107 protein-coding genes and 1 riboswitch (1 of these 108 only partly in view) are annotated in these 110,022 nt (G+C 70.0%); of the genes, 71 read left to right on the forward strand and 36 right to left on the reverse strand.

Going from position 1 to position 110,022, the window contains the following annotated elements; all coding sequences use genetic code 11:
- The first annotated feature begins 199 nt into the window (after positions 1 to 199).
- The 5 genes from M0L44_RS18440 (at position 200) to M0L44_RS18460 (ending at position 3,537) form a co-directional block, all read left to right on the forward strand.
- The gene (locus tag M0L44_RS18440) at positions 200 to 655 is read left to right on the forward strand and encodes a GNAT family N-acetyltransferase (protein ID WP_252771447.1); all 456 of its coding nucleotides are present in this window, start codon (positions 200 to 202) and stop codon (positions 653 to 655) included.
- 61 nt (positions 656 to 716) lie between these two features.
- Complete coding sequence (locus M0L44_RS18445) at positions 717 to 1,070, forward strand: hypothetical protein (RefSeq protein ID WP_252771449.1); 354 nt, start codon at positions 717 to 719, stop codon at positions 1,068 to 1,070.
- Positions 1,071 to 1,248: 178 nt separating this feature from the next.
- Positions 1,249 to 1,650 (forward strand): hypothetical protein, encoded by a 402-nt coding sequence (locus M0L44_RS18450; protein WP_252771451.1) that lies wholly within the window; start codon positions 1,249 to 1,251, stop codon positions 1,648 to 1,650.
- A gap of 169 nt (positions 1,651 to 1,819) precedes the next feature.
- A complete protein-coding gene (locus M0L44_RS18455) occupies positions 1,820 to 2,788 on the forward strand; it encodes a CysB family HTH-type transcriptional regulator (protein ID WP_252771453.1) in 969 nt (322 codons plus the stop codon).
- A complete protein-coding gene (locus tag M0L44_RS18460; RefSeq protein WP_252771455.1) occupies positions 2,785 to 3,537 on the forward strand; it encodes a serine O-acetyltransferase in 753 nt (250 codons plus the stop codon). Before M0L44_RS18455 ends, M0L44_RS18460 begins: the two co-directional genes overlap by 4 nt.
- A 69-nt stretch (positions 3,538 to 3,606) precedes the next feature.
- Here M0L44_RS18460 and M0L44_RS18465 read toward each other — a convergent pair whose 3' ends face one another.
- The gene (locus tag M0L44_RS18465; RefSeq protein ID WP_252771457.1) at positions 3,607 to 5,040 is read right to left on the reverse strand and encodes an FAD/NAD(P)-binding protein; all 1,434 of its coding nucleotides are present in this window, start codon (positions 5,038 to 5,040) and stop codon (positions 3,607 to 3,609) included.
- Between the two features lie 264 nt (positions 5,041 to 5,304).
- On the opposite strand from M0L44_RS18465, the gene M0L44_RS18470 reads away from it, so the two are divergent.
- The 3 genes from M0L44_RS18470 (at position 5,305) to M0L44_RS18480 (ending at position 7,324) form a co-directional block, all read left to right on the forward strand.
- Positions 5,305 to 6,309 carry a DUF3466 family protein gene (locus M0L44_RS18470; protein WP_252771459.1) on the forward strand — a complete coding sequence of 335 codons (1,005 nt, stop codon included), beginning with the start codon at positions 5,305 to 5,307 and terminating at the stop codon, positions 6,307 to 6,309.
- Between the two features lie 174 nt (positions 6,310 to 6,483).
- Entirely contained in the window at positions 6,484 to 6,834 is a 351-nt protein-coding gene (locus M0L44_RS18475) for an ArsR/SmtB family transcription factor (RefSeq protein ID WP_252771461.1), read from the forward strand.
- Entirely contained in the window at positions 6,815 to 7,324 is a 510-nt protein-coding gene (locus M0L44_RS18480) for an SRPBCC domain-containing protein (protein WP_252771463.1), read from the forward strand. The genes M0L44_RS18475 and M0L44_RS18480 overlap by 20 nt, the downstream gene beginning before the upstream one ends.
- Here the strand turns inward: M0L44_RS18480 and M0L44_RS18485 are convergent.
- The 7 genes from M0L44_RS18485 to infA all read right to left on the reverse strand — a co-directional run bounded on the left by M0L44_RS18485 (position 7,319) and on the right by infA (position 12,641).
- On the reverse strand, positions 7,319 to 8,173 hold the full coding sequence (locus M0L44_RS18485) for an ATP-binding cassette domain-containing protein (protein ID WP_252771465.1): 855 nt from the start codon (positions 8,171 to 8,173) through the stop codon (positions 7,319 to 7,321). The two genes, M0L44_RS18480 and M0L44_RS18485, sit on opposite strands and share 6 nt — an antisense overlap.
- 31 nt (positions 8,174 to 8,204) lie before the next feature.
- The gene (gene ssuC, locus M0L44_RS18490; protein WP_252771467.1) at positions 8,205 to 9,002 is read right to left on the reverse strand and encodes an aliphatic sulfonate ABC transporter permease SsuC; all 798 of its coding nucleotides are present in this window, start codon (positions 9,000 to 9,002) and stop codon (positions 8,205 to 8,207) included.
- A gap of 13 nt (positions 9,003 to 9,015) precedes the next feature.
- Positions 9,016 to 10,203, reverse strand: coding sequence for an FMNH2-dependent alkanesulfonate monooxygenase (gene ssuD / locus M0L44_RS18495; RefSeq protein ID WP_252771468.1), 1,188 nt, complete (start codon positions 10,201 to 10,203; stop codon positions 9,016 to 9,018).
- Between the two features lie 15 nt (positions 10,204 to 10,218).
- Complete coding sequence (locus M0L44_RS18500; RefSeq protein WP_252771470.1) at positions 10,219 to 11,205, reverse strand: sulfonate ABC transporter substrate-binding protein; 987 nt, start codon at positions 11,203 to 11,205, stop codon at positions 10,219 to 10,221.
- 31 nt (positions 11,206 to 11,236) lie between these two features.
- Positions 11,237 to 11,776: an NADPH-dependent FMN reductase gene (gene ssuE / locus M0L44_RS18505; RefSeq protein WP_252771472.1), complete on the reverse strand. Its 540-nt coding sequence runs from the start codon at positions 11,774 to 11,776 to the stop codon at positions 11,237 to 11,239.
- Positions 11,777 to 11,971: 195 nt separating this feature from the next.
- On the reverse strand, positions 11,972 to 12,286 hold the full coding sequence (rbp, locus tag M0L44_RS18510) for an RNA-binding regulator (protein ID WP_252771475.1): 315 nt from the start codon (positions 12,284 to 12,286) through the stop codon (positions 11,972 to 11,974).
- 88 nt (positions 12,287 to 12,374) lie between these two features.
- Complete coding sequence (infA, locus tag M0L44_RS18515; RefSeq protein ID WP_252771483.1) at positions 12,375 to 12,641, reverse strand: translation initiation factor IF-1; 267 nt, start codon at positions 12,639 to 12,641, stop codon at positions 12,375 to 12,377.
- Positions 12,642 to 13,298: 657 nt separating this feature from the next.
- On the opposite strand from infA, the gene M0L44_RS18525 reads away from it, so the two are divergent.
- The 3 genes from M0L44_RS18525 to M0L44_RS18535 all read left to right on the forward strand — a co-directional run bounded on the left by M0L44_RS18525 (position 13,299) and on the right by M0L44_RS18535 (position 16,162).
- Positions 13,299 to 13,583 (forward strand): metal/formaldehyde-sensitive transcriptional repressor, encoded by a 285-nt coding sequence (locus M0L44_RS18525; RefSeq protein WP_252771486.1) that lies wholly within the window; start codon positions 13,299 to 13,301, stop codon positions 13,581 to 13,583.
- Positions 13,584 to 13,619: 36 nt separating this feature from the next.
- Positions 13,620 to 14,729 (forward strand): S-(hydroxymethyl)glutathione dehydrogenase/class III alcohol dehydrogenase, encoded by a 1,110-nt coding sequence (locus M0L44_RS18530; RefSeq protein ID WP_252771488.1) that lies wholly within the window; start codon positions 13,620 to 13,622, stop codon positions 14,727 to 14,729.
- Between the two features lie 374 nt (positions 14,730 to 15,103).
- Positions 15,104 to 16,162, forward strand: coding sequence for a porin (locus M0L44_RS18535; protein ID WP_252771489.1), 1,059 nt, complete (start codon positions 15,104 to 15,106; stop codon positions 16,160 to 16,162).
- A 64-nt stretch (positions 16,163 to 16,226) separates the two neighbouring features.
- Here the strand turns inward: M0L44_RS18535 and M0L44_RS18540 are convergent, their stop codons facing one another.
- From M0L44_RS18540 to M0L44_RS18565, 6 genes are all read right to left on the reverse strand, one after another.
- On the reverse strand, positions 16,227 to 16,742 hold the full coding sequence (locus M0L44_RS18540; protein ID WP_252771491.1) for a MarR family winged helix-turn-helix transcriptional regulator: 516 nt from the start codon (positions 16,740 to 16,742) through the stop codon (positions 16,227 to 16,229).
- 120 nt (positions 16,743 to 16,862) lie between these two features.
- Complete coding sequence (locus M0L44_RS18545; RefSeq protein ID WP_252771492.1) at positions 16,863 to 17,852, reverse strand: TauD/TfdA family dioxygenase; 990 nt, start codon at positions 17,850 to 17,852, stop codon at positions 16,863 to 16,865.
- Positions 17,853 to 17,912: 60 nt separating this feature from the next.
- Complete coding sequence (locus M0L44_RS18550) at positions 17,913 to 18,686, reverse strand: ABC transporter ATP-binding protein (RefSeq protein WP_252771494.1); 774 nt, start codon at positions 18,684 to 18,686, stop codon at positions 17,913 to 17,915.
- An 8-nt stretch (positions 18,687 to 18,694) separates the two neighbouring features.
- Positions 18,695 to 20,563, reverse strand: a complete 1,869-nt coding sequence (locus M0L44_RS18555) for a branched-chain amino acid ABC transporter ATP-binding protein/permease (RefSeq protein WP_252771495.1) — start codon at positions 20,561 to 20,563, stop codon at positions 18,695 to 18,697.
- A complete protein-coding gene (locus M0L44_RS18560; RefSeq protein ID WP_252771497.1) occupies positions 20,560 to 21,609 on the reverse strand; it encodes a branched-chain amino acid ABC transporter permease in 1,050 nt (349 codons plus the stop codon). Before M0L44_RS18560 ends, M0L44_RS18555 begins: the two co-directional genes overlap by 4 nt.
- A gap of 17 nt (positions 21,610 to 21,626) precedes the next feature.
- A complete protein-coding gene (locus M0L44_RS18565; protein ID WP_252771499.1) occupies positions 21,627 to 22,781 on the reverse strand; it encodes an ABC transporter substrate-binding protein in 1,155 nt (384 codons plus the stop codon).
- Between the two features lie 542 nt (positions 22,782 to 23,323).
- Between M0L44_RS18565 and M0L44_RS18570 the strand changes: the two genes are divergently transcribed.
- The 12 genes from M0L44_RS18570 to M0L44_RS18625 are packed head-to-tail and all read left to right on the forward strand — an operon-like array spanning position 23,324 to position 34,106.
- Complete coding sequence (locus M0L44_RS18570) at positions 23,324 to 24,472, forward strand: amidase (RefSeq protein WP_252771501.1); 1,149 nt, start codon at positions 23,324 to 23,326, stop codon at positions 24,470 to 24,472.
- Positions 24,469 to 25,644: an acyl-CoA dehydrogenase family protein gene (locus M0L44_RS18575; protein ID WP_252771503.1), complete on the forward strand. Its 1,176-nt coding sequence runs from the start codon at positions 24,469 to 24,471 to the stop codon at positions 25,642 to 25,644. The genes M0L44_RS18570 and M0L44_RS18575 overlap by 4 nt, the downstream gene beginning before the upstream one ends.
- Positions 25,645 to 25,682: 38 nt before the next feature.
- Complete coding sequence (locus M0L44_RS18580; RefSeq protein ID WP_252771505.1) at positions 25,683 to 26,063, forward strand: IacB protein; 381 nt, start codon at positions 25,683 to 25,685, stop codon at positions 26,061 to 26,063.
- A 14-nt stretch (positions 26,064 to 26,077) separates the two neighbouring features.
- Positions 26,078 to 26,662: a nuclear transport factor 2 family protein gene (locus M0L44_RS18585; protein WP_252771507.1), complete on the forward strand. Its 585-nt coding sequence runs from the start codon at positions 26,078 to 26,080 to the stop codon at positions 26,660 to 26,662.
- Positions 26,663 to 26,700: 38 nt separating this feature from the next.
- Positions 26,701 to 27,987 carry an aromatic ring-hydroxylating oxygenase subunit alpha gene (locus tag M0L44_RS18590; RefSeq protein WP_435526445.1) on the forward strand — a complete coding sequence of 429 codons (1,287 nt, stop codon included), beginning with the start codon at positions 26,701 to 26,703 and terminating at the stop codon, positions 27,985 to 27,987.
- A 52-nt stretch (positions 27,988 to 28,039) separates the two neighbouring features.
- Positions 28,040 to 28,516, forward strand: coding sequence for an aromatic-ring-hydroxylating dioxygenase subunit beta (locus M0L44_RS18595; protein WP_252771511.1), 477 nt, complete (start codon positions 28,040 to 28,042; stop codon positions 28,514 to 28,516).
- Positions 28,517 to 28,530: 14 nt separating this feature from the next.
- Positions 28,531 to 29,289, forward strand: coding sequence for an SDR family NAD(P)-dependent oxidoreductase (locus tag M0L44_RS18600; RefSeq protein ID WP_252771512.1), 759 nt, complete (start codon positions 28,531 to 28,533; stop codon positions 29,287 to 29,289).
- A 53-nt stretch (positions 29,290 to 29,342) separates the two neighbouring features.
- Positions 29,343 to 30,344 (forward strand): PDR/VanB family oxidoreductase, encoded by a 1,002-nt coding sequence (locus M0L44_RS18605; RefSeq protein WP_252771522.1) that lies wholly within the window; start codon positions 29,343 to 29,345, stop codon positions 30,342 to 30,344.
- Between the two features lie 20 nt (positions 30,345 to 30,364).
- The gene (locus M0L44_RS18610) at positions 30,365 to 30,895 is read left to right on the forward strand and encodes a flavin reductase (RefSeq protein WP_252771534.1); all 531 of its coding nucleotides are present in this window, start codon (positions 30,365 to 30,367) and stop codon (positions 30,893 to 30,895) included.
- Positions 30,896 to 30,910: 15 nt separating this feature from the next.
- Entirely contained in the window at positions 30,911 to 31,954 is a 1,044-nt protein-coding gene (locus tag M0L44_RS18615) for a ketopantoate reductase family protein (RefSeq protein ID WP_252771536.1), read from the forward strand.
- A 37-nt stretch (positions 31,955 to 31,991) separates the two neighbouring features.
- Positions 31,992 to 32,756: a class II aldolase/adducin family protein gene (locus M0L44_RS18620; RefSeq protein ID WP_252771538.1), complete on the forward strand. Its 765-nt coding sequence runs from the start codon at positions 31,992 to 31,994 to the stop codon at positions 32,754 to 32,756.
- A 24-nt stretch (positions 32,757 to 32,780) separates the two neighbouring features.
- On the forward strand, positions 32,781 to 34,106 hold the full coding sequence (locus tag M0L44_RS18625; RefSeq protein ID WP_252771539.1) for an amidase: 1,326 nt from the start codon (positions 32,781 to 32,783) through the stop codon (positions 34,104 to 34,106).
- Here M0L44_RS18625 and M0L44_RS18630 read toward each other — a convergent pair.
- From M0L44_RS18630 to M0L44_RS18640, 3 genes are all read right to left on the reverse strand, one after another.
- Positions 34,075 to 36,000: a methyl-accepting chemotaxis protein gene (locus tag M0L44_RS18630; protein ID WP_252771541.1), complete on the reverse strand. Its 1,926-nt coding sequence runs from the start codon at positions 35,998 to 36,000 to the stop codon at positions 34,075 to 34,077. The two genes, M0L44_RS18625 and M0L44_RS18630, sit on opposite strands and share 32 nt — an antisense overlap.
- Before the next feature lie 143 nt (positions 36,001 to 36,143).
- Positions 36,144 to 37,139: a CDF family Co(II)/Ni(II) efflux transporter DmeF gene (gene dmeF, locus M0L44_RS18635; RefSeq protein ID WP_252771543.1), complete on the reverse strand. Its 996-nt coding sequence runs from the start codon at positions 37,137 to 37,139 to the stop codon at positions 36,144 to 36,146.
- 20 nt (positions 37,140 to 37,159) lie between these two features.
- Positions 37,160 to 37,438, reverse strand: coding sequence for a metal/formaldehyde-sensitive transcriptional repressor (locus M0L44_RS18640; RefSeq protein ID WP_022982687.1), 279 nt, complete (start codon positions 37,436 to 37,438; stop codon positions 37,160 to 37,162).
- A 30-nt stretch (positions 37,439 to 37,468) separates the two neighbouring features.
- Here M0L44_RS18640 and M0L44_RS18645 point away from each other — a divergent pair, with 30 nt between their 5' ends.
- The 3 genes from M0L44_RS18645 to M0L44_RS18655 all read left to right on the forward strand — a co-directional run bounded on the left by M0L44_RS18645 (position 37,469) and on the right by M0L44_RS18655 (position 39,447).
- Positions 37,469 to 38,536, forward strand: coding sequence for a DMT family transporter (locus M0L44_RS18645; protein WP_252771545.1), 1,068 nt, complete (start codon positions 37,469 to 37,471; stop codon positions 38,534 to 38,536).
- 32 nt (positions 38,537 to 38,568) lie between these two features.
- Positions 38,569 to 38,641, forward strand: a riboswitch (Fluoride riboswitch).
- A gap of 60 nt (positions 38,642 to 38,701) precedes the next feature.
- The gene (gene crcB, locus M0L44_RS18650; protein WP_252771546.1) at positions 38,702 to 39,097 is read left to right on the forward strand and encodes a fluoride efflux transporter CrcB; all 396 of its coding nucleotides are present in this window, start codon (positions 38,702 to 38,704) and stop codon (positions 39,095 to 39,097) included.
- Between the two features lie 2 nt (positions 39,098 to 39,099).
- On the forward strand, positions 39,100 to 39,447 hold the full coding sequence (locus tag M0L44_RS18655; protein WP_252771548.1) for a DUF190 domain-containing protein: 348 nt from the start codon (positions 39,100 to 39,102) through the stop codon (positions 39,445 to 39,447).
- On the opposite strand, the gene M0L44_RS18660 is transcribed toward M0L44_RS18655, so the two are convergent.
- Positions 39,374 to 40,573 carry an MFS transporter gene (locus tag M0L44_RS18660; protein ID WP_252771550.1) on the reverse strand — a complete coding sequence of 400 codons (1,200 nt, stop codon included), beginning with the start codon at positions 40,571 to 40,573 and terminating at the stop codon, positions 39,374 to 39,376. The genes M0L44_RS18655 and M0L44_RS18660 overlap by 74 nt on opposite strands.
- Before the next feature lie 4 nt (positions 40,574 to 40,577).
- On the reverse strand, positions 40,578 to 41,810 hold the full coding sequence (locus M0L44_RS18665) for an anion transporter (protein WP_252771551.1): 1,233 nt from the start codon (positions 41,808 to 41,810) through the stop codon (positions 40,578 to 40,580).
- 37 nt (positions 41,811 to 41,847) lie between these two features.
- Between M0L44_RS18665 and M0L44_RS18670 the strand changes: the two genes are divergently transcribed.
- On the forward strand, positions 41,848 to 43,044 hold the full coding sequence (locus M0L44_RS18670) for a GGDEF domain-containing protein (protein ID WP_252771553.1): 1,197 nt from the start codon (positions 41,848 to 41,850) through the stop codon (positions 43,042 to 43,044).
- Here M0L44_RS18670 and M0L44_RS18675 read toward each other — a convergent pair.
- Entirely contained in the window at positions 43,031 to 44,239 is a 1,209-nt protein-coding gene (locus M0L44_RS18675) for an MFS transporter (protein WP_252771555.1), read from the reverse strand. The genes M0L44_RS18670 and M0L44_RS18675 overlap by 14 nt on opposite strands.
- Before the next feature lie 116 nt (positions 44,240 to 44,355).
- On the opposite strand from M0L44_RS18675, the gene M0L44_RS18680 reads away from it, so the two are divergent.
- Positions 44,356 to 44,820, forward strand: coding sequence for an Lrp/AsnC family transcriptional regulator (locus M0L44_RS18680; RefSeq protein WP_022980133.1), 465 nt, complete (start codon positions 44,356 to 44,358; stop codon positions 44,818 to 44,820).
- Positions 44,821 to 44,859: 39 nt separating this feature from the next.
- Here M0L44_RS18680 and M0L44_RS18685 read toward each other — a convergent pair whose 3' ends face one another.
- A complete protein-coding gene (locus tag M0L44_RS18685) occupies positions 44,860 to 45,294 on the reverse strand; it encodes a nuclear transport factor 2 family protein (RefSeq protein WP_252771557.1) in 435 nt (144 codons plus the stop codon).
- A gap of 33 nt (positions 45,295 to 45,327) precedes the next feature.
- Positions 45,328 to 46,185: an NmrA family NAD(P)-binding protein gene (locus tag M0L44_RS18690; RefSeq protein WP_252771559.1), complete on the reverse strand. Its 858-nt coding sequence runs from the start codon at positions 46,183 to 46,185 to the stop codon at positions 45,328 to 45,330.
- Positions 46,186 to 46,288: 103 nt separating this feature from the next.
- On the opposite strand from M0L44_RS18690, the gene M0L44_RS18695 reads away from it, so the two are divergent.
- The 5 genes from M0L44_RS18695 (at position 46,289) to M0L44_RS18715 (ending at position 52,029) form a co-directional block, all read left to right on the forward strand.
- Positions 46,289 to 47,215: an AraC family transcriptional regulator gene (locus tag M0L44_RS18695; protein ID WP_252771561.1), complete on the forward strand. Its 927-nt coding sequence runs from the start codon at positions 46,289 to 46,291 to the stop codon at positions 47,213 to 47,215.
- 360 nt (positions 47,216 to 47,575) lie between these two features.
- Positions 47,576 to 47,806: a YtcA family lipoprotein gene (locus M0L44_RS18700; protein ID WP_252771563.1), complete on the forward strand. Its 231-nt coding sequence runs from the start codon at positions 47,576 to 47,578 to the stop codon at positions 47,804 to 47,806.
- Positions 47,807 to 47,808: 2 nt separating this feature from the next.
- Positions 47,809 to 48,852 (forward strand): multidrug transporter subunit MdtN, encoded by a 1,044-nt coding sequence (mdtN, locus tag M0L44_RS18705; RefSeq protein WP_252771711.1) that lies wholly within the window; start codon positions 47,809 to 47,811, stop codon positions 48,850 to 48,852.
- Positions 48,849 to 50,657, forward strand: coding sequence for an FUSC family protein (locus M0L44_RS18710; RefSeq protein ID WP_252771565.1), 1,809 nt, complete (start codon positions 48,849 to 48,851; stop codon positions 50,655 to 50,657). Before mdtN ends, M0L44_RS18710 begins: the two co-directional genes overlap by 4 nt.
- A gap of 19 nt (positions 50,658 to 50,676) precedes the next feature.
- Positions 50,677 to 52,029: a TolC family protein gene (locus M0L44_RS18715; protein ID WP_252771567.1), complete on the forward strand. Its 1,353-nt coding sequence runs from the start codon at positions 50,677 to 50,679 to the stop codon at positions 52,027 to 52,029.
- Between the two features lie 17 nt (positions 52,030 to 52,046).
- Here the strand turns inward: M0L44_RS18715 and chrA are convergent, their stop codons facing one another.
- Together chrA and M0L44_RS18725 are read right to left on the reverse strand one after the other, a co-directional pair.
- Complete coding sequence (chrA, locus tag M0L44_RS18720; protein WP_252771570.1) at positions 52,047 to 53,405, reverse strand: chromate efflux transporter; 1,359 nt, start codon at positions 53,403 to 53,405, stop codon at positions 52,047 to 52,049.
- Complete coding sequence (locus tag M0L44_RS18725) at positions 53,402 to 54,388, reverse strand: chromate resistance protein ChrB domain-containing protein (RefSeq protein ID WP_252771572.1); 987 nt, start codon at positions 54,386 to 54,388, stop codon at positions 53,402 to 53,404. Before M0L44_RS18725 ends, chrA begins: the two co-directional genes overlap by 4 nt.
- A 138-nt stretch (positions 54,389 to 54,526) precedes the next feature.
- Here M0L44_RS18725 and M0L44_RS18730 point away from each other — a divergent pair, with 138 nt between their 5' ends.
- The 5 genes from M0L44_RS18730 to M0L44_RS18750 all read left to right on the forward strand — a co-directional run bounded on the left by M0L44_RS18730 (position 54,527) and on the right by M0L44_RS18750 (position 59,162).
- Positions 54,527 to 55,075: a YbaK/EbsC family protein gene (locus tag M0L44_RS18730; RefSeq protein ID WP_252771574.1), complete on the forward strand. Its 549-nt coding sequence runs from the start codon at positions 54,527 to 54,529 to the stop codon at positions 55,073 to 55,075.
- Positions 55,076 to 55,157: 82 nt separating this feature from the next.
- Positions 55,158 to 56,396 carry an MFS transporter gene (locus tag M0L44_RS18735; protein ID WP_252771576.1) on the forward strand — a complete coding sequence of 413 codons (1,239 nt, stop codon included), beginning with the start codon at positions 55,158 to 55,160 and terminating at the stop codon, positions 56,394 to 56,396.
- Positions 56,389 to 57,087, forward strand: coding sequence for an alpha/beta fold hydrolase (locus M0L44_RS18740; RefSeq protein ID WP_252771578.1), 699 nt, complete (start codon positions 56,389 to 56,391; stop codon positions 57,085 to 57,087). The genes M0L44_RS18735 and M0L44_RS18740 overlap by 8 nt, the downstream gene beginning before the upstream one ends.
- Positions 57,088 to 57,312: 225 nt before the next feature.
- Positions 57,313 to 57,642, forward strand: a complete 330-nt coding sequence (locus M0L44_RS18745; RefSeq protein ID WP_252771581.1) for a hypothetical protein — start codon at positions 57,313 to 57,315, stop codon at positions 57,640 to 57,642.
- Between the two features lie 77 nt (positions 57,643 to 57,719).
- Entirely contained in the window at positions 57,720 to 59,162 is a 1,443-nt protein-coding gene (locus tag M0L44_RS18750; RefSeq protein ID WP_252771582.1) for a DHA2 family efflux MFS transporter permease subunit, read from the forward strand.
- Between the two features lie 6 nt (positions 59,163 to 59,168).
- Here M0L44_RS18750 and M0L44_RS18755 read toward each other — a convergent pair whose 3' ends face one another.
- Complete coding sequence (locus tag M0L44_RS18755) at positions 59,169 to 60,227, reverse strand: GNAT family N-acetyltransferase (protein WP_252771584.1); 1,059 nt, start codon at positions 60,225 to 60,227, stop codon at positions 59,169 to 59,171.
- 216 nt (positions 60,228 to 60,443) lie between these two features.
- Here M0L44_RS18755 and M0L44_RS18760 point away from each other — a divergent pair, with 216 nt between their 5' ends.
- The gene (locus tag M0L44_RS18760; RefSeq protein WP_252771586.1) at positions 60,444 to 61,628 is read left to right on the forward strand and encodes a cyclic nucleotide-binding domain-containing protein; all 1,185 of its coding nucleotides are present in this window, start codon (positions 60,444 to 60,446) and stop codon (positions 61,626 to 61,628) included.
- A gap of 9 nt (positions 61,629 to 61,637) precedes the next feature.
- Here M0L44_RS18760 and M0L44_RS18765 read toward each other — a convergent pair whose 3' ends face one another.
- Positions 61,638 to 62,117, reverse strand: coding sequence for a carboxymuconolactone decarboxylase family protein (locus M0L44_RS18765; protein ID WP_252771588.1), 480 nt, complete (start codon positions 62,115 to 62,117; stop codon positions 61,638 to 61,640).
- Positions 62,118 to 62,357: 240 nt separating this feature from the next.
- On the opposite strand from M0L44_RS18765, the gene M0L44_RS18770 reads away from it, so the two are divergent.
- From M0L44_RS18770 to M0L44_RS18780, 3 genes are all read left to right on the forward strand, one after another.
- Positions 62,358 to 63,833: an O-linked N-acetylglucosamine transferase, SPINDLY family protein gene (locus M0L44_RS18770; protein ID WP_252771590.1), complete on the forward strand. Its 1,476-nt coding sequence runs from the start codon at positions 62,358 to 62,360 to the stop codon at positions 63,831 to 63,833.
- A 120-nt stretch (positions 63,834 to 63,953) separates the two neighbouring features.
- Positions 63,954 to 64,187 carry a hypothetical protein gene (locus M0L44_RS18775; RefSeq protein ID WP_252771592.1) on the forward strand — a complete coding sequence of 78 codons (234 nt, stop codon included), beginning with the start codon at positions 63,954 to 63,956 and terminating at the stop codon, positions 64,185 to 64,187.
- A 4-nt stretch (positions 64,188 to 64,191) separates the two neighbouring features.
- Positions 64,192 to 65,223 carry a CrpP-related protein gene (locus M0L44_RS18780; RefSeq protein ID WP_354004151.1) on the forward strand — a complete coding sequence of 344 codons (1,032 nt, stop codon included), beginning with the start codon at positions 64,192 to 64,194 and terminating at the stop codon, positions 65,221 to 65,223.
- A gap of 313 nt (positions 65,224 to 65,536) precedes the next feature.
- Here M0L44_RS18780 and M0L44_RS18785 read toward each other — a convergent pair whose 3' ends face one another.
- Entirely contained in the window at positions 65,537 to 66,286 is a 750-nt protein-coding gene (locus M0L44_RS18785; protein WP_252771594.1) for an NUDIX hydrolase, read from the reverse strand.
- 100 nt (positions 66,287 to 66,386) lie between these two features.
- On the opposite strand from M0L44_RS18785, the gene M0L44_RS18790 reads away from it, so the two are divergent.
- The 5 genes from M0L44_RS18790 to map all read left to right on the forward strand — a co-directional run bounded on the left by M0L44_RS18790 (position 66,387) and on the right by map (position 69,910).
- Positions 66,387 to 67,418, forward strand: coding sequence for an SPFH domain-containing protein (locus M0L44_RS18790; protein WP_252771596.1), 1,032 nt, complete (start codon positions 66,387 to 66,389; stop codon positions 67,416 to 67,418).
- Positions 67,415 to 68,341, forward strand: a complete 927-nt coding sequence (locus M0L44_RS18795; protein ID WP_252771598.1) for a diacylglycerol kinase catalytic domain-containing protein — start codon at positions 67,415 to 67,417, stop codon at positions 68,339 to 68,341. The genes M0L44_RS18790 and M0L44_RS18795 overlap by 4 nt, the downstream gene beginning before the upstream one ends.
- Positions 68,338 to 68,682, forward strand: a complete 345-nt coding sequence (locus tag M0L44_RS18800; RefSeq protein ID WP_252771600.1) for a hypothetical protein — start codon at positions 68,338 to 68,340, stop codon at positions 68,680 to 68,682. The genes M0L44_RS18795 and M0L44_RS18800 overlap by 4 nt, the downstream gene beginning before the upstream one ends.
- Positions 68,683 to 68,864: 182 nt before the next feature.
- A complete protein-coding gene (locus M0L44_RS18805; protein WP_252771601.1) occupies positions 68,865 to 69,119 on the forward strand; it encodes a ParD-like family protein in 255 nt (84 codons plus the stop codon).
- Positions 69,119 to 69,910 carry a type I methionyl aminopeptidase gene (gene map, locus M0L44_RS18810; protein WP_252771603.1) on the forward strand — a complete coding sequence of 264 codons (792 nt, stop codon included), beginning with the start codon at positions 69,119 to 69,121 and terminating at the stop codon, positions 69,908 to 69,910. Before M0L44_RS18805 ends, map begins: the two co-directional genes overlap by 1 nt.
- A 16-nt stretch (positions 69,911 to 69,926) precedes the next feature.
- Here the strand turns inward: map and M0L44_RS18815 are convergent, their stop codons facing one another.
- Positions 69,927 to 70,337, reverse strand: a complete 411-nt coding sequence (locus M0L44_RS18815; protein WP_252771607.1) for a polyhydroxyalkanoate granule-associated phasin — start codon at positions 70,335 to 70,337, stop codon at positions 69,927 to 69,929.
- Between the two features lie 188 nt (positions 70,338 to 70,525).
- Between M0L44_RS18815 and M0L44_RS18820 the strand changes: the two genes are divergently transcribed.
- The 4 genes from M0L44_RS18820 (at position 70,526) to M0L44_RS18835 (ending at position 75,881) form a co-directional block, all read left to right on the forward strand.
- A complete protein-coding gene (locus M0L44_RS18820) occupies positions 70,526 to 71,503 on the forward strand; it encodes a retropepsin-like aspartic protease (protein ID WP_252771609.1) in 978 nt (325 codons plus the stop codon).
- Positions 71,504 to 71,665: 162 nt separating this feature from the next.
- The gene (locus M0L44_RS18825) at positions 71,666 to 74,329 is read left to right on the forward strand and encodes a PAS domain-containing protein (RefSeq protein ID WP_252771612.1); all 2,664 of its coding nucleotides are present in this window, start codon (positions 71,666 to 71,668) and stop codon (positions 74,327 to 74,329) included.
- 120 nt (positions 74,330 to 74,449) lie between these two features.
- Positions 74,450 to 75,043 (forward strand): LysE family translocator, encoded by a 594-nt coding sequence (locus M0L44_RS18830; protein WP_252771614.1) that lies wholly within the window; start codon positions 74,450 to 74,452, stop codon positions 75,041 to 75,043.
- Between the two features lie 16 nt (positions 75,044 to 75,059).
- Positions 75,060 to 75,881: a helix-turn-helix domain-containing protein gene (locus M0L44_RS18835; RefSeq protein ID WP_252771616.1), complete on the forward strand. Its 822-nt coding sequence runs from the start codon at positions 75,060 to 75,062 to the stop codon at positions 75,879 to 75,881.
- On the opposite strand, the gene M0L44_RS18840 is transcribed toward M0L44_RS18835, so the two are convergent.
- On the reverse strand, positions 75,860 to 76,801 hold the full coding sequence (locus M0L44_RS18840) for an RNA polymerase sigma-70 factor (protein WP_252771618.1): 942 nt from the start codon (positions 76,799 to 76,801) through the stop codon (positions 75,860 to 75,862). The genes M0L44_RS18835 and M0L44_RS18840 overlap by 22 nt on opposite strands.
- Before the next feature lie 140 nt (positions 76,802 to 76,941).
- Here M0L44_RS18840 and kdpF point away from each other — a divergent pair, with 140 nt between their 5' ends.
- The 6 genes from kdpF to kdpE are packed head-to-tail and all read left to right on the forward strand — an operon-like array spanning position 76,942 to position 85,038.
- Positions 76,942 to 77,034: a K(+)-transporting ATPase subunit F gene (kdpF, locus tag M0L44_RS18845; protein ID WP_252771620.1), complete on the forward strand. Its 93-nt coding sequence runs from the start codon at positions 76,942 to 76,944 to the stop codon at positions 77,032 to 77,034.
- Complete coding sequence (gene kdpA, locus M0L44_RS18850) at positions 77,031 to 78,824, forward strand: potassium-transporting ATPase subunit KdpA (RefSeq protein ID WP_252771622.1); 1,794 nt, start codon at positions 77,031 to 77,033, stop codon at positions 78,822 to 78,824. The genes kdpF and kdpA overlap by 4 nt, the downstream gene beginning before the upstream one ends.
- Before the next feature lie 11 nt (positions 78,825 to 78,835).
- Positions 78,836 to 80,911 carry a potassium-transporting ATPase subunit KdpB gene (kdpB, locus tag M0L44_RS18855; protein ID WP_252771624.1) on the forward strand — a complete coding sequence of 692 codons (2,076 nt, stop codon included), beginning with the start codon at positions 78,836 to 78,838 and terminating at the stop codon, positions 80,909 to 80,911.
- A gap of 21 nt (positions 80,912 to 80,932) precedes the next feature.
- The gene (kdpC, locus tag M0L44_RS18860; RefSeq protein WP_252771626.1) at positions 80,933 to 81,598 is read left to right on the forward strand and encodes a potassium-transporting ATPase subunit KdpC; all 666 of its coding nucleotides are present in this window, start codon (positions 80,933 to 80,935) and stop codon (positions 81,596 to 81,598) included.
- A gap of 7 nt (positions 81,599 to 81,605) precedes the next feature.
- Complete coding sequence (locus tag M0L44_RS18865; protein WP_252771628.1) at positions 81,606 to 84,326, forward strand: DUF4118 domain-containing protein; 2,721 nt, start codon at positions 81,606 to 81,608, stop codon at positions 84,324 to 84,326.
- A gap of 10 nt (positions 84,327 to 84,336) precedes the next feature.
- The gene (gene kdpE / locus M0L44_RS18870; RefSeq protein WP_252771630.1) at positions 84,337 to 85,038 is read left to right on the forward strand and encodes a two-component system response regulator KdpE; all 702 of its coding nucleotides are present in this window, start codon (positions 84,337 to 84,339) and stop codon (positions 85,036 to 85,038) included.
- A 3-nt stretch (positions 85,039 to 85,041) separates the two neighbouring features.
- Here kdpE and M0L44_RS18875 read toward each other — a convergent pair whose 3' ends face one another.
- From M0L44_RS18875 to M0L44_RS18890, 4 genes are all read right to left on the reverse strand, one after another.
- Positions 85,042 to 86,139, reverse strand: a complete 1,098-nt coding sequence (locus tag M0L44_RS18875; RefSeq protein WP_252771632.1) for a TRAP transporter substrate-binding protein — start codon at positions 86,137 to 86,139, stop codon at positions 85,042 to 85,044.
- A 68-nt stretch (positions 86,140 to 86,207) separates the two neighbouring features.
- Positions 86,208 to 87,659, reverse strand: a complete 1,452-nt coding sequence (locus tag M0L44_RS18880) for an aldehyde dehydrogenase family protein (RefSeq protein WP_252771635.1) — start codon at positions 87,657 to 87,659, stop codon at positions 86,208 to 86,210.
- Between the two features lie 19 nt (positions 87,660 to 87,678).
- Positions 87,679 to 88,764 carry a tartrate dehydrogenase gene (locus M0L44_RS18885; protein ID WP_252771637.1) on the reverse strand — a complete coding sequence of 362 codons (1,086 nt, stop codon included), beginning with the start codon at positions 88,762 to 88,764 and terminating at the stop codon, positions 87,679 to 87,681.
- Between the two features lie 77 nt (positions 88,765 to 88,841).
- Positions 88,842 to 89,750: an NAD(P)-dependent oxidoreductase gene (locus tag M0L44_RS18890; protein WP_252771638.1), complete on the reverse strand. Its 909-nt coding sequence runs from the start codon at positions 89,748 to 89,750 to the stop codon at positions 88,842 to 88,844.
- 179 nt (positions 89,751 to 89,929) lie between these two features.
- Here M0L44_RS18890 and M0L44_RS18895 point away from each other — a divergent pair, with 179 nt between their 5' ends.
- The 7 genes from M0L44_RS18895 to ubiT all read left to right on the forward strand — a co-directional run bounded on the left by M0L44_RS18895 (position 89,930) and on the right by ubiT (position 95,801).
- Complete coding sequence (locus M0L44_RS18895; RefSeq protein WP_252771640.1) at positions 89,930 to 90,829, forward strand: LysR family transcriptional regulator; 900 nt, start codon at positions 89,930 to 89,932, stop codon at positions 90,827 to 90,829.
- A 70-nt stretch (positions 90,830 to 90,899) separates the two neighbouring features.
- On the forward strand, positions 90,900 to 92,087 hold the full coding sequence (locus M0L44_RS18900) for an NnrS family protein (protein WP_252771641.1): 1,188 nt from the start codon (positions 90,900 to 90,902) through the stop codon (positions 92,085 to 92,087).
- A 37-nt stretch (positions 92,088 to 92,124) separates the two neighbouring features.
- Positions 92,125 to 92,670 carry a hemerythrin domain-containing protein gene (locus M0L44_RS18905; protein ID WP_252771715.1) on the forward strand — a complete coding sequence of 182 codons (546 nt, stop codon included), beginning with the start codon at positions 92,125 to 92,127 and terminating at the stop codon, positions 92,668 to 92,670.
- Entirely contained in the window at positions 92,671 to 93,105 is a 435-nt protein-coding gene (locus tag M0L44_RS18910) for a putative zinc-binding protein (protein ID WP_252771643.1), read from the forward strand.
- A gap of 98 nt (positions 93,106 to 93,203) precedes the next feature.
- Positions 93,204 to 94,241 carry a ubiquinone anaerobic biosynthesis protein UbiU gene (ubiU, locus tag M0L44_RS18915; RefSeq protein ID WP_252771645.1) on the forward strand — a complete coding sequence of 346 codons (1,038 nt, stop codon included), beginning with the start codon at positions 93,204 to 93,206 and terminating at the stop codon, positions 94,239 to 94,241.
- Between the two features lie 34 nt (positions 94,242 to 94,275).
- Complete coding sequence (gene ubiV / locus M0L44_RS18920; protein ID WP_252771647.1) at positions 94,276 to 95,265, forward strand: ubiquinone anaerobic biosynthesis protein UbiV; 990 nt, start codon at positions 94,276 to 94,278, stop codon at positions 95,263 to 95,265.
- Positions 95,262 to 95,801 (forward strand): ubiquinone anaerobic biosynthesis accessory factor UbiT, encoded by a 540-nt coding sequence (gene ubiT, locus M0L44_RS18925; protein WP_252771649.1) that lies wholly within the window; start codon positions 95,262 to 95,264, stop codon positions 95,799 to 95,801. The genes ubiV and ubiT overlap by 4 nt, the downstream gene beginning before the upstream one ends.
- Positions 95,802 to 95,803: 2 nt before the next feature.
- On the opposite strand, the gene M0L44_RS18930 is transcribed toward ubiT, so the two are convergent.
- Both M0L44_RS18930 and ytfE read right to left on the reverse strand, forming a co-directional pair.
- On the reverse strand, positions 95,804 to 96,598 hold the full coding sequence (locus M0L44_RS18930; RefSeq protein ID WP_252771650.1) for a Crp/Fnr family transcriptional regulator: 795 nt from the start codon (positions 96,596 to 96,598) through the stop codon (positions 95,804 to 95,806).
- Between the two features lie 42 nt (positions 96,599 to 96,640).
- Positions 96,641 to 97,372 carry an iron-sulfur cluster repair protein YtfE gene (ytfE, locus tag M0L44_RS18935; protein ID WP_252771652.1) on the reverse strand — a complete coding sequence of 244 codons (732 nt, stop codon included), beginning with the start codon at positions 97,370 to 97,372 and terminating at the stop codon, positions 96,641 to 96,643.
- Between the two features lie 152 nt (positions 97,373 to 97,524).
- Between ytfE and norR the strand changes: the two genes are divergently transcribed.
- Complete coding sequence (gene norR, locus M0L44_RS18940) at positions 97,525 to 99,114, forward strand: nitric oxide reductase transcriptional regulator NorR (RefSeq protein ID WP_252771653.1); 1,590 nt, start codon at positions 97,525 to 97,527, stop codon at positions 99,112 to 99,114.
- An 18-nt stretch (positions 99,115 to 99,132) separates the two neighbouring features.
- Here norR and M0L44_RS18945 read toward each other — a convergent pair whose 3' ends face one another.
- Positions 99,133 to 100,704, reverse strand: coding sequence for a methyl-accepting chemotaxis protein (locus tag M0L44_RS18945; RefSeq protein WP_252771655.1), 1,572 nt, complete (start codon positions 100,702 to 100,704; stop codon positions 99,133 to 99,135).
- Positions 100,705 to 100,993: 289 nt separating this feature from the next.
- On the opposite strand from M0L44_RS18945, the gene M0L44_RS18950 reads away from it, so the two are divergent.
- The 6 genes in view from M0L44_RS18950 to narI are tightly spaced (at most 39 nt apart) and all read left to right on the forward strand, a layout consistent with a single transcriptional unit that may run on beyond the window.
- Positions 100,994 to 102,265 (forward strand): MFS transporter, encoded by a 1,272-nt coding sequence (locus M0L44_RS18950; RefSeq protein ID WP_252771659.1) that lies wholly within the window; start codon positions 100,994 to 100,996, stop codon positions 102,263 to 102,265.
- A gap of 39 nt (positions 102,266 to 102,304) precedes the next feature.
- On the forward strand, positions 102,305 to 103,714 hold the full coding sequence (locus M0L44_RS18955) for a NarK family nitrate/nitrite MFS transporter (RefSeq protein WP_252771660.1): 1,410 nt from the start codon (positions 102,305 to 102,307) through the stop codon (positions 103,712 to 103,714).
- A 28-nt stretch (positions 103,715 to 103,742) separates the two neighbouring features.
- Complete coding sequence (locus tag M0L44_RS18960; RefSeq protein WP_252771662.1) at positions 103,743 to 107,549, forward strand: nitrate reductase subunit alpha; 3,807 nt, start codon at positions 103,743 to 103,745, stop codon at positions 107,547 to 107,549.
- 36 nt (positions 107,550 to 107,585) lie between these two features.
- Entirely contained in the window at positions 107,586 to 109,109 is a 1,524-nt protein-coding gene (gene narH / locus M0L44_RS18965) for a nitrate reductase subunit beta (RefSeq protein WP_252771664.1), read from the forward strand.
- A 2-nt stretch (positions 109,110 to 109,111) separates the two neighbouring features.
- Entirely contained in the window at positions 109,112 to 109,831 is a 720-nt protein-coding gene (gene narJ / locus M0L44_RS18970; RefSeq protein WP_252771666.1) for a nitrate reductase molybdenum cofactor assembly chaperone, read from the forward strand.
- 2 nt (positions 109,832 to 109,833) lie between these two features.
- On the forward strand, positions 109,834 to 110,022 hold the 5' portion of the coding sequence (gene narI, locus M0L44_RS18975; protein WP_252771670.1) for a respiratory nitrate reductase subunit gamma. Its footprint extends 519 nt past the window's final position; only the first 189 of its 708 coding nucleotides appear in the window; its start codon is at positions 109,834 to 109,836; its stop codon lies off the right edge, out of view.

Genomic DNA, 110,022 nt, shown 5'->3' on the forward strand with positions numbered 1-110,022 from the left:
CTGTCCTTGTGAACATCCAAACCGACAAACAGGGTGCTAGATTTGTCCATGGCCCGTCTCCCAGCAATTTGGCAACGCCCCGGCAGCGAGTCCGTCGGGTGCATTGGTGTAGCTCTGCAGGTCCCAGGCCCGCAACTTACGTTCGCGCCTGAGATGGGCCGCTCAGTTTCACGAAGCCATCTTGTCTAGTCGTCGCCAAGTGCCCCAAGTTCACGAAATCCTCGAACTCGATCTACTGACGCTGCGCGAACACACGGAACGCGCAGGCGATCAATTCGACCGGGATCGCTTGCGCCAATCAATCGAGGCTTCGCTCCCCATCTCCGAGGTAGCAGTCGTGCGTCGCCAGGGTGCTCTCGTCGCCTACGCCATGCTTCAGCCTCAAGAGGCGGGCCAGTGGTTTGTCACAGGCTTCAACACTCATCCTGAGCATCGGAGCGCACCAGTGTTCAGGGTGCTCTTCGGCCAGTTCCTGAATATCGCCTCGCGCAGAGGCATCACTTCGCTGCGAAGCAATGTCTACAAGACTAACAGCCTGTCCATGGCTTTCCATGCTCGCCTTGGGTTCCAGGTCACTCGGGAGAATGCAAAGGGAGTGGAGTTCACGGTCAACCTCCCGCAGCTACTGGCAAAGAGCCGTCTGGTAGCGCGGTGACGGCTAGCTCTTCATTCAACGGGACGCCTGTCGGTGTCCGTCAATTCGAACATTAGCCCGTATGACCTGCATCCTGCGTTTGTCAGCTCCCAACATTGAGCATCGACTAGCTGCGATTCGCTTTCAGCCGTACCGACTACAGCACGGCTCGGCCCATTTCAAGGTGAGTGATCGTGAATTCGGAGACTTGCCCGGCCAAGTGCAGGATGCGCTGGAGTTCTTGCGAGAGCACTCACAGGATCTTCAGTCAATGATGGCGCCAGGCGCGAGTGGCTCCCTCGATTTTGCTGTGCATATTCCGAGCCAGGGCTTCGTCACCAATTCATTTCCCGCGTCACTCGTTTCACTCGCTGGTGGGCTGGGCTTGGGGCTCGATCTGTCGGCTTATCCTGGGGAGGGGAGCCATGCGGTCTAACAGGTCGCTGGACGCGGATACGCAGCGGCATTACGTCGCAAGGCGTGCGCTGGAGCATACGCCCGGCGGCGCAATGCCGCTACGCGCCGGACAACTTCAACGTTGGCCTCAAGGGCCGGAGCTTCCCCGGATCAGCCACTTCCCGGAGTGTTAATTGCTAAAGAGAACAACCATAGCGATGGCTGTGCTTGCAACAGCGTGCGCTGCAAGTGCAGGAGATCTGCCGCTATCGCCGGCACAAGTCGAGCAAGTCACCGGCCAGACTGGCTTGACGACAAAGCCGGCGAAGTACGACAAGCTGGGTACGAACTTCGTGAACCCTCACGGCGCAACCGTCATCACGCTGAAGGTGGGAACGTCCAGCTTGTATGAAACCTGGAAGGCTCAGCCCGCGATGAACGACCAAGCTCCCGTTCAAGGAGTCGGCGAGGACGCGGTGGCGTCGAAGAAGGGGCGGTACGTCTGCTTCAAGAAGGGATCACTCGGTGCTTGCGTGGTCGGCTCCATTGACTTCCCTGGCAAGCCCACATTGGTGAGCGACGAACAGTTGCTCCAGCTTGCCAAGCTTGCGGCAAAGTAGGTTGCAGGGCACACGGTTGAGGCTGTAGCCGACCCCGTTTGCAGCCTTGAGCCGACACGACGGCCTCATATGCGCCGCGCTGCTGATCTCACTCGGATTCCTTCCTTCGCAAGCCGGGGTGCGCTGCCCAGAATCGATCCTCGATGAACGAGGAATCAGGGGCCGCCACATGAACTTTCAGCAATTGCGTGCCGTGCGGGAAACCGCCCGCCAGGGCTACAACCTGACCACGGTGGCCCAGGTGCTGCACACCTCGCAGCCCGGCGTGAGCCGGCAGATCCGCGAGCTGGAGGATGAGCTGGGGCTCACGCTGTTCAACCGGGCCGGCAAGCGCCTGACCGGGCTGACGGCGCCGGGCGAGCGCATGCTGCCCATCGTGGAACGGATGCTCTCGCATGCCGAGTCGCTCAAGCGTGCCGGCCGCGACCATGTGAAGACCATGTCCGGCCAACTGACGATTGCCACCACCCACTCGCAGGCCCGCTATGCGCTGCCGGGTGCGGTGATGGCCTTCCGCGCCCTGCACCCCGAGGTGTCGCTGCGCCTGCACCAGGGCTCGCCCGAGCAGGTGGCCCGCCTGCTGAAGGACCGCCAGGCGGATGTGGGCATCGCCACCGAGGCGCTGTCGCGCCACCCACAGTTGCTGACACTGGCCTGCTACACCTGGACCCACCTGGTGGTGGTGCCCAAGGGCCACCCGCTGGACGACGGCCGACCGCTGACCCTGGCCCGCCTGGCCCGCCAACCGCTGATCACCTACGAGCTGGGCTACACCGGCCGCGGCCACATCGACCAGGCCTTCCACCAGGCCGGCATCCGCCCGCAGATGGCCATCGAGGCCACCGATGCGGACGTGATCAAGACCTATGTCGGCCTGGGGCTGGGCGTGGGCATCATCGCCGCCATCGCCTACCAGCCTGAGAAGGACACCGGCCTGGTGGCGCTGGACGCCCGCCACCTGTTCTCGCCCAACCTCACCCGCTTGGCGGTGCGCCGTGGCGAGACGCTGCGCGAGCTGGTCTACGAATTCATCCGCGCCTTCGCCCCACCGCTGACCCGCGAGGTGGTGCAGGCCGAACTGGCGCGCGCAGAACCCGCCCCCCGAGACACCCCCCACCTGACCGAGGCCACGACATGAGCACCCTGACGGAAGAACGCCCGGTGGCGCCAGCGCCCGCCAACCCCGATCCCCTGGACGCCATCGTCCAATCCCTGCGGGAAGTCCGCCTGGCCTGGCGCGAGGCCAATGGCCGCGCCCGCGAGCCCGCCGGCCGTGAGCTGCCCTCCGAGGACACCCTGGCCCATGTGCTGGAGGACTTGGGCGGCGTGCTGTTCCCGATGCGGCTGGGCCCACCCGAACTGCGGCCGCAGGAAGAGGACCGGCATGTGAGCCAGACGCTGCGTCAGACCCTGCTGTTCATGGAAGGCCTGATGCGCCTGGAGCTGCAGTACGACGCCCGCGTGCGGGGGGCCGAACTCACCGAAGGCCCCCACGTCGCCGAGCTGGCACGCCAACGCGCACGCGACTTTGCGGGCACCCTGCCCATGGTCCGGGCCGAACTGGACGCCGATCTGGCCGCCTCCTTTCACCAGGAAAGCGGCGTGCGCAGCATGGACGAGATGCTGCTGTGGCACCCGGGCATGCGGGCCCTGCTGGTGCACCGCCTGGCCCACCGGCTGCACCAGGCCGGCCTGCCGCTGCTGGCCCGCATGGCCTCGGAGCTCGCGCGGGTGCGCACCGGCATCGACATCCACCCGGCCGCCCGCGTGGGCCCGGGCTGCGCGCTGCAGAGGGCCACCGGCGTGGTGATCCCGGAAGACGCGGTGATCCTGCCGGGTGCGCTGATCGACGGCCACCGTTCGCTCACGGGCTGGCAGGCCGCCTGACTCTACGCTCCCCACCATGAACAACGCCCGGCCGAGGCCGGGCGTTGTTCGTTGTGGGACGGTGGTGCTTCAGGCGGCAGCGGCCCAGGCCTCGTCCAGCAGCGCGGCACGCCGGGCCAGCAGGCTGCTGGCGGCCTGCTGGGCATGCACGCGCAGCTCGGGAATGGCGATGGCCTCCCAGTGCTGGGCCTTGAGCATGGGGCCGACGTAGTAGAGGTCCTCCACCGGCACACCGCAACAGTCCAGCGGGCGGTGTTCGGCATCCACCAGCAGACCCAGGCCCAGAGCATCGGCGCTGAGCAGGCCACGCTCGCGCAGCTCGGCCAGCAGCGGGTCGCGGGCATCGCGCAGCCGTCCGGACGGGCCGGTGCAGTTGACAACGGCCTGCACCTGCAGGGTCTGGGCGACACCACCGCCCCGCGGCTGCACCGTCACACGCCAGCCCGTGCCATCCTCGGCGGGCTGGACGCCCGCCAGGCGGCCCGTCCAGGACAGCAGTCCGCCAGCCGCCCGGTCATCCTGCAGGCGCTGCCACAGTGCCGGCGCCATGCGGTGGCGGTGGGTGTCCCACCAGGGCTGAAGATGGCGCAGGAACTGCTGGCGGTCGCGCAGCGACAGGCGCTGCCACAGACGCGGCGTGCCGGCGCGCAGACTGGCCATCACGTCGCGCCAGTCCAGGCCCTCGGCCTCGGCCTCACGCACCCAGGCGCGCACCTCGGCCAGCGCGGCGCGCGGATGCAGATCGGCCCCCAGCCGCGCCACCGGCTGCAGGCCCGGGCGCGGGCGAGCCTCGGCCACGCGGTGAGGTTGCGGCATCTGGCCGCGCCGCGACACCAGGTGGATGCGGCCGCGGTGCCCGCGGTCGCGCAACTCGATGATCAGGTCCACCGCGGTGAGGCCGCTGCCCACCAGCAGCACCTCGGCATCGGGCGCCGGCGCCCAGTCGGCCGGCCGCTGCCAGGGGTCGGGCCAGAAGCCCGGGGCCTGCCAGTCGCCCCCGAGACCCAGGGACGGCGCCTGCGGCGGCAGATGGCCGGTGGCCAGCAGCACCTGCGCGGCCTGGCCGGTGCGGCCATCGTCCGTCTCCAGGTGCCAGCCGTGGTGCAGGCGGCGCAGGCTGCGCAGACCGCTCAGCCCGGTCTGCACCCGCACCCCGCGAGCACGTGCCGCGGCCAGGCCCTGGTCCCACTGCGCCTGCAGGTAGTCGGCCATCCAGCAACGGGGCACGAAATCGGCCGGCTGCACCTCACGGCCGGCGGCCACCAGCCAGCGGGCAAAACCGCCCTCGTCCTGTGGGTCCCAGCCGAGCCGGCCGGCCGGCACATTCAGCAGGTGGCTGTCGCAGGCCGTGCCATAGGCCACGCCGCGCCCGGGCTGCGGCTCGCGCCCCAGCACGCACAGGGTGCCCCCCGCGGGCAGCGCCCGCATCAGCTGCAGGCCCACGGCCACGCCGCTGAACCCGGTTCCCGCGATGGCTATCGCGTCTTCAGCGCCCCAATCCATGTGAGCTCCTCATCCAAGCCGACAGCACCCGATGCGCTGCCTCGATGGGGGCGATGCTGACCGCGCTGGCGGGCTTTGAGAACGCAGATCGGTGCATAAGCTCAGATCCGGATGGCATAAAGCCAACTTCCATCGGCCAAGGTGGCCGACGCAGGTGAGCAATGGAGACTAATCCGACCTGCTGATGCGTGAACGTGAGGCGACTCCCAACATCGAGGCGCAGTTTCGACGATCCCGCTCACGTTCTTGCCAAAGAAAATCACCATGACCAACACGCCGTCGCTGCTGACTGCAGCCTGTCTTGCGCTGTCGTCCTCCCTCGCCCTGCCGGCGCAAGCCGAAAGCTACAAATTCGAGGTGCTTCCTACGCTCGGCAGCCCCGCCACGGGCGCCCTCTCCATTGCCAACAACAATTGGGTGGCTGGCAACTCGTCCGTGTCCGGGGCCAGCGTTGCCACCCTGTGGAAGAAGAAAAAGCCGCTCAACTACCAACCCGATGGCTTCTCCTCGACCGAGGCCCTTGGCCTCAATGCCGCGGGCGATGTCGTTGGCTGGGGCAAGATGGACAACAACCTCTACGCGCTCCATTGGCAGCATGGCAAGTACCGCACCCTGCCGGCTTTGCCAGGAAGCCCCTACCCTTTGCTGGCCACCGCTGTCAACGAGGCCGGCCAGATCGCCGGCGTATCCGGTGACCACGCGGTGCTCTGGAGCGGTGACACCGTCACGTCGCTGGACGGAAGCGGCCAAGGTTCCCTGGGCACGCCCACCGGCATCAACGCGGCCGGCACGGTGGTGGGAAATGTGGTCGTGTATTCCTCGGGTCTCGGCGCGGCGAAATGGACAGGCGGGCAAACCGTGCGACTGCGCATGAGCGGTCTGTACAGCAAGGCCAATGGCATCAACGACGCCGACCGCGCCGTGGGCTGCAGCAACCTGAGCGACGACACCATCACCCTGCATGCGACCCGTTGGGACGGCACCGCCGGCACGGTGTTGGCCGACCTCAGTCCCAGTCTCTATTCGAGCAGCTGCGCCAATGCCATCAACAATGCTGATGTGATCGTGGGCTACAGCGCCGGCGTGGCGGCGCGCTGGACCGGCGACACGGTGGTCGACCTGAACCTGCTGCTGACGCAGGCCGTGCGCAATCAGGGCTGGCAGCTCGATGACGCCACCGGCATCAACAACGCGGGCCTCATCGTTGGCCATGCACACAACACGGTCACTGGCGAATCCGTGTTCTACAAATTGACGCCCAAGCAGTGAACCCGCTGGCCAGAGGCCCCGAAGCACTGTTGGCACCGAGCGAAATTCGAGCGAAAGGCCCTGCGGCCTCGTGATGCCTTGCGACTTGGGCCGGAGACGGCCCAAGTCCCTTTGATCATCTGTCACTTGCCATGGACAAAGTCACGTCCTATAGTGAACCAAATGGTTCAGCATTTGACGACACACCTGAACGCCTCGTTCGCCGCCCTGTCAGACGCCACCCGGCGCGGCGTGTTGGAACAGCTCGGGCGGGGTAACGCGTCCATCTCGGAACTGGCCGACAGGTTCCACATGACGCTGACAGGCATGAAGAAGCACGTGGGCGTCCTGGAGCAGGCGGGGCTGGTCACGACCGAGAAGGTGGGACGGGTGCGGACCTGCCGGCTGGGCCTGCGCCGGCTGGAGGAAGAGGCCAAGTGGATTGAGCAGTACCGACAGCTGTGGGATGCCCGCTTTGACGGGCTGGACCACGTCGTTCAGGCACTCAAACGCAAGGAGACAGACGATGACCGAAGCACGAGATAGCAGCGCCAGCCAGGCCCAGGGCCGTTCAACGGTGGAGCGGGCGTCAGATCGCGAGATGGTGGTGACGCGGACCGTCCGAGGGCCGGCGCATCTGGTGTTCCAGGCGTGGACGCAGGCGGCGCTGTTCCAGCGCTGGTGGGTGCCCCAGTCGCTGGGCATGACCCTGCTGTCCTGCGACATGGACGTCCGTGTGGGCGGGACATACCGCCTCGTGTTCCAGTTCGCCCCGGAACCCTTGGTGTTTCACGGCCGATACCTCGAGGTGGTGCCCGACGCGCGCCTGGTCTGGACCAACGAAGAGGCCTTCGGCAGCGGGCAGGTCACCACAGTCACCTTCGAGGAACAGGCGGGCGAGACGCGGGTCGTGGTGCGTGAACTCTATCCGTCGAAGGACACGCTCGACGCCGCCATCGGCGCGGGCAGCACCAGCGGCGACATGCAGGAGACCTTCGATCAGCTCGAGGCGCTGCTGCCCACGCTCAGTTCATGAGCCTGTCGTGCCGCCCTGCAGCACCCGCTGCAGCACGCGGTCTTCCAGCGCAGCAAAGTCGGCGTGGCCGCGTGGGCGAGGCCGGGGCAGCGCCACCGCCTCGTCGAAGGCCACATGCCGGTCCTCGATCAGCAGCACCCGGTCGGCCAGGGCCACGGCCTCGCCCACGTCGTGGGTGACCAGCACCGCGGTGAAGCCCTGGGCCCGCCACAGCCGCTCGATCAGTTGGTGCATCTCGATGCGGGTCAGCGCGTCCAGCGCACCCAGCGGCTCGTCCAGCAGCAGGAGGCGCGGGCGGTGCACCAGGGCGCGGGCCAGGGCCACGCGCTGACGCTGGCCGCCGGAAAGCACCCAGGGCCAGTCGTGGGCCCGCTCGGCCAGGCCGACGGCCGCCAACGCGGCCAGGGCCTGTTCACGGGCCTGACGCCCACTCAAGCCCAGGGCCACGTTGTCCAGCACGCGCTTCCAGGGCAGCAGGCGGGCGTCCTGGTACATCAGCCGCACATCGGGTGACAGCCGGTTGCCAGCCAACTGGCCGTCAAAGCGCAACTCGCCCGCGTCACTGGCTTCCAGCGCCGCCAGGTGGCGCAGCAGCGTGCTCTTGCCGCAACCGCTGCGGCCGACGATGGCGACGAACTCGCCCGGCGCGATGTCCAGGTCCACGTCCTGCAGCACGGTGCGCTCACCGTAGCGCTTGCTCAGGCCGCGCAGGCTCACGGCCAGACCGGTCTTGTCTGCGGGTGCTGCCACGGCCACCGGCGGCAGGGTGACGTGGGCCTCGGCGCCCACCCAGTCGGTCCAGGTGCCGCCCAGGCTGGCCGAAGCCAGGCTCGATTCGAAGTAGGCCATGCGGCGTCTCCTTGGGTCTGTGGTGAAAGGTTCAGGCCAGAGCACGGCGCGAGGGATGCCAGCGCAGCCACCAGGCCTCCAGGCCGCGGGCCAGCAGGTCGGCACCCTTGCCCAGCAGGGCATAGAGCAGGATGCCCACCAGCACCACGTCGGTCTGCAGGAACTCGCGGGCGTTCATCGTCATGTAGCCGATGCCGGCCTGGGCCGAGATGGTCTCGGCCACGATCAGCAGCACCCAGGTCAACCCCAGCGAAAAGCGCAGGCCCACCAGGATGGACGGCAACGCCCCGGGCAGGATGACCTGGCGGTACAGCGCCCAGCCGGACAGGCCGTAGCTGCGCGCCATCTCAATCAGCGCCGGATCGACCGAGCGGATGCCATGGAAGGTGTTGAGGTAGATCGGGAAGAACACGCCCACCGCGACCAGGAAGAGCTTGGCGCTCTCGTCGATGCCGAACCACAGAATGACCAGCGGGATCAACGCCAGCGCCGGGATGTTGCGCAGCATCTGCAGGCTGGTGTCCAGCAGGGTCTCCAGCGGCCGCAGCGTGCCGGTGAGCAGGCCCAGCACCAGACCCACGCCGCCGCCCAGCGCCAACCCGCCCAGGGCGCGGCCGGTGCTCACCGCCACATGGTGGCCCAGCTCGCCCGAGAGCAGCAGGCTCCAGAAGGCCTGCAGCACCGCATCCGGCGCGGGGAGCACGCGCGAGGCCAGCCAGCCCATGCGGGACGCCAGCTCCCAGACGGCCAGCAGGATCAGCGGCAACAGCCAGGGCAACAAGCCTGCGCCCGCGCGGCGCCAGGCATTCGACGGCGTGGAAGCGGCCATGGCGTGCGCCTCCTCAGCTCGCGGCACGTGCCAGGGTGGGCTCGTTGCCCGGCACGTGCGTGTTGGCCACGATCTCGCCGAAGGGGCCCGTCAGCGCCGGCTGGGTGAGCTTGTCGCGCAGCGACAGCGGCAGCAGCGGGAAGACCAGCTCGGCGAAGCGGTAGGCCTCTTCCAGGTGCGGGTAACCCGACAGGATGAAGTACTCCAGGCCCAGGTCCGCGTATTCCTTCAGGCGGGCCGCCACCTGCTCGGGGCTGCCGACCAGGGCCGTGCCCGCGCCGCCGCGCACCAGGCCCACGCCGGCCCAGAGATTGGGGGACACCTCCAGGCCTTCACGCACGTTCTCAGGGTTGAAATGACCGCCGTGCAGCGCGGCCATGCGGCGCTGGCCCTCGGAATCCATCTTGGCAAAGGTCTGCTGGGCCTTGACCACCACGGCCGGGTCCAGGTGCGACAGCAGATCCGCCGCAGCGGCCCAGGCCTTCTCCTCGGTCTCGCGCACGATGACATGCAGGCGGATGCCGAACTTCAGCGTGCGGCCATGCCGGGCGGCACGGGTGCGGATGTCAGCCACCTTCTCGGCCACGGCCGCGGGTGGCTCGCCCCAGGTCAGGTAGGTGTCGAGCTGCTGGGCCGCCAGTTCATGGGCCTCGGGTGAGGAGCCACCGAAGAACAGCGGCGGGTACGGTGCCTGCACCGGCGGGTAGAGCAGGCGCGCGCCTTGGACCTTCAGGTGGCGGCCGTCGAAGTCCAGCGGCTCGCCGCGGTGGCTGCGCGCCAGGATCTCGCGCCAGATGGTCAGGAACTCGGTGGCCTCCTTGTAGCGCTCGGCATGCGAGAGGAACTGTCCATCACCGGCCAGCTCGGCCGGGTCGCCGCCGGTGACCAGGTTGACCAGCAGCCGGCCGCCGGAGAGCCGGTCGAAGGTGGCGGCAATGCGCGCGTACTGGGCTGGCGTGATGAGGCCCGGACGCAGTGCGACGAGGAACTTGAGCCGGCGGGTGGCGTCGATCAGGCTGGTGGCCACGGTCCACGGATCCTCGCAGGAACGGCCGGTGGGGATCAGCACGCCCTCGTAGCCCAGGGTGTCGGCCGCCACGGCCACCTGCTTGAAGTAGCCCAGGTCGGCCTGCCGGCCGCCCAGCGCGGTGCCCAGGTAGCGGCTGTCGCCGTGGGTGGGGATGAACCAGAGAATCTTCATGGTGTGCGCCTCACGTCACCGCGCCTTGGCGGACGGCAGGGCGTCGGCCACGCGGATGGGTTTGGGGATGAGCTTGAGCTGGGCGAAGGCGTCGGCCACCTTCTGCTGCTCGGCCGCCACGGCGGGCGTCACCGGCTGCACGTTGAACTGGTAGCGGTGCAGGCTCTCGCGCACGATGCCCACGTCCAGCCCCTGCAGGGGGGCGATCAACTTGGCGGCTTCGTCCAGATGGGTCTTGATCCAGCGGCCCTGCTGCACCGTGTCCTCGAACAGGGCCTGGATGACCGCCGGGTGCTGCTGCGCGAAGCGGCGCTCGGCCAGGTAGAACTGGTAGTTGGACACCACGCCCCGGCCATCGGCCAGGATGCGCGCGCCGATCTGCTGCTCGGCCGCCGCCAGGAAGGGATCCCAGACCAGCCAGGCGTCCACCGCGCCGCGCTCGAAGGCCGCCCGGGCGTCGGCCGGTGGCAGGAAGACCGGCTGGATGTCGCTGTAGGCCAGACCGGCCTTCTCCAGCAGCTTGAGCAGCAGGTAGTGGACGTTGGAGCCGCGGTTGAGCGCGACCTTCCTGCCCTTGAGGTCCGCCACCGTCTTCAGCGGCGAGGCCTTGGGCACGACCAGCCCTTCGGCCTCGGGCGCAGCAGGCTCATAGCCGATGTAGACGAACTGCGCGCCAGCGGCCTGGGCGAAGATGGGCGGCGCCTCGCCGACGAAGCCGACGTCGATCGAACCGACGTTCAGCCCCTCCAGCAATTGCGGCCCGGCCGGAAATTCGACCCACTGCAGGCCAAAGCCCAGCGGGGCCAGGCGCTTTTCCAGCGTGCCCTGCGATTTCTGCAAGGTGAGCAAGCTGGCGGATTTCTGGAAGCCGATGCGCAGCTTCTGGCCGGCCGGCTGGGCCCACAGCGCGCCACTGCCCAGGGCAGCGGCGCCGGCCAGCCCACGTTGGAGCCAGGCACGGCGGGAGACGTTGAAGGAACGACGGAAAACGGAAAAGGACATGGGAACCCCGTACTGCTGAATGCCGCGAGGCTCAGGCCGCCAGGGCCAGGGCGGGGGTGTCGGCGGTCAGCGGTGCCAGGGCGCGGGCCAGGCGCTGCAGCACGGCGTCGGCTGGCTGGTGGCCTTGCTCGCCGCGCACGAACTGGGCGTCCTCGGCGTAGACCACGTCCAGGATGTGGCGGGCGCCCAGGGCCGACAGCACGGGTTTGAGCGCGTAGTCCAGCGCCAGCAGGTGGGCGATGCTGCCGCCGGTGCCCAGCACCAGCACCTGCTTGCCCTCCAGTCCGTCCTGCGGCAGCAGATCCAGGAAGGCCTTGAGCACGCCGCTGTAGGCGGCCTTGTAGATGGGGGTGGCCACGACGACCACGTCGGCGGCCTGCACGGCCTCGACAGCGGCGACCAGCGAGGGGTCGCGAAATTCGGCACGCAGAATGGCCTGGGCGGGCAGTTCGGCCACCTCGATCAGGCGGCTGTGACCGCCAATGGCCTCCAGCTGGGCCAGGGCCTGGCGCAGCAGCGCCGTGGAACGGGAGGGGCGGGTCGGGCTGCCCGCAATGCCGACGATGTTCATGGTGAAGTCCGTGTTGTCAGATCAACAGGCTTCACCTTAGCCAGCCGCTGGGGCGCGACCAACGAAGGAAATCCGTTTTGGATATCCGGTCCGCGCTCAGTGGGGCGCTGGACCCTTCACCCGCGCCGTGGGCGCGGGTGGATCAGCTGCCGGGGCTCGGCGCGAGAAGCGTCAGGCCCCGGAGACAGCCAACGATCAGTAGCTGCGACGCTGGAAGCCGCCGCGGTTGCCACCGCCGCCGAAGCCGCCGGCCGGGCGCTCTTCACGGGGACGGGCCACGTTGACGACCATCTCGCGGCCACCGAAGGACTCACCGTTCATGCCGCGGATGGCGGCCTGGGCTTCATCGCCCGAGCTCATTTCCACGAAGCCGAAGCCCTTGGAGCGGCCGCTGTCGCGGTCCATCATGACCTTGGCCGAGGTGACTTGGCCGAAAGCCGAGAAATGTTGTTGCAGGTCGTCGTCGCCCATGGAATAGGGCAGATTGCCGACGTAGAGCTTGTTGTCCATGATGGACCCTTTCAGAGAAGCCGCGTGTTCAGGATCGCCCGCTGCGGCAGCACGTGGCAATCAATGTGGCCCAAACGAGCCGTGTTCGTCAGAACTTCCGACGCCGGGGCGCCGAAGGCGCGCCGCCGCTGCGGGGTTCCAGGTGACGGAAGGTGATGCGCCCCTTGTTCAGGTCGTAGGGCGAGAGTTCCAGCGACACCTTGTCGCCAGCCAGGATGCGGATGTGGTGCTTGCGCATCTTGCCGCCGGTGTAGGCCACCAGGCTGTGGCCGTTTTCCAGCGTCACGCGAAAGCGCGAGTCCGGCAGGACTTCGTCCACCTGGCCACGCATTTCGATGAGTTCTTCTTTGGTCATCTGTGATCCTTGTGCAAGAACGTGCCGGGCTGCCGCTCAGGCCGGCAACGCGGGTTGACGCAGGTATTCCAGGCCCTGCGCCATCGCGTAACGCGAAGCAGCACGGTGCGTGGAAAACAGGGGAGTGAACCGGAAAACCCGGTCATGGGAGGCGGAACCTGTGCCACTGCGGATGGACAGGGACGCTGCAAAGTGACCGGTGTCGGTCTGTTGGGTCATCGGGGACAGGACATACCTGCCCACGGTGCGGATCTGGGGAGAAGCAGAAATCAATGGAATCGTGTCACCGGCCTGCAGGGCTCGGCGCAAAAGGCCTGGCGGTTGTCGCCAGTACCGGAGGAAAGAAGATCAGGATCCTGAGCCTGGATGAACCGCCAGAGGCGGGGCGTCAGGACCGTTGAACCAGACGAAGCTTGCCTGGGTTTGCCAAGTGACCGCGTGAGATGGATCCAACCTGGGGGAGCCGCCTTGCACACAGTGTGTGAGGCACACGAGGTGCCGGCGGGCTCAAAGCTGCGGAGGTAAGCGAAACTGCAGCTAACCCTGCGAGTTTACCCGATTTTTAGAGGAAAGGGGATCTTTCGTGATGGCGGCCCGCCAATAATCCATCGTCACAGCGTCTTTGTATACTGACCCCCAGTATCAAGGAGCCCCCCCATGCCGCATTCGCCCGCCGAGCGCAAACGCGTCGTCACCCGCCTTCGCCGCATCAAGGGCCAGGCCGAGGCGCTGGAGCGCGCGGTCGAGGCCGGCACCGAATGCGTGGACCTGCTGCAGCAGCTGGCCGCGCTGCGCGGCGCCACCTACGGCCTGATGGCCGACGTGCTGGAAAGCCACATGCGGGAGACCTTCGGCTCCGCGGTGATCCAGCCCACCGACGCCCCGACCCAGGACGCCGAGGTGGACCACATGGTCCGCATGCTGCGCTCCTTCCTCCGCTGACCTCCCACCGACCTCCTCCAACCAAGGACCCCGACCATGAAATCCCGTGCCGCCGTTGCCTTCGCTGCGGGCCAGCCCCTGCAGGTCGTCGAGATCGACGTCGCCCCGCCCCGCAAGGGCGAGGTGCTGATCAAGATCACCCACACCGGTGTCTGCCACACCGACGCCTTCACCCTCAGCGGCGATGACCCCGAGGGCCTGTTCCCGGTGGTGCTGGGCCATGAGGGCGCGGGCGTCGTCGTCGAGGTGGGCGAAGGCGTCACCAGCGTCCAGCCGGGCGACCATGTCATTCCGCTTTACACCGCGGAGTGCGGTGATTGTCTGTTTTGCAAGAGCGGCAAGACCAACCTGTGCGTGTCGGTGCGCGCCACCCAGGGCAAAGGCGTGATGCCCGACGGCACCACCCGCTTCGCGTACAAGGGCCAGCCGATCTACCACTACATGGGCTGCTCGACGTTCAGCGAGTACACCGTGGTGGCCGAGGTCTCGCTGGCCAAGATCCACCCCGATGCCAACCCCGAGCAGGTCTGCCTGCTGGGCTGCGGGGTGACCACCGGCCTGGGCGCGGTGAAGAACACCGCCAAGGTGCAGCCGGGTGATTCGGTGGCCGTGTTCGGCCTGGGCGGCATCGGTCTGGCGGTGGTGCACGGCGCGCAGATGGCCGGCGCCGGCCGCATCATCGCGGTGGACACCAACCCGGACAAGTTCGCGCTGGCCAAGACCTTCGGCGCCACCGACTGCGTGAACCCCAAGGACTTCGACAAGCCCATCCAGCAGGTCATCGTCGAGATGACGGGCTGGGGCGTCGATCACAGCTTCGAGTGCATCGGCAACGTCAACGTGATGCGCGCCGCGCTGGAATGCGCCCACCGCGGCTGGGGCCAGTCGGTCATCATCGGCGTGGCCGGCTCGGGCCAGGAAATCTCCACCCGCCCCTTCCAGCTGGTGACGGGCCGCAAGTGGCTGGGCACCGCCTTTGGCGGCGTCAAGGGCCGCAGCGAGCTGCCGGGCATGGTCGAGCAGGCCATGAAGGAGGAGATCAAGCTCGCCCCCTTCGTCACCCACACCATGCCGCTGACCAGCATCAACGAAGCCTTCGACCTGATGCACTCAGGCCAATCGATCCGCTCGGTGGTGCACTACTGAGGCCTGGCTGACCCATCTGAAATGCCAACGCTCAGCACGAAAGACTGAGCGCCAGGCGGGCACCGCAAGCGTGCATTTGCTACCTTTTTCACGTGAAGTTGCACCAATAAATCGCTTGCCTCCCGTATGCGTCATCCCCACTCGCCTGCTCCTGGAGTGTTTAACAAGGTGAATCACATCAATCGCCGTCAATAATTCGGGTGGAATACGGTTTCACAAGAGCATTTTTCGGAGTTAAGCCCAGGTCATTATTTACGTGAATTTGGCACTAGTTTTGCTGACGAGGATCAAGCCCTGGCGTGCTGAGTCAGCACACCAGGGGCGAACTGCCCGCGGTTCCGCGGGTTTCCCAAGTTCATTGCATGACACCCTCCATGAAGCAAGCTCTCCGCCCCATGCTGCCAGTTGCCCTGGCCGCCCTCCTGTCCGTCGGTGCCGCCCATGCGCAGTCCTCGGTCACCGTCTATGGCCTGATCGATGCCAGTCTCGTCTGGACCAATGACGTCGCTGGCAAGCGCACCCTCAACGAAGACTCGGGCGTCTCGCAAGGCAACCGCCTGGGATTCAAGGGCACCGAGGACCTCGGCGGCGGTCTCAAGGCCAACTTCATCCTCGAGCACGGCTTCAACACCGACGCCGGCACCACCGCCCAAGGCGGCGTGATGTGGGGCCGCAATGCCTCGGTCGGTCTGTCCAGCGACCGCTACGGCAGCCTCTCCTTTGGCCGCACCTTCGATGTGACGGGCGATGTGTTCCCGGCCTATGCCGTGGCCACCAACACCCCGGCCGGCCTGATGGCCTGGTCGCTGCCGATGAACTCGGCCGGTGGCCTGGGCCTGACCAACCGGGTCTCCGGCATGGCCGTCAACAACAGCGTCAAGTACTACTCGCCCAAGTGGGCGGGCTTCTCGTTCGGCGGCACCTATTCGCTGGGCGAGGTGTCCGGCAAGCCGACGGCCTACCAGAGCGCCTACAGCCTGGTCGCCAGCTATGCCGTTGGCGCCTTCTCAACCTCGGCCGCCACCTACTTCAAGCACGACGCCAGCCCCACCGAGGGAAATCTGAAGGAATACGCGCTGGGCGCGGCCTACCAGATGGAGAAGATGCGCCTGTTCGGCATGCTGTCCCAGGTGGGTTACAGCAGCGGCCCCAAGGACCGCGTGACCACCGGTGAAATCGGCCTGACCTACAAGGTGCTGCCGACGGTGGTGCTGGGTGCCGGCCTGCAGGCACAGAAGCGCCGTGATCTGGCCAGCGCCGACCAGATCACGCTGACCGCCGACTACCTGTTCTCCAAGCGCACCGATGCCTACGTGGTGCTGTCCAACGGACGCGACCGTGAGTACGGTGCCCAGATCGAGGGCGCGCTGGGCGGCAAGTCTTCTTCGACCGCCCAGACGGGCCTGGCCGTGGGCCTGCGCCACAAGTTCTGAGCGATGCCCCGGCCCCATCGGGCCGGGACAGATTCCGCGCCGCCGGCGCCAGGATCCACCTGGTTCAGGCGGCGTCTGCGTTGGGGGCCGCGTGGTTGGGGCGACCGGCCGCGGCCAGCTCGGCGTGGCGGGGCGACAGGTTGTCCAGGATCAGGTGCAGCACTTCGTTGAGCTTGCGGATCTGGGACGGGGTCAGGCCCTCGAAGGCCCGGCCGAAGATGTGCTGGATGGCCAGCTTGCTGCGCGCGATGGCCTCACGGCCGGACGCGGTGAGGGTGACGATCGTGACCCGTGCGTCCTGCGGCGAGGTGTGGGTCTCGACCAGGCCCTCGCCCTTCATGCGGTAGACGATCTTGGTGACCGTGGAGAGCTTGGCAATGGCATGCAACGAGATCTCCGACATGCTGCTGCTGCCGTTCTCGTTGAGGATGTAGAGCGTGCGCCAGGTGGGAATGTCCAGACCCACCGTCTTCAAGGCCCGCTCCATGTCCATCTGGTAGACACCGTGGACCCGGGCCAGCCAGTAGAACGGAAACTCTTCCTTGACGAAGTCGGGACTGGCGGGGTCGTAGAGGCTCACGATGCGATGCGGGATGGTCGCGCAAAAGGAATCCGGCATCTTAGCGCCAGACCCGCATCGCAGGCGTGCAGCGAGGGCATGCCCCCCGCGCGACGCACGGCCCCTGCCAAGGCCGGAGCCTCAGGCGCCCGCCATGTCGCGCGCCGGGATGCCGTTGCGCCCCGGGAACTCGGGCGCCAGGGTGCGCGCGTTGGGCATTTTCAGCCACAGACGCAGCAGCTTGCGGCGCTGGGCCAGGTCTTCATGGTCCTCGAAATGCGTGCGCGAATGCATCACCACGTAGTTGTTGCAGAACTGCATGTCGCCCGGCTCCATCATCATGTCCAGGCGGAACTCCTGGTCGTGGATCAGGGTGTCGAACAGGTTGAAGGCCTCGACCTCGACCCGCGAGAGCTGCAGGCCGCGCAGTTCCTGGCCCAGCTCGATGTACTTGCGCAGGTAGCGGCAGGCCAGCTTGCCTTCATGCTGGCTGAAGATCGGCGACAGGCTGGGCAGGGCCTCACCCAGGTGGGCGAAGTAGATCGGCCGGTAGAACAGCCCCATGTACTCGGGGTACTTTTCCAGGATCTCGTTGTAGATGGCGGCCGCGCTGACCAGGCTGCTCAAGCCGCCGCTCTTGGCCTTGCGGATGCTCAGCAGACCCACCACGTCCGACAGGTCGGTGTGATAGGGCAGATAGGCATTGGTCTCGTAGACCCGGGTCGTCTTCTTGTTGAGGTCGCCCACGTTGGTGACCCGGCCCAGCAGGTCGCCGCGCTCGTTTTGCGTCACCGGCGTGCCCATGTGCAGGCCCAGGCCGTAGTAGAGGATGGACAGCTCGTCCTCGGTGTAGCGCTCGGCGGGCAGACCGCGGATCACGATGAAGCCCCGGCCGTTCTCCAGCTCGTCGGCAAAGCCGCGGATCTCCTCGGCCAGGAAGTCGGGGATCGGGAAATCGGCCCGGGTGAAGCCCGGGAAGGCCAGCCCGCGCTGCTGCACCGCGTTCAGCGCCTGATCCAGCGCGGCCACCGAGGCCTCGGACAACCGGTAGATCCAATCCTCGCGCCGGGCGAGCTCGCTGCCCTTCCAGGCCACGCGGCTGGCAATCTTCTCTTTCAGGATCACGCTCATGCTCAAACTCTCCAACAGTGGGGAAACAGAGGAAGGGCCGCCCCGGCCCCTCGAACGGTCTCAGGTGGTCAGCAGTTCCTGGTGCTTGGCCTGCGCCCCCAGGTAGGCCTCGATCACGCGCGGGTCGTGGGCCAGCGCGGCGGCCGGCCCTTCCATGGCCACGCGGCCCAGCTCCAGCACATAGGCGTGGTCGGCCACATGCAGCGCCGCGCGGGCGTTCTGCTCGACCAGCAGGATGGACACGCCCTGCGCGCGCAACTGCACGATGATGCGGAAGATGTCGCGCACGATCAGCGGTGCCAGGCCCAGGCTGGGCTCATCGAGCATCAGCAGCTGCGGCCGACCCATCAGGGCGCGGCCCAGCGCCAGCATCTGGCGCTCACCGCCCGACAGCGTCGCGGCCTCCTGGCGGCGGCGCTCCTGCAGACGCGGGAACAGCGCATAGACCTCGTCGAGCGCCTGCGCGTGGCGGGCCGCCCCCTCGCCGCGGAAGCGGTAGGCGCCCAGGCGCAGGTTGTCCTCCACCGTCATGCTAGCGAACAACGCCCGGGTCTCGGGCACCAGGGCCAGGCCTTGTTCAGCCCGGGCCTCCACCTGCAGCGCGCCTTGCACCCGGCCGGCCAGCGTGATGCGGCCGTCGCGCGCGGGCAGCGCCCCCATCAAGGCCCCCAGCAGCGTGCTCTTGCCCGCGCCGTTGGGGCCGATCACGGTGACGATCTCGCCCTGGCGCACCCGCAGGCTCACGCCGGAGAGGGCCTCGATCTTGCCGTAGGCCACCGAGAGGTTCTCAACCTCCAGCAGCAGCGGGCGTTCAGAGGCGGTTTCAGCGGTCATCTCGGCACTCACAGGTCGACTCCCAGGTAGGCTTCCAGCACCTTGGGATGGCTTTGCACCTCGGCGGGCAGGCCCTCGGTGATCTTCTCGCCGAACACCATCACCGCCACGCGGTCCACCAGGTTCATCACGAAATCCATGTCGTGCTCCACCAGCAGCACGGCGATGCCTTCGGCGCGCAGCTTGCGCAGCAGCTCGGCCAGAGCCTGCTTCTCCTGCAGACGCAGACCGGCGGCGGGCTCGTCGAGCAGCAGCACCGAGGGATCGGCGCACAGCGCACGGGCGATCTCCACCAGACGCTGCTGGCCCAGCGCCAGGCTGCCAGCCTCCACATGCGACAGCGCGCCCAGGCCCACGCGCTCCAGCTGGCGCTGGGCCTCGCCCAGCAGCCGGGCCTCCTCGGCCCGGTCCAGCCGCAGCGCGCTGCGCAACAGGCCGGCGCGGCCGCGCAGGTGGGCACCGATGGCCACGTTGTCCAGCACGCTCATGCTGGGCAGCAGCTTGACGTGCTGAAAAGTGCGCGAGAGCCCGGCGGCGGCCATGCGCCGAGGCTGCCAGCCCAGCACGCTCTGGCCCAGGAACTTCACCTCGCCCGAGGTCGGATGGTCCACGCAGGAGAGCTGGTTGAACAACGTGCTCTTGCCCGCGCCGTTCGGGCCGATGACGGCCAGAATCTCGCCAGCATGCAGCGTCAGGTCGATGTCCTTGTTGGCCACCAGGCCGCCAAAGCGACGGGTCAGACCCCGCACCTCCAGCACCGGCTGGCCGCGGGTGGGCTGGACCCGGCGCGGCAAGGGCGCAGCAGCCGGCAGCGCTGCGGGCTGAGCCCGCCGCGGATCGACCCGCCGGCTCCAGCGGCGGTGGATGGCACCCCACAGGCCATTGGGCGCGCGGTGCATCAAGGCGATGATCAGCAGGCCGAAGACGACGGACTCGTAGTTGCCGCTCTGGCCCAGCAGGCTGGGCAGCCAGTCCTGCAGCCCGTTGCGGCCCAGTGTCACCACCACGGCACCCGCCACCGCACCCCACAGGTGGCCCACGCCGCCGATGAGGGCCATGAACATCACGTCGATGCCCGCGGTCACGCTGAACGGCGCCGGGCTGACGAAGCGCTGATTGCAGGCATACAGCCAACCCGAAACGCCGGCCAGCAGCGCCGACAGGATGAAGGCCGCCATCTTGGTGCGGAACACCGGCACGCCCATTGATTCGGCCATCGCCTGGCCGCCGTTGAGCGCGCGCAACGCGCGGCCGCTGCGCGAATCGAGCAGGTGGCGAGAGAGCACCAGGGCCAGCCCCAGCAGCAGCCAGATCGGCCAGGCCATGTCGGCCGGCTGGTCCAGACTCCAGGCACCGATCTGCAAGGCCGGCAGGTTGGTCAGGCCGGAATGGGCCCCCAGCGATTCCAGCGTGCCAAACAGGTAGAACAGCGCCAGGGCCCAGCAGATGGTGCCCAGCGGCAGGTAGTGCCCGGACAGCCTCAGCGTCACCGCGCCCAGGCCAGCCGCCACCGCCAGCGTCACCAGCAGGCCGGCCGGCAGGGCCAGCCAGGGCGAACCAGCGATGGGTGCCAGCCAACCTGGCACGTCCGTCCCGACGGTCAGCCAGGCACAGGTGTAGGCCCCCAGGCCGATGAAAGCAGCCTGGCCGAAGCTGGTCATGCCGGCCACGCCGGTCAGCAGCACCAGGCCCAGGGTGGCCATGGCCGCCAGGCCGATGTTGTTGAGCAGGTTGACCCAGAAGGTGGGCAGCCAGGGCACGGCCAGCAACAAGGCCAGCAGCAACACCGGGCCGACCGTGCGCCGGCCCGTGACGCCCAGCGAGCGCGCGGACTTGGAGGTCTCAGCAGAGGAATTCATGGGCAGGGCGGTGCTCATGCGCGGTCCTCCTCATGGTGCTTGCTGGTCAGCGAGCGCCACAGCAGGAAGGGCAGGATCAGGGTGAACACGATGACCTCCTTGTAGGAACTCGCCCAGAAGGTCGAATAGGCCTCGACCAGCCCCACCGACAGTGCGCCCAGCGCGCCGACGGGGAAGCTGACCAGGCCGCCGACCACGGCCCCGACGAAGCCCTTCAGGCTGATCAGGAAGCCGGAGTCGTAGTACAGCGTGGTGAGCGGCGCGATCAGCGTGCCCGACAGGCCACCGATGAAAGCCGCCAGGGCAAAGCAGGTGCGGCCGGCAGTGGTCGGCGAGATGCCCATCAGCTGCGCCCCCAGGCGACTGACCGCGGTGGCCCGCAAGGCCTTGCCGCGCAGCGTGCGCTCGAAGAACACGAACAGCCCGACCATCAGCGCCAGCGTCGCGGCCAGCACCCACAGCGACTGGGCGTTGACGTTGAGCAGCCCCAGGTCCAGGCCGTCCTCGGAGAACGGCAGAGTGCGCGCGCCTTCGGCGCCGAACATCCAGAGCGCCAGCCCCACCAGCACCACATGCAGCGCGATCGAGACGATCAGCAGCACCAGGCCATGCGCAGCCGCAATGGGCCGAAAGCACAGGTCATACAGCCAGGGCCCCAGCGGCACCACCAGCGCCAGCGTGAACAACACCTGCAGCACCATCGGCCAGTCCTGGCCGGGCACCCGGTAGGCAATGCCCCAGAGGATCAGGGCATAGAGCGGCCCGGCGAAGTCCCAGGCCGACAGCGGGGGCTGAGGATCGGCGCGCAGGCCCGGGCGCAGCGCCCACAGCCGCCAGACCAGGCGCAGCGCGGCGAGCACCAGCAGCAGCCAGGCCAGCCGCACCGGCTGGCCGGCTTGCAGCGTGGCCATGGTCATGGCGCCAAAGGTGACAAACTCCCCCTGCGGCACCAGCAGCACCCGGGTGACGGTGAACACCAGGACGATGGACAGGGCCAGCAGCGCGTAGATCGCGCCGTTGGTCACGCCATCCTGTCCCAGCAGCAATGCGATCTGCGCGTTCATGCCTCAGTCCACCCTGCTCACTTCAGCAGCGTCCAGCGACCGTTCTTCACCACGATCATCTCGCGGCCACGGTCATCGAAGCCGCTGTGGTCGGCCGGGGTCATGGTGTAGACGCCTTGGGTGGCCGGCAGCTCCTTGATCTGCTCCAGCGCATCGCGCAGCGCCGTGCGGAAGGCGGCGGTGCCCGGCTTGCCGGACTTCAGCGCCACCGGAATGGCCGCCTGCAGCAGCAGGCCCGCGTCATACACGTTGGCGCCGAAAGTCGCCGGCTTGCTGCCGTTGAGCTTCTCGTAGGCCTCCACATACTCGGTGGCCACCTTCTTGGTCGGGTTGCTGGCCGGCACCTGGTCGAGCACCAGCATCGCGCTGGCGGCCAGGATCGTGCCTTCCACCTTCTTGCCGCCCAGCCGCAGGAAGTCGTCCAGCGCCGCGCCGTGGGTCTGGTAGACCTTGCCCTTGTAGCCCACGTCGTAGAGCGTGGTGCTGGGCAAGACGGACGAGCTGCCCGGCGCGGCCACCAGGATCGCGTCGGGTGACGCCCCCATCAGCTTGAGGGCCTGGGCGGTCAGCGAGGTGTCCTGGCGCTGGAAGCGCTCGGAGCCCACCACCTTGATACCCGCCTTCTCGGCCAGCGCGGAGAAGACCCGCACCCAGTTGTCACCGTAGGGGTCGGCCGTGCCGATGAAGCCCACCTTCTTGATCTTGGTGGCACTCATGTGCTGCACCAGGGCACGGGCGATGATGTCGTCGTTCTGCGTGGTCTTGAAGACCCACTTCTTCTGCTCGCTCATCGGCACGACCACGGCCGCCGTTCCCACCGGCGCCAGCATGGGCACACCGGCTTCTGCGGCGAACTGGATCACGCCCATCGCGGCCGGCGAGCCGCTCGGGCCGATGATGGCGTCGACCTTGTCTTCGTTGATGAGCTTCTTGAAAGCCGACACCGAAGCCGTCGGGTCGCTCCCATCATCCAGCGAGATGTACTGAACCGTCTGGCCCGCCACCTTGGTGGGCAGCAGCGGCACGGTCTTCTTCTGCGGCAGGCCGACCAGGGCCACCGGGCCGGTGGACGAGGTCACCACGCCCACCTTGACCTGGGCTTGCGCGACCAGGGCGAACGAGGCCAGCAGACAGCCCTGCAGCAGGGGACGGACGAAACGGGGAAGGGACATCGGGGACTCCGTGCGCTCTGGGCGCCAAGGGGTGGAAGAACACGGTCGGCCGCACACCGCGGGAGGCGCGGCCAGCTCCCAAAAATTTGAGGGGAGCCGGTCCACCGCCGCTGCAGCGAGCTTGACCTGCATCAGCATCTTTCATGCCACTTTTCATGTTTTTCTGATGCAGGCCGCTTGCGTCAATGACGCCCCTCTGGCAAGCAAGCCCCGGCTGCCGGCCTCCTCGCGCGCGCAACGCATTGAATCGACCTGCCGCGCCAGCGCCCACGGCCCCGGAAAAGCCCACGGCACGAGGGAAACAGGCCTCGGGGTCGATGCCGGCGCTCGCGCCATTCATTGCTTGAAAAATCCACCAAATCGGGGCGTCGCGCCCCAATGCGTGGCGTTATCACCGCCCCGTCGCACCGGATTTGCTCGGGCTCAAACATGGGTTATTTAGTTGACGATTCACGTATTCACTCCTATCGTCTGCAGCCATTCCAACCGCTTGCCACACGCTTGGCGACGGCACGCCACCCCGGCACCTTCCCCCCCTGCCCATGTCCACCGACATCGTCGTTCTCCCGCTCCAAATCGGCCCCGCCGATGGCCCGCGCTTCATGGTCAAAGACACGCTGGACGTGGCAGGCAGCCCGACGCGGGCCGGCAGCCGCACCTTGACCGACGCCGCGCCCGCCGCAGCCCATGCGGAGGTGGTGGCACGCCTGCTGGCCGCCGGCTGGCAGTTGATGGGCAAGACCAATCTGCATGAGCTGGCCTATGGCACCACCGGCATCAACCACTGGACCGGCACCCCGCGCAACCCGCGCTGGCCCGACCGCGTGCCCGGCGGTTCCTCCTGCGGATCGGCCGTGGCCGTCGCACAAGGCCTGGTGCCGGTGGCCCTGGGCACGGACACCGGCGGCTCGGTGCGCACGCCGGCGGCCTGCTGCGGCGTGTTCGGGCTCAAGCCCAGCTTCGGCCGGGTGAGTCGGCGCGGCGTGATGCCCGAGCGCAGTTCGCTGGACTGTGTGGGCCCGATCGCCCGCGACATGGACAGCCTGATCGCGGCCATGGCGGTGATGACACCGAACTTCCACACCCTGCCGGTGGTGCCGCCCTCGCTGCACATCGGCCTGGTGGACGTGGCCTGCGACACCCAGGCCCGCGACGCGGTGCACGGGGCCCTGGCGCGCACCCGCCACCGCCTGCACCCGGTCACGCTGCCGCTGTTTGAGGATGCCTACCGCGCCGGTCTGGCAGTGATCAACCGCGAGAACTGGACCGCCCTGTCCCCACTGCTGGCCGATGGCCGCATGGGCCCCGACGTGGCCACCCGGCTGCAACGGGCCGGCCAAACCACCGATGCGCAGGTGGCCGAGGCCGAAGCCGTGCGGCGCGCCTTCCGCGCCGAGGTGGATGCCGCCTTGTCGCAGTGCGACGTGCTGGCCCTGCCCACCCTGGCTTCACCCCCGCCGCGCCTCGAAGACGCCGCCGACACCAGCGCCGCCGTGTCGATGACGGCCCTGGTGCGCCCCTTCAATCTTTCCGGCCATCCGGCCATCACGCTGCCCCTGGACAACGCCGACGGCCTGCCCGTGGGCCTGCAGCTGGTGGCCCGCCACGGTGCCGACGAATGGCTTTGCGCCGTGGCTCGCTCCCTGAGCCATCAACTCGACCTGCACGCCTCCCTTGGAGAACCCGCATGACCTCCCTCACCGCCACGCACCCCGGTGCGTCCACCGCCCCCACCGGGCTTGAATCCGGCACGGCGCTGGACCTGCTGCTGAGCGACATCCGCCGCCGCCGCCAGGAATTCGAGCAACAGCGCTACATCTCGCCGGACATCATCCAGCGCTTCAAGGAGATCGGCGTCTACCGCGCCCTGGTGCCCACCGCGCTGGGCGGCGAGCAGAAGTCGGCGCACGAATTCTGCGAACTCATCGAGACCATCTCGCAGGCCGATGGCTCGGCCGGCTGGGTGGCCAGCTTCGGCATGGGGGTGACTTACCTGGCCGCGTTGCCGTCGGCCACGCTGACCAAGGTCTATGCCGATGGGCCTGACGTGACCTTTGCCGGCGGCATCTTCCCGCCGCAACGGGCCCCCAAGGTGGACGGCGGCTACGAAGTCTCAGGGCGCTGGAGCTTCTCCAGCGGCTGCATGGGCGCCGACGTGATCGGCGTGGGCATCGCCCCGTTCGAAGGCGACAAGGGCGGCCTGCCGCGCATGGCCGTGATGCCGCGCAGCCAGGCCCGCATCGAGATGGCCTGGGACGTCAGCGGCCTGGCCGGCACCGGCAGCCACGACCTGGTGGTCGACAAGGTGATCGTGCCCGAGGAATGGACCTTCGTGCGCGGCAGCAAGTCGCAGCGCGAGGAGCCGATGTTCCGCTATCCCTCGCTGTCCTTCGCCGCCCAGGTGCTCACGGTGGTAGGCCTGGGCATCGCCCGCGCCGCCATCGACGAGCTGCGTGGCATGGCCACCGGCCGCATTTCGGTCACGGGCGCACCGCGCCTGGCCGACCGGCCGCAGGTGCAGATCGAAATCGCCCGCGCCGAGGCCCAGCTGCGTGCCGCCCGCGCCTTCTTCTACGAGGCCATCGACGACGCCTGGGCCACGCTCGAGAAGGGCGACGAGGTGACGCCGGAGCAGACCAGCCTGCTGCGCCTGTCCTCCACCCACGCGGCCCGCACCAGCGCCGAAGTGACCCGCGCCATCCAGATGCAGGCCGGCATGAGCGGCGTCTACCACAGCAGCCCGCTGTCGCAGCAGGTGCGCGACGTGCAGGTGCTGACCCAGCACGCCTTCATGGGCGACATCACCTACCAGAACGCGGGCGCGATGCTGTTCGGCCTGCCCCCGCTGCCGGGCTACCTCTGAGCAAACGCCCCCTCTTTTGCTGACCTGAAAGGACTTCCATGAGCACCCCCACCCCCCAGATGCGCGCGCTGTTCTGCATCGGCATCAACCAGAACTTCTTCGATGCCCCCCCCGATGAGGCCAAGGCTGTGTGGCTGGCCTGCGGCGAACTCTTCAATGGCATCGCCGAGCTGCCCGGCGTGACCGTGCTGGGCAACATCGACGACGACCTGTCCATGGTCGGTCCGTCGACCAGCTGGCCCTGGACCTGCTACATCTTGGCCAACGTGCCCGACATCCAGACCGTGCACGCGGCCTGCAACCTGCTGCGCACTGTCGTGGTCGGCGAGGGCCCGTACAAGCTGTGGAAGTACGCCAAGATCGAGGCCCGCGTCGGCCGCGAGCTGGTGGTGCCGCCCAGCCTGAAGAAGCCGGCCTGAGCACGGAGCCCGCTGTGACCCCTGCTCCCCTCCCCGTCGAGCTGGCCGGCCTGGCCCAGCGGCTGGTCGAACTGGAAGACCGCCTGGAGCGCTTCGAGGACGCCGCCGCCATCCGCGCCTGCGTGCACCGCTACATGGCCTTGTGCGACCGGCTCGACGCCACGACCCCGATGGACGCCCTGCTGGACTGCTTCACCGAGGACGCCATCTGGGCCGGCAAGGGGGCCCGCTACGGTGAGAGCTTCGGGGGTCACCGCGGCCGCGCCGCCATCGGCGCCATGCTCGGCGCCTACCGCGGTTCGCTGCCCGGCGAGGATGGCCCGCAGCGTCCGCCGCACTTCGCCTTCAACGCCCACTTCCTCTGCTCGGAGCTCATCACCCCCACCGGCGCCGACACCGCCCGCGCCGAGTGGACCATGCTGCAGACCTCCACCTTCGCCGACGGCCGCGCCCACCTCAACGCCGCGCAGCTCACGCTGCAGATGCGCCGCGACACCGACGGCCACTGGCGCATCGCCCACTTCGAGACCGAGAACCTGCTCAGCCGCCCCGTGGACCACTGGCACAGCGACACCGCCCTGCCCGTGCCCCGGCGCTGAGCCCGGCCCCCTTTCAACCCCTTCATTGCATCGCCACCATGAACGCTCCTGCTTCCACCATGCAATTTCAGCGCTCCGCGCGCGAACTGGGCGAGCTCGTCCGCGAGGACCGCGTCCACACCTCGCTCTACAACGACCCGGCCATCTTCGACCAGGAGATGGACAAGATCTTCCGCAACTGCTGGGTCTGGGTCGCCCACGAGAGCGAACTGCCCGAGCCCGGCAGCTTCAAGACCCACTGGGTCGGCATGGAGCCGGTGATCGTGGTGCGCGACCGCAAGAACGCCATCCACGTGCTGCTCAACCGCTGCCGCCACCGCGCCGCCACCGTCTGCGAGCACAAGAAGGGCAAGACCTCCAGCTTCGTCTGCCCCTACCACGGCTGGGCCTACGCCCTGGACGGCTCGCTGCGCGGCGTGCCCTTCCCCGAGAGCTACGGCGACTGCCTGGACAAGGGCGAGTTCCCGCTGGTGAGCCTGCGCGTGGAAACCTACAACGGCATGGTCTTCGCCACCTTCCGCGACGACATCGCCCCGCTGGTGGACTGGCTGGGCCCGGCCAAGAAGTGGATCGACCTGTTCATGAAGCAGGCCGGCGGCTACCCGGTCAAGGTGGCCGGCGAGCACCGCTTCCGCTTCCCCGGCAACTGGAAGATCCAGCTGGAGAACACCACCGACGCCTACCACTTCCCGCTGGTGCACAAGAGCTTCCTGAGCTCGATCGACGAAGAGACCAAGCAGGTCTTCGACTTCGTCAAGGGCCCGGGCTATGTGGAGGAACTGGGCAACGGCCACAGCGTGATGGTGATGATCCCGTCCCTGGTGGATCTGGAGGCCAACCTGGACGCGCCGATCCCCGAGCGCTTCGAGGAGCTGGCCCAGGCCCTGCGTGACGAGGGCCATGACGAGCAGAAGGTCCGCCGCCTGGTGCGCGCTGTCGGCGGCACGGGCTTCAACCTGAACCTGTTCCCCAACATCGCCTGCTCGATGGCCTTCTTCCGCGTGCTGCAGCCGGTCTCGGTGACCGAGACCGAGATCCACCATGCGGCCATCGTGATGGACGGCGGCCCGGCCGTGTGCAACCAGGCCCGGCTGCGCCTGCACGAGCACTTCCAGGGCCCGATGGGCTTCGGCACGCCCGATGACTCGGAGGCCTGGGAGCGCGTGCAAAAGGGTGCGCAGGCCGGCAAGGACCTGTGGGTCATGGTCAACCGCGGCCTGCCCGGCGAGCGCGTGACCGAGGACGGCCACGCCAGCGATGTCAGTGCCGAGACCGGCATGCGCGCCGCCTACCGCCAGTGGAAGAAGCTGATGACCGCCGAGTGAGGGCCCTGCCCACCGACCGTCCCCCTCCCATCGCAACCCAATTCCTCACACCATGAACCTGCCCCTGCTGAACAGCGTCACCGCTTTTGTCTGGGCCGAGGCCGACATGCTCGACCACGGCGAATTCGCCGCCTGGCTGGACCTGTGGGTCCCCGCCGGCCAGTACATCGTGCCCATCGACCCGGACACCACCGACTTCGACAACACCCTCAACTACGCCAACGACAACGCCACCATGCGCCGCCTGCGCGTGGAGCGCCTGACCAGCGGCGAGTCGGTCTCCACCCAGCCGCCCGCGCGCACCGTGCGCAGCGTCTCGCGCCTGCGCGTCATCGCGCATGACGGCGACACCGTCACCCTGCGCGGCGCCCAGGACCTGCGTGACTTCCGCAAGGACAAGTTCCACCAGCACACCGCCGACGTCACCTGGACCCTGGTCGCCCACGGCGACTCCTGGCGCATCCAGCGCAAGGTCGTGCGCATGATCAACTCCGTCGACACGCTCAGCGCCGTCGGCTACATCTTCTGAAGGCCCGCACCACCATGACGCGCTTGCCTTCCGAGATGCCCATTGCCATGGTCACCGGCGCGGCCGCCGGGCTGGGTCAGGTCATTGCCGGCGAACTGCATGCTGCGGGCTACCGCGTGCTGCTCACCGATGTGGATGCGGCCGGGGCCCAGGCCGCCGCCCAGGCCCTGGACGCCAGCGGCACCGCGGCCCAGGGCCTGGCCCTGAACGTGCTGAACAAGGCCGACTTCGAGGCCGCGCTGGCCCACCTGAAGGCCGGCTGGGGCCTGCCCCAGGTGCTGGTGAACAACGCCGCGCTGACGCTGACCACCCCGGTCATGCAGATCAGCCCGGAGGAGTTCTCCCGCGTGCTGGACATCAACCTGCGCGGCTGCTTCCTGGGCTGCCAGGTGTTCGGCGCGGCGATGGGCGAGGCCGGTTACGGCCGCATCGTCAACCTGGCCTCGCTGGCCGGACAAAACGGTGGCACGGCCTCGGGCGCGCATTACGCCTCGTCCAAGGCCGGCATCCTGACGCTGACCAAGATCTTCGCCCGCGAGCTGGGCGCCAAGGGCGTCACCGTCAACGCGGTGGCCCCGGGGCCGATGGACCTGCCCTCGGTGCATGCCGCAGTGCCGGCCGACCGCCTGGCGCAGATCGTCAAGACCATCCCGGTGCAGCGCCTGGGCAACCCGTTGTTCGTCGCCCGCATGGTGGTGCTGCTGGCCTCGGCCGAGGCCGATTTCGCCACCGGCGCCGCCTGGGACTTCAACGGCGGCATCTTCATGCGCTGAGCCTCCCCGGCCCACGCTGCTGCCTTTTCACCCCTGCCCCACGAGCCCTGCCCATGAGCACTGCCACCCTCTCATCCCCCACCGCCGCCACGCTGGACGTGGTGGTGCGCGACCGCAGCCTGCAAGGTCAGGCCGTGGCCGTGCTGGCCCTGGCCGCTGCCGATGGCAGCGCCCTGCCCGCCTTCACCGCCGGTGCCCATGTGGACCTGCACCTGCCCGGCGGGCTGGTGCGGCCCTATTCGCTGTGCAGCGACCCGGCCGACACCCAGACCTACCGTCTGGGCGTGCTCAAGGACCCCGCCTCGCGCGGCGGCTCGGTGGCCGTGCACGCTGCCCTGCAGGCCGGCGCCCGCCTGACCATCAGCGCCCCGCGCAACCACTTCCCGCTCGACGAGAGCGCGCCGCACAGCGTGCTGGTGGGCGGCGGCATCGGCATCACGCCCATGCTGGCCATGGCCCATCGCCTGCATGCCCTGGGAGCCTCCTTCGAGCTGCATTACTGCGCCCGCAGCCGGGCCCAGGCCGCCTTTCTCGACGAGCTGGCCCAGGCCCCCTGGGCCGGGCGCGTCACGCTGCACTTCGACGAGGCCGAGGAGCCTGGTGGGGCCGGCAAGCTGGCGCCCGCTGCGGTGCTGAAGGCCGCCCCGGCCGGCAGCCACCTGTATGTCTGCGGCCCGGCGGGTTTCATGGACTGGGTGATGGCCGAGGCCGCCGGCGCCGGCCTGGCCGCGGCGCAGATCCACCGCGAGTACTTCAGCGCCCCGGTGGTCGCTTCCGACAGCCCGGACCGGGCCTTCGACGTGGTGGCCCAGCGCAGCGGCAAGACCGTTCACGTGGCGCCCACCGAGAGCCTGCTGAGTGCCCTTCAGCGCATCGGCATCGAGGTGCCCGTCTCCTGCGAGCAGGGCGTCTGCGGCACCTGTGCCTGCACCGTGCTCGAAGGCGAGCCCGACCACCGCGACGCCTACCTCACCGACGAGGAGCGCGCCGCCAACGACCAGATCATGGTGTGCTGCTCGCGCTCGCGTTCGGCCCGCCTGGTGCTGGACCTCTGACCCCCTCGCCCGGAGCTTCCATGGACGCGAGCGCCCCCTCTGTCTCTTCGCCGGTTTCGGTCGGCGAGTTCCGCAACGGCATGGCCCTGCTGCCCGGTGCCGTCACCGTCATCACCACCGATGGCCCCGAGGGTCCGGCGGGCTTCACCGCCTCGGCCGTCTGCAGCGTCACCGACAGCCCGCCCACCGTGCTGGTGTGCATGAACCGCTCGTCGTTTGCGCACCGCTTCTTCGCCACCAATGGCGTGCTGTGCGTGAACGTGCTGAATGCGACGCAGCAGGATGTCTCCGGCCTGTTCGCCAACCGCGAGGTGGCGATGGCCGAGCGCTTTGCGCGCTGCCCGGCCCGCCCCCTGGCCACCGGCGCCCCGGCGCTGGACGGTGCGCTGGTGAACCTGGACGGCCGCATCGTCGCCACCCACGAGGTGGGCACGCACAGCGTGTTCATCGTCGAGCTGCAAAGCATCCAGGTGCCCGACGGGGCGAGCGCCCTGCCGGGCCTGGCCTACTTCAACCGCGGCTACCACGCCCTCGGTCAAGCCGCTGCCTGAGCGCCACGCCCGCCCATGCCTTCCCCTTCTTCCGACTTTCCCGCCCGGCCCCGCATCCTGGTGGCCGGCGCCGGGGCCATTGGCTGCACGCTGGCCACCCGCCTGGCGGCAGCCGGCCACACCGTGAGCCTGCTGGCCCGCGGCCACACCTTGCAGACTGTGCGCGAACAGGGCCTGCGGCTGGACGACCTGAGCGGCCGCACCGAGGTGCGCGTGCCCGTCGCCAGCCGGGCCGCGGACCTCGGCCCGCAGGACCTGGTCTTTCTGTGCAGCAAGGCCCAGGACCTGCCCGCGCTGAGCGCGCAGGTGCTGCCGGTCCTGGCGCCCGGCGCCCTGATCATTCCGCTGGTCAACGGCGTGCCCTTCTGGTACTTCCACCGCAGCGGCCAGCGCTTCGAGGGCCAGCCCGTCCAGGCCGTGGACCCGGACGGCCAGTTGCTGCGGCAGCTGCCGATGGACCGGGTGCTGGGCGCGGTGGTCTTCGTCACCGCCGAGTCGCCCGCGCCGGGCTGGTGTGTCTCACGCACCCCGCACCTGATCATGCTGGGGGAACTGGGCGGCGGTCTGGCACCGCGGCTGCAGGCGGTCTGCCAGCTGCTGAACAGCGCCGGCATCGAAGGCCGGTCGCTGGAGCGCATCCGCGACAAGCTCTGGACCAAGCTGATCGCCAACCTCACCTCCAATCCGCTGTCGGTCGTCACCGGCGCCACGCTGGAAGAGATCTACACCCGCGACTCGCTGCTGCACACCGTGCGCGCGGTGATGCACGAGGTGATGCTGGCGGCCAGCGCCTATGGCGCGCGGCTGGAGATCGACCCCATCGAGTTCATCCAGCTGGGCGCGGCGATGGGCCCGGTGCGGACCTCCATGCTGCAGGACCTGGAGCGCGGCCGCCCGCTGGAACTGGCCGCCATTGGCGACGCGATGGTGGAGCTGGGCGCGCGCTACGGCCTGCCCATGCCCGCCACCCGGGCCCTGATCGACCTGGCGCGCTGGCGCCAACCCCGTCTCCAGGCCGAGGCGCCCCGGCCTCAGGCTGCTTCCCCTGTCGCGGCCTGAGGCCGCTCTCCTGCTTCAACCCACCCCGGAACGCCCCATGGACCTCACCCCCAACGCCGCCGAACTGAAGCCCGCCCACATCAGCGATGCCGAATGGGCCCTGCGCGTGCAGCTGGCTCACTGCTACCACCTGGTCGACTTCTTCGGCTGGACCGAGACCATCTTCAACCACATCTCGGCCCGCCTGCCCGGCACCGACCACTACCTGGTCAACCCCTTCGGCCTGAACTACGACGAGGTCACGCCGGCCAACCTGCTCAAGGTGGACATCGATGGCCACAAGATCGAGCCCTCGCCCTACGACGCCAACCCGGCCGGCTTCGCGCTGCACGGCGCCATCCACGGTGCCCGCGAGGACATCCACTGCCTGATCCACACCCACACCACGCCGATCTCGGCCATCGCGATGAAGCGGGCCGGCTTCAGCCACGACGACTTCTACGGCGCCCAGCTCTATGGCCGCGTGGGCTACCACACCTTCGAAGGCATCACGCTGTTCGCCGACGAGAAGCCGCGCATGCTGGCCAGCCTGGGCGAGAAGCACATCCTGGTGCTGCGCAACCACGGCATCGCCGTGGGCGAGATGGACATTCCGCGCGCCTTCTTCCTGCTGTGGACGGTGCAGCGCGCCGCCGAGATCCAGGTGGCCGCCGGCAGCATCCCGGGTGACAACGTGGCGCTGCCGGACGCCATCGGCGAACGCTGCGCCCACCTGACGGCCGAGCTGATCCGCGACAGCGGCTTCGCAGAGAAGTTCTTCAACGCCATGGTGCGCCAGATGCACGCCAAGCGCGCCCACTGAGCCCCTGCCACGAAAGCGATTGCCATGACCCAGGACACTTCCCGCCTGCCGCCGCATGTGGCCGACGCCCATTGCCGCAGCGCCTGCGACACCCGCGAGCAGATCAGCCAGGGACGGCTCACGCCCGGCCAGGCGGTGCAGGACTGCATCGCCCGCGTGCAGCAGCATGAGCCGGCCGTCCGGGCCTGGCAATCGTTCGACCCCGCGGTGGCCCTGGCCCAGGCCGCCCACCCGGCCAGCGACCTGCTGCACGGCATCGCCATCGGCCTGAAGGACCTGATCGACACCCGCGCCTGGCCCACCGGCTATGGCTCGCCGATCTATGAAGGCCACCAGCCCGACCGTGACGGCTGGGTGGTGCGTGCGGTGCAGGCCCAGGGCGGCGTGCCGCTGGGCAAGCTGGTCACAACAGAATTCGGCTACTTCCAGCCCGGCCCCACGGCCAACCCCTGGGACACGGCCCGCACGCCCGGTGGCTCCTCCAGCGGCTCGGCCGCGGCGGTGGCCGCCGGCATGGTGCCGCTGGCCTTCGGCACCCAGACCGCCGGCTCGCTGATCCGGCCGGCCTCCTACTGCGGCGTCTGGGCCCTCAAGGCCACCTTCGGGCGCTACCCGCTCGATGGCATCAAAGGGCTGTCGCATTCGCTCGACACGCTGGGCTGGATGGCCCGCAGCGCCAACGACCTGGAACTGCTGCGCGCCGCGCTGGACCAGGAGGACTTCGCCCCCCTGCCCGCACTGGCTGCCCCGCGCCTGCTCTTCAGCGCCACCCATCTGGCCCCGATGCTGGATGCCGGCGGTGCTGCCGCCTGGGCCGAAGGCCTGCAGCGACTGGGCCAGGCCGGCATCCCGCTGGAAGACGCCGCGCTGCCCCCGCTGCTGGCCGCGCTGTTTGAGGCCCAGAAGACCATCATGGCCTGGGAGGCCACCCGCAGCCTGGCCCCTGAACTGGCGGCGCACCGTGACCGGATGGGCGCCGCGCTGGTGCAGCTGCTGGAACACGGCCAGACCGTGACCCAGACCGCTTACGACGACGCCCAGGCCCTGGCCCGCCAGGGCCGCAGCTGGCTGGCCGGCCGCCTGCAGGGGGCGGACGCCCTGCTGGTGCCCGCCGCCCCGGGCGAAGCCCCGCTGGGCCTGGCGGCCACCGGCGACCCGGCCTTCAGCCGCGTTTGGAACCTGCTGGGCAACCCCTGCGTCAACGTGCCCGGCCTGTTCGGCCCGAACCACATGCCCATTGGCCTGCAGCTGGTGGGCCACCCGCAGCGCGAACGCGACCTGCTGGCCGTGGCCAAGCGGGTGGGTGAGGTGCTGGCACTCAGGCCGTGGCCAGTTTGCCCAGCAGGGTGATCTGGTCCACGCTGTCGCGCATCGCGTCCATCTGCTTGGCCATGTCCTTCAGGCTGGACAGGCAGACCGAGATCTTGCGCCGCTCCTCTTCGGTGTCGGCGCTCATGGTGGCGATCTTCTCGGCCGCGGCGATGCTCTGCTGGGCCATCTGCTGGGTGGTGTCCACCGTCTGCCCGGCCACCGCGCGGATGCGGGCGATGGCCTCCACCGCGCCGGTGATGTCCTTGCGCGTGGTGTCGGCCTGGCTCTTGGACGACTGGGCCAGGCGCCGCACCTCGTCGGCCACCACCGAGAAACCGCGCCCGGCGTCGCCCGCGCGGGCCGCTTCCACCGCGGCGTTGAGCGCCAGCAGATTGGTCTGGTCCGCGATGCGGCCGATGCCGGAGGTGACCTGGCTGATGCCGCTGGAGATGCGCTCCAGCTCGGTGAGCTCGCTCTCCAGGTGGTCCTGGGCGCCGCGCGTCTGCAGGGCCGCGTCGCTGAGCGAGCGGATGTTCGTCTCGGCCACGTTCAGCGCCTGGGACTGCAGCGAGGTGGCGTGCTCCAGCTGCGGCAGCGCCTGCAGCAGCGGCTCCACGTTCTGCTGGTAGGCCACCACCCGCTCCATCATGCCGGACTGGATGCTGTGCATGGCCTCCCAGCGGTGCAGCGCGCGCTGCGCGTAGTGCGCCGCATAGGCCGCGTACTGCACCGGGAACTGGCTCATCGCCTTGATGTTGCGGTCGAAGAAGACCAGGGCCGAGAGGGTCTGGTTGATGGGCACGCCCAGGATCTCGCCAAAGCTGGAGAAGCCCGCGGCCGGAATGCGGTCGAAGAAGCGGGCCTGGCCCAGCTGGCCGGCATTGCCCACGCGGCGCAGCACGCAGTCGTTGAGCAGCATGCCCAGCGGCTGGGGCTTGCCGGACATGAAGCGGGCCCAGTCGCGCTCGGTGCTTTCCACAAAGGGCGTGGCACGCAGCAGGTGCAGCCGGTCACCGAACTCCAGGTCGCAGAAGAAGGTGATGTGGTCGGCCTGGAGGCTGGCCACCGAGCGGATGAAGAACTCGTCGTCGACCTTCACCGCGAAGGTCATGTTCTGCAGGCGCGCGCCCAGCTCCGAAGGCTGGCAGCGGAAGTGCTCGCAGAGCACCTCGGTCACCGGACGCGGGCGGTTGTTCGCGTCCAGCACCGAATGCACGGTGCGCGAGACCGGGTCGGCCTGGGCCACCAGCCAGCTCTGGTTGGTGGGCTCGAAGTTCTGGGACTTGAAGGGCGCGAAGGACTTGCCACGCGCCATCTCGCAGAAGATGACCGCGGCCTTGTGCTGCACCACGCCCTGGCGGGTGCCGATGAAGGTGGCGCCCAGATCCAGCGGGCCGCCGGCCGAACCGCCGATGGCCAGGCAGGGGAAGCGCCCGCTGGCGTACCAGGCCTGCATCAGAAAACCTTCGGAGGCCGAGACGCCGTCGCAATAGACCAGCGCGAAGTGACGCTCGGCCGACAGCGGCATGCGCAGCGACAGGCGGTCCAGCTCGCCGCGGATGGCGCTCACCCGCTTCTTGGCCGAATGCTCGCCATTCACATGCAGGTCCACCAGGTGCAGCTCGTGCTGCCCGATCAGGGCCTTGGGCAGGTAAAGCCAGCTGCCCTCCACCGTATTGGCTTCGCAGTAGGTGGAGGCCCCCGCTGCAGAGCACAGCGCCCCGGAGGACGACAGGGCCACCACGGTCAGGCCTTCATGCGCCAGCTCCTGCCACGCGGCGTTGACCCGACCGAAGTCGGCGCCGGGCGGTACGAACACCATCAACAGTCCGCGGGCACCGCGCAAGCCCACACTCCCCAGGGAGCTCGGCAGGGCCTGGCAATCGAACGGCCCCCGACGGGGCGTGTGGCGGGCAAAGAAGGGAAGAGGCATGGCAGCGGTTGTCTCCGGGCTGAGGAAAGGACCTGGACCGACGCACTCTGCGGCACGTGCGGCATCAGATCAGAATTGCCTGACAGATTAGAGACTTTGCCGCCCGAGCGGCGGTCGAACAGCGGCCGATTGCCCCGCTTGTTTCAAGGATGGGCCGGGCAGTGGTGGATCTCGATGGTGCTGTGCACCACCTCCTCATGCACCGCCAGGCGTTGGCGCACCACGTCCGGCGTCAGGGCGCCGTCATGTGTTACCACCGTCAGGGCGCAGGCATAGGCGCCCTGCCCCACGCGCCAGACATGCAGGTCGGTGATGCGGCTACCGCCCGTGGCGGCATCGCCCTCCCCCTCCACCACCCCGCGGATCTCCTCGACCACCGGGTGGTCCATCTCGCGGTCCAGCAGCACCTTGGCGGTGTCCACCACCAGGCCCTTGGCCCACACACCCACCAGCACCGCGCCCACCAGACCCATCAGCGGGTCCAGCCAGGACCAGCCCCAGAGCCAGCCGCCCACCAGCGCCGCGATGGCCAGCACCGAGGTCGCCGCATCGGCAATGACGTGCACATAGGCCGACTTCAGGTTGAGGTCGTGGTGGCCGTGCTCGTCGTGGTCATGACCGTGTCCCCCATGCCCGTGGTCGTGACCCTGTCCATGGCCATGCCCGTGGTCGTGCCCATGGTGGTGGGCCTGCCCCAGGATCAGCGCGCAGACGATGTTGACCACCAGGCCCAGCACCGCCACCACGATGGCCTCCTGATAGTGGATGGGCGCGGGGCTGAGGATGCGCTCCACCGAGCCCACCACCATCAGCGCCGCCACACCCAGCAGGAAGATGGCGCTGGCGAAGCCACCCAGGATCTCGATCTTCCAGGTGCCGAAGGCGAAGCGCGGGTCCTGCGCGTGGCGGCGCGCCAGCGCATAGGCCGCGGCCGACAGGCCGATGGCCACCGCATGCGAGCTCATGTGCCAACCGTCGGCCAGCAGGGCCATGGAGTTGAACCACCAGCCGGCGGCGATCTCCACCACCATCATGGCGGCGGTGATCCACATCACCACCCGGGTGCCGCGCTCGGCGGCGGCGTTGCCGCTGTCGAAGCGGTGTTCATGGGTCCAGCGCGACAGATCTTCGATGTGCATGGGATTCCTCTGCGGTTTGTTCAGCGCAGGTAGCTGCGCAGCACCTCGATCAGCTCGTCGGCGCCCTGGGTGCGCTCGGCCGCGTCGGTGATGGCCGGGTCGGCGATGTGCGAGCGCACATGGTCCTCCAGCACCTCGGCCATCAGGCCGTTCATCGCGCCGCGCACGGCGGCGATCTGGTGCAGCACCTCGGCGCAGCCCTTCTCGGCCTCCAGCGAGCGCTCCAGGGCCTCCACCTGGCCGCGGATGCGCCGCACCCGCCCCAACAGCTTGGACTTGTCGCGAACGGTGTGGCTCATGGGATCATCGCCTTCATAGAATAGGGGGGTATGGTATCAAAGCCCTCCTTCCCTGCCGCCCGTTGGCCGGCCCTGCGCGGGGGCCTCATCGCCCTGCTGGCCGCCGTGCTCTTCGGCATCAGCACCCCCTTGGTGCAACGCTGGGGCGCCGGCCTGGGCAGCTTCACCACCGCCGGCCTGCTCTACGCCGGTGCGGCGCTGGTGGGGCTGCTGCTGCGCCAGCCGGTGGAGCGCGAGGCCCGGCTGCGCCGTAGCGACCTGCCCCGGCTGACGTGGATGGCCCTGTTCGGCGCGGGCATCGGCCCGGTGGCCCTGGCCTGGGGCCTGCAGCACACCAGCGGCACCAGTGCCTCGCTGATGCTGACGCTGGAAGCGGTCTTCACCGCCCTGCTGGCGCGGTGGTGGTACCACGAGAACCTGGACCGCCGGGTGCGGCTGGCCCTGGGCCTGCTGACGCTGGGCGGCATGGCGCTGGTGCTGGACCGGACCCAGGGTGGCAGCGGCCAATGGGTGGGCCTGCTGGCGGTGCTGCTGGCCACCGCCGCCTGGGGTGTGGACAACACGCTCTCGCGCGCGCTGGCCGAGCGCGACCCCGGCCAGGTGGTGATGCTCAAGGGCCTGCTGGGCGCGCTGGCCACGCTGGGCTTGGCGGCAGCCCTGGGCGAGGGCTGGCCCGCCACCGGCCCCGCCCTGGCCCTGCTGGGCGTGGGTGCCACCGGCTATGGCCTGAGTCTGCGCTTCTACCTGCTGGCCCAGCGGGCGTTCGGCGCCGCCCGCACCGGCTCGGTCTTCGCCTTCGCCCCTTTCGTCGGTGCCGCGCTGGCCTGGACCATGGGGGCACCGTCGGATGGCCCCTGGCTGCCGGTGGGGGCGGCGCTGATGCTGGCCGGCATCCTGCTGCACCTGGCCGAGCGCCACGACCACCGGCACCAGCACGAAGCCCTGGCCCATGAGCACGCCCACACCCATGACGACGGACACCACGACCATCGCCATGACCCGATGCCGCCCGGCCCGCACAGCCATCCCCACCAGCACCAGCCGGTTCAACACACCCACGCGCATGTGCCGGACGAGCACCACCGCCACACCCATTGAGCCCCGGCGACGCAGGCCAATCTGCTAAGCTGCGCCCCACAGGAGATGGCATGCCTCCTCGAACCGCCGCACCATCCGGTGCGTGCTGATGATGCCTACGCAATCTCCCGGGAGGGATGCGTAGCCGCGTCCTTCCTTCTGCTGTGAACGAAAGGACGTGTCCGAATGCTTGCCGTCTTGGCCATCGCCCTGGGCGCCTCGTTGGGTGCCCTGCTGCGCTGGGTGCTGGGCAACCAGCTCAATGCCCTCTTCCCCTTCCTGCCGCCGGGCACACTGGCGGCCAACCTGCTGGGGGGCTACCTGATCGGGCTAGCCGTGGCCTTCTTCGCCACCCACCCCACCCTGCCCCCCGAATGGCGACTGTTCGCGGTCACCGGCTTCCTGGGCGGACTCACCACCTTCTCCACCTTCTCGGCCGAGGTCGTCACCCAGCTGATGGCCGGCCGCCTGGGCTGGTCCCTGATGGCGGTGGCGGTGCATGTGGCCGGCAGCATCACGATGACGCTGCTGGGCATCGGCACCGTCTCCCTGGTGCGCCACCTCCGGCTGGCAGGAGCATGAGCATGCAAGGCTTCCAGATCACCTTCTTCACCGGCGAGGGCCGGCGCCACGGTCACCAGCCCATGGGCGCGTGGCTGATGGAAACCGCCCGGCAGCAGGGCATCCGCGGCGCCACGCTGAGCGTCGGCACGGACGGCATCGGCCGCGACGGCCGCCTGCACTCGGCCCACTTCTTCGAACTGTCCGACCAGCCCATCGAGGTGACGCTGGTGGTGACCGAGGACGAATGGACCCGGCTGGCCCAGGCCCTCACCGCGGCCCAGGCCAATGTCTTCTTCACCAAGACGCCGGTGGAGTTCGGGGTGCTGGGCGGGCCCGACCCGGGTGCCACGCCAGCAGCAGCAGGCTGAGCCCTGCGAAGCCCGCCCCGGCCCAGAAGGTGGCGCCGGGCCCGAAAGCGTCCCACAGGCCACCGGCCACCACGCTGGCCAGCAGCATGGCCAGGCCACTGGCCAGGTTGAACACGCCGTAGGCCGTGCCGCGCAGCGGCGCGGGCGCGGTGTCGGCCACCATGGCGGCCAGCAGGCCCTGGGTCATGCCCATGTGGATGCCCCACAGCGCCACGCCGGCCAGCAGGCCCGGCAGACCGGTGGTCCGCGCCAGCAGCACGTCCGAGACGATCAACACCCCCAGACCGCCGCCCAGCAGCCGGGTGTGGGACATGCGGTCGGCCAGCCAGCCGAAGGGATAGGCACTGGCGGCATAGACCACGTTCATCGCCACCATCACCAGCGGCACCAGGGCCATGGACACCCCCAACGCCTGGGCCCGCAGCACCAGAAAGGCCTCGCTGAAGCGGGCCAGTGTGAACACGCTGCCCAGCACCACCACCCACCAGTAGCCGGCCCCCAACAGGCGCAGGGTGTCGCGGCGGATCGGGTTGGTGCGACGCTCGCCGCTGTGGCTTTCAGGCTCGCGCACACCCAGCGCCAGCACCAGCACGGAGAGGACCGCCGGCACCACCGCCACCCAGAACACGGCGCGGAAGTTGTCGGCCCACAGCAGCATGAAGGCGGTGGCCAGCAGCGGCCCCAGGAAGGCCCCGACGGTGTCCAGCGACTGGCGCAGGCCGAAGGCCGCCCCCCGCACTTCGGGTGGGGCAAGGTCGGCCACCAGGGCGTCGCGCGGGGCCCCGCGGATGCCCTTGCCCACCCGGTCCACCAGGCGGGCCGCCACCACCAGCCCGGCCCCGGAGGCCAGGGCGAAGAAGGGCTTGGAGAAGGCCCCCAGCGCGTAACCCAACAGGGCCAGGCCCTTGCGCTTGCCCAGCCAGTCGCTGAGCACGCCGGAAAAGACCTTCACGATCAGCGCGGTGGATTCCGCCAGGCCCTCGATCAGGCCGATGGCGGTGGCCGAGACGCCCAGCGAGGTGGCCAGGAACATCGGCAGCAGGCTGTGGATCATCTCCGAGGAGATGTCCATGAACATGCTCACCAGGCCCAGGGCCCAGATGGCGGCGGGGATGCGCGCGCGCATGTGCTCAGCCCAGGCGCCAGGCCAGGTAGGCCGCCACCACGCCCAGCGTGACCAGCGTCACCGGCACGCCCAGCGCGGCGTGGCGGCGCCAGTCGATCACCACGCCCCGGCGGCGGGCCGCATCGACCACGATGATGTTGGCAATGCTGCCCACGATGAACAGGTTGCCGGCAAAGGTGCTGACCAGGGCCAGCAGCGGGCCGTCCAGCGGGTGGGTGGCCACCGGCAGCAGCAGCATCACCGCCGGCACGTTGGAGACGATGTTGGACAGCACGAAGGTGGCCAGCGCCATCGGCCCGGGCTGGTCCAGGTGCACGCCGTGCGCGGCGATGTCGGCCACCAGGCGCTGCGGCAGGCCGGTGTGCTGCAAGGCCGCGTTGACGACGAACAGGCCCACGAAGAGCACCAGCAGCTCCCAGTCCACCAGCCCCAGCACCCGGCTGGAGCGCATGCGCCGGCTCATCAGCAGCAGGCCCGCGCCCACCAGGGCCACGACCTCGCGCGGCCAGTCGGTGAACAGGAAGGCCAGCAGCACCCCGGCCGCCACGCCCAGGCCCTTGGCGGTCTGCCAGCGGTCCAGCGGCACGGCCTCGGCTTCTCCGGCCGGGGCGGGGCCGGCGGCGCCGTCGGCCAGCATCCAGCGGCCACGCACGCTCAGCACCACCAGCGCCCAGGTCAGGCCCAGGCCCACGGCCACCGGCAGCAGGGCCTCGGCCATGTAGCCGCCGAAGTGCAGCTGCAGCGTCTGGCCGATCAGCATGTTCTGGGGGTTGCCGATCAGCGTGGCGGCCGAGCCGATGTTGGCCGCACAGGCCAGCGCCAGCGCGAAGGGCACCGGGTCCAGCCGGCGACGCAGGCAGGCCTCCACCAGCACCGGCGCCACCGCCAGACACACCACGTCGTTGCTGAACACCGCCGACAGGCCGCCGGCCACCACCACCAGCGCCGCCAGCAGACCCGGCGGGCCCAGCTTCAGGCCGGCCAGGCGCAGGGTCACCCAGTCGTAGAAGCCACCCAGCTGCATCTGGGCCGAAACCACCATGAAGGCGAACAGCAGCAGCACCGTGGGCAGGTGCACCGCCTGCGCGGCCGCGTCCACCGAAATGGCCTCGGTGCCGATCATGGCGATGGCCCCCAGCAGCGCCACGCCGGTGCGGTCCAGCTGGAGAAAAGGCAGCCCACCCAGGATCATGCCCAGGTAGACCAACACGAAGATGGTCAGTACGACAGTGGTCACCGGACCATTGTCACCCGTGGCCCACAATGTCCCACCGATGGATGTTCAACTTGCACTCACGCTGATCCTGATCCAGCTGGGCCTGTTCGCCCTGTGCTGGCTGCTCGTGGCCCTGCTCATGCCGGGCGAGCGTCGACCCGCCCTGTTGTTCCTGGCCAGCTGTGCCAGCGATGCGGCCACCGCCTGGCTGCAGGTCGGCCAGGACGGCAGCCTGCGCCCCGTGGCCAGCGGCCTGATGACCCTGGGTCTGCTCAGTGCCGGGCTGGTCAGCGCTGGCGCCGAGGCCTTCGTGCGCGGCCACGTTCGACATGCACCGGTCTGGCTCGCCTTGCTGGCCAGTGGAGCGGCGGTGGCCTGGTGGCCTCTGCCCGAAGCCATTTCGGAGGTGGCGCCCCTGGCGGCCTACCAAGGCTGCTTCCTGCTGCTCCTGCTGCTGCCGGTGCTGTGGCTGCAGCGCCCCCTGCGGTGCGAGTTCGGCCGTTTCGGCTGGCTGCCGCTGTTGCCCTTCGGCCTGATGGGCCTGGCGGTGCTGGCCTTCCTGGTGCACCTGGCGCTGGACCCCGCCGATGCGGCGCGCAGCTACGCCGCCCGCAGCGATCACGGCGCCTCCTCACTGATCCCGTTCGCCATCAGCGCCGGTCTGTTCCACATCGGCTGGCTGGCCCTGATGCTGGGCCGTCAGGTGGTGCGCGCCCGCAGCGCTGCCCGCACCGACACCCTGACCGGCGTGCTGCGCCGGGAGGCGTTCGAAGAGGAATTCGCGGCCATGCTCGCGCTGTCGCGGCGGCTGGGCCAACCCGCGACCCTGGTGTTCCTGGACATCGACCACTTCAAGCGGATCAACGACCTGGGCGGACATGCGGCCGGCGACCAGGTGCTGCGCCAGCTCGGCCGGCTGCTGCAGGACACCCTGCGCAGCACCGACCGCTGCGGCCGCTGGGGTGGCGAGGAATTCGTGATTCTGCTGCCGGGCCTGGACCGCACCCAGGCCCGGGCCACGCTGCAGCGCCTGACGCAAGCCATGGCCCGCGCGGCCATCCCGGTGCCGGCCGGCTGTGCCGCGCTGACCATGAGCATCGGCTATGCGGTCTGGGCCCCGGGTTCGGACCTCGACCCCCAGCAGCTGATGGCCCAGGCCGATGCCGCCATGTACGAGGCCAAGCGGCAGGGCCGCAACGCCCTGGTGGGTCCTGACGCAATGCCCCCGGCCCGCGAAGCGGTCACGCCGGGTTGAACCGGCCCGCGCGCAGCGCCAGCAGGGCCGCGCAGCACAGCAGGCCCAGGCCGGCCGTGAACCACAGGGCCTGGCCCTGCAGGCGGTCCAGCACCAGGCCGAAGGCAAAGGGCGCCAGCGCCTGGGTCACCCGGGCCGGCAGCATCAGCCAGCCCTGGCGCGCGCCGTAGCCCGCCGGCCCAAACAGCACCAGGGGCAAAGTGCCCTTGGCGATGGTGAGGATGCCGTTGCCCGCCCCGTGCAGCAGCGCAAAGAGCGGCGCGGCCACCGGCCCAGCCAGCAGCAGGGTGGCGGCCCCCAGCGGATGCGCCAGGGCGGCCAGGCGCGCCGGCCACAGCGGGTGCACCCGACGCGGCAGGCTGTACTCCAGCAGCCGCCCGGCCACCTGGGCCGGCCCCACCAGCGCCCCCACCGCCACCGATGCCGCCACGCTGGCCCCGGCCGCCTGCAGCATGGTCGGCAGGTGGGCCGCCATCGCGGTGCTGATGAACCAGGTGATGGCGAAGACCACGGCCAGCAGGAAAGAGGTCCAGGCGGGCGATGGCGCGGGCGCCCGCGGCAACGCCCCGGTCACCCCGGTCGCTTCGGCCACCGGGTCCTGCGACGCCAATTCGGCACCCTCCACGGAGGCGGCCGAGCGCGGCAGGCCCGCATGCAGCGGCAGGCCCAGGGCCCCATGCAGCAGCGCCCAGGCCGCGCAGGCCCCGCGCCAGCCGACGTGGTGTTCCAACCAGGCCGTCAGCGGCCAGCCCACCGTGCTGGCCAGCCCCCCCATCAGCGTGATGCCGGTGATGGCGTGGCGCGCCCCCTGGCCATACAGACGCACCACGGTGGCGAAGGCCGCCTCGTACAGGCCCGCGCCCATGGCCACGCCCACCAGGGCCCAGGCCAGCAGCAGGCTGGTCAGCCCCTGGGCCTGGGACATCCCCAGCAGCCCCAGCGCGAACAGCCCGCTGGTGCCCATCAACACCGGCCGGCCGCCGTGGCGGTCGATCAGGCCACCCGCCAGCGGGCCGGCCCAGGCCGACACCACCAGCGCCAGCGAAAAAGCGGCGAACACCCAGGCCGTGGGCAGGCCCAGCTCGCGCGCCATCGGCACCGCCAGCAGCGCGGGCAGGTAGTAGGACGAGGCCCAGCCCAGGGTCTGGGCCAGGCCCAGGCGGATCACGACGGAGCGTTGGGAGGTGGTGGCCATGGGGAATGCGGTGCGCCGGGCCATTGTCACCAGGCGTCACCCCGATGGCGGCGACGCAACGCAAGCCCCTGTTTCGCTATGCTGCGCGGAATTCTTTTCCAACGCCGAAGCCCGCCGTGAAACTCGATGCCCTGGACGTCAAGATCCTGGACCTGCTGCAGAACGATGCCGAACTGAGCGTGGGCGAGATCGCCAGCCGGGTGGGCCTGTCCTCCACGCCCTGCTGGCGACGCATCCAGCGCCTGAAGGACGAGAAGGTCATCACCCGCCAGGTGGCCCTGCTGGACCCGCACAAGGTGCAGGTGGGCGTCACCGTCTTCGTGTCGGTGCGCACCAGCACCCACACCCAGGAATGGTTCGAGCGCTTTCGGGCCACGGTGCAGGCCATTCCCGAGGTGATGGAGTTCTACCGTATGAGCGGCGATGTGGACTACCTGCTGCGCGTGGTCGTGCCCGACATCGCGGCCTACGACAAGGTCTACAAGCGCCTGACCGACGGCACCCAGCTGCACGACGTCAGCTCCAGCTTCGCCATGGAGGAGCTCAAGCTCACCACGGCCCTGCCGCTGGGTTATGTATGAAGGGCACCGACTGATCGGTCAAAGCAGTTGCCCGCGCCCTCACTGCGATGTAGTGGCCAGTGCATTCCAGGCCGCGAGGGAGTCCATGTAGTCGCGCCAATGGATGATCTTGCGGTCGACCAAGTGGATGATCGAGCAGAACCGGTTGTCGTACCGGTTGCCGGTGGACAGGATGGTTCCATGGACGGCGTACTCGATGATGAGGGTCTTGCCGCCATCCGCGAGGTGCCTGACCAGTTGATCGGCACGGTGGATCACGATGTGCTCGCCGTAGCCTTCGAAGCTCGCCATCAAGGCGGCCCGCCCCTGGATCATGGGTGGCCATCCCGGAAACTTGTACAGGACCTCATAACGAATGTCCGGGGCAGTGCAATCAAAGAAATGCGGCCCATCGACGAGGTCGCCGAGTGCGTCTCGCACCAGATCGAAGTATGGTTTGACGGGCGCAAATGCGGTGTAGGACAGATGGGACATGGCGGCTCCTTGTCTGCTGCGGGGGCGTGATGCTCAGCGCCAGACAGTTGCAGTCTCGGCGGCAAAGTCGGCGAAGCGGATGGGCGAGCGGCTCGTCACCTGTTGCACATCGTCGTTGGGCCGGGCGCCCCGCCCCGCAGCAACGGTCTCCGTCAGCATGCGCAGGACCTCACCGTACTCCGCAGGGACACCGGCCTGGACCATAGCGGTGATCCACGCTTCCCGGTCCATGTCGCGGTAGGTGATCCTCCGACCCGCCGCCACCGACAGCTGGCGAGCGGCCTCCTCGAAGGTCAGTGCCTCCGGCCCCGTCGGCGCATAGGCACGGCCGGTGTGTCGCTCGGGATGGGCCAGGGTCTCGGCAGCCACGGCAGCGATGTCGTCGACACTGACAAAGGCCTCGGCGCCAGCGCCACAGGGGACCACGATCTCGCCCTGGACCGGCTTGAGGAAGGTCTCGCTGAAGTTCTGCATGAACCAGGCTGGACGCAGGATGGCGTGGGTCAGCGAAGTGCGCGAAGCCAGATCCAGTTCGACGGCGCGCAGTGCGACTTCTCTGGGCGCATGCTCCATACCGTAGGCACTCAGGCAGGTCACATGACGCACCCCGGCACGTTCGGCCTCGTCCAGGAACTGGGAGACCACTCCGGCAAAGTCGGTACGCAGCACCGGGGACACCAGGTAGGCGCCCTGGACGCCATTCAGCGCTCTCGCAAAGGTCGCCGTGTCGTTCCAGTCAAATTGCACATCGGCGCGACTGCGCGCAGCCGTGCGGACGGACAGCCCACGCTGTGCGAGCTGCCGGGCCACGCGAGCCCCCGTCTTGCCGGTGGCGCCGAGAACGAGCGTGGTGCTGGTGGGGGGATGAGGATGGCGAAGGGATTCGGACATGGTGCGGCTCCTGGTGGAAATCGTTGATGAAGCCACTTTATGATCCATTGTCGAGTCATTGAAGCAATAAAAACATCAATTTTTTGCGTGATACGATCATCCCATGGACATCTTGCAGGAGCATCTCGTCAGGGCCAGAGCCTCGGGTGGCGTCTTTGCGCGATCGGTGGCCGTGGCCCCCTGGGGGCTGAGTCTGCCGGGCTCGATACAGCTGGCCGTGCATGCCGTGATCCAGGGACAGGCCTGGATCTGGGCCGACGGTGGCCAGGCACAGGCGCTCGAACTGAGGCCGGGAGATCTCGCGCTGGTGCGAGGCGGGCCGGATCACTTCATCGCACATGCGCCCGGCGCGAACTGCGTGTCACCCGAGGAATTCAGGGTGCGACATCCACAAGACGACGCGGAGCATGATCCCCGTGCCGCGGTGTTCCTCTGTGGCGCTTATCGCTTTGCCGGGGACATCGGCGCGGGCCTGGTGGCTTCTCTGCCCCCCGTCCTGTCCATTCCTGCGCGTCTGGATGATCCGATCCACGGAGTCGTTGGGCTCCTGTCGCGGGAGCTTTCGCACGCTGAGCCAGGGCGGCAGACGGTGCTCGATCGTTTGTTGGACGTGCTGGTGGTCATGGGCATTCGCACCGGGCTGGCCATCAGCTCAAACGCGCCAGCCTGGTTCCGGGGTGCATCCGACCCGCGTCTCGCGCGCGCCCTGCAGGCCATGCACGGCGACACAAGTCGGCCATGGACGGTGGACCAACTGGCCGGGATGAGCCATATGTCCCGCGCCACCTTTACCCGCGTGTTCCAGGATGTGCTGGGCAACGCCCCCATACGCTACCTCACGGAGTGGCGCATGACCGTGGCGCGTGATCTGCTGCGGACACAAGATCTGTCTCTGGACGAAGTGGCTGAACGTGTCGGGTACACCTCGCTATACGCATTCACAACAGCATTCAGGCGGCACCACGGACAGCCCCCCGGACGGTGGCGTCTGGGTCAGAGGGAGCTCGCTGGTGCAACGGTCATGCACTAAAGAGCGGCACCCCACCATTGCGCGCTGGGCCATCCTCCGATAGCACCGTACAAGCGGCTGCACCTCCAAATTCGGGCGGATTCAGGGCACCTCGACCTTCGTTGTCGGGGATGACCCGTACCCCTTGGCCACCCTCAGCAGGAACGGCCACGTCTCGGGTGGAATTCATCCGGAGCCAGGCCTCTCTGAAGATTGCGGGCACCCCTGGGCTTTGGCAGACTCCGGGCACACCGGCTCCGCCACGGCGGCGCACCCTCGGCCCGATGGACCCGACCCGGTCCTGTCAAACCAGCCCCCTGCACCACTGGAGGCCCTCTGGAACACGCCAAGCTGCCCCGACCCTGCCCTGCACTCCCGCTATTGCTGTTGCTGCTGCCCGGCTGCAGCAGCGCCCCCACGGTCAGCATTGCCGGCGCCTACTTTCCGGCCTGGTTGATGTGCGCGTTGCTGGGGATCGCCGCCGCGGCGGTGTCACGCGGCCTGATGGTCGCCACCGGCCTGGCGCAGCGCCTGCCATTCCAGTTGGCCGTCAACTTGGCCATCGGAACGCTCTTTGGGTTGGGCCTGTGGATGGCCTGGCGGGGGTGGTGACCATGGAGGCCCGGGGTCTGAGCAAGCATTCACCACGGAGCGTCGTGATCGCGCTCGCCATCGTCGCACTGGCCGTGCTGGCCTGGCTGGGGGTGTCGCATCTGAACCGCCTGAGCACCGACGACGCCACGATCGACGCCGAGGTGGTCCATGTCGCAGCCACCGTGGGCGGGCGCATCGTGGCCTTGCCCGTGCGAGAGAACCAGGCCGTGCACAAGGGCGATTTGCTCTTTCGCATCGACCCGGTCCCCTACCAGAACGCCGTGGCCGTGGCCCAGGCCAATGTCGATCTGGCCCTGGCCGCACGCGACAGCCAGCGCCGTCTGGTCGCGACGCAACAGTCGGGCGCCCGCCAGGCCCAGGCGCAAACACGCCGAGCCGAGACCAATCTGGCCCTGGCCACGCGCACCGAACAGCGCCTGGCACCTCTGAGCGCCAAGGGCTATGTGCCTGAGCAGCAACTGGACCAGGCCCAGGTGGCGGCGCGGGATGCCAGCACCTCACTGCGACAGGCCCGCGAGCAGGAACAGGCCGCGCACCAGTCCGTGGGCAGCGACGCCGGCACCGAAGCGGGTGTGCGGGCCGCCACCGCGGCGCTGGAGAACGCGCGGCGGGCGCTGCAGGACACCGAGGTGCGGGCCAGCCAGGATGGCCGCGTGACAGGCCTGAACATCTCGGTCGGCGAGATCGTGGCACCGGCGCAGGCGCTGTTCACGCTGATCAACACCGAAGAGTGGGTGGCGTCCGCCAACTTTCGGGAAACCGAGCTGCAGCAGATCCGGCCGGGCAGTTGCGCCACCGTCTATTCCATGGTCGACCGAACGACCCCCCTCAAGGGCCAGGTGGAGAGCCTGGGCTTTGGGGTGCTGTCCACGGACCGTGTGAACCTGCCTCGCTCGGTGCCCTACGTGCAGCCTTCGGTGAACTGGGTTCGTGTGGCCCAGCGCTTCCCGGTGCGCATCCGTCTGGAGCACCCTCCAGAGGCGCTGGCCCGGCTGGGGGCCAGCGCCGTGGTGGAGATCGGTGGCGGGGCCGCGTGTCCATGATGGATCTCCCGGCACTGCGTGAAGACCTGCTCGCCCCCACCCCGGGCAGAGCGGCGCAGGCCCTGCGGATGGGGCTGATCTGCACGCTGACCCTGCTGATCGCCGAGACCTACGGCACGCCTGACATCGCCGTGACGACCTATGTCGTGTTTTTCATGAACCAGCCCGACCGCATGGGCAGTCTGGTCCAGTCGCTGGCGATCACGGTGCTGATCACCCTGGTGCTGGCCTGTCTGTTCCTGCTGGCCCCGGCCATGATCGCCAGCCCGCCCTGGCGGATCGCTGCCATGGCGGGGCTGTCCTTCGGGCTGATGTTCCTGAACTCGGCCAGCAAACTCCAAGGCGTGGCCGCCACGGTGGCGCTGGTGGTGGTGTATTGCCTGGCCCTGCTGGGCAGCAGCCCATCGGGAGAACTCGCCACGCGGGCGCTGCTGTACGCCTGGCTCTTTGCGGGCATTCCTGCCGCAGCATCCACCGTCGTGAACCTGCTGCTCGCGCCCGCCCCATGGCGGCTGACACAGCAGGCCCTGGCCGGGCGACTCCAGGTGGCGGCGCAAGCCCTGGCCGATCCCGCTGGACCGGCGGCACACGCCTTGCGCACGCACGGTGTGCAGGACGATGCCGTGGTCCAGAAGGCCTTGCGGATGACCCGGCTGGAGCGCACCCTCCGCCCCCAGCACCTGGATGCGCTGCAGGCACTCTCCGACCGCGTCCTGGCGCTTCAAGCCGCCGTGCAGCTGATGGTGGATGCACCCAACACCCTGCCACCGCCGGACGCACGTGAGGCCATGGCTCACACCTTGAGCGAAATGGCTGCCATCCTCACACGGGCCGGCTACCCCGCCTGCATTGAGGCCATAGACGGGGTGGAACAGGCCACGCCGGCCGCTCGCCAGCCCTGGCTGCTGTTCAACGCGGCACTTGCCGGCTGTGGCGAGCCGCGTGCCGAAGCAGCCCCGGCACAGCCGGCCACCGGCTTCTTCCTGCCCGATGCGTTCCACCACCCGCGCCACATTCGCCACGCGCTCAAGGTCACGGGTGCCGCCCTGCTGTGCTACCTGTTCTACACAGCCACCAGCTGGCCGGGCATCCACACCGCCCTCATCACCTGCTTCATCGTGTCGCTGGGCACGGCGGCGGACAGCATCGAGAAGCTCCAACTGCGCCTGACGGGCTGCGTGGCCGGTGCAGCCTGTGGGATCGGCGCGCTCCTGCTGGTGATCCCGCAGCTCACCGACATCGGCGGGCTCTGCCTGCTGGTCTTTGCCGGCGCGTCGGTGGGCGCCTGGGTGGCCGCAGGGACCCCGCGCGTGGCCTACGCCGGGCTGCAGTTCGCCTTCGCGTTCTTCCTCTGCGTGATCCAGGGCAGCGGCCCCGGCTTCGATCTGGTGGTCGCCCGGGACCGCATCATCGGCATCCTGCTGGGCAACCTGGTCTCCTACCTGGTCATGACGCGGCTGTGGCCGGTGAGTGTGAGCCAGCGCATCGATGAAGCCCTGGACGCTGCACAGGGTGTTCTGGCCACGCTGCAACAGACCCAGCCCGCCTGGTGGCGCTGGCGCCAGTTCGCTGGCGCCCAGGGACGGCTCGACAATGCTGCCGTCGATCTGCAACTGGCCCTGCTGGAGCCGCCCGCCATCCGGCCGACCGACGCCTGGCTGGCAGAGCGACGCGCCCGGCTGCAGCAGGCCCGGCCGCTGGGCGCCCGGCTGGTCGCGGCAGCAGAGGACCCGGACCTTCCTCCTGAGCCTGCCCCTGCGGCTCTCCCCTCACACCCTGGACACCCAGACCTTGGTCATGCGTAAGCGCTGCCTGCCGATTGCTTTGAGCTTGGCCACCAGCCTGTTCGCCAGCCTGAACACGGCCATGGCCGCGCCCCAAACCACCCCCGCCTGGCCGGCGGACCACGAATACACCCTGCCCGAGCTGGTGGACCTGGCCCTGCAGGAGAACCCAGGCACGCGCATGGCCCAGGCGGGCACGCGCAACGCGGCCCTGGGTCAGGACATGGCCGCAGCCAGCTACCTGCCCCGGCTGAACGCCACCATAGCGGCCGGGCGCCAGTCTTTCACCAACAGCCAGCAGGCTGCCGGCCTGGACGCCCATGGCGGCGGGTCGGTCACAGGCACGCTCTCGGCACTCTCGCTCCATTGGCTGCTGTACGACTTTGGGCAGCGCGACGCCGTGGTGGCCTCCAGCCAAGCTTTGAGCACTGCCGCCCAATGGGGAGAAACGGGCGAGCGCTTGGCGATCACCCACGAGGTCTGCCTGGCCTTTTACGCCTTCCAGGCTGCGCAGGAGCGGCTGCGCACGGCCCAACAGGCCCTGGACAACGCGCAGGAAATCCAGCTGGCAGCACAGGCGCGCCGACAGGGCGGCGTGGGCACCGTGCTGGAGCTGGCACAGGCCCAGCAGGCCACAGCCCAGGCCCGTCTGGCCCGGGTGCGTGCCCAGGGTGCGCTGCAGGACGCCGAGGCGGCCCTGACGAACGCCATCGGCCTGCCGCCGGCCCATGGCCCGCGCATCGCATCGCTGTCACCCCAACCCTTGGGCCCGGACACCCTGCCCACCGTCGATGCGCTGATCGACGAAGCCCTGTCGCGACGGGCCGACGTGGCCGCCGCCCATGCGACCCTGCAGGCCAGCCAACATGCGGTGGAAGCCGCCGAGGCCGACTACCGCCCCAAGGTGTTCCTGTCAGCCACCGGCGCCTACGCCAGCGGCGACCTGGGGGTCAGCGCCATTCCTGGCATTGGCCAGCAGTTGCCCACCCTCAACGTCCAGGGGCAGCGCTGGAGTTCCACCGTGTTGCTGGGGCTGTCCATCCCGCTGTACGACGGGCAGGTGCGCGACAACGCCCTGCAGCAGGCCCGCAACAATGCGGACCGCGCCGAAGCCGGCTGGCAGCGCAGCCGCCTGGAGGCCGCCCGCCAGGTGGTCACCGCACGCAACGCCCTGGCCACGTCGCTGGCGGCCTGCGACGCCGCGCAGACACTGCTCAGCACCTCGCAAACCTTCTATGACGCCTCGCTGGACGCCTACCGGCACGGCGTGGGCAGCCTCACAGCCACGGTGGCAGCGCAGACACAGCTGGCCGAGGCCCGTCTTGCGGTGGCCGAGGCCTACTACGGCGCCCGCTCGGCGGCGGCCAATCTGGCCTTTGCCACGGGACAGTGACGAGCCTCGGCGGCCCCTCAGCCCAGCAACCGCCAGGCCCCGCCCAGCAGGCCGGCGCCCAGCACCACCGGGATCACGCCGACCTTGAAGCGGAACAGGGCCAGCGCGGCGGCCAGGCCGATCAACGCCGCCACCCACTCGAAGCCGCCGGCCCAGCCCCGCGGCCAGAGCACGTGGTACGCGAAGAACACGGCCAGGTTGACGATGACCCCCACCACCGCGGCGGTGATGGCCGTCAGCGGCGCGGTGAACTGGAGCTTGCCGTGGGTGGATTCGATGAAGGGCGCGCCCAGAAAGATGAAGAAGAAGGACGGCAGGAAGGTGAAGAAGGTCACCACCGCTGCGGCCGCCACGCCGGCCCAGGGCAGCGCCTGCGGACCGAAGAGGGCCTGGCCCCAGCCGCCGACGAAACCGACGTAGGACACCACCATGATCAGCGGCCCCGGCGTGGTCTCGCCCAGCGCCAGGCCGTCGATCATCTGGCCCGGCGTCAGCCAGTGGAAATGGTCCGCCGCGCCCTGGTAGACATAGGGCAGCACCGCGTAAGCGCCGCCGAAGGTCAGCAGCGCGGCCTTGGTGAAGAACCAGGCCATCTGGGTCAGCACGCCATCCCAGCCGCAGGCCCACACCAGCGCCCCCAGGGCCAGCGCCCACAGGCCCCCGCAGGCCGCCACCACGCGCCAGAAACGGGGCCAGGAGAAGCGCGCATGGGCCGGCGTGGGCGTGTCGTCGTCGATCACCGCCGGCCCCTGCGAAGCCCGCTGCGCACCGTGGCCGCCGCCCACCGTGAACTGGGCCGGCGCCAGCCGCCCGCCGAAGTAGCCCACCACCCCCGCCAGGCCCACGATGAGCGGAAACGGCAGGCCCAGCGCGAAGATGGCCAGAAAGGCCGCCGCCGCCAGGCCCCAGAGCCAGCGGTTCTTGAGCGTGCGCGAGCCGATGCGCACCGCGGCCGACACGACGATGGCGGTGACCGCCGGCTTGATGCCGTAGAGCACCCCGGCCACAGCCGGCACTTGGCCCCAGGCCATGTAGACCCAGGACAGCGCGATCAGGATCAGCAGCGAGGGCAGCACAAACAACCCGCCCGCGATCAGCCCACCCCAGCCGCGGTGCATCAGCCAGCCGATGTAGGTGGCCAACTGCTGGGCCTCGGGCCCCGGCAGCACCATGCAGTAGTTCAGCGCATGCAGAAAGCGTTGCTCGGAGATCCAGCGCCGGCGCTCGACCAGGTCCTCGTGCATCAGCGCGATCTGCCCGGCCGGCCCGCCAAAGCTCAGGAAGCCCAGCCGCAGCCAGTAGACGAAGGCCTGCCCGAGGGTGGGCGCGGGCGGGGCCGAGGGTGCCTCGGCCGAAGAGGAGGGTGCCGTGCTCATGGTCGGCTCCTGGAAGCAGGGGCTGCGGCCAGGCCGGCCAGCAGGGCATCGAAAATCGGCAGCGCGGCCTGCAGCAGCGCGTCGTCGTCGGGATGGGTGGCCTGCAGGCCGCGCAGCAGCAGTTCGATGCCGGCGGCCTCGTCCTGCGGTACGCCCCCGACGTCCAGCCCATGCACCAGCGCCGCCAGTGCCGCCAGGCCGGGTTGGTCCATCAGGCCGAAGGACTCGGCCACCACCTCGAAGCTCACGCGCTCGCCCACATGGGTGAAGCGCGCGCCGTCGTAGTCGAAGCCCAGCGCGCCGCGGGGCGTGCGCAGCGGCGGCTTGAGCCAGACAAAGCGGGGCTGGCGGTCCACATGCCGCGTGATCAGCCAGGCCGTGGCCAGACGGTCCACCCAGGGGCGCGCCCGGGTGGCCCAGGTGCGTCCCTGGAAGTCGGCCACCGACAGGCGGGCCAGCGGGGCCTCGGCCGGGGCCGGCTCGCCGGGCGACCAGCGCCGCTCCAGCTCGGTCCGCAAAGCCTGCAGGGCGGCTTCGGCCTGCTTGGCCGCCGCACCGGGGAAGAAATCCGCCGCCTGCAGCGCCTGCAGCTGCTGGGCCAGCTGGCGCAAGGTCTTGCGGCCCGCCACCTCGTCTGCCCCCCCGCCCCCGGCAGCGCCCCGCGCGCCCAGGGCCTTGCGGGCGGCTTTCAGGGTCTGCAGGAACTCGGCATAAGCCTGGCTGCGGTCGAACAGCGCCAGGAAGGTGGCCTCCTGGGCCGCGTCACGCGCCGGGGCCTGCAGCAGATGGGCGCTGGCACCGGCGTCACGGATCGTGGCTTCCAAGGCCGGGAAGGCCGCGGCGGTGCCAGCCTGGGCCGGCAGGATGTAGACGCCCTCCCGCAGCGTGGCGCAGTGCGTGGCCTTCAGCGCACGCCACACCTTGACCCGCAGCGCGCTGGGCGAGGTGGGCAGGGTGGCGGTGAGGATCAGCCAGGAGTTCATGAAGCAATTATCACGACATGTGATGAATGTTCAAAGATGGTCCGCAACCCCCTTCCCTTCCGTGGGCGAAAGCACCCCGGGTCACCGTCCTGCGGGCGCTGGGTTATGTTCCAACCCCTCTGCCCCTTGCACTGCCCCATGCCCCTGAACGCCATCGCCCACCGCTTTCCCATCCAGCCCATCGCCCCGAGCGAGGCCTCGCTGCCGGCCCCGGTGGCGGCGGCCCTGCCACCGGACGGCGTGATCGTCTTCGCCTGCGAAGACGCCCACTCGGACACCGCTGCGTTTTCGGAACGCTACGGCTTCGGCCTGGACGATTGCGCCAACACCCTGATCGTCAAGTACCCGCAGAACGGCGAGGACCGCTTCGCCGCCCTGGTCTCGCTGGGCTCGCGCCGGCTGGACCTGAACGGCGCCGTGCGCCTGACCCTGGGCACCCGCAAGGTGTCCATGGCCCGGCGCGAAGTGGCCACCGAACTGACCGGGATGGCCTTCGGCGGCATCACGGCCCTGGGCCTGCCTGCGGGCCTGCGCATCCTGGTGGATGCGGCGGTGATGGCGCGCGACTTCATCGTGATGGGCGCGGGCGTGCGGGAGACCAAGCTGCTGCTGGCGCCGGCCGTGCTGCAGCGGCTGCCCGGCGTGGAGGTGGCCGAGCTGACGCTGCCGGTCGCCGAAGCCGGCTGATCCATTGCCATACGCCAAACAGATAGACACCACCGCCCTCATCGATTGGACGAATGGCGACGCCAGGGGCATGCTCTCGCCCATGCCGTCCCTGCCCCTGACGCGCCGCGCCGATGCGGCCGTCCCGGTGTCTGCCGACACCCCCGTGCCTTTTGCCCGCATCAGCTTCGCGCTGTTCCTGGCCGGCTTCTCCACCTTCTCGCTGCTGTACTGCGTGCAGCCGCTGCTGCCCGAGTTTGCGCGCGACTTCGGGCTGAGCCCGGCGCAAAGCTCGCTGGCCCTGTCGCTGGCCACCGGGGCGCTGGCCCTGGCCATCTTCACGATGGGGGCGCTGTCACAAGCCCTGCCGCGGCGCGGGCTGATGGCCACCTCCATGGTGCTGGCCGCACTGCTGAACCTGGCGGCCGCCCTGGCGCCGGGCTGGCCGCTGCTGCTGGCCTGCCGGCTGCTCGAAGGCCTGGTGCTGGGCGGCGTGCCCGCCGTGGCCATGGCCTACCTGGCCGAGGAGATGGAGCCCCGCCGCCTGGGCAGCGCCATGGGCCTGTACGTGGGCGGCACGGCCTTTGGCGGCATGATGGGCCGGGTGGGCATGGGCATGCTGGTGGAATGGGGCTCCTGGCGCAGCGCCCTGGCCACGCTGGCGCTGATCGACCTGGTCGCAGCCATCGGCTTCTTCTGGCTGCTGCCGACCTCGCGGCGCTTCGTCCCGCAGCGCGGCTTCGACTGGCGCCACCATGCCCAGGCCTGGCGTCGGCAGTTGGCCCAGCCCGCCCTGCTGCGCCTGTTCGGCATCGGCTTCGTGCTCACCAGCGTCTTCGTCGCCCTGTTCAACTACCTGGGCTTCCGGCTGGCCGCTGCGCCGTACCATTTCAGCCCCACGCAGATCAGCCTCGTGTTCCTCAGCTACACCCTCGGCATCTTCTCCTCCGGCTCCTCCGGCGCGCTCAGCCAGCGCCTGGGCCGGCGCGGCGCCCTGGCCACCGGCCTGGGGCTGATGGGCCTGGGCGTGCTGGTCACGCTGGGCAGCTCGCTGGCGGCCATCGCCACCGGCGTCGGCCTGGTCACCATCGGCTTCTTCATCGCCCATGCGGTGGCCAGCGCCTGGGTGGGCCAGCTGGCCGGCGCGCACAAGGGCCACGCGGCCTCGCTGTACCTGCTGTTCTATTACCTGGGCTCCAGCAGCATCGGCGCGGTGGGCGGCTGGTTCTGGCTGCACGGCGGCTGGCCGGCCGAGGTGGCGCTGACCGCCATCCTGGCCGTCCTCGGCCTGGGCCTGGCCTGGGCCCAGGGCCGCCCGAACCAGGACGCCCGCCATGGCTGAGCGCACGCCCCTGCTGCTGCTGCCCGGCCTGCTGTGTGACGCCGGGCTCTGGGCCCCCCAGGCCGAAGCCCTGGCCGATGTGGCCGAGGTGCAGGTGGCCGACCTCACCCAGGACGAGCGGGTGGAGGCCATGGCCGCGCGGGTGCTGGCCCAGGCGCCGGCGCGCTTCGCGCTGGCCGGCCTGTCCATGGGTGGCTACGTGGCCTTCGAGATCCTGCGCCAGGCACCCGAGCGGGTGAGCCACCTGGCCCTGCTGGACACCACCGCCGCACCCGACAGCCCCGAGCGCGCGCTGCAGCGCCGCCGCAGCCTGGCCATCCTGAAGCGCGGCCGCTTCCTGGGCGTCACCCGGCAGCTGCTGCCCACCCTGGTCCACCCCCGCCATGTGCACGGCCCGGTGGGGCAGGCGGTGCAGGCCATGGCCCAGCGTGTCGGCCCCGAAGCCTACCGGCGCCAGCAGACCGCCATCCTGCACCGGCCCGATTCCCGCCCGCTGCTGCCCACGCTCACCCAACCCACGCTGGTGCTGGGCGGTGCGGACGACACCCTGACGCCCCCGGCCGTGGTGCGGGCCCTGGCCGCGCAGATCCCGCAGTCCCAGCTGCACACGTTGCCGGACTGCGGCCACCTGCCCACGCTGGAGCAGCCCGACGCCACCTCGGCCCTGATGCGCCGCTGGCTGCAGAGCTGAGCACCCCAGCACAGGCCCACCTCGGGCCCTTGTCCAGCGGGTTTGCCCGATCGGGGTCGAAGGCGTCCTCAGAGAGGGTCATGACGCGTGAGTGACCCCCTCTTCAGGTGACGCCTCATCCGGTCGTTTCAGCCCCACACTGGGCGCTGCAGTCTCGTGGCCGCCCGATGAACCTGAACCAGGCCGGGCGGTTTCCATCACCGATGGTGCACGCACAGGACCCGCATGGCCCACCTCAACCTGAACATCCACCCCGGCGACAGCACCGAAGAGGTGTGCGCCAAGATGATCCGTCACTTTTCAACGGCGGCCGGCGACGTGCCGACCGACCCGGTGCTCGCCGCCGGCCACCGCGCCGCGCATGCCTGGCGCGCCCTGATGAGCACGGTCAACCCCGACCCGGAGAAGGTGGACGCCCTCATGCGCTACGTGGCACCCCACCGGGCCCACAGCGGCATGGCCTGGCAGCTCCTCTACTTGGCCGTGTGCAGCTGGCGGCTCACGCTTCGGGCGCCAGCCATGGCCACAACGCCCAGCGACGAAGTCTGCGCCTGACCCGGCGAGGGGCCATTCCAGGCCCGCGGGGCCGAGCATGAGCGTGCGGGGTACAGTGGGTGCAACCCTGCCCCACCATGATCCGTCGCGCCCTGTCCTTCGACGCGCTGAGCCAGCGCCATGGCCCCCGCTACAAATGGCTGCTGCTGATCACCGTGGCCACCGGCACCATCGCCGGTGTGCTGGCCACCTCAGCCTTCAACGTCGCCGTCACCGCACTGAGCCAGCAGTTCGGCCTGGGCCATGACCAGGTGCAGTGGGCCGTGACCGGCTTCATGGCGGCCATGACCCTGTCGATGCTGCCCACCTCCTGGCTGTTGGACCGCATCGGCTTTCGGCGGCTGTTCCTGGCGGCCGTGGCAGTGCTGACGGTGGCCAGCGTGGCCGGCAGCCTGGCCCACAGTTTTGGCGAGGTGGTGCTGGCGCGGGTGCTGCAAGGGGCCGCGGCGGGCATCCTGCAACCCCTGGGCACGCTGGTGGTGCTGCGCCTGTTCCCGCCGCACATGCAGGGCCGCGCCTCGGGCCTGCTCACGCTGGGGCTGGTCATCACCCCCGCAGTGGCGCCGGCCTTCGGTGGCGTGCTGGTGGACCATTTCGGCTGGGCCGCCATCTTCCTGCTCAACACGCCCTTCTGCCTGGCGGCCCTGGCCCTGGGCGCCTGGCTGCTGCCCGCCCCCAGCCCGGGGCAGAAGCACCCCTTCGACTGGACCGGTGCCCTGCTGCTGTCGCTGGCCACGCTGGCCGTGGTCGACGGCGTGACCAGCCTGCACCGCAGCGGCGTCCTCTCAACCTGGACGGCCGCCCACGCGGCCCTCACCCTGCTGACCCTGGCGGCCTTCGTGCGCCACGCCCGGCGCAGCCCGGCCCCGCTGATCCAGCTGGGCTTGTTCGGCAGCCGGACCTTCACGATGGGCAGCGTGGTGTCCTTCACCTACGGCTTCGGGCTCTACGGCTCCACCTACCTGATCCCGGTCTTCCTGCAGAGCGCCCTGGGCTACTCGGCCACGGCGGCGGGCAATGCGCTCATTCCCGGGGGCATCGCACTGGTCCTGTCCACCCCGCTGGCCGGCCGTCTGACCGACCAGTACCCGCCCAAGGCGGTGGCCATCGCCGGCCTGCTGCTGTTCGGTGGCTCCTTCTTCGCCTTCTACGTGCTGGGCCAGCACATCGGCTACGCCGCGCTGATCGCGGCCACCGTGGTCGGCCGCATCGGCCTGGGGCTGATCCTGCCGGCGCTGAACCTGGCCACGCTGCGCCACCTGGCGCCGCACCAGCTGGCCCAGTCCTCCGTCATCGTCACCTATGCGCGTCAGCTCGGCGGGGTGTTCGGCATTGCCATGACGGCGGTGTTCGTCGAGTGGCGCGAAGGCGCCTATTCGGGCCAGGCCGGCGGCATCTTCACCGCCTATGGCCAGGGCTTCTTCCTGCTGGGCGCGGTGGTGCTGGCGGCCATGCTCGCGGCCCTGCTGATGCGGGGCCAACCCCCGGTGGCCCCGCCGGTCGCACCGCCGCAGGCCTGAGGCGCCTCAGCCGCCCGCCGGCCCCACCATCACCCAGTCGCGCTGGCGGTCGGACCCCACATCGAAGGTGGTGTGACCCACCGCCTCGAAGCCGCACTTGCGGTAGAAGGCAATGGCCCGGGCGTTGCGTTCCCAGACGCTGAGCCACAGGTGGCCCGCGTCGGCCTGGGCCGCCTCCTGGCGGATGGCCGTCATCAGCCGGCCGGCCAGGCCCATGCCCTGCTGCTCGCGCACCACGTAGAAGCGGTGCAGGGCCACGGGCCGGTCCTGCGTCACCGCCGCAGGCAGCTCGCCGCCCCAGGCCAGTTGCGCAAAACCCACCAGGCGGTCGCCCTCCTCGGCCAGCCAGGTGCGCAGCGCCGGGTCCGCCAGCTCGGCCTGCTGCTGCGCCGGGTGGAAGTGGGCGGTGACGTAGGCCCACAGGTCCTCGGGCCGGTTGTCGGCCGCATAGGTGTCGTGAAAGCAGCGCGCCGCCAGCGCTGAAAGCGCCGTGGCATCCGCCGCCACCGCCGGCCGCAGCCGCACCGGCTGTGCCGCGCGCGGTGCGGGCGGCGGCAGGTCCAACGGGCAGCCCATGTGGACCTTGCCCAGACAGGCCCGGTCGGTGCAGATGGCCTCGGGCTCCAGCCCGAAGACGCGAAAACCGCAGGCCTCGTACAAGCGCTGGGCGCGGGCATTGCCTTCGGTCACCGTCAGCGTCACCCAGCGCACGCCGGGGTGGGCCACGGCCTCGGCCAGGGCCGCCTGCATCAGCGCGCGGGCCATGCCCTGGCCCTGCTGGGCCGGTTGCACGTACATGCCCACCAGATGGGCCCGGTGGCGCGTCTTGGCCCGGCTGGAAAACTCCAGCGCCACGCTGCCCACCAGGGCATTGCCCACCCAGGCCCCCAGCGCCAGCCCCGAGCCATCGGCCGCCGCGGCCCGCTGCGCCCACCAGGACAGCGGCAAGGCCGCGCGCTCCTCGGCCGTGGAGGTGAAGGCGTCACCCGGCTGGGCATAGGCCTCCAGCATCAGCGCACGGTAGGCCGGCGCATCCTGGGCGGTCAACTTGGCGATGGTGAACACGGCGCGGGCTTCTGAACAGTGGACGGGCCCGCCAGCATAGCGGCCCGGCCCACACCGGAAAAAGTGCACAGAAGCCGGCCCTTCGGTGCGCGGCACAGGGCGGGCCACCGGCGTCGTAACGTTTAGATGCAATATTCTTCGCGTCAGAAAAACCTTCCCCCCCCTGACTTCCTGAATCCGGACATGCAAGGGGTCTGCTGCCGCCCACCTGCCTCCATGCCCAACACCTCCGCGCTCCAGTTCGCCGAAGCCGGCCACCACACCCAGATGCGCGCCTTCGCCGGAGAAGTGCTCTACACCGAGGGCATGCCGGCCGATCACCTGTACGTGGTCAAGGAGGGCGAGGTCGATCTCTACCTGTTGCGCGACGAGAAGCGGGTGGTGGTGGAGACCCTGGGCGTGGGCCAGTGCTTCGGCATCAACCCGCACCAGGCCAAGGGCCGCCGGCTGCACAACGCAGCCGCCCGCAGCTACTGCGAGCTCTACGTCATCGACCAGCCCACGGTGGCCACCCACATCGACGGCAGCTCGGACTTGGTGGGCAGCCTGCTGCACACGCTGTCCGAGCGCCTGTCCTTCACGCACGAACTCATCGCCACCCGGGTGAACTACCAGCCGGACCTGCTCATCTACGGCCAGCTGCTGTACCTGCTGGGCATTGCCGAAGTGGGCAAGGCGGCCGTGCACAGCCGCGTGGACCACGGCAAGTCGCCGGTGCTGGCCAGCCCGCTGCTGCAGGACGTGGTGACCCAGGCGCGGCTGATGTTCGGCCATTCGGACCGGCACATCAGCGGTTGCCTGACCAAGCTGCTGAATCTGCACCTGATCCGCATCGACGACGAAAAGGGCACCGGCAAGCGGGTGCACTTCGTGCCCAAGGACTTCGTCAGCCAGGTGCGCAAGGTCACCAGCCAGCAGGTGGACAACGACAAGCTCAGCTACGAGTACATCAGCGTGGACGAGTTTGCCGCCGTGGTGGACGTGGACCGCGCCCTGCTGCTGCGCAAGCTGGCCGGGGGCGAATTCGCCGACGACGTGTTCACCCTCCGCAAGGCGGAGATCATGCGTCTGCTCAACGACAAGGGCCGGCGCTACTTCACCGAGCGCAAGATCAAGCGGCCCGAGGAGTTCTCCGACATCCTGGACCTGGAATTCGCCGACGCCAAGTCGGTGTTCCAGGCCGTCTCCAAGGTGGACTCCTACGACCTGGCCAAGCTGGTCTCCACGCTCGATTCGGAGCTGGTCAAGCAGAAGATCGTGTCCAGCCTCTCGCGCAGCCGGCGCGAGGAGCTGGAGAGCGACCTGAAGGACATGCGGCCGACCGACCCGGTGGAGGTGCAGCAGATCGGCAACGCCCTCATCAACGAGGTCAAGTCGCTGATGACGACCCCGCGGGCCTGAGGCCTCGGCTCAGGCCAGGCCGGCCTTGTCCAGGCCGTAAAGCTTGTCCTGCGAGCCCGGCACCACCGCAAAGCCCACGGACAGGCGGTTCCAGCCGTTGATGGCCACGATGGCAAAGCTCAGTGCGGCCAGCTCGGCCTCGCTGAACTCGGCCCGGGCGGCCTGGTAGTCGGCCTCGGGCACACCGTGCGGGGGCAGCTGGGTCAGCAGCTCCGTCCAGGCCAGCGCGGCGCGCTCACGCGGGGAGAACAGTGTCGATTCGCGCCACACCGCCACATGGTGCAGGCGCAGCGGCCGCTCGCCATGCAGCGTGGCCTCCTTGACGTGCATGTCCACGCAGAAGGCGCAGCCATTGAGCTGCGAGGCGCGCAGCGTCACCAGGTCGCGCAGCGCGGTCTCCAGGCCGCTCTGGCGCAGGGCCAGGCTGAAGTCCAGGTACTTCTTGAACAGATCGGGGGCGAGTTCGGCGTAGTGCAGGCGTTGGGTCATCACGGGGCTCCGGCTTCGGTTGGGAAACGAGACCGCGGTGGTCTCATCCCCCAAGACGAACAGGCACCACGGGTTGTGACAGCCCCCCGGCCTGCCGGCCTCGGAAGCTCGGCGGACGCTCGCCGACTACGCCGGCGGCACGCTCGAGCGGCCAGCCCCGCCTTGGCCAGCGCCCCAACGGATCGGGGCCAGGGGCGCCCGCGGCCGCGGCCCTCGGCTCGGGAATTGCTTAGTCCTCCCATGGACACCCCCTCGGCCGACCGTGCGTCGGTCTCCCGACAGAGCCGACATTACGCCCGCGCCAGGGCGTGGTGCGAGTGGTCCGACTTCCACAGCTGGCCGGAGCGAGTTCAGGCCGACATGGCCGATCCTGCAGGCGCTGCGTGGCCGCCCTTCCTGCTGCTGGCCATGCCAGGCATCGACGCCACCACCCAGCGCATCTGTGCCACCCGTTGGCTCTCCGCGCGATTGGCCGCCTTGCACGCCACCCCCGCGACACAACCGATGCCCCTCCTGCCGCCCACCGGCCCGCCGGGCTTGCCAGGCCGGACGCGGCTGCGGGTGGGCTACCTGTCCGGCGACTTCCAGGAACACGCCACCGCCATGTTGATGGTGGAAATGCTGGAGGCGCACAACCGCGACCTTGTCGAGCTCTATGCCTACAGCCACGCCCAGGACGATGGCAAGGGCATGCGTCAGCGGCTGATGCCTCTGTTCGATGGGTTCCGCGACATCCAGGCAATGGATGACCGGCAGGCCGCGCAGCAGGTGAGAGACGACGCCATCGACATTCTGGTGGACCTCAAGGGCTACACCCAGGGCAGCCGGACCCTGTTGCTCGCGCATCGCCCGGCGGCGATCCAGGTGAGCTTTCTGGGCTACCCGGGCACCCTCGGCCAGGACTTCGTGGACTACCTGATCAGCGACCGTTTCGTCACCCCCCACGCGGCCGCTGGCGACTACCAGGAGGCGCTGGCCTGCATGCCGCACAGCTACCAGCCGCGAGGCCGGGTCCGCGAACCGCACCAGCCCCCGCCCACCCGCCGGGCCAGTGGCCTGCCGGAGCAGGCCTTCGTCTTCGCCTGCTTCAACCAGGCCTGGAAGCTGACGCCCGAGGTCTTCGACATCTGGTGCGAGTTGCTGCGGTCGGTGCCCGACAGCGTGTTGTGGCTGCTCGAGGATGCGCAGGCGGGCGGCAACCTGCGCAACGAAGCCCTGGCGCGCGGCGTGTCGCCGCACCGCCTGGTCTTTGCACCCGATCTGCCCCAGGCTGCCCATCTGGCGCGCCTGCCACTGATGGACCTGATGCTCGACACCTGGCCCTACAACGCCCACACCACCGCCAGTGACGCGCTCTCGGCCGGTGTGCCGCTGGTGACTCTGGCCGGGCAGACCTTCGCCTCCCGGGTGGCCGGCGGGCTGCTGGTCGCGGCCGGCCTGCCCGAGCTGGTCACCCACTCGACCCTGGACTATGTGGCCCTTGCGCGCGCTCTGGCACAGGACCCACTGCGCTTACAGGCGCTGCGCCAGGGCTTCGAGCGTCAGCGCCACACCGCCCACCTGTTCGACGTGACGGCCTACACGGCGGCCCTCGAGGCGCTGTATGTGCGGATGTGGGCCCGCCATCAGGCGGGATTGCCCCCATCGGCCATCGACCTGCCAGAGCCCGGGCTCGAGGGCTTCGCCCAGGATCCGGCCAAGAAGGCAGACGCATGACGCTCCGGGGGAGTACGATGTCCACGCAGCCTCCGCCCGCCGGTGGCGCTCTGCATGCGGTCCTTCCTGCCGGGCAGATGGCATTGGCCTCTGCACCATTCACAACCCCAAGGGCCCTTCGTGACCGCTGCTTCCACCCTCGCTCTGCGCCGAGAGTCCCTCCGGGACGCACTTCCCAGCTGTGTCGATCTGCTGCGCCTTCGCCGCGCCAGCGAAATCGAGGCCGGACACATCGAGGACTACGTGGCGCTGGACTGGCTCGAGTGGTACGCGGGCGGCCTTCGCCTGACGGTGGTTGGCGAGAACATCCACCGACAGATGACCCACGGCCATCTCTCGAAACCCCGAGGCTGAGCGCATGGTGACCGGCCCCGAGCCCCCGCTGGACGGGCCCGCGGGCACCCCGAGCCCGGACGCGCCGGCGGCTTCTCCCGCCGGCAAGGGCGAGTACGCTGAACTCGAACGCCAGGGCGCCAAGGCAGCGGTCCGCGGTGAGGCCAGCGGGTCCAACCCGATGTGCGCACCCATCAACCAGCCCGACGCCACCGGCGAGAGCCTGCAGCGCTGGTCTGACCGGCGGGACGCCTGGGAACATGGCTACCGCTCGCAGCAATCCTCGATGGCGGCGCCATCGCCCGGCGTGGCCCATGAACGAGGACAGGACCCGGCCCTGTTCGGTGTCACCCGGGTGCTCACCTTCCAGGGGAGCCTCGGCCTGTCCAGCGCCAGCGGCTTCTTCTTCGAGCGCGAGGACCGGCTCTTCCTCGTCACCAGCCGGCATGTGCTGTTCGATGCGCCGAGCCGGCACACCCCCGACCGCATTGAGATCGAGATCCACACCGACCCCAGAGACCTCACCCGGCTGTTCACCCTGTCGATGCTGCTGCACCGCGACGGTGTGGCGGTGTGGCACCAGGCGCGCGACAGCGGCGGGGAGATCGATGTGGCCGTCCTGGAGATCGACCGCAACGCGCTGCCGCAGAACAGCGTCCTGCAGGCCTTCGGGCCGGCGGACCTCACCGTGGGGTTCGACCTGTTCGAGGTGGGCGACCGCCTGGCCATCCCCGGCTTCCCCCTGGGCTTCTTCGACACCGTCCACCACCTGCCGGTGGTGCGCCAGGCCAGCATCGCGTCTTGCTACGGCGTGCGCTTCCAAGGCCAGGGCTTCTTCCTCACCGATGCGCGCATGCACCGCGGCAGCAGCGGCTCGCCCGTGCTGGCGCGCATGGACGCCGACCACGGCACAGGCCGGCCGCGGTGGTGCCTGTTGGGCGTGCACTCCAGCCGCATGGACATGGCCACGCGGGACAAGACACAGGACGAGTCGCTGGGCCTGAACTGCGCCTGGTACGCCGACATCCTGAACACACTGACGGCAGACGGAGGCTGACCAAGAAGCCCCCCTGGATCGCCTGAGCACAGACGTCGTCACTCACCGCAGCGTTGGACAAGACGACCGAGCCGGTTTCAGCCGACGTTGATCTTGGCCACACGCGCTGCGTGCCGGCCCCCCTTCGAAGGATGCCCCCAGAAACGCATCCATGATGTCGATGGCCATCCCACGTCGGTGCCACGCCGTGCCAGCTCGGCCGCCAGCTGCGACTTCAGCTCAAGCCCTGCGTGGTCACTGTCCACCCCAATGGGGTTCGTCATGGGTTGTTCCCTGGATGGTTCAGGCATGGGCGCATGAACGCTGAGTTCATTCACCCCCTCGGGCTGAAGGTCCTCGGGAACACCACCACGCGGTCACGGTCTCGCATCTTGTAGGCCAGCGCCAGTCGGTTGGCGTCTCCTTCGACCTGTCCAACCTCTTCCAGGAAGTCCGCAGCCAGCGTTCGGGTGCGGAAGCCACTCTTGTCCACAGGGCGGTCCAGGATGACCTCGTACATGCGCTGCAACTGCGGCAGCGTGAACGGCTCGGGCAGCAGGTAGGCTGGCAAGGAGGTGTACTCCACCTTGCTGAGCAGGCGCGCCACCGCAGCCTCCAGGATCTCGCCATGATCGAAGGCCATGCCCGGTTGGCCCGAAGTGGTTCTCACCGGCGCCCAACGGACATCGGCCGCGTTGCCTCCCTTCATGGGCTTCAGGTCGGCTCCGGGTACCAGGGCGAAATAGACGTGGGTGGCGGACCAGCCACGCGGATCCCGGTCCCGACTGCCCCAACTGCCCAATTGCTCCAGGTAGGGACTGGCGATGCCGGTCTTCTCCTTGAGCTTGCGCCGCGCACATGCCAGCAGGTTGGTGTCGCGCGCTACATCCACATAGCCCCCAGGCAGCGCCCAGCGCCCGGGAAAGGGCTCACCTTCCGTCTGGGGTCGCTGCACCAGCAGCACCTTCAACTCGCCGTCCAGCACCGTGAAGATCACAACGTCCACGGTGGTGAGGGGGCGGGGGCGCTCCATGTCCTGCGCGCGGGTCGGCTGATCTGAAGCGTGGGCTGGCTTCGCGTTCATCGTGCACTCCTGGCATAAGCCTCTGGCTTGACGGGATCGATTACGGGTTGTATTGTGCAACCCATAAGAGTTGCACTGTACAACTCATGAGGAGAGCAACATGTTCGGCATCCGATTCATCAAGTCCCAACCCACGGTCCACCTGATGCAGTTCCGCGGTGGTCGTCTCGTGCGCGAGGGGGCGGGCCAGTCCTTCTACTACTACGCACCATCGAGCACGCTGGTGGCGGTGCCCCTGGCCAGCCAGGACCGCGCCTTCATGCTGGAGCTGGTGACCGCGGACTTCCAGAGCGTGACGGTCCAGGGCCAGGTGACCTACCGGATCAGCGATCCCCAGCGCATCGCGACCATGATGGATTTCGCGGTGGCCGCCGACGGGAGCTATCTCTCGGAAGATCCCCGGCGTCTGGGCGAGCGGATCGCCCTGCAGGTCGAAGTCATCATCCAGCAGGCGGTGCAGGGTCTCGGTCTGAAGGACGCTCTGCGGGCCTCAGCCGACATTGCCCGGGCCGCCGCGCGCCAGCTGGCCGCCCAGGCCGAGGTGGTGTCGCTGGGCCTGGAGGTGCTGGGTGTGTCCATCATGGCCATCAAGCCCACACCCGACATCGCCCGCGCCCTGGAGGCCGAGGCGCGTGAGTCGAACCTGAAATCCGCGGACGACGCGGTCTACCTGCGGCGCATGTCGGCCGTGGAGAAGGAGCGGGCCATCCGGCAGAACGAGCTAGACACCGACATCGCCGTCGAGCAGAAGAAGCGCCAGATCCAGGAAGCCAAGATGGACGCCAAGGCCGTGGCCATGCGGCGGGAGAACGAGCTGCGAACCGAGCAGATGGACGCGGACGTCGCACTGGAGACCCAGCGCAAGGCCTTTGTCGACGAGCAGGCCCAGAACAGCCGCACCTTGGCCCAGGCCGAGGCGCACCGCGTCTCGGCCGTGATGCAAGCCCTGGGTGGTGCAGACCCGCGCATCATCCAGGCACTGGCCGCCACCGGCATGCAGCCGGGCCAGCTCATCGCCCAGGCCTTTGGCGGCATTGCCGAGCGGGCCGGCAGCATCGGGCAGTTCAACATGTCGCCCGAGCTGCTGCAGAGCCTGATGGGCGTCACCCGCGCCCCCCAGGTGAGCGCATGAGTGCCGAGCGCAAAGTGGTGCTGGTCACCCGCCGCACGCGTCTGGAAGAGCTGGTGGCGCGCCACCACACCCTGGGCCAGGCCCGCTTCTATGTGGAGCATCTGGGCGCGGACTTCACCGACTACCTGCGGGAGAACACCGCCTATGCGCGCAGCCTTCAGGTGGTGGTCGAAACCCTGCAAGCCTGGGGCCGCTACCAGGTGGTGGACCGAGGCTACCTGGCCAACTTCGTCTTCTCGCCGGACGACATCGTCGTGACCCTGGGGCAGGACGGGTTGGTGGCCAACACCCTGAAGTACCTCGATGGCCAACCCCTGATCGGCCTGAACCCTGAGCCGACGCGGTGGGACGGACTGCTGCTGCCCTTCACACCGGACAGCCTGGCCACGGTGCTGCCCCAGGTGGCGGCCGATCGGCGCCCGGTGAAGACCGTCACCATGGCTCAGGTGACGCTGTCGGACGGGCAGACCCTGCGCGCCGTCAACGACCTGTTCATCGGCCCGCGCACGCACACCTCGGCCCTCTATGAACTGGAGATCGGTGGACACAGCGAGCGCCAGTCCTCTTCCGGCGTCATTGTCTCCACCGGCTTGGGCTCCACCGCCTGGCTGAGAAGCATCGTCACTGGCGCAGCGTCCATCGCCCAACGACTGCAGCCGGGCCGGCCCGTGGTCTATGAGCCGCAGGCCTGGGATGCCCAGCAGCTGACCTTTGCCGTGCGCGAGCCCTTTCCCAGCCGGGCCTCGCAGACCGAACTGGTGTTCGGCACCGTCACGCGTGAGCAGCCTCTGAAGCTGCGCTCACGCATGCCGGACAACGGCGTCATCTTCTCCGACGGCATCGAGGTGGACTTCCTGCGCTTCACCGCCGGGGTGGAGGCCACCGTGACCCTGGCGCCCACGCAGGGGCACCTGGCCGTGTGAAGAAGGCCGCCGCGATGAAGTGCTTCCTGGAAGAAGCAGACAGCCTCGATGCCAGCGAGATGCCTACACCTGCCCCAGCAGATCGCGATAAGTCCCTGCACCAACGCGTCTGGTGCAATGCCCAGCCGGGCCATCAGCGCATGGGCCTCGTCCACGCCGGCCGGCGGCGACCCATCGCCCACCAGCATCACCTCCAGCCCCTTGAAATCGCCCAGGCCCTGAACGCGGTCCACGTGCACGCGGGTGCGTCCCACCTGATAAAGCGTGCGCTGCTTGATGACCCGCCCCGCCTGGCAGGGGAAGAAGGTGTCGTCCTGCGCGATGGCGGTGGGACCCGCTGATGGTGATGGTGATGGTGGCCGTTTGCACGGACAGGGCGTCCAAGGTCATCGACCCGGGCCTTGATCTCGATGTTGCGAGGCATGGGACGGAACAATACAGGGTCAGGGTGGCCGCAGGGTGATCTTGTGGAGGGCACGATAAAACGCATACACTTCGTATACGTTTTGTATATGAGGCACCCATGGGCATCGTCAAGATTTCCGAGCAGATGCACGAGAACCTGCGCGTGGCGGGAAACGCCCTGAGCCGGTCCATCAACGCGCAGGCAGAACACTGGATGCGGGTGGGCATGCTGACCGAGATGCACCCCGACCTGGACTACCGCGAGATCTGCCAGCTGCTGATCCGTGCGGAGCTCGCCGGAGGGCTGGACATCGCCGGGGCTGCCACAGGCCAGTTCGAGAAGCCCAAGGCGTCCGCCACCGGGAAACACTGATGGCACGCCAGGTGGTGATCAAGTCTGCGGACGAGGTGGCGATGGCACGGCGGGCCGGCCAGCTTGCCGCAGAGGTCCTCAGCATCATCGAGCCCCACGTCGTGCCTGGCGTCAGCACCGAGGCCCTGGACCGCATCTGCCACGACCACATCGTGAATGTGCAGGGCGCCATTCCGGCCAACCTGGGGTACCACGGCTACCCGAAGACCATCCTCACCTCCGTGAACCAAGTGGTCTGCCACGGCATCCCCTCGCCGGAGAAGATTCTGAAGAAGGGCGACATCGTCAACATCGACGTCGCCGTCCTCAAGGATGGCTGGTTTGGCGACACCAGTCGCACATACTTCGTGGGCACGCCCGGCATCCTGGCCCGGCGCCTGGTGGAGACCACCTGTGAAGCCATGCTGGCCGGCATCCGGGCGGTGAAGCCCGGTGCCACCCTGGGCGATGTGGGCCACGCCATCCAGTCCGTCGCACACCGGGAAAACTTCAGCGTCGTGCGCGAATACTGCGGCCACGGCATCGGGCAGATCTACCACGAAGACCTGCAGGTGCTGCACTACGGACGGCGGGGCGAAGGCCTGCGGCTGGAACCCGGGATGGTCTTCACCATCGAGCCGATGCTCAACGCCGGCCGGCGTGAAACCCGGCAACTGCCCGATGGGTGGACCGTGGTGACCCAGGACAGATCCCTGTCCGCCCAGTTCGAGCACATGGTGGCGGTCACGCCTTCAGGGCATGAAGTGTTGACGCCCTGGCCCAAGGGCACGGGAACCGTGCCGGCTGACTGACACGCCGTGGCGGGACCTAGCGCAGCTTGGTGCGTGACAGGCGCCTGGCGTTGGCCACGGCCTTGCGATGCACCGGCTCAAGCCCTTTGCCGATGACGCCCAGCGCAGCGCCTTGAACCTGCGTTGCAATGGACCCTGCCGACAGCAGGCTCCCTGGACAAGGCATCCAAAACGACTGAAAGAGCGAGACGGCCAGGGCTTGATTGGCACGAATGGCCTGCAATGTCATGGCGCCCCATGACTCGAAAAAGGCTTGCCCCTTTTCCGTCACCATCCGCTCGAACTCCTTGCGATCGCGCTCAGAGGGCGTGGCGCCCGCAAGCGCCATGCGGGCGACGCGATGCGCCACCACCTGAGGGGCAGCTAGCGCGAGTTCCGCTGCCTGGGTGGCAACAGAGGCAGACTTTCGGGAACGACGAACGGTCATGGGGCTTCCTGGGTGCAACAGCATTGTGGACCTGGTGGCACACCGCGTTCCAGCCAGCAGGCTCGCTCGACGGCGCCCGGCGATCGCTCGCCACCCGTCGACCGCAAGCGCCTGGGTGGATCTGCGATCATGAAGCATCTCCCGCCCTGCCCCGTCCTGGTCGACCCCGCGCCCCAGGCCCCGAGCCCATGAAAGCCTGCCCTTCCCTTTGCCTGTCCTGGCTTGCCACCGTGGCCCTGTGTGGGGGCGCCACCGGCGTGGCCCTGGCGGCAGAAGCTGCCGCCGCGCCGGCCAGCACGCCGGCACCCATGGCGCCCGTGACGGTGCCCTTCGACTTTTCCAAGTCGGCGGTGGAGGTGGACGTGAGCGTGCACGGCACGCCGCTGCACATGCTGCTGGACACGGGGGTCAACCCCTCGGTGATCGACCTGGCCACGGCGGACAGGCTGGGCCTGCCGGTGGACCGCGGCGATGGTGGCGAGGCCAGCGGCTTTGGCGATGGCCAGGGCGCGGCGGTGTTTCCCGCCACGGTGGCGGGCCTGGCCATCGGCGGCCAGAGCTTTGCCGGCTTCGACGCCCTGGCGGCCGACATGGGCGGCATTTCCGCCGGGCTGGGGCGCCGGGTGGACGGCGTGCTGGGCTACAGCTTCCTGTCGGACAAGACGGTGCTGGTGGACTATGTGGCACACCGTGTGGCCATCCTGCCGCGGGCCGAGGACGCAGCGCCGTTGACCCAGGCCTGCAAGACGCGCTGGACCGCCACGCTGAAGACCGTGGACAGCTTCCCGGTCATTCCGGACTTCCGCCTGGGCGAGGCCCGCGCGCCGGTCAGCCTGGACACGGGCTCCACCGGACAGATCGGCCTGTTCCAGAGCGCGCTGGGCCTGCCCGGCGTGCGCGCCGCGCTGCAGGACGCGGGCACGGTGGTGCGCACCGGCGCGCGGGGCCAGGCCCGGTCCACCCGCTACCGCTTCGATGCGCCGGTGGGCTTCGGCCCCTTCACACTGCCCGCGGGCGCGTCAATGAGCACCTACGCCGACGCCGGCGCCACCGACACGCGGGTGGCCAATGTGGGCAACCAGTTGCTGGCAGCCCTGGGCCTGAAGCTGCTGCTGGACTACCGGGGCCAGACCCTGGGCTTCTACGGCGATTGCCTGGCCGGCTGACGGCGGAAACGCCCGGTAAGCCCGGGCAGCGCGGCGCTTCTCGGCCCTTCAGGTGCCGAGCTGTCAGCCTATCCTGACTCTTGGTGGATCGTCGCCCTGGCGCCGGAAGGCAGGCCACGGGTGGCGTGCCGTGGGCGGCCCACCGGGACACAGGATCGGACAATGCACCTGCGATTCACCCTGAGACGCAAGGCCCTGCTGTGGGGCGTCACCCTGGTGGCGGTTGCCATGACGCTGCTGGCCTGGATCCAGGCCCGGCAGCTGGGCGACGACTACAACGCCCTGATCCAGGACCAGCAGGGCGCGGTCGCGCAGCAGATGGCGGACGACCTCAGCGACCGGCTGGACACCCGGCTGGCCATGCTCGAGCGAGCTTCGCTGGCGGTGCCGCCCCAGGCCATGACGGACCCGGTGGAACAGCGCCGGTTCTTTGACCGGCTCAGCGGCGCCCGCCCCTTCTTCGATGGCATGGCCCTCATCGCCCTGGATGGCAACATGGTGGCCAACGACCCGCCGCTGCACGGCAAGCACATCAATGTGGCCGACCGCGAGTACTTCGCGACCGTGATCGCCACCGGTCGTTCCACCATCTCCAAGCCGCTGAAGGCTCGGACCACGGAACAGCCGTCCGTGCTGATGGCCGTGCCCGTCAAGGATGCCGATGCCCATCTCATCGGCATCCTCGCTGGCGGGCTGAACCTGTCGCGGACCGATCTCTTCAGCGGCGCCAGGCGCACCGCCGCCAGCATGGACGCCAATGTCGAGATCACCACCGGCGGCGCCGAGCGGATCTACATCGTGCACCCGGACCCGACCCGGCTGCTTCAGTCCGCCATGGCCATGCCGCCCCAGGGCCGTGGTGCGGACGACGATCTGCACAGCGTGGCCACGGTGCGCAGCAGCGGCTGGCAGCTGCACCTGGTGACGCCCGACGAGGCCACGTTCGCCCCCCTGTACGCGGCCCGGCACCGGACCCTGGCCGAGATTGCCGCGTTCGCCCTGGCGGCGGCAGCGGCCGTGTGGTGGGGGGTGGGACTGGCGCTGCGCCCGCTGGGTCGCCTGAAGGAGGCCATGCGTCAGCTGCGCGAACAGCGAAACCCGCTGTGGCTGTCCGTCCCCCAAGCCGACGACGAGATCGGCGACCTCGCCCGGGCCTTCTCCGAGCTCATGCGCCAGTCGGCAGACCACCAGGCCGAGCTGGCCGCCGTGGCCGATGCCTCGCCGCTGGGTCTGTTCCGCACGAACGAGCACGGCGAGATCACCTACACCAATGCGGCCTACCAGGCCATCCTCGGGACCAAGGACTCGGTGGACCTGCACGGCTGGACGGACCTGCTGCCGGGCCCCGAACGCCCGGCGGGCACCGAGGTCTGGCAGCGGGCGCTCTCGCGTCGCGCATCCTGGCGGACGATGCAGAGCCTGCGCCGCCCGGATGGCACGCAGGTGCTGGTGTCGATCCGGATCGCGCCCATCGTGGTCGATGGCCAGCTGCGCGGGCATGCCGGCACCTTGTCCGACATCACCGAGCGCGCACGCAACGAGAAGGCGCAGCGCACGCTGACCGCCGTGTTCGACGCCACCACGGACCTGGTGATCCAGTCGGATACGGATGCGCAGATCACCTACCTGAACCCGGCTGCACGGCGCGTGCGCGGATGGAGCAGCACAGACCCTTGCCAGGGCCGGATGCTGGCCGAGTACCTTCCGCCCGTGACCGTCCAGCAGTTCTCCAAGGAGGTGCTGCCACAGGCCGCGCGAAGCGGGCTGTGGGTGGGCGAGAGCTGGTTCTACAGTCGGGACCTTCGCGAGGTGCCTGCCAGCCTGATGGTCATCGCGCATTGCGATGATCGCGGCAAGGTGGAGTACTTCTCGGGCATCTTCCGGGACATCTCCGAGGAAAAGGCCAGCCGGGAAGCCCTGCGCCAGAGCGAGCAGACGCTGCGCAGCCTGACCGACGCCCTGCCCATCCTGGTGGCCGCGGTCGACCAGGACGAGCGGTACCTGTTCGCCAACCCGGCCTACATCCAGGCCATGCAGGACCAGGGCGACACACCGCTGGTGGGCCGGACCATCCTGGAAGTGCTGGGCCCCGGGGTCTACCAGTCCATCAAGCCCTTCGTGGACCGGGCCATGGCCGGGGAGCGTGTGAGCTACGAGCGCGAGCGCTACATCGGCCAGACGCGCCGGATCCAGGAAGCCGTCTACATCCCGCAGTTCGATGCCAATGGCGCCGTGCGGGGTGTCATCGTGGTGGTGCAGGACGTGACCGAGCGCAAGCGCGAGGAAATGCTCCTGCGCGAGATGGCCCATGTCGATCCCCTCTCCGGCCTGCTCAACCGGGCCGGCTTTGACGATCGGCTGCAGGCGATGGTGGCCACTGCCCGCAAGAACGACAGCCGGATCGGCTTCCTCTACATCGACCTCGACCGCTTCAAGGCGGTCAACGACACCTACGGCCATGCCACCGGCGACAACCTGCTGAGGATCTTCGCCCAACGCCTGCGCAACGCCCTGCGGCCGGACGACCTGGTGGCCCGCCTGGGTGGCGACGAGTTCGCCGTGGCCATCGGCAACGCCAGGGACATGACGGTCGCCGAGGTGGTGGCGGAGAAGATCATCACCATCGCCGGCACCCAGTTCTGGATCGACGGCAACGCCATCTCCGTCGGCGCCAGCGTGGGCGTCAGCATCTGGTCGCCCGAGGAGCCGGGAGTGGAACTGGCCCTCCAGCGGGCCGACACCATGCTCTACGAGGCCAAGGAAGCCGGGCGCGGCCAGTACAAGGCGGGCGGCGCCGAGGTGACGCCCCCGCGCATACCGGCCTGAGGTTGAGGCCACACGAACCCGCGAAATTCCGTTCAATACAGCCACGGGCCGCCCCGCCACACTCGCGCCTTCCGATGAAGACGTGTGTGGAGGTGTGGGGTGACGGCACTCTTGCTGGCAATGGGAACGTTTGCGTTGATGGGGGCCATCACGCCGGGTCCGGTGAATGTGCTGGCCATCCGCCATGGCGCGGCGGCGGGCCGGCTGACGGCGCTGGCCTATGTGCTGGGCGCCAGCCTCAGCTATGCGCTGGTGGTGTGGCTGATGGGCCGGGGCGGCGCCTGGCTGCTGCGCGAGGCCTGGGCCGTGCAGGGCGCGCGCTGGCTGGGCGCGGCCTACCTGCTGCACCTGGCCTGGCGGGTGGCCACCGCGCCGCCCATGGCGCTGGCCGGCCCGCCGGACGCGCCGCGGCATGCGGCCTGGGCCGCCCTGGCCGCGCTGCGGGACGGGGGCCTGACGCAGTCGCTCAACCCCAAGGCCTGGCTGGTGGCGCTGTCGGGCATCGGCCTGTTCGTGCTGCCGCAGGAGGATGCGCGGGCGGCGCTGGGGCTGTTCTGCGCGGTGTCGCTGCTGGCCTGCGGCCTGGGCGTGGGCTGCTGGGCCCTGGCCGGCCGGCTGCTGGCGCGGGCCCTGGCCCAGCCGGCGCGCCAGCGTGCGTTCAACCGGGCGATGGGCGCGCTGCTGGCCCTGAGCGTGGCCAGTATGCTTGGCTGACCTGCTCCAACACGCCATGCCCAGTTCCGCCCCCAGCCCGCACCGCATCCACCGCCACCCGGCCGCGCCTTGGGCGGCCCTGCGCGTCAGCGTGGGCACGCAGGACTGCTACCGCCCGCATTCGCACCCGGAATATTCGGTGGGCATCGTGGACGAAGGCGGCGCCTCCTTCCACCACCCCAGCGGCCCGCAGCCGGTGCGGGCCGGCTCGGTGGTGCTGATCGAGCCGCAGGTGGTGCACGCCTGCAACCCGGCCGCCGGTCAGCCCTGGTCCTACCGCATGCTGTTCGTGGACGCCGCCTGGCTGCACGCCGCGGTGGCCGGGGTGTGGGGGCTGGCCCAGGTGCCGCAGGGGCTGCGCTTCATGTCCCGCTGTGTGAATGACCCGGCGGTGAGCGCCGTGGTGGACCGGCTGTGCCAGCCCATCCGTGACGCCGCCACTGCGCAGGCCCTGGCCGAGGCGCTGCCGCGCGTGCTGGCCGGCTGCCTGGTGGCCGGCCCGCCGCAGGACACCGCCCCCGTGCCGGACGAACTGCGCCCCGCCATCGCCGCCATGCAGGGCGAGGTCGGCCAGCGCCTGACGGTGCAGGCCCTGGCCCAGGCCTGTGGCATGAGCACCCCGCGCTTCATCCGCCGCTTCCAGGCGGTGTTCGGCCTGACGCCGGGCAGCTACCTGCAGAACCAGCGCCTGAACGGCGCGCGGCGCCTGCTGGCCCAGGGCAGCGCGCTGGCCGACACCGCCCAGGCCATGGGCTTTGCCGACCAAGCTCATCTGCAGCGCAGCTTCAAGGCCCACCACGCCATGACGCCGGGCGTCTACCGGCCGCCGCGCCGCTGAGCCGCCTCGGCCCAGGCACGGGCGATGTGGCGCAGCTTCTCGGGGTTGCGCTGGGTGTGGATGCGGGTGATGCGCTGGCCGTCCGTCTCCAGGCCCTGGGCCGATTCCAACTGGCCGCCAATGAAGCGCAGCAGGCCCCACTGGCCGTTGAGCCGCACCAGCTCGATGCGCTGTTCGGTGTGGTCGCGTTCGCTGCGGCGCCACACCGCGTGGTAGAGCTGGGCGATGCGCCGCCCACCGGCCAACACCTTGCCGAAGCTGGCCACCACGCCACCGCCATCGCTGATCAGCTCCGCATCCTCGGCCAGCAGGGCCTGCAGGCGGGCAAAGTCGCCCCCGCGGGCGGCTTCGGCAAAGCCAGCCAGCAGCCGCTGGTGCTGGGCCGGGCTGACGTTCTGGCGCGGCCGATCTGCCTTGAGCTGGGCCTTGGCGCGCGAGACGATCTGGCGGCAGGCCGCCTCGCTCTTGCCCAGGGCCTGGGCCACCTCGGCGTAGTCGGCGTCAAAGACCTCGCGCAGCAAAAAGGCCGCCCGCGCCTCGGGGCCCAGGCGCTCCAGCAGGGCCAGAAAGGCCATGGAGATGTCGTCGGCCCGCTCCAGCAGGGCCTCGGGCGTGGCGGGCAGCGCCACATGGGCGGCGGGCCGGGGTTCTTCCTCGTCCAGCCAGGGTTCGGGCAGCCAGAAGCCGACGTAATGCGCCCGCTGGGCCTGGGCGCTGCGCAGCCGGTCAATGGCCAGGCGGGTCGTCACCGTCACCAGCCAGGCCTCGGGCTGCGCCAGCGTGGCGCGGTCAGCCGCATGCCAGCGCAGCCAGACGTCCTGCACCAGTTCCTCGGCGTCGGCCACGCTGCCGAGCATGCGGTAGGCGATGCCCTGCAACCGGGGCCGCAGGCGGTCGAACAGGGCGGTGTGGGGGTCCATGGCAACTCAGACGGACCCGCCCGGTGGTTTGTGACAGGCACCGGGGCGGTCTTGATGCTTTCTTGATGCGGGAGCGCCGATTCTTGTCCACGGCTTGATGGCATGCTTCCTAGCATGACTTCATCGACATGGAGGTTGTCATGCCCGTCTTTGAATGGACCGCCGCCGCACTGGCGGTCGGTCTGCTGGTCTACCTCGTTGCCGCGCTGCTGCGGCCGGAGGATTTCTCATGAACACCGCCGCCTGGCTGCAACTGGCCGTCTTTCTGGCGGTGCTGGGCGTGCTGGCCTGGCCGCTGGCACGCTGGATCGACGCGGTGATGGCCGGCCGCCTGGCCTGGCTGAACCGGCTGGAGGCGCCGCTGTTCCGCCTGGCCGGTGTGCGGCCGCAGCAAGAGGCCGGCTGGAAGCGCTACACCCTGGGCCTGCTGCTCTTCAATGGCCTGGGCGTGCTGGCGGTGTACCTGCTGCAGCGCTGGCAGGCCGTGCTGCCGCTCAACCCGCAGCAACTGCCCGCGGTGGCGCCGGACCTGGCCTTCAACACCGCCATCAGCTTCGTCACCAACACCAACTGGCAGGCCTATGGCGGCGAAAGCACGATGGGCTATCTGACCCAGATGCTGGCGCTGACGGTGCAGAACTTCCTCTCCGCGGCCACCGGCATCGCGGTGGTGGTGGCGCTGGTGCGCGGCTTCGCGCGCCACTCGGCCCAGGCCATCGGCAATGTCTGGGCCGACCTGAGCCGCGCCACGCTGTGGGTGTTGCTGCCGCTGTCCTTCGTGTTCGCGCTGGTGCTGGTGGGCCAGGGGGTGATCCAGAACTTCCGCCCTTACACCACGGTGCAGATGGTGGAAACCGTGCACTGGCAGGAGCCCCGCCTGGGCACCGACGGCCAGCCTCTGAAGGACGCCCAGGGCCAGCCGGTTCTGGACGACAAGCAGGACGCGCACCAGACCCTGGCCATGGGCCCGGTGGCTTCGCAACTGGCGATCAAGATGCTGGGCACCAACGGCGGCGGCTTCTTCAACGCCAACTCGGCCCACCCGTATGAGAACCCGACGCCGCTGTCCAACTTCCTGCAGATGCTCAGCATCTTCCTGATCCCGGCGGCGCTGTGCTTCGTCTTCGGCCGCATGGTGGGCGACGCCCGCCAGGGCTGGGCGGTGCTGGGGGCCATGACGGCGATGTTCGTGGTCATGGCCGTGCTGGCCACCGTGGCCGAGCAGCAGGGCAACCCGCTGCTGAGCGCGCTGGGCACCGACCCGACGGCCAGCGCGCTGCAGAGCGGCGGCAACATGGAAGGCAAGGAGGTGCGCTTCGGCATCAACGCCTCCGCGCTGTTCGCCACCATCACCACCGCGGCCTCCTGCGGCGCGGTCAACGCCATGCACGATTCCTTCACCCCGCTGGGCGGTGCCATGCCCCTGGTGCTGATGCAGCTGGGCGAGGTGGTGTTCGGCGGCGTGGGCTCGGGCCTGTACGGCATGCTGGTCTTCGCCATCCTGGCGGTGTTCATCGCCGGGCTGATGATCGGCCGCACGCCCGAGTACCTGGGCAAGAAGATCGAGACCTTCGAGATGAAGATGGTGGCCATCGCCATCCTCGTCACCCCGCTGCTGGTGCTGGGGGGTACCGCGCTGGCGGTGCTGACCGAGGCCGGCCGCGCCGGCCTGGCCAACCCGGGGGCGCACGGCTTCTCGGAAGTGCTCTATGCCTTCAGCTCGGCGGCCAACAACAACGGCAGCGCCTTCGCCGGGCTGTCGGCCAACTCGCTCTTCTACAACCTGAGCCTGGCGGTGGCCATGGCGCTGGGCCGCTTCGGCGTCATCGTGCCGGTGCTGGCCATCGCCGGTTCGCTGGCCGCCAAGAAGCGCCTGGCCGCCACCGAGGGCACCCTGCCCACCCATGGCCCGCTGTTCATCGTGCTGCTCATCGGCGCGGTGCTGCTGGTGGGCCTGCTGAACTACGTGCCCGCCCTGGCCCTGGGCCCGGTGGCGGAACACCTGAGCCTGTGGGCGCATTGAAGGAGGCCCCCATGACACGCCAAACCCTGAAACTCTTCGACCCGGTGCTGCTGCGCCCGGCCCTGCTGGACGCACTGCGCAAGCTCAGCCCGCGGGTGCAGTGGCGCAACCCGGTGATGTTCGTCGTCTACGTGGGCAGCGCCTTCACCACGGCCCTGGCCATCGCCCAGCCCAGCCTGTTCACCCTCGGCGTGGCGCTGTGGCTGTGGTTCACGGTGCTGTTCGCCAACTTCGCCGAGGCCCTGGCCGAGGGCCGCAGCAAGGCCCAGGCGGCCAGCCTGCGCGGCCTCAAGCGCCAGACCTGGGCCAAGCGCCTGACCCACTACCAGCGCGGCCTGCCGCGCGAGCAGCTGCAATGGCACCCGCTGGAGGCCGACGCGCTGCGCAAGGAGGAGCATGTGCTCATCGAAGCCGGCGACGTGGTGCCGGCCGATGGCGAGGTGGTGGACGGCGTGGCCTCGGTCGACGAGAGCGCCATCACCGGCGAATCGGCCCCGGTCATCCGCGAATCGGGCGGCGACTTCAGCTCCGTCACCGGCGGCACCCGCGTGCTGTCGGACTGGATCGTCGTGCGCGTCACGGTGAACCCGGGCGAGACCTTCGTCGACCGCATGATCGCGATGGTGGAAAACGCCAAGCGGCAGAAGACACCCAACGAGATCGCGCTGACCATCCTGCTGGTGGCGCTGACCATCGTCTTCCTGGGCGTGGTGGCCACACTGCTGCCCTACTCCATCTTCAGCGTGCAGGCCTCGGGCGCCGGCCAGCCGGTGGGCCTGGTGGTGCTGGTGGCCCTGCTCGTCTGCCTGATCCCCACCACCATCGCCGGCCTGCTTTCGGCCATCGGCGTGGCTGGCATGAGCCGCATGATGCAGGCCAACGTCATCGCCACCTCCGGCCGGGCGGTGGAGGCCGCGGGCGATGTGGACGTACTGCTGCTGGACAAGACCGGCACCATCACCCTGGGTAACCGCCAGGCCACGGCCTTCGTGCCAGCGCCGGGCGTGAGCGAGCAGGCCCTGGCCGACGCGGCCCAGCTGGCCTCGCTGGCCGACGAGACGCCCGAGGGCCGCAGCATCGTGGTGCTGGCCAAGCAGCGCTTCCAGCTGCGCGAGCGCGATCTGGGCAGTCTGCAGGCCGAATTCGTGCCCTTCACCGCCCAGAGCCGCATGAGCGGGGCCGATCTGCCGCTGCCCGGCGGCGGCCTGCGCCAGCTGCGCAAGGGCGCGGCCGATGCGGTACGCCGCCATGTGGAAGCGCTGGACGGCGACTGGCCGGCCGTGCTGCAGGCCAGCGTGGAAGACATCGCCCGCCGCGGCAGCACACCGCTGGTGGTGGCCGACGGCCGCCAGGCCCTGGGCGTGGTGGAGCTCAAGGACATCGTCAAGGGCGGCATCCGCGAGCGCTTTGCCGAGCTGCGCCGCATGGGCATCCAGACGGTGATGGTGACCGGCGACAACCGCCTCACCGCCGCCGCCATCGCGGCCGAGGCCGGGGTGGACGACTTCCTGGCCGAGGCCACGCCCGAGGCCAAGCTGGCCCTGATCCGTGAACACCAGGCCGCCGGTCGCCTGGTGGCCATGACCGGCGACGGCACCAACGACGCCCCCGCGCTGGCCCAGGCCGACGTGGCGGTGGCGATGAACACCGGCACCCAGGCCGCCAAGGAGGCCGGCAACATGGTGGACCTGGACAGCAACCCCACCAAGCTGATCGAGATCGTCGAGACCGGCAAGCAGATGCTGATGACCCGCGGCTCGCTGACCACCTTCAGCATCGCCAACGACGTGGCCAAGTACTTCGCCATCATCCCGGCGGCCTTCGTCAGCACCTACCCGGCGCTGGGTGCGCTCAACGTGATGCACCTGGCCAGCCCGGCCTCGGCCATCCTGTCGGCGGTGATCTTCAACGCGCTGATCATCGTCGCGCTCATCCCGCTGGCCCTCAAGGGCGTGCCCTACCGCGCGGTGGGCGCGGCCCTGCTGCTGCGCCGCAACCTGCTGATCTACGGCCTGGGCGGCGTCATCGTGCCCTTCATCGGCATCAAGGCCATCGACCTGCTGATCGCCGGCCTGGGCCTGGCCTGAACGAAACCGAAGGAGTCTTTCATGAACACCCTCGCTTCCCCCGCCACCGGCGCACGCGCCGCGGCCCCGGCCGAAGGCCTGTGGCGCCCGGCCCTCGTGCTGTTCGCCGCCCTCTCGCTCATCACCGGCCTGGCCTACCCGCTGGCCGTCACCGGCGTGGCCCAGGCCACCCTGGCCGAGACCGCCAACGGCAGCCTGGTGCTGCGCGACGGCCAGGCCGTCGGCTCGCGCCTGATCGGCCAGCCCTTCAGCGACCCGGCGCACTTCTGGGGCCGGCCCTCGGCCACCAGTCCCATGCCCGACAACGCGGCCAACTCGAGCGGCTCCAACCTGGGTCCCAGCAACCCGGCCCTGGTGGCCGCGGTGAAGGACCGCCTCCAGGCCTTGCACGCGGCCGACCCCAGCCAGACCGCCCCGGTGCCCATCGACCTGGTGACCGCCTCCGCCAGCGGGCTGGACCCGCACATCAGTGTGGCCGCGGCGCAGTACCAGCTGCCCCGCATCGCCCGCCTGCGCGGCGTGCCCGTGGCCGCCCTGCAGGACTTGGTGGCCCGCCACACCGAGGGGATACTGCTGGGGTTCCTGGGCGAGCCGCGGGTGAACGTGCTGCTGCTCAACCTGGACCTGGACGCGCGCTACCCCACCACCGCCCCTGCCGCCCCCACGCCAGCCCACCCCCTGACCTGACCCTGCGATGACGGACGACACCCGGCCCGACCCCGACGCCCTGCTGCGCCAGGTTCAGGCCGACGAAGCCCAGGCCCGGCGTGGCCGGCTGAAGATCTTCTTCGGCGCCAGCGCGGGCGTGGGCAAGACCTGCGCCATGCTGGTGGCCGCCCAGGCGGCCCGGGCCGGCGGCACGTCGCTGGCCGTCGGCGTGGTCGAAACCCATGGCCGCGCCGAGACCGAGGCCCTGGCCCAGGGCCTGCCCCGCCTGCCACTGCGCCAGGTACCCCACCGCGGGCGGGTGCTGGCCGAGTTCGACCTGGACGGCGCGCTGGCCTTCGGCCGCGAGCATCCCGGCGCCCTGCTGCTGCTGGACGAGCTGGCGCACAGCAATGCGCCCGGCTCGCGCCACCCCAAGCGCTGGCAGGACGTGGAGGAGCTGCTGGAGGCCGGCCTGGACGTCTGGACGACGGTCAACGTCCAGCACCTGGAGAGCCTGAACGACATCGTCTCGGGCATCACCGGCGTGAGGGTCTGGGAAACCGTGCCCGACAGCCTGTTCGACGCCGCCGACGAGGTGGTGGTGGTGGACCTGCCGCCCGACGAGCTGCTGGCCCGGCTGAAGGCCGGCAAGGTCTATGTGCCGCACCAGGCCGAGCACGCCGCCGCCCACTTCTTCCGCAAGGGCAACCTGCTGGCCCTGCGCGAACTGGCCCTGCGCCGCACCGCCGATCGGGTGGACGAGCAGATGCAGGACTGGCGCCGGCGCAGCGCGGTGCCGGTGGTGTGGCCCAACCGCGAGGCCCTGCTGGCCTGCGTGGACGACAGCCCCGAGGCCGAGAAGCTGCTGCGCCGCTGTGCCCGCCTGGCCACCCAGCTGGACCTGCCCTGGCACGCCCTGCATGTGGAGACCCCCGCCTCGGCCCGGCGGCCGGAGGCGCAGCGCCGCCGGCTGGAGCGCAGCCTCAAGCTGGCGCAGGACCTGGGGGCCGAGGTGGCCACCCTGCCCGCGGCCGAGCTGGCCCCGGCCCTGGTGCGCTACGCCCGCGAGCACAACCTTTCGCGCCTGGTGATCGGCCGCCGCCCCCGGCACGGCTGGCTGGCCTGGCTGCCCTGGCGGCACCCACTGGCCGAGCAGGTGGCTGCCCTGGCCGAGGACCTGGACCTGCTGCAGGTGGCCCTGCCCGCCGCGCGCGACACCGGCGGCCCACCGCCCCGGGGCGGCCGGCCCGCCACCGCGTCGCCCGACTGGCGCGGCCATGGCGCCGCGCTGGCGGCCTGCGCCCTCACCGCCCTGCTGTGCACGCCGCTGCGGCCCTGGCTGGAGCTGAGCAACACCGTGATGCTCTTCCTGCTGGTGGTGGTTGGCGTGGCCCTGCGCTACGGCCGCAGCCCGGCGGTGCTGGCGGCCTTCGTCGGCGTGGGCCTGTTCGACTTCTTCTTCGTGCCGCCGCGCTACTCCTTCGCGGTCAGCGATGTGCAGTACGTGCTGACCTTCGCGGTGATGCTGGTGGTGGCGCTGGTGATCGGCCAGCTCACCGCGGGGCTGCGCTTCCAGGCCGACGAGGCCCAGCGGCGCGAGCACGGCATGCGCCGGCTCTACGAGATGGCACGCGACCTCTCCGCCGCACTGCAGCCCGAGCAGGTGGCCGAGATCGGCAGCCGTTTCCTGACCGCGGAGTTCCGGGCCCAGGTCACCGTGCTGGCCGCCGACGATGAGGGCCATCTGCATCCGCTGCCGGGCGGGCGGGCCACGGTGGACATGGCCGTGGCCCAGTGGGCCTTCGACCGCGGCGAGCCCGCCGGCCGCGGCACCGACACCCTGCCGGCCGGCGCCTGCCTGATGCTGCCGCTGCGCGCGCCCATGCGCAGCCGCGGCGTGCTGTGCGTGGAGCCGGCCGCGGGCGAGCCCGCCCCCGGCCCCGGCCAGCGCCAGCTGCTGCAGACGGCGGCCTCGCTGCTGGCCATCTCGCTGGAGCGCATCCACTACATCGACGTGGCCCAGACCAGCACCCTGCAGATCGAATCGGAGCGGCTGCGCAACTCGCTGCTCTCGGCCATGTCGCACGATCTGCGCACGCCGCTGGCCTCGCTGCAAGGCCTGTCCGAGACCCTGGCCTGGACCGAGCCGCCGCTGGCCCCAGCCCAGCAGCAGACGGTGCAGGCCATCCAGCAGTCAGCCCGGCGCATGAGCGCGCTGGTCAACAACCTGCTGGACATGGCCCGGCTGGAAGCCGGCGCGGTGCAGCTGCGCCGCGACTGGCTGCCGCTGGAGGAGCTGGTGGGCAGCGCGCTGGCCGAATGCCAGGGGCAGCTGGGCACGCGGCCGGTCACGGTGCAGCTGGCCGAGGACCTGCCGCTGCTGGCCCTGGACGCCACGCTGTTCGAGCGCGTCTTCGTCAACCTGCTGGAGAACGCGGCCAAGTACACCCCGGCCGGCAGCGCCATCGAGATCCGCGCCCGGCGCGAGGGGCCCGAGGTGATCGTTCAGGTGGACGACCACGGCCCCGGCCTGCCCCCGGGGCGGGAGGAGGCGGTGTTCGAGAAGTTCGAGCGCGGCCAGCGCGAAAGCGCCACGCCGGGCGTGGGCCTGGGCCTGGCCATCTGCCGCGCCATCGTGCAAGCCCATGGCGGCCGCATCCAGGGGCAGAACCGGCTGCAGGGCGACAAGATCATCGGCGCCCGCTTCACCCTGCGCCTGCCGGTGGGCCAGCCGCCCACCGACGACGGCAGCGCGCTGGCTGGTTAGCATCCCGGCCATGAGCGAGCCCCTGCCCCGCGTGCTGGTCATCGAAGACGAGGCCGACATCCTGCGCTTCATCCGCCTGGCCCTGGAAAGCCAGGGGCTGGAAGTCCACACCGCCGACAGCCTGCAGCGTGGTCTGATCGAGGCCGGCACCCGGCGGCCCGAGCTGATCGTGCTGGACCTGGGCCTGCCCGATGGCGACGGGGTGGACCTGATCCGCGACCTGCGGCAGTGGTCGGCGGTGCCGGTGATCGTGCTGTCCGCCCGCAGCCGCGAGGCCGACAAGATCGCCGCGCTGGATGCCGGCGCCGACGACTACCTGGTCAAGCCCTTCGGCAGCGGCGAGTTGCTGGCCCGCGTGCGCGCCCAGCTGCGCCGCCACAGCCAGCAGGGCGCCCAGGGCGAGCCGGTGCAGCGCTTCGGCGACATCACGGTGGACCGGGTGCACCGCAGCGTGCAGCGCGCGGGCGAGGCCCTGCACCTCACCCCCATCGAGTACCGGCTGCTGACACACCTGCTGTCCCAGCCCGACCGGGTGGTCACCCACGCCCAGCTGCTGCAGGCGGTGTGGGGCCCCGGCCACCGCGAGGACACCCACTATGTGCGGGTGCACATGGCCAATCTGCGCAAGAAGATCGAGGCCGACCCGTCCCGGCCCCAGCACCTGCTGACCGAGACCGGCGTGGGCTACCGGCTGGTGGGCCTGGCGGGCTGAGGCTCAGCCCTTGCCGCGCAGCAGGGCGCTCATCAGGTTGTCGAAGGGCAGGTCGCACAGCTGCTGCCACATCACCTGCTCGGAGCGGAACTTGGCCCAGTGGGCGTGGATCTTCTTGAAGGGCGCGCTCTTCTCGGCCATCTCGGCATAGAGCTCGTTGGCCGCGCCGAAGGCGGCCTGCGTCACCTCCTTGGGGAAGGCGCGCAGCAGCGCCCCGCCGGCCACCAGGCGGCGCAGGGCCTGCGGGTTCTCGTTGTCGTACTTCATCGTCAGCCACTGGTTGGCCTCGGCCGTGGCGGTGCGCAGCGCCGTCTGGTAGAGCGCCGGCAGGGCGTTGAGCGCCTTGAGGTGGACGAACAGGCCCAGCGTGGCCGAGCCCTCCCACCAGCCCGGGTAGTAGTAGTACTTGGCCACCTTCTGCAGGCCCAGCTTCTCGTCGTCCAGCGGGCCGACGAACTCGGCCGCGTCGATCACGCCCTTTTCTAGCGCGGGGTAGAGGTCGCCCGCGGCCAGCTGCTGCGGCACCACGCCCAGCTTGGCCAGCACCATGCCGCCCAGGCCGCCGATGCGGAACTTCAGGCCCTTGAGGTCGGCCACCGACTTGATCTCCTTGCGGTACCAGCCGGCCATCTGGGCGCCGGTGTTGCCCACCGCCATCACGGTGACGTCGTAGGGCGCCAGGAACTCGTCGATCAGGGCCTGGCCGCCGCCCTCGTAGAGCCAGGCGTTCTGGGCCCGCAGGCCCAGGCCGAAGGGCATGGCGGTGTGGAAGCCGAAGGCCGGGTCCTTGCCGATGTAGAAGTAGCTGGCGCTGTGGCCCGCCTCCACCGTGCCCTTTTGCACCGCGTCCAGCACGCCCAGCGGCGGGACCAGCTCGCCGGCCGGGTGGACGGTGATGTTGAACTTGCCGCCGGTGAGCTCGCCCACCCGCTTGGCCACCATCTCCATCGCGCTGAAGATGCCGGTCAGGCTGCGCGGGTAGCTGGAGGCCACGCGCCAGCGGATCTCGGGGTTGCCCGTCTGGGCCAGGGCCGGGGCGGCCAGGCTGGCCAGGGCGCCCCCCATGGCACCGGATTGGACGAGGAAGTTGCGACGGCTCATTGGCTTGTCTCCTGTTGGTGTTGTGAGAACCCGAACCCGGTTTGTACGCCAGCCCAGCGGCGGGGGGCTCAGCCGTGGCGGATGGCCACGGTCTTGAGCACGGTGAAACCCCAGAGGGCCTCGAAGCCCTTCTCCCGCCCGTGGCCGCTGGCCTTGACACCGCCGAAGGGCAGCTCCACCCCGCCACCGGCCCCATAGTTGTTGATGAAGACCTGGCCGCAGCGCAGGCGCCGGGCCAGGCGCAGCTGGCGCGCGCCGTCGCGGGTCCAGACGCCGGCCACCAGGCCGTAGTCAGTGCCGTTGGCCAGGCGCACCGCCTCGGCCTCGTCGTCGAAGGGCATGGCCACCAGCACCGGGCCGAAGATCTCCTGCTGCGCCAGCGGGTGGCCGGGCGGCACGTCGCGCAGCAGCACGGCGGCCTGGTAGTGGCCGGTGGCGGCGGCCTCGGGGTGCACGCTGCCGCGGGCGGCCACGCGCAGGCCGTCGGCCTCGGCCTGGTCCAGAAAGCCGCGCACCAACGCCTGCTGCCGCGCGTTCACCAGCGGGCCCATCTCCAGGTCCAGCGCCGGGGGGCCGGCCCGCAGGGCCTGGAAGCGCTCGGCCAGCCGCGCCAGCACCGTCTCATAGACGCTGCGCTGCACCAGCAGCCGGCTGCCGGCCGAGCAGGTCTGGCCCGCGTTCTGGACGATGGCGTTGACGATGACCGGCAGGGCGGCGTCCAGGTCCGCATCGTCGAAGAGGATCTGCGGCGACTTGCCGCCCAGCTCCAGCGTGACCGGGCAGTGGTGCTGGGCCGCGGCCTCGGCCACCCGGCGCCCGGTGGCGGCCGAGCCGGTGAAGGAGATGTGGTCCACGCCCGGATGGGCACACAGGGCCGCGCCGGCCTCGGCGCCGTAGCCGGTGACCACATTGAGGGTGCCCGCCGGAAAGCCCAGCTCGGCCGCCATCTCGGCCAGCCGCAGCGTGGACAGGCTGGCGTCCTCGGCCGGCTTGACCACGCAGGCATTGCCGGCCGCCAGGGCCGCGCCCACCGTGCGGCCGAAGATCTGCATCGGGTAGTTCCAGGGGATGATGTGGCCGGTCACGCCGTGCGGCTCGCGCAGCGTCAGCACGGTGTAGCCGCTCTCGTAGGGCAGGGTCTCGCCGTGCAGCTTGTCGCAGGCGCCGGCGTAGTACTCCAGGTAGCGGGCCAGGGCCAGGGCGTCGGCCCGCGCGGTGCGCAGCGATTTGCCGGTGTCGCGCGCCTCCAGCTGGGCCAGGGCCTCGGCCTGCTCGCCCACCCGCTGGCCCAGCTGCGCCAGCAGCCGGCCGCGCCGGGCCGCCGCCAGCTGGCCCCAGGGGCCGTCCAGGCACTCGCCCACGGCCGCGCGGGCGGCCCGCACCGCTGCGTCCACATCGGCCGCGTTGCCGCGGGCCAGGCTGCCGAAGCAAGTGCCGTCGCTGGGGTCCAGCACGGGCAGGGTGTCGCCCGACGCGGGGGCCTGCCAGGCGTTGGCGATGAAGTGCTGCATCGTCTGCATGCGGGGTCTCCAGAAGGGTTCAGGGCGCGGCGGCGATGGCCTGGGCGATGGCCCGGCCCACGTCCGCAGTGCCGGCCTGACCGCCCAGGTCGGGCGTGCGCGGGCCCTCGGCCAGCGTGGCCTCGATGGCGCAGACGATGGCATTGGCCGCGGCCTGGTGGGTCGGGTCGCCGCCGCCCAGGTGTTCCAGCATCAGCGCGGCCGACCAGATCTGGCCGATGGGGTTGGCGATGCCGCGGCCGGCGATGTCCGGCGCCGAGCCGTGCACCGGCTCGAACAGCGAGGGGTGGGCGCGGCTGGGGTTGATGTTGGCCGAGGGCGCGATGCCGATGGTGCCGGTGCAGGCCGGCCCCAGGTCGGAGAGGATGTCGCCGAACAGGTTGGAGGCCACCACCACATCGAACCAGTCCGGGTGCTGCACGAAGTGGGCGGTGAGGATGTCGATGTGGTACTTGCGCACCGACACCTGCGGGTAGCGCTCGGCCATGGCGGCCAGGCGCTCGTCCCAGTAGGGCATGGTGATGGCGATGCCGTTGCTCTTGGTGGCCGCCACCAGGGACTGGCGGGGCCGGCGCTGCGCCAGCTCGAAGGCATAGGCCAGGATGCGGTCCACCCCGGTGCGGGTGAAGACCGACTCCTGGATGGCCATCTCGCGTTCGGTGCCCTCGAACATGCGCCCGCCCACCGAGGAATATTCGCCCTCGGTGTTCTCGCGCACGATCAGCATGTCGATGTCGCCCGGGCCCCGGCCGGCCAGCGGCGAGCGCACACCGGGCATCAGCCGGGCCGGGCGCAGGTTGACGTACTGGTCGAACTCGCGCCGCATGCGGATGATCGAGTCCCAGACCGCGATGTGGTCGGGCACGATGTCCGGCGCACCCACCGCACCGAAGAAGATGGCGTCGTGGCCGCCGATCCGGGCCTTCCAGTCGGTCGGCATCATCGTGCCGTGGCGCTGGTAGTGGGCGCAGCACCAGTCGAAGGTGTCGAAGGACCAGGCGATGCCGAAGCGCCGGCCCACCGCGTCGAGCACGCGCAGGCCCTCGGCCATGACCTCGGGGCCGATGCCATCGCCGGCGATGACGGCGATCCGGTGTGTCTTCATGGGAAGGCTCCCTGCCAGAGGTGGAAGAACGGCCGGCAACTGGCCGGGGTGGAAGAACGGCCGGCGGCCGGCCGGGTTCAGCCGGCGCTGGGGGCCGGCCCCATGCGGGTGAGCTCGGCCACGAGTTCGGTGACCATGGCCTGCGCCCCCGCCTGGACCACGCCCATGTCGTAGGTGGCCAGCACCGCCTCGGCGATCGCGTGGGGCGTGGGCACCGCCTCGGCCATGGCCAGGTAGTAGCGCAGGTCCTTCAGGGCATTGCCCATCGCAAAGGGCATGGGCGGGCCGGCGGGGTCGAGGATGACCGGCCGCAGGCGCTCCAGCGCCACGCCGGCCCCACCGCCGCTGGCCAGCACGTCCACCAGCACCTCGGGCGCGATGCCGCCCCGCACGGCGCAGGCCGCGGCCTCGGCCAGCAGGGCCATGCTGCCCAGCGAGACGAAGTTGTGCAGCAGCTTCAGGCGGTGACCGGCCCCCACCGGGCCGGCGTGGGTGATGTTCTCGGCAAAGGCCGACAGCAGAGGCCGCATCTCGGCCAGCAAGCCGGCATCGCCACCCACCAACAGGTTCAACGTGCCGGCGTGGGCATGCTGGGCGGTGCGGGTCATCGGCGCATCCAGAAAGCGGCCCCCCGCGGCCGTCACCAGCGCCGCCATGCGCAGCGTGGAGCCCGGCACCGCGGTGGAGCAGTCGATCACCGTGCTGCCCGGCCGCAGGCCCTGCAGCACGCCGGCCGGGCCGGTCAGCACGGCCTCCACCTCGGGCGTGCCGGTGACGCACAGCAGGATCACCTCGCTGACGTCGGCCAGGGCCTGGGCCGTGTCCACGACCGTGGCGCCCCCCTGCAGCAGCTCGTCCAGCGGCTGGTTGCCCGGGTGGGCCAGCACCCGCAGGGTGTGGCCGCGGCGCAGCAGGTTGCGGGCGATGCCGTGGCCCATCAGGCCCACGCCGGCCAGGCCCACGCGCCAGGTCCTTGTTGTCTCCATGCGGTTCAGTGTAGGCAGCGGCCCTCCGGGCACCCAAGTGCAATTTCGGCGGCGCGGCCTTGCAGTTTTTGCAAGCCCGGCCAGTGTGCGCAGCGCGCGGCGCGCCTGCACTCGGTGAAAGCCTGTGGGCGCCGCGCATCCCGGCGGCCACAGAATCGTGCGGACCTGCCCCCACCCCCATGCTGCCCGACCTGTCCGCCCTCGACCTCTTTCTCAAGGCCGTGCGGCTGGGCAGCCTGTCGCGGGCGGCCCAGGCCAGCCATGTGTCGCTGTCCACCGCCAGCCGCCGCCTGGCCTACCTGGAGCAGCAGCTGGGCACGCCCCTGCTGGCGCGGCAGCACGACGGTGTGGCCCCCACCCCGGCGGGCGAGGCCCTGGCCCGCCATGCGCGGGTGGTGATGGCCTCGGTGGAAACGCTGCTGGACGAGCTGTCCGACTTTGCCGGCGGCACCGTGGGACGGGTGCGCATCCATGCCAACACCTCGGCCATGAGCCAGGACCTGCCCGACCGCCTGGCCCAGTGGCATGCCGCGCGACCGGGCATCCGCCTGGAGGTGCACGAGGCGCGCAGCCACGACATCGTCGACGCGGTGCGGGCCGGCCTGGCCGACGTGGGCGTGGTGACCTGCGCCCCGGAGGCCGACCTGCACTTCGAGCCCTGGGGGCCGGACCCGCTGTGCGCCATCGTGCCGGCCCGCCATCCCCTGCGGGCCCGGCGGATCGCCTTTGGCGAGCTGCTGGAGAACGACATCGTCGCGCTGGACAACGCGGCCGTGACCACCCGCATGATGAAGCAGACCGCCGAATCGCTGGGCCGCTTCCTGCGCCTGCGGGTGCAGGTGCAGTCCTTCGAGGCGGTGTGCCGCCTGGTGGCCGCCGGCCAGGGCATCGGCGTGCTGCCCAAGGCCTCGGTCGAGACCTTCCGGCAGTCCATGAAGCTGCGGCTGATCGACCTCACCGACGACTGGGCCCACCGCGAGATGTACCTGTGCACGGCCCCCGGCCACCTGCCGGCCGCGGTGACCCGCTTCGTGGACTTCCTGCGCCAGCGCGGCCTGCCGAAGCGGCCCTCGGCCTGAGCCCCCCGCGGCAGCTTGCCAGCATCGGCCTCACGCTTTAACATGTACTTTAAATATATCTTTAAGCACCATGGCCTCGCTCCCCCTTGACGTGCCCCCAGGCCGCGGCCCCGCGCCGCGCTGGGCCCTGTGGGCCCTGGGTTTCCGGCCCTTCTATCTGCTGGCCGCGCTGTGGGCCGTGCTGTCCATCCCGCTGTGGGCGGCGCAGATGAGCGGCCACCTCGGCAGTTGGACCCGCGGCATGCCCTGGCATGCGCACGAGATGGTGTTCGGCTACACCCTGGCCATCGTGGTGGGCTTTCTGTTCACTGCGGGGCGCAACTGGTCCGGCCAGCCCACACCCACCGGGCGCCACCTGCAGGCCTTGGCCGCGCTGTGGCTGCTGGCCCGGGGGCTGGGCTTCACACCCTGGCTGCTGGCCGCCGGCCTGGCCAATGCCGCCTTTGCCTGGGCCTCGGCCTGGGCCCTGTGGCGGGCGCTGCGCGCCGGCCAGAACCGCCGCAACGACTTCTTCCCCCTGCTGCTGGCCGGCCTGGGGCTGGCCAGCCTGGGCTTGCACCTGCAGGCCCTGGGCTGGCTGGCCTGGCCCGAGGGCCTGGGCCTGCCCATCGCGCTGGACGCAGTGCTGTTCATGATCGCGGTGATGGCCGGGCGCGTGGTGCCCATGTTCAGCAACAACGGCGTGCCGGGCATGCAGGCCCGGCGCGACGAGCGCCTGGAAAAGGCCGCGCTGGGCGGCGTGCTGGCGCTGATGGTGGCCGACGCCCTGGGCCTGCACGGCCTGCCCCTGGCCGTCCTGCTGCTGGCCCTGGCCGCCGCCCACACCGCCCGCTGGGCCCTGTGGCAACCCTGGCGCACGCTGCGCCACCCGCTGGTGTGGGTGCTACACGCGGCCTATCTGTGGCTGCCGCTGCACCTGCTGCTGCGCGCCGGCGCCACGCTGGACGCCTGGCCCCTCGGCCCGGCCACCCACGCCCTCACGCTGGGCACCATCGGCGGCATGACGATCGGCATGATCACCCGCACCGCGCTGGGCCACACCGGCCGGCCGCTGCAGGCCGGCCCCTTCGAGACCACGGCCTTCATCGCCATGCAGGCCGCCGCGCTGGTGCGGGTGGCGGTGCCCCTGCTGTGGCCGGCCGGCCTGCTGATGGCGGTGCACCTGTCGGCCACGCTGTGGGTGCTGGCCTTCGTCGCCTACCTGGCCCGCTACGTCGGCATCCTCAGCCGCCCGCGGCGGGACGGCCAACCCGGCTGACCTCCCCCTGAGACAAGGAACCGCGATGGCGCGTCTGATGAGCATCTCCCTGCCGGGCACCGAAGCGGCCGCGGTGGGCTTTGACACCCCGCTGGCCATGCTGGCCGAATGCCACCGCCGGGTGGAGGACCAGTGCGCCACCCTGCAGCGCCTGCTGCCCCACCTGGCCGCCCACGGCCCGGACCGCGCCGCGGCCGAGGCCGCCACCGCGGTGCTGCGCTACTTCGACCTGGCCGGCCCCAAGCACCATGCCGACGAAGAGGCCGACCTCTTCCCCGCGCTGCTCGAATCGATGGCCGGCTCGGACGCGGTGTGCCTGCGCGCGCTGACCGACGGCCTGAAGGCCGACCACCGCCGCTTCGAGCAGCAGTGGGCCGGTCTGCGGGCCGCGCTGAGCGAGATCGCCGCGGGCCGGCCGGCCGCACTGGACGCCGCCGCGGTGGACGCCTTCTGCACCCTCTATGCCCAGCACATCGCCCGCGAGGAGGCCGAGCTGCTGCCGATGGCCGAGCGGCTGATCGAACCCGCCGTGCTGGCCGACATCGGCCTGGCCATGCGGCGGCGCCGCGGCGAGGCCGTCTGAATGCCGGCCGACACCGATACCGACCCCGCCAGGCCCGCGCGCCGCGCCACCCTGCCCCTGGTCTATGCCTGCTCGGGCTGCTCCAGCGCCGCCCAGCTGGCCAACCACCTGGCGGTGCGCCTGGACCGTGAAGGCCGGGCCGAGATGTCCTGCATCGCGGGGGTGGGCGGTGACGTGCCCGCGCTGGTGAAGGTGGCGGTGGGCGCCGCGGCCCGGCAGCGTCCGGTGCTGGTCATCGACGGCTGCCCGCAGAGCTGCGCCCGCCAGGCCCTGGCCCGCCACGGCGTGGCCCCCAGCCACCACCTGGCCCTGTGGGAAGCCGGCGTGCGCAAACGTCAGCACGAAGACTTCGACCCGTCCCAGGCAGCTCATCTGATGAGCCAGTGCCAGGCCCTGCTGGACGCCCTGCAGCGCGGACCCGCACACGGGAGCTGAACCGGGGGGCGGCCGGCTTGCGCTGCCGCAAAACCACGCTGGCAGCACATCGGGAGACTGCCTTCTTTCGCAGTGACCCGCCGCCGCGCGGCCCCCCGATGCAACACCCCTCTCCCCCCGAGCGCGCACGCCCCCATCTGGTGTGCCCGGCCGGCAGCCTGCGCGCGCTGGAAGCCGCTGTGGAAGCCGGCGCCGACGCCGTCTACCTGGGCCTGAAGGACGCGACCAATGCCCGCAACTTCGCCGGCCTGAACTTCAACGAGGCCCAGATCCGCGAGGGCGTGGCCCTGGCCCACCGCCACGGCGCCCAGGTGCTGATGGCCCTGAACACCTTTGCCGACGCGCGCCGGCCCGGGCCCTGGTTCGCCGCCGCCGACAAGGCCGCCGAACTCGGGGCCGATGCCCTGATCGTGGCCGACACCGCGGTGATGGGTCACTGCCGCGACCACCTGCCGGGCCTGCGGCTGCACCTGTCGGTGCAGGCCTCGGCCACCAGCCACGCCGCCATCGAGCACTACCGCCAGCGCTACGGCGTGCAGCGGGCCGTGCTGCCGCGGGTGGTGGCGGCCGAGCAGATCGCGCGCATCATCGCCGGCACCTCGGTGGAGATCGAGGTCTTCGCCTTCGGCAGCCTGTGCGTGATGGTGGAGGGACGCTGCGCCCTGTCGTCCTATGCCACCGGCCAGTCGCCCAACAACGCCGGCGTCTGCTCGCCGGCCTCGGCAGTGCGCTGGCAGGAGCGCGATGGTGGCGTCAGCGCGCGGCTCAACGGTGTGCTGATCGACCACTACGGCCCCGACGAGCCGCGCGGCTACCCCACCCTCTGCAAGGGACGCTTCGAGGTGGACGGCCGGCGCGTGCACGCGCTGGAGGAACCCACCAGCCTGAACACGCTGACCCTGCTGCCCCAGCCGGTGCAGATGGGCGTGCGGGCCTTCAAGATCGAAGGCCGGCAGCGCAGCGCCGCCTACGTGGGCGAGGTGACCCGGGCCTGGCGCGCCGCGCTGGACCAGGCCTGCCGCGCCGTGGACGAAGGCCGCCCCTTCACGCCCGACCCGGCCTGGCAGCAGGCCCTGTCGCGCCATGCCGAGGGGGCGCAGACCACCCTGGGCGCCTTCGATCGCCCCTGGCGTTGACCATAGACCGCTCACCGCTGACGGAACCCCCATGATGAACGACTCTGCTTTCTCCGCACCCGCCACCTCCTCCACCGCCCCGCGCCGCTGGGGCCTGACCGTCGGCCCGGTGCAGTACCTCTGGCCCCGTGAGCGGCTGCTGGCCTTCTATGCCCAGCTGGCCGACTCCCCGGCCGACTGCATCGTGCTGGGCGAGGTGGTGTGCGCCCGGCGGCGCGAGCTGCGCCTGGACGACTGGCTGGCCCTGGGCCGGGAACTGGCCCAGGCCGGCAAGCAGGTGGTGCACGCCACCCAGACCCTGGTCGAGACCGAGGCCGACCTGCGGCAGATCGAGCGCCTGGGCGCCGAGACCGACCCGTGGGTGGAGGCCGGCGATGCCTCCGCCCTGGCCCTGCTGCAGGGGCGGGTGCCGCTGGTGCTGGGCCCGCACATCAACATCTACAGCCACCGCGCCCTGCAGGAGCATGCCGACCTGGGCGTGGTGCGCTGGGTGCCGCCGCTGGAACTGTCGCTGCAGGCGGTGGCCTGCATCCAGCCGCCTGAACGCCCGGTGGTGGGCTGGAGCGGTCGACCGATCGAGACCGAGGTCTGGGCCTTCGGCCGCATGCCGCTGTCTTTCTCGGCGCGCTGCTTCACCGCCCGCCACCACGGCGTGCCCAAGGACCGCTGCGGCTTTCCCTGTCTGGACGACCCGGACGGCCGGCTGGTGCGCAGCGGCGAGGGCGAGGACTTTCTGGTGCTCAACGGCACCCAGACCCAGTCGGCCGGCGTGCACTGCCTGCTGGGCCAGGCCAAGGCCCTGGCTGCAGCCGGCGTGCAGCGGCTGCGCCTGTCGCCCTCGTCCAACGGCTTTGCCCAAGTGCTGGCCGACTTCGACGCCGTCTTCAACGGTGGCGCCTCACCCCAGGGCCGCAGCGCGGCCTGGGCCGGCCTGGGCGTGCCCGGGCCGCTGGTGTCCGGCTACGCCTTCGACCGGCCGGGCATGGCCGCCACCGCCACCTCGCCCCTGGAGATGCCCGCATGACCCCCTTGTTCCTTCCCCCGCGCCTGCGGGCCCCGCTCGAGGCCCTGGCCCAGCGGCTTGACGCCCTGCCGCCGCTGCCGGCGCGCTGGCAGGCCCTCCAGGGGCCTCAGGCCCGCATGGCCGGCTGGCTGCGTCGCCTGCCCAGCCGACCACCGTCTCAGGTGCTGGCGGTGCTGCTCAACCGGGGGCTCTGGCCCCAGCTGCCGGAGGAACTGCAACAAGGCCTGGTGGGCCGCGTGATCACGCTGGAGGTGAGCGACCTGGGCTGGCGCCTGCGCCTGCGGGGGCGGGCCGACGGCTTCGAGGCCGCGGGCGATAGCGCCGAGGCGGCGCTGCGCATTGCCGCGCGCGCAGCCGGCTGGTGGCGGCTGGCCCGCGGGCTGGACGACCCGGACCGCCTGTTCTTCGACCGCGTGCTGGTGATGGAAGGCGACACCGAGCTGGGCCTGCTGCTGAAGAACTCGCTGGACGCGCTGGGCCCGATCTGGCCGGTGAAGCCGGCTGGGTCGGGCACGCCGGGCCGCGCCCGGGTCTGAACTCAGGCGGCCAGGGCCAGGCCGGCGGCGTGCGCGCGCGTGGCGCGCGGCGACGCAGGCACGCTGCGGCGCCCCCCCGCGGCGGCCGGCAGCGCCCCACGGGACTCGCTGAGGTACTGCAGCATCACGCGGTTGAGGATGCGGACCTCGTAACGCTGCACCGCGATCACTCCCTGCTCGATCAACTGGCGCAGCGAACGGGACAGGGCTTCGGAGGTCACCCCGAGCTGCTGGGCCAGCTGCTGCTTGCGCACGGCCATCTGCCAGACCGGCCGGCAGGCCAGGCCGGTGGAGGCCGCCGTCTCGTCCAGGATGCGCCGGGCCAGGCGGGCGGCCAGGCCACGGGTGCGGGCCTCGGTCAGGCCGTCGCGCAGGGTCTGGGCCTGGGCGGCCAGCACCTGACCGAAGGCCAGGCCCACCGCGGGATGCTGCTGCGCGATGCGCAGCAGCGCGTCGATGGGCAGAGCCAGCAGCTCGCTGGGTTCGGTGGCCATCAGGGCCCGGAACCAGCCGGGCTGGCGGCCCAGGGCGCCGAAGACGTCCACCCACTCCCCGGCCTGCACGCGGAACATCTCGGTGAAGCGGCCGCGCCGGTCCACCCCACCGGCAGCCATCTGGCCGCTGCGCAGCAGCCACAGCGAGGGCAGCGGCTTGGCCGGGCTGGGGTGCTGGAGCAGGCCGGGCGGCACGTCGACCACGCAGGCCGCCTGCAGCAGGCGGTCGCAGGCCTCGGGCGGGATGGGACAGGGTGCCAGCGCCCGGGCGATCAGCTGGCCATCCGGTTCGGCGCAGACCATGGTCGAGACTCCTTGCAGGGGTGGAAAACGATCCGGCGATCATCAGGCGGCAGCGCCCGCGCAGGCGCAGGCCCCGCCGCAGCCGCCCTCGGTGGCCGCCTCGGGCGCGTTCAGGCCCTCGAACAGCACGTTGTTCTCCAGGTGGATGTGCTGCATCAGGTCCTCGCGCAGGGTCTGCAGGCCGGCCAACAGGGCGCGCCAGGTGCTGCAGGCCCCGCGCGGCATGGCCAGGCCATGGGCCAGGCTCACCATCTGCGCCAGGGCCTGGCCGTGCTGGTCGTGCTCGAAGCGCATCACCTCCACCGGCGGCAGCTGTGTAGGCGACATGCCCTGGGCGATCAGCGGGAAGAGGATCTGCTCCTCCTTCTGCATGTGGCTTTCCAGCTCCTGCAGCATGGCCTCCAGGTGGTCGGCCAGGCCGTGCGGGCACTCGGCGCGATCGGCGTGGACGGTCTCGACCCGGCGCGACAGGCGCACCAGCTCCGGCAGCTGCTCGCGGTGGCGGTCGTGGTAGCGCACCAGGATGTGGTCGATCAGCTCGGACGCGGTGGCGCCGCGCCAGTCGATGGACTCGGCGCCGCCGTCGTCCTGCAGGGCCTGCAGCGCCTCGGTGATGGGCTGCGGGTCCAGGCCCAGCGGCGCCAAGGCGTCGCGCAGGGTCTGCTTGCCGCCGCAGCAGAAGTCCAGCTGGTGGCGATGGAAGATGGCGGTGGCACCGGGGATGCTGCGGGCCAGGTCGCCCAGGGAACGGTCCAGAAAGACGGTGTCGGTCATCGGAAGGCTTTCATGCGGGGTGGGAATGCCCCCTTCTTGGCAAGCCCCGGGCCAGGGGGCGGCACTTGGAGAATCAGACACTTGGCGCCGACAGGGTCATTTGCACCATGGTCATTGAACGGTCAAAACAACCCTTCATGGTGTAATCAACCATGGACCTGAACCTGCTGCTGAACGACCTGACGGTGCTGCTGCCCGCGGCCGTGCGACTGCAGCGCCTGGCGGTGGCCGTGCGGGCCGAGTTCCAGTGCGATGCGGTGGTCATCCTGGCGCTGGAGCCCGGTGGCAGCAGCGTGCTGCGGCCGGTGGCCGCGGTGGGGCTGACGCGCGATGCCATGGGCCGGCGCTTCCTGCTGGCCGAACAACCACGGCTGGCGGCCATCATGGCCGACCGCGAGGTGGTGGGCTTCGAAGCCGACAGCCGCCTGCCCGACCCTTACGACGGCCTGGTGGAGGGCCACCACGGCCAGCCGCTGCCGGTGCACGACTGCATGGGCCTGCGGCTGCAGCAGGACGGCCGGCCCTGGGGCGTGCTGACCCTGGACGGCCTGCGGCCAGGCCGCTTCAGCCCGGCCGACCGCGAGCGCCTGCAGCGCCTGCAGCCCCTGGTGGAAGCGGCGGTGCGCATGAGCCGGCTGGAGCGCGAGAACCAGGACCTGCGCCAGGCCGGCGCCTGGGCCGCGCGGGCCCGCGAGGGCGATGCCACGCAGGCCGCGGCCGGCGGCGAGGACCTGGAGATCGTGGCCCACAGCGAGGGCATGCGGCACCTGCTGGAAGAAAGCCAGGTGGTCGCCCGCAGCGACCTGCCGGTGCTGCTGCTGGGCGAGACCGGCGTGGGCAAGGAGCTGTTCGCGCGGCGTCTGCATCGGCTGTCGGCCCGCAGCGGCCAGCCGCTGGTGCTGGTCAACTGCGCCGCCCTGCCGGAGACCCTGGCCGAGAGCGAGCTGTTCGGCCATGTGCGCGGCGCCTTCTCCGGCGCCACCGGCGACCGGGCCGGGCGGGTGGAGGCCGCCCAGGGCGGCACGCTGTTCCTGGACGAGGTGGGCGAGCTGCCGCTGGTGCTGCAGGCCAAGCTGCTGCGCACGCTGCAGAACGGCGAGATCCAACGCCTGGGCTCGGACCGGCCGCGCAAGGTGGATGTGCGCTTCATCGCCGCCACCAACCGCGACCTGCGCACGGCGGTGCGCGAGGGGCGCTTCCGGGCCGACCTGTACCACCGGCTGTCGGTGTACCCGCTGCCCATCCCGCCGCTGCGCGAGCGGCGCGAGGACATCCTGCCGCTGGCCGGCCGCTTCCTGGAGGTCAACCGCGCGCGGCTGGGCCTGCGCGGGCTGCGCCTGGCCCGGGCAGCCGAGAAGGCGCTGCTGGCCTATGCCTGGCCGGGCAATGTGCGCGAGCTGGAGCATGTGATCGGCCGGGCCGCGCTGCGGGCGGCCGGCCTGCAGCAGGACCGCCACCGCATCCTGGCCATCGGCCCGGAGCTGCTGGGTCTGGAGGGGCCCGAGGGCAGCACGGTGCCGGACGCAGCGATGCAGCACGGCGCGCTGGCCCTGGACGGCCATGAGGACGCTGAGATGGCGCCGGGCCTGTCACCCCGCCAGGCGGCCCAGCTGGCGCAGCGGCAGAGCATCCGCGCGGCGCTGGAGGCGGCCCAGGGCAACTGGGCGCAGGCGGCCCGGCAGCTGGGCATGGACGCCAGCAACCTGCACAAGCTGGCCCGCCGGCTGGGGCTGAAGCCCTAGCGGCCAGGCCCCGGGGGCTCAGGCGGCGACGGCGTCCAGGCGGAACACCTGCACCGCGCCGCGCAGGCGGTCGGCCTGCAGGCGCAGCTGCTCGGAGGCGGCCGCGCTCTGCTCCACCAGGGCCGCGTTCTGCTGCGTCACCATGTCGAGCTGGGCCACGGCCTGGTTGATCTGGCCGACGCCATCGGACTGCTGGCTGGCGGCCTGGCTGATCTCGCCCAGCAGCTCGGTCACGCGCTGCACCCGGGCCACCATGGCCTGCATGGCCTGGCCAGCCTCGCCGGCCTGGCGGGTGCCGCACTCGACCTGGGCCAGGCTGCCGGCCACCACGCCCTGGACCTGGCGGGCAGCTTCGGCCGAGCGGTGGGCCAGGGCCCGCACCTCACCGGCCACCACGGCAAAGCCGCGGCCCGATTCACCGGCCCGCGCGGCCTCCACCGCGGCGTTGAGCGCCAGCAGATTGGTCTGGAAGGCGATGCCATCGACCAGGGCCACGATCTCGCCGATCTGCCGGTTGGCGGCCGAGACCTGCTGCATGGTGTCCACCACCTGGCCGACCGCGGCCGCGCCGCTCTCCACCGCCTCGCGGGCGGCCTGGGCCTCGTCGGCGGCATGGCGGGTCACCTCGGCGTTCTGGTGCACCGAGCCGGAGAGCTCCTCCAGCGAAGCCGCCGTCTGCTGCAGGCTGGCGGCCTGTTCCTCGGTGCGCTGCGACAGGTCGGTGGTGCCGCCGGCCATCTCGTCGGCACCGCGGGCCACCTGGTCGCAGCTGTCGCGCACGCTGCGCACCACCTGGGCCAGGTCCTGGGTCATGCCTTCGAGCGCGCCCAGCACCCGGCCGGTCTCGTCGGCGGGCCGCTCACCCACCCGCACCGACAGGTCGCCCTGGGCCACGGCCTCGGCCACCGCGACGGCGCGGCCCAGCGGGCGGGTGATGCCGCGGGCCAGCCAGATCGCCATGCCCAGGCCCACGCACAGGGCCGCCACCCCGCCGGCCAGCACGCGCAGGCGCTCGGCCGCCAGCGATTCGCGCAGGGCCTCGCCCTCGCGGGACACCTGCTCGCGCACCTGCGCCGCCAGGGCCCGCACCGGCACCTGCAGGGTGTCGATGGCCGGCAGCGTCTCCTGGCGCAGCAGGGCCTCGGCCTGGCTGCGCTGCCCGTCCTTCAGCAGGGCACTGACCTGGGTGAAGCTGCGCACATAGGCGACCCGGGCCGTCTGGATCTCGGCCAGGCTGCGGCGCTGGGCCGGGTCGGTCAGCAGGGTGTCGAGCTCAGCCAGCGCCTGGTCCACCAGGGTCCGGTTGTCGCGGATCTTCTGGTGCAGCGCGGCGTCATCCTGCGGGTTCGTCACGAAGAACAGCTCCATCGTGCGGCGGGTGTTGGAGCGGGTGGTGGCGTCCAGCAGGGCGGCCGCCTCGGCGCTGCGCCAGTCGTGCTGGGTCAGCTGGGCCACGCCCTCGCCCACCTGGGCAAAGCGCAGCACCGCCGCGCCCACCACCACGGCCAGCAGGCCCAGCACCCCGGCAAAGCCCCATCCCAGGCGGGCGCCGATCGATCGGCCCGTCCCCTGCTGTCGCAGCTCTCGCATCACTCTCTCCTTGCTTGGCATCAGGCCTTGTTCTTCGGCCTGCGGGCAGGGGGCGTCGAGTCGACCTGAAGGACTAGTCCACGCAGGGGATCTCCGCAGCGCCGCCAGAGGGTGAGCGCGGTTGACAGGTCAATTGATCAAAGTCAACATCGAACCAGCAGTAGTTCTTTGGAACGATGCCCCGTTGCGGAGCATCGTTCTTTCGCGTACCCCTCGATGGTCTTCGGGTGGATGTTCGCCAGGGAGCCCTTGCGGGACAGTTCAATCACCCATTGAACGAGGCCGCATCATGGCGACGCCCACTGCTCCCCTTCCCCGACAAGCCTGGTCCGTCCTGGCCGTCAGCACACTGGCCTTCACGGTGTGCTTCATGGTCTGGATGATGTTCGCCGTCATCGGCATCCCGCTGCGCAAGACCCTGGGGCTGTCGGCCACCGAGTTCGGCCTGCTGGCCTCCATGCCCGTGCTCTCGGGCTCGCTGATCCGCGTGCCGCTGGGCATCTGGACCGATCGTTTCGGCGGCCGCATCGTGATGGCCATCCTGCTGGCCGTCTGCGTGCCGGCGGTGTGGATGATGTCCTACGCCACCGCCTACTGGCAGTTCCTGGTCATCGGCCTGCTGCTGGGCCTGGCCGGCGGCTCCTTCTCGGTGGGCACGCCCTATGTGGCCCGCTGGTTCCCCAAGGAGCGCCGTGGCATGGCCATGGGCGTGTTCGGCGCCGGCAACTCGGGCGCGGCGGTCAACAAGTTCGTCGCGCCGGCCATCGTGGTGGCCTTCGGCTGGACCATGGTGCCCAAGGTCTATGCCGTGATCCTGCTGGCCACGCTGGTGGTGTTCTGGCTGGGCAGCGCCAGCAACCCCAGCCACCTGGTGTCCACCGACACCAAGCTGTCGGACCAGCTGAAGATGCTCAAGGACCCGCAGGTGCTGAAGTACTGCCAGTACTACAGCATCGTGTTCGGCGGCTACGTCGGCCTGAGCCTGTGGATGGTGCAGTACTACGTGGGCGAATACGGCCTGGACATCCGGGTGGCCGCCCTGCTGGCCGCCTGCTTCTCGCTGCCCGGCGGCGTGCTGCGCGCCATCGGCGGCGTGCTGTCGGACAAGTACGGCGCCCACCGCGTCACCTGGTGGGTGATGTGGGCCTGCTGGATCTGCCTGTTCCTGCTGAGCTACCCGCAGACCGACTTCACGATCAACACCGTCAACGGTCCGCAAACCTTCCACATCGGCCTGAACGTGGTGGGCTTCACCAGCCTGCTGTTCCTGCTGGGCATCGCGATGGCCTTCGGCAAGGCCAGCGTTTTCAAGTACATCGGCGACCACTACCCCGACAACATCGGCACGGTCAGCGGCATCGTCGGCCTGGCCGGCGGCATGGGGGGCTTCCTGCTGCCCATCCTGTTCGGCTTCCTGCTGGACCTGACCGGCGTGCGCTCGAGCGCTTTCATGCTGCTCTACGGCGTGGTCTGGGTCTCGCTGATCTGGATGTACTGGACCGAGGTGCGCCACACGGACGTGATCGACACGCCCAGCGCCCCCATCCTCACTGCGCGCTGAGCCGCTGCAGCCCCTTCTTCTCCCCTCCTGGAGACTTCCATGAGCACCCCTTCCCTGAGCGCGCGGCCGGGCCGCACGCTCACCCACTGGAACCCCGAAGACAAGGCCTTCTGGGAACGCGAGGGCGAAGCCATCGCCAAGCTCAACCTGTGGATCTCGGTCCCCTCGCTCTTCCTGGCCTTCGCCATCTGGCAGGTCTGGAGCGTGGTGGCCGTGGGCCTGCCCGGTCTGGGCTTTCACTACTCGACCAACCAGCTGTTCTGGCTGGCCGCGGCGCCGGCGCTCTCGGGCGCCACGCTGCGCATCTTCTATTCCTTCATGGTGCCGCTGGTGGGCGGCCGCCGCTGGACGGCCATCTCCACCGCCACGCTGCTGATCCCGGCCCTGGGCATCGGCTTCGCAGTGCAGGACAACCAGACGCCCTACCCCACCATGCTGATCCTGGCCCTGCTGTGCGGCCTGGGCGGCGGCAACTTCAGCTCCAGCATGGCCAACATCAGCTTCTTCTTCCCGAAGGAGCGCAAGGGCTCGGCCCTGGGTGTGAACGCCGGCCTGGGCAACCTGGGCGTGTCGGTGGTGCAGTTCCTCAGCCCCCTGGTGGTGACGGCCGGCATCTTCGGCATCTTCGGCGGTGACGCCCAGACCATCGTCAAGAACGGCCAGACGCTGCAGGTCTGGACCCAGAACGCCGCCTTCATCTGGGTGCCCTGGATCGTGCTGTGCTCGCTGGCCGCCTGGTTCGGCATGAACGACCTGGCCGAGGCCAAGGCCTCCTTCGCCGACCAGGCCGTCATCTTCCGCCGCAAGCACAACTGGCTGATGTGCGTGCTCTACCTGGGCACCTTCGGCTCCTTCCTGGGCTATGCCGCGGGCTTCCCGCTGCTGATCAAGAGCCAGTTCCCCGGCGTGAACCCGCTGGCCTATGCCTGGCTGGGCCCGCTGACCGGCGCCGTCGTGCGCCCCTTCGGCGGCTGGCTGGCCGACAAGCTGGGCGGCGCCCGCGTGACGCTGTGGAACTTCGTGGTGATGGCGGTGGCTGTGTGCGGCGTGCTGGTCTTCCTGCCCAGCGGCCCGGCGGGCGGCAGCTTTGCCGGCTTCTTCCTGTGCTTCCTGGTGCTGTTCCTGACCACCGGCATCGGCAACGGCTCGACCTTCCGCATGATCCCGGTGATCTTCCTGACCGAGCGCATGCGCGGCGTGAACCGCCAGGACGGCGCCGCCGTGGTGCAAGCCACCAAGGAGGCCAACACCGAGGCCGCCGCGACCCTGGGCTTCACCGCCGCGATGGCGGCCTACGGCGGCTTCTTCATTCCCAAGAGCTATGGCAGCTCCATCGCCCTGACCGGTGGCCCGCAAGCCGCGCTCTACACCTTCATCGCCTTCTACCTGATCTGCATCGCCGTGACCTGGTGGCACTACGCCCGCCGCAACGCGCCGATGCCCTGCTGACCTCACGCCGCCCGAAGAAAGCCTCCCCATGAGCCACTTCCTGGACCGACTCACCCACTTCGCGCTCCCCAAGGAGTCCTTTGCCAACGGCCATGGCCGTGTCACCGGCGAAGACCGCACCTGGGAGGACGCCTACCGCAACCGCTGGTCGCACGACAAGATCGTGCGCAGCACCCACGGCGTGAACTGCACGGGCTCCTGCTCGTGGAAGATCTACGTCAAGGGCGGCATCGTCACCTGGGAAACCCAGCAGACCGACTATCCCCGCACCCGCTGGGACATGCCCAACCACGAGCCGCGCGGCTGCGCCCGCGGCGCCAGCTACAGCTGGTACCTCTACAGCGCCAACCGCGTGAAGCACCCGATGGTGCGCAGCCGCCTGCTGCGCCGCTGGCGCGCCGCGCTGGTCGTGGCCAAGGACCCGGTGTCGGCCTGGGCCAGCATCGTCGAGGACGCCGATGCCCGGCGCGACTACCAGCAGGTGCGCGGCATGGGCGGCTTCGTGCGCAGCAGCTGGGAGGAAGTCAACCAGTTGATCGCCGCCGCCAACGTCTACACCATCAAGCAGCACGGGCCGGACCGCATCATCGGCTTCTCGCCCATCCCGGCGATGAGCATGGTCAGCTACGCCGCGGGCAGCCGCTACCTGAGCCTGATCGGCGGCGTCTGCATGAGCTTCTACGACTGGTACTGCGACCTGCCGCCCTCGAGCCCGCAGGTCTGGGGCGAGCAGACCGACGTGCCCGAATCGGCCGACTGGTACAACAGCACCTACCTGATCGCCTGGGGCTCCAACGTGCCGCAGACGCGCACGCCCGACGCCCACTTCTTCACCGAGGTGCGCTACAAGGGCGCCAAGGCGGTGGCCGTCTCGCCCGACTACAGCGAGGTGGCCAAGCTGGCCGACCTGTGGCTGCACCCCAAGCAGGGCACCGACGCGGCCCTGGCCATGGCCATGGGCCATGTGGCCCTCAACGAGTTCTACTTCAAGCAGCGCTCGGCGTACTTCGACGACTACGCCCGCCGCTACACCGACCTGCCGATGCTGGTGCGCCTGAAGGTGCAGACCCTGGCCGATGGCCGCCAGGTGCTGGTGCCCGAGCGCTACCTGCGCGCCAGCGACTTCAACGGCAAGCTCGGCCAGTCCAACAACCCCGAGTGGAAGACCCTGGCCTTCGACAGCACCGGCCGCGCCGTGCTGCCCCATGGCTCGATCGGCTTCCGCTGGGGCGCCGAGGGCCGCGACGACGCCGGCCAGTGGAACCTGGAGGACAAGGAAGCCCGCCACGGCGAGCAGGTCAAGCTCAAGCTCTCGGTGCTGGAGGATGGCGAGCAGGCCCATGCGGTGGTGGACGTCGCCTTCCCCTACTTCGGTGGCGTGCAGAACCCGCACTTCCCCGCCAACGACGCGGTGGGCGAGATCAGCCTGGCCCGCGTGCCGGCGGTGCGCCTGCGCCTGAAGGAGAACGGCGACGAGGTGCAGGCCCTGGTGGCCACGGTGTTCGACCTGCAGGCCGCGCAGTACGGCATCGACCGCGGGCTGGGCAGCGGTGCCGCGAGCTACGACGACAACGCCCCCTACACCCCGGCCTGGGCCGAGCAGATCACCGGCGTGCCGCGCGCGCAGATCGTCACCGTGGCGCGCGAGTTCGCCGCCAACGCCGACAAGACGCAGGGCAAGTCGATGATCATCATCGGCGCCGGCATGAACCACTGGTACCACTCGGACATGAACTACCGGGGGGTCATCAACCTGCTGATGATGTGCGGCTGCATCGGCAAGAGCGGCGGCGGCTGGGCCCACTACGTCGGCCAGGAGAAGCTGCGCCCACAGACCGGCTGGACGGCGCTGGCCTTCGCGCTGGACTGGGTGCGCCCGCCGCGCCAGCAGAACTCCACCAGCTTCTTCTACGCCCACACCGACCAGTGGCGCTACGAGAAGGTGGACATGCAGGAGGTGCTCTCGCCGCTGGCCGACCGCGCGCAGTACGCCGGCAGCATGATCGACTTCAACGTGCGCGCCGAGCGCATGGGCTGGCTGCCCAGCGCCCCGCAGCTGGAGACCAACCCGCTGCAGCTGGCCCGCGACGCCGCCGCGGCCGGCCTGCCGGCGCGCGACTACGTGGCCCAAGGCCTCAAGAGCGGCCAGCTGCGCATGAGCTGCGAGGACCCGGACGCGCCGGTCAACTGGCCGCGCAACATGTTCGTCTGGCGTTCCAACCTGCTGGGCTCCTCCGGCAAGGGCCACGAGTACTTCTGCAAGCACCTGCTGGGCACCGAGAACGGCGTGCAGGGCAAGGACCTGGGCCCGGATGACGCGAAGCCCTCCGAGGTGGCCTGGCACGCCAAGGCGCCCGAAGGCAAGCTGGACCTGCTGGTGACGCTGGACTTCCGCATGAGCACCACCTGCCTGTACAGCGACATCGTGCTGCCCACGGCCAGCTGGTACGAGAAGAACGACCTCAACACCAGCGACATGCACCCCTTCATCCACCCGCTGTCCGCGGCGGTGGACCCGGTGTGGGAATCGCGCAGCGACTGGGAGATCTACAAGGGCTTCGCCAAGGCCTTCAGCGAGGTCTGCGTGGGCCACCTGGGCGTCGAGCAGGACGTGGTGATGACCCCGCTGATGCACGACACCCCGGCCGAGCTGGCCCAGCCGTATGGCGTGGCCGAGTGGAAGAAGGGCGAGTGCGAGCTGATCCCCGGCAAGACCGCGCCGCAAGTGACGGTGGTCGAACGCGACTACCCCAACACCTTCAAGCGCTTCACCGCCCTGGGCCCCTTGATGGACAAGCTGGGCAACGGCGGCAAGGGCATCGGCTGGAAGACCGAGACCGAGGTCGAGCAGCTCGGCCAGCTCAACGGCCGCGTGGCCGAACCCGGTGTCAGCCAGGGCCGCCCGCGCATCGTCAGCGACATCGACGCCTGCGAGGTGATCCTGCAGCTGGCGCCCGAGACCAACGGCCATGTCGCCGTCAAGGCCTGGGAGGCGCTGAGCAAGACCACCGGCCGCGAGCACGCCCACCTGGCGCTCTACCGCGAGGACGAGAAGATCCGCTACCGCGACGTGCAGGCCCAGCCGCGCAAGATCATCTCCAGCCCGACCTGGAGCGGCATCGAGAGCGAGACCGTCAGCTACAACGCCGGCTACACCAACGTGCACGAGCTGATCCCATGGCGCACCCTGACCGGCCGCCAGCAGTTCTACCAGGACCACCCCTGGATGATCGCCTTCGGCGAGGGCTTCTCCAGCTACCGGCCGCCGGTGGACATGAAGGCCACCTCGGGCATGGAAGGCATCAAGCCCAACGGCAACGCCGAAATCGTGCTGAACTTCATCACCCCGCACCAGAAGTGGGGCATCCACAGCACCTACACCGACAACCTGCTGATGCTCACGCTCAACCGCGGCGGGCCGGTGGTGTGGCTGTCGGAGGACGACGCGAAGTCGGTCGGCATCGTCGACAACGACTGGATCGAGCTGTTCAACACCAACGGTGCCATCGCGGCGCGGGCGGTGGTCAGCCAGCGCGTCAAGCCGGGCATGGTGATGATGTACCACGCCCAGGAAAAGATCATCAACACGCCCGGGTCGGAGATCACCGGCGTGCGCGGAGGCATCCACAACTCGGTCACCCGGGTCGTGCTCAAGCCCACCCACATGATCGGCGGCTACGCCCAGTACAGCTACGGCTTCAACTACTACGGAACCATCGGCACCAACCGCGACGAGTTCGTCGTGGTGCGCAAGATGGCCAAGGTGGACTGGCTGGACACCCCCCGCGACGACCACCTGGCCGTCGCCTACCAGGCCCAGGGCGAGAACCCCTGAGTCACCCATCGCTGATCGATCCCAAGGAGCATTGAGATGAAAGTACGTGCACAGATCGGCATGGTGCTGAACCTGGACAAGTGCATCGGCTGCCACACCTGCAGCGTGACCTGCAAGAACGTCTGGACCAGCCGGCCCGGCGTCGAGTACGCCTGGTTCAACAACGTCGAGACCAAGCCGGGCATCGGCTACCCCAAGGAGTGGGAGAACCAGGACCGCTGGAACGGCGGCTGGACCCGCAACGCCGACGGCAGCATCCAACCCCGCCAGGGCGGCAAGTGGAAGCTGCTGATGAAGATCTTCGCCAACCCCAACCTGCCGCAGATCGACGACTACTACGAGCCCTTCACCTTCGACTACGACCACCTGCAGAGCGCGCCCGAGATGAAGGCCGCGCCCACCGCACGGCCGCGCAGCCTGATCACCGGCCAGCGCATGGAGAAGATCGTCTGGGGCCCGAACTGGGAGGAGATCCTGGGCGGCGAGTTCAGCAAGCGCAGCGCCGACCAGAACTTCGAGGACATCCAGAAGGACATCTACGGCCAGTTCGAGAACACCTTCATGATGTACCTGCCGCGGCTGTGCGAGCACTGCCTGAACCCGGCGTGCGTCGCGAGCTGCCCCTCGGGCTCCATCTACAAGCGCGAGGAAGACGGCATCGTCCTGATCGACCAGGACAAGTGCCGCGGCTGGCGCATGTGCGTCTCGGGCTGCCCGTACAAGAAGATCTACTACAACTGGAAGAGCGGCAAGGCCGAGAAGTGCATCTTCTGCTATCCCCGCATCGAGGCCGGCCAGCCCACCGTCTGCAGCGAGACCTGCGTGGGCCGCATCCGCTACCTGGGCGTGCTGCTCTATGACGCCGACAAGATCGAGGCGGCCGCCAGCGTGGAGCACGACAAGGACCTCTACCAGGCCCAGCTCGACGTCTTCCTGGACCCGCACGACCCGGCCGTCATCGAACAGGCCCGCCGCGACGGCATCCCCGAAGCCTGGCTGACCGCCGCGCGCAGCAGCCCCGTCTACAAGATGGCGATGGACTGGAAGATCGCGCTGCCGCTGCACCCCGAGTACCGCACCCTGCCCATGGTCTGGTACGTGCCGCCGCTCTCGCCGATCACCGGCGCGGTGCAGGCCGGCCACGTGGCCCAGAAGGGCGAACTGCCCGACGTGCAGCAGCTGCGCATCCCGGTGAAGTATCTGGCCAACCTGCTGACCGCCGGCGACACCACCCCAGTGGTGCGGGCCCTGGAGCGCATGCTGGCCATGCGCGTGTTCCAGCGCGGCAAGCATGTGGACGGCGTGCACAACACCGCGGCGCTGGACCAGGTCGGCCTGAGCGAGGCCGAGGTCGAGGACATGTACCGCACCATGGCGATTGCCAACTACGAGGACCGCTTCGTCATCCCGACCACGCACCGCGAGTACGCCGAGAACGCCTTCAACGTGCGCGGCGGCTGCGGCTTCAGCTTCGGCAACGGCTGCTCCGAGGGCACGACCGAGACCAGCCTGTTCGGCAGCGAGAAGAAGCGCACCATCCCCATCAAGGCGGAGTTCTGAGCATGAGCCTGCCCATGACACCCTCCACCCGCCCGATGGCCCGCACCCTGCGCGCCATGGCTGCCCTGCTGGGCTACCCAAACGCCGAGCTGCGCGCCCACCTGGGCGAGATCTCCCAGGCCCTGGCCGACGAGGCCGCGCTGAGCCCCGCCCGCCGGGCCGCGCTGGACGCCCTGATGGGCCGCCTGGCCCGCGAGGACGGCCTGGACGTGGAAGCCCAGTACGTGGACCTGTTCGACCGCGGGCGCGGCACCGCGCTGCACCTGTTCGAGCATGTGCACGGCGACTCGCGCGACCGCGGCCCGGCCATGATCGACCTGATCCAGACCTACGAGCAGGCCGGGCTGCTGCTGGGCCCGGACGAGCTGCCCGACCACCTCAGCGTGGTGCTGGAGTTCGCCTCCACCCAGCCACCGGCCTCGGCCCGCGCCTTCCTGGGCGAGTTCGCCCACCTGCTGCAGGCCATCCGCGAATCGCTGCTGCGCCGCCGCAGCGACTACGCCGAGCTGCTGGGCGCGCTGCTGGACCTGGCCGAGATCGACCCGGCCACACTGACCGGCGCCAAGCCGGCCGCACCCGAGCCTTCGCTCGACGAAAGCTGGGCCGAGCCCGAGGTCTTCGGCGGCTGCTCCAGCGCCGGCCAGCAAGCCCCTGGCCAAGCCCAACCCATCCAGGTCGTCCGCCCCCCGCGCGCCCCCTCCACCCCCGCCCCAGGAGCCTGACCATGTCTGCCTCCCTGAACCAGTTCTTCTTCGCCGTTTACCCCTACATCTGCCTGGCCGTGTTCTTCATGGGCAGCCTGGCCCGCTTCGACCGCGACCAGTACACCTGGAAGAGCGACAGCTCGCAGCTGCTGCGCGCCGGCCAGCTGCGCTGGGGCAGCAACCTGTTCCACATCGGCATCCTGTTCCTG

The organism is Ideonella oryzae, assembly GCF_024055665.1.
Classification (GTDB): Bacteria; Pseudomonadota; Gammaproteobacteria; order Burkholderiales; family Burkholderiaceae_C; genus Ideonella; species Ideonella oryzae.

Excerpts from the sequence above, each read along its gene's own strand:
- M0L44_RS18600 (WP_252771512.1), top strand. The coding sequence starts at position 28,531 with ATGACGCGCTTGCCTTCCGAGATGCCCATTGCCATGGTCACCGGCGCG.
- M0L44_RS18625 (WP_252771539.1), top strand. The coding sequence starts at position 32,781 with ATGACCCAGGACACTTCCCGCCTGCCGCCGCATGTGGCCGACGCCCAT.
- M0L44_RS18905 (WP_252771715.1), top strand. The coding sequence starts at position 92,125 with ATGAGCATCTCCCTGCCGGGCACCGAAGCGGCCGCGGTGGGCTTTGAC.
- M0L44_RS18580 (WP_252771505.1), top strand. The coding sequence starts at position 25,683 with ATGAGCACCCCCACCCCCCAGATGCGCGCGCTGTTCTGCATCGGCATC.
- ytfE (WP_252771652.1), bottom strand. The coding sequence starts at position 97,372 with ATGACCGACACCGTCTTTCTGGACCGTTCCCTGGGCGACCTGGCCCGC.
- M0L44_RS18890 (WP_252771638.1), bottom strand. The coding sequence starts at position 89,750 with ATGGAGACAACAAGGACCTGGCGCGTGGGCCTGGCCGGCGTGGGCCTG.
- M0L44_RS18820 (WP_252771609.1), top strand. The coding sequence starts at position 70,526 with ATGAAAGCCTGCCCTTCCCTTTGCCTGTCCTGGCTTGCCACCGTGGCC.
- M0L44_RS18610 (WP_252771534.1), top strand. The coding sequence starts at position 30,365 with ATGGACGCGAGCGCCCCCTCTGTCTCTTCGCCGGTTTCGGTCGGCGAG.
- M0L44_RS18655 (WP_252771548.1), top strand. The coding sequence starts at position 39,100 with ATGCAAGGCTTCCAGATCACCTTCTTCACCGGCGAGGGCCGGCGCCAC.
- M0L44_RS18730 (WP_252771574.1), top strand. The coding sequence starts at position 54,527 with ATGCCCCTGAACGCCATCGCCCACCGCTTTCCCATCCAGCCCATCGCC.
- M0L44_RS18825 (WP_252771612.1), top strand. The coding sequence starts at position 71,666 with ATGCACCTGCGATTCACCCTGAGACGCAAGGCCCTGCTGTGGGGCGTC.
- chrA (WP_252771570.1), bottom strand. The coding sequence starts at position 53,405 with ATGAGCACGGCACCCTCCTCTTCGGCCGAGGCACCCTCGGCCCCGCCC.
- M0L44_RS18710 (WP_252771565.1), top strand. The coding sequence starts at position 48,849 with ATGATGGATCTCCCGGCACTGCGTGAAGACCTGCTCGCCCCCACCCCG.
- M0L44_RS18910 (WP_252771643.1), top strand. The coding sequence starts at position 92,671 with ATGCCGGCCGACACCGATACCGACCCCGCCAGGCCCGCGCGCCGCGCC.
- M0L44_RS18445 (WP_252771449.1), top strand. The coding sequence starts at position 717 with ATGACCTGCATCCTGCGTTTGTCAGCTCCCAACATTGAGCATCGACTA.
- M0L44_RS18455 (WP_252771453.1), top strand. The coding sequence starts at position 1,820 with ATGAACTTTCAGCAATTGCGTGCCGTGCGGGAAACCGCCCGCCAGGGC.
- M0L44_RS18605 (WP_252771522.1), top strand. The coding sequence starts at position 29,343 with ATGAGCACTGCCACCCTCTCATCCCCCACCGCCGCCACGCTGGACGTG.
- M0L44_RS18790 (WP_252771596.1), top strand. The coding sequence starts at position 66,387 with ATGTTCGGCATCCGATTCATCAAGTCCCAACCCACGGTCCACCTGATG.
- M0L44_RS18930 (WP_252771650.1), bottom strand. The coding sequence starts at position 96,598 with ATGGTCTGCGCCGAACCGGATGGCCAGCTGATCGCCCGGGCGCTGGCA.
- M0L44_RS18950 (WP_252771659.1), top strand. The coding sequence starts at position 100,994 with ATGGCGACGCCCACTGCTCCCCTTCCCCGACAAGCCTGGTCCGTCCTG.
- M0L44_RS18500 (WP_252771470.1), bottom strand. The coding sequence starts at position 11,205 with ATGTCCTTTTCCGTTTTCCGTCGTTCCTTCAACGTCTCCCGCCGTGCC.
- M0L44_RS18690 (WP_252771559.1), bottom strand. The coding sequence starts at position 46,185 with ATGTCCGAATCCCTTCGCCATCCTCATCCCCCCACCAGCACCACGCTC.
- M0L44_RS18570 (WP_252771501.1), top strand. The coding sequence starts at position 23,324 with ATGTCCACCGACATCGTCGTTCTCCCGCTCCAAATCGGCCCCGCCGAT.
- M0L44_RS18745 (WP_252771581.1), top strand. The coding sequence starts at position 57,313 with ATGGCCCACCTCAACCTGAACATCCACCCCGGCGACAGCACCGAAGAG.
- M0L44_RS18615 (WP_252771536.1), top strand. The coding sequence starts at position 30,911 with ATGCCTTCCCCTTCTTCCGACTTTCCCGCCCGGCCCCGCATCCTGGTG.
- M0L44_RS18590 (WP_435526445.1), top strand. The coding sequence starts at position 26,701 with ATGAACGCTCCTGCTTCCACCATGCAATTTCAGCGCTCCGCGCGCGAA.
- ubiT (WP_252771649.1), top strand. The coding sequence starts at position 95,262 with ATGACCCCCTTGTTCCTTCCCCCGCGCCTGCGGGCCCCGCTCGAGGCC.
- M0L44_RS18955 (WP_252771660.1), top strand. The coding sequence starts at position 102,305 with ATGAGCACCCCTTCCCTGAGCGCGCGGCCGGGCCGCACGCTCACCCAC.
- M0L44_RS18875 (WP_252771632.1), bottom strand. The coding sequence starts at position 86,139 with ATGAGCCGTCGCAACTTCCTCGTCCAATCCGGTGCCATGGGGGGCGCC.
- M0L44_RS18640 (WP_022982687.1), bottom strand. The coding sequence starts at position 37,438 with ATGAGCCACACCGTTCGCGACAAGTCCAAGCTGTTGGGGCGGGTGCGG.
- M0L44_RS18675 (WP_252771555.1), bottom strand. The coding sequence starts at position 44,239 with ATGGCCACCACCTCCCAACGCTCCGTCGTGATCCGCCTGGGCCTGGCC.
- M0L44_RS18835 (WP_252771616.1), top strand. The coding sequence starts at position 75,060 with ATGCCCAGTTCCGCCCCCAGCCCGCACCGCATCCACCGCCACCCGGCC.
- kdpA (WP_252771622.1), top strand. The coding sequence starts at position 77,031 with ATGAACACCGCCGCCTGGCTGCAACTGGCCGTCTTTCTGGCGGTGCTG.
- M0L44_RS18695 (WP_252771561.1), top strand. The coding sequence starts at position 46,289 with ATGGACATCTTGCAGGAGCATCTCGTCAGGGCCAGAGCCTCGGGTGGC.
- M0L44_RS18465 (WP_252771457.1), bottom strand. The coding sequence starts at position 5,040 with ATGGATTGGGGCGCTGAAGACGCGATAGCCATCGCGGGAACCGGGTTC.
- M0L44_RS18685 (WP_252771557.1), bottom strand. The coding sequence starts at position 45,294 with ATGTCCCATCTGTCCTACACCGCATTTGCGCCCGTCAAACCATACTTC.
- norR (WP_252771653.1), top strand. The coding sequence starts at position 97,525 with ATGGACCTGAACCTGCTGCTGAACGACCTGACGGTGCTGCTGCCCGCG.
- ubiU (WP_252771645.1), top strand. The coding sequence starts at position 93,204 with ATGCAACACCCCTCTCCCCCCGAGCGCGCACGCCCCCATCTGGTGTGC.
- M0L44_RS18780 (WP_354004151.1), top strand. The coding sequence starts at position 64,192 with ATGGTGACCGGCCCCGAGCCCCCGCTGGACGGGCCCGCGGGCACCCCG.
- dmeF (WP_252771543.1), bottom strand. The coding sequence starts at position 37,139 with ATGCACATCGAAGATCTGTCGCGCTGGACCCATGAACACCGCTTCGAC.
- infA (WP_252771483.1), bottom strand. The coding sequence starts at position 12,641 with ATGACCAAAGAAGAACTCATCGAAATGCGTGGCCAGGTGGACGAAGTC.
- M0L44_RS18945 (WP_252771655.1), bottom strand. The coding sequence starts at position 100,704 with ATGCGAGAGCTGCGACAGCAGGGGACGGGCCGATCGATCGGCGCCCGC.
- M0L44_RS18485 (WP_252771465.1), bottom strand. The coding sequence starts at position 8,173 with ATGGCCTACTTCGAATCGAGCCTGGCTTCGGCCAGCCTGGGCGGCACC.
- kdpC (WP_252771626.1), top strand. The coding sequence starts at position 80,933 with ATGAACACCCTCGCTTCCCCCGCCACCGGCGCACGCGCCGCGGCCCCG.
- M0L44_RS18450 (WP_252771451.1), top strand. The coding sequence starts at position 1,249 with ATGGCTGTGCTTGCAACAGCGTGCGCTGCAAGTGCAGGAGATCTGCCG.
- M0L44_RS18645 (WP_252771545.1), top strand. The coding sequence starts at position 37,469 with ATGGTATCAAAGCCCTCCTTCCCTGCCGCCCGTTGGCCGGCCCTGCGC.
- M0L44_RS18840 (WP_252771618.1), bottom strand. The coding sequence starts at position 76,801 with ATGGACCCCCACACCGCCCTGTTCGACCGCCTGCGGCCCCGGTTGCAG.
- narJ (WP_252771666.1), top strand. The coding sequence starts at position 109,112 with ATGAGCCTGCCCATGACACCCTCCACCCGCCCGATGGCCCGCACCCTG.
- kdpF (WP_252771620.1), top strand. The coding sequence starts at position 76,942 with ATGCCCGTCTTTGAATGGACCGCCGCCGCACTGGCGGTCGGTCTGCTG.
- M0L44_RS18960 (WP_252771662.1), top strand. The coding sequence starts at position 103,743 with ATGAGCCACTTCCTGGACCGACTCACCCACTTCGCGCTCCCCAAGGAG.
- M0L44_RS18555 (WP_252771495.1), bottom strand. The coding sequence starts at position 20,563 with ATGAGCACCGCCCTGCCCATGAATTCCTCTGCTGAGACCTCCAAGTCC.
- rbp (WP_252771475.1), bottom strand. The coding sequence starts at position 12,286 with ATGGACAACAAGCTCTACGTCGGCAATCTGCCCTATTCCATGGGCGAC.
- M0L44_RS18535 (WP_252771489.1), top strand. The coding sequence starts at position 15,104 with ATGAAGCAAGCTCTCCGCCCCATGCTGCCAGTTGCCCTGGCCGCCCTC.
- M0L44_RS18765 (WP_252771588.1), bottom strand. The coding sequence starts at position 62,117 with ATGACCCAACGCCTGCACTACGCCGAACTCGCCCCCGATCTGTTCAAG.
- map (WP_252771603.1), top strand. The coding sequence starts at position 69,119 with ATGGCACGCCAGGTGGTGATCAAGTCTGCGGACGAGGTGGCGATGGCA.
- M0L44_RS18550 (WP_252771494.1), bottom strand. The coding sequence starts at position 18,686 with ATGACCGCTGAAACCGCCTCTGAACGCCCGCTGCTGCTGGAGGTTGAG.
- M0L44_RS18795 (WP_252771598.1), top strand. The coding sequence starts at position 67,415 with ATGAGTGCCGAGCGCAAAGTGGTGCTGGTCACCCGCCGCACGCGTCTG.
- M0L44_RS18575 (WP_252771503.1), top strand. The coding sequence starts at position 24,469 with ATGACCTCCCTCACCGCCACGCACCCCGGTGCGTCCACCGCCCCCACC.
- kdpB (WP_252771624.1), top strand. The coding sequence starts at position 78,836 with ATGACACGCCAAACCCTGAAACTCTTCGACCCGGTGCTGCTGCGCCCG.
- M0L44_RS18735 (WP_252771576.1), top strand. The coding sequence starts at position 55,158 with ATGCCGTCCCTGCCCCTGACGCGCCGCGCCGATGCGGCCGTCCCGGTG.
- M0L44_RS18525 (WP_252771486.1), top strand. The coding sequence starts at position 13,299 with ATGCCGCATTCGCCCGCCGAGCGCAAACGCGTCGTCACCCGCCTTCGC.
- M0L44_RS18660 (WP_252771550.1), bottom strand. The coding sequence starts at position 40,573 with ATGCGCGCGCGCATCCCCGCCGCCATCTGGGCCCTGGGCCTGGTGAGC.
- M0L44_RS18760 (WP_252771586.1), top strand. The coding sequence starts at position 60,444 with ATGCCCAACACCTCCGCGCTCCAGTTCGCCGAAGCCGGCCACCACACC.
- M0L44_RS18830 (WP_252771614.1), top strand. The coding sequence starts at position 74,450 with ATGGGAACGTTTGCGTTGATGGGGGCCATCACGCCGGGTCCGGTGAAT.
- M0L44_RS18565 (WP_252771499.1), bottom strand. The coding sequence starts at position 22,781 with ATGTCCCTTCCCCGTTTCGTCCGTCCCCTGCTGCAGGGCTGTCTGCTG.
- M0L44_RS18865 (WP_252771628.1), top strand. The coding sequence starts at position 81,606 with ATGACGGACGACACCCGGCCCGACCCCGACGCCCTGCTGCGCCAGGTT.
- M0L44_RS18630 (WP_252771541.1), bottom strand. The coding sequence starts at position 36,000 with ATGCCTCTTCCCTTCTTTGCCCGCCACACGCCCCGTCGGGGGCCGTTC.
- crcB (WP_252771546.1), top strand. The coding sequence starts at position 38,702 with ATGCTTGCCGTCTTGGCCATCGCCCTGGGCGCCTCGTTGGGTGCCCTG.
- M0L44_RS18620 (WP_252771538.1), top strand. The coding sequence starts at position 31,992 with ATGGACCTCACCCCCAACGCCGCCGAACTGAAGCCCGCCCACATCAGC.
- M0L44_RS18480 (WP_252771463.1), top strand. The coding sequence starts at position 6,815 with ATGACCGAAGCACGAGATAGCAGCGCCAGCCAGGCCCAGGGCCGTTCA.
- ubiV (WP_252771647.1), top strand. The coding sequence starts at position 94,276 with ATGAACGACTCTGCTTTCTCCGCACCCGCCACCTCCTCCACCGCCCCG.
- M0L44_RS18740 (WP_252771578.1), top strand. The coding sequence starts at position 56,389 with ATGGCTGAGCGCACGCCCCTGCTGCTGCTGCCCGGCCTGCTGTGTGAC.
- ssuD (WP_252771468.1), bottom strand. The coding sequence starts at position 10,203 with ATGAAGATTCTCTGGTTCATCCCCACCCACGGCGACAGCCGCTACCTG.
- M0L44_RS18595 (WP_252771511.1), top strand. The coding sequence starts at position 28,040 with ATGAACCTGCCCCTGCTGAACAGCGTCACCGCTTTTGTCTGGGCCGAG.
- M0L44_RS18815 (WP_252771607.1), bottom strand. The coding sequence starts at position 70,337 with ATGACCGTTCGTCGTTCCCGAAAGTCTGCCTCTGTTGCCACCCAGGCA.
- M0L44_RS18560 (WP_252771497.1), bottom strand. The coding sequence starts at position 21,609 with ATGAACGCGCAGATCGCATTGCTGCTGGGACAGGATGGCGTGACCAAC.
- M0L44_RS18900 (WP_252771641.1), top strand. The coding sequence starts at position 90,900 with ATGGCCTCGCTCCCCCTTGACGTGCCCCCAGGCCGCGGCCCCGCGCCG.
- M0L44_RS18460 (WP_252771455.1), top strand. The coding sequence starts at position 2,785 with ATGAGCACCCTGACGGAAGAACGCCCGGTGGCGCCAGCGCCCGCCAAC.
- M0L44_RS18750 (WP_252771582.1), top strand. The coding sequence starts at position 57,720 with ATGATCCGTCGCGCCCTGTCCTTCGACGCGCTGAGCCAGCGCCATGGC.
- M0L44_RS18885 (WP_252771637.1), bottom strand. The coding sequence starts at position 88,764 with ATGAAGACACACCGGATCGCCGTCATCGCCGGCGATGGCATCGGCCCC.
- M0L44_RS18880 (WP_252771635.1), bottom strand. The coding sequence starts at position 87,659 with ATGCAGACGATGCAGCACTTCATCGCCAACGCCTGGCAGGCCCCCGCG.
- M0L44_RS18470 (WP_252771459.1), top strand. The coding sequence starts at position 5,305 with ATGACCAACACGCCGTCGCTGCTGACTGCAGCCTGTCTTGCGCTGTCG.
- M0L44_RS18530 (WP_252771488.1), top strand. The coding sequence starts at position 13,620 with ATGAAATCCCGTGCCGCCGTTGCCTTCGCTGCGGGCCAGCCCCTGCAG.
- ssuC (WP_252771467.1), bottom strand. The coding sequence starts at position 9,002 with ATGGCCGCTTCCACGCCGTCGAATGCCTGGCGCCGCGCGGGCGCAGGC.
- M0L44_RS18670 (WP_252771553.1), top strand. The coding sequence starts at position 41,848 with ATGGATGTTCAACTTGCACTCACGCTGATCCTGATCCAGCTGGGCCTG.
- M0L44_RS18895 (WP_252771640.1), top strand. The coding sequence starts at position 89,930 with ATGCTGCCCGACCTGTCCGCCCTCGACCTCTTTCTCAAGGCCGTGCGG.
- ssuE (WP_252771472.1), bottom strand. The coding sequence starts at position 11,776 with ATGAACATCGTCGGCATTGCGGGCAGCCCGACCCGCCCCTCCCGTTCC.
- M0L44_RS18785 (WP_252771594.1), bottom strand. The coding sequence starts at position 66,286 with ATGAACGCGAAGCCAGCCCACGCTTCAGATCAGCCGACCCGCGCGCAG.
- M0L44_RS18805 (WP_252771601.1), top strand. The coding sequence starts at position 68,865 with ATGGGCATCGTCAAGATTTCCGAGCAGATGCACGAGAACCTGCGCGTG.
- M0L44_RS18770 (WP_252771590.1), top strand. The coding sequence starts at position 62,358 with ATGGACACCCCCTCGGCCGACCGTGCGTCGGTCTCCCGACAGAGCCGA.
- kdpE (WP_252771630.1), top strand. The coding sequence starts at position 84,337 with ATGAGCGAGCCCCTGCCCCGCGTGCTGGTCATCGAAGACGAGGCCGAC.
- M0L44_RS18725 (WP_252771572.1), bottom strand. The coding sequence starts at position 54,388 with ATGAACTCCTGGCTGATCCTCACCGCCACCCTGCCCACCTCGCCCAGC.
- narH (WP_252771664.1), top strand. The coding sequence starts at position 107,586 with ATGAAAGTACGTGCACAGATCGGCATGGTGCTGAACCTGGACAAGTGC.
- mdtN (WP_252771711.1), top strand. The coding sequence starts at position 47,809 with ATGGAGGCCCGGGGTCTGAGCAAGCATTCACCACGGAGCGTCGTGATC.
- M0L44_RS18545 (WP_252771492.1), bottom strand. The coding sequence starts at position 17,852 with ATGAGCGTGATCCTGAAAGAGAAGATTGCCAGCCGCGTGGCCTGGAAG.